This is a genomic window from Niastella yeongjuensis (assembly GCF_900110245.1).
Lineage (GTDB): Bacteria > Bacteroidota > Bacteroidia > Chitinophagales > Chitinophagaceae > Niastella > Niastella yeongjuensis.
In genome coordinates this window covers 461370-576712 of record NZ_FOCZ01000005.1, presented here as the reverse complement: position 1 = coordinate 576712, position 115343 = coordinate 461370, and the positions used below count along the sequence as shown (strand labels likewise).

Here is a 115343-nt window from a genome sequence, read left to right as displayed (position 1 = left end):
AACCAGGAACCCAAAGAACTGCCTATGGATTCACAGGTATCTATGAACTTCTGGTGTTTCGATCAATCCATTTTCCCTTATTCTGAAAAACTGTTCAATGAGTTTTTGAGTGATAATGGAAATCTTACCAATCCAAAATCAGAGTTCTTTATACCCATCGTAGCCGACAAATTCATCAATGCAAACAAGGGTTCCATCAAAGTGATCCCAACCTCTGCACAATGGTTTGGCGTTACTTATAAAGAAGATGCACCGGAAGTAAAAGCAAACCTGGAGCAATTAGTTGCTGCGGGCGAGTATCCGGCAAAGTTGTGGAAGTAAAGAAGGCAGCTGTAAGCTTTAAGCCATAAGCTGTAAGCCATCGCTGAGAACAGGAATAAAGAAGTTAATTTCGATATTTAGAAGTCCCACCAATAATAAAGAGGCCCCTGGTTTTTAATCAGGGGCCTCTTTATTATGTATTTTGTATTCAGCTTAAAGCTTACGGCTTATAGCTTTCACCTGTATTAGTAGCATTTCACCATAAACACTCCTTCTTCAATCCGTTTGATCTGTTGTACCCGATCGAGGTTCTTGATAGAAGAATTCAGTGTTAAACGGATATTCTGAAATGAAGTATCTTTTTTGATATCATCCAGGCTGCGGAAGATGTTTTTGGAAGAAACGGCAAACACAACACCAACAGCCTGGGTTTGCCGGGCAGTGATAACACCCACCACTTCTCCATTTTTGTTGAACACGGGGCCACCAGAGTTACCCGGGTTAGCCGATACGCCCAACTGGAATGATAAGGTATCGCCATTATAACCGGTTTTGGCGCTCATGTACCCCTCGTTGTATACAATTTCTTCGCGGGGGAAACCCAGGATGAACAAAGGTTCGCCGAGGTCGGTACCGCTTTTGCGGATGCCATAGGGCAGGGGGCCTACGCTTCTGAAATCATCGTCCTGAATTTTCAGGATGGCCAGATCGGTTTCTTTATTGGTATATATAATACGTGTTCTGAATTCCTGTCCTTTGCTGTTTTGAACTACCACGCTGGATGCGCCATTTACTACGTGTTCATCGGTAGCAATGTAACCCTTGCCGTCTATCAGGAAGCCGGTACCACCAAAACGCACCGGTGTATTTTCAGGTGCTTTGGTAATGCGTTCCTGTACCTTGGTAATTACTTCGTTGGTTTTTTTCGTTATTTCCGATTTGTATTCGCCGCGTAAGCGTTGCAGGTCGCTGGCTGTTTTCTTTTGGGTGTAGTAGGTGGCCATGCTGGCAATAAGCAGGGTGGTGATACCAGCGATGGAGGCCGCCACGGCCATTACCCGTTTGTATTTACGGAACAGTTGAATAACGGTGGCTTTAGGGGCTTTCTCGGTAATTTCGCCCGATTCGAGCAATTGGTTATGAACGTCGTTCAGGGTTGATTTAAAAGATTTCCAGTCACTGAACTGGTCCATCTGTTGTAAAAACATAGTGTGTTCCACTACTTTTTCATCCACTTCCGGATTACTTTTTCGCAGCTGCTCAAAGGAAGCTATTTCTTCAGGCGACATTTCGCCACGGAGAAATCGTTCAATAGCATCTAATAATTGTACATCTTGCATCACACGTCGTTGTTTTTAAATTCGGCAAAGAATAATTTCCGAAGCCTAATCAGACATTTGTATTTCTGATTTTTGGCGTTATCAGCGTTTGTATATCCAAAATGGCCTGCAATCTCAGTCATGCTTCTTTTCTGCAAATAAAAAGCCTCTATCAAACTTCTGCACGGTTCACCCAGGTGTAATAAAGCTTTTTCCATTACCTGAAATTCTGAGTTGCGCTGTCCATGGCCTTCAACATCTTCTTCAACCGGAACCGTTTCATCGAGCCCCGGAACATTGGGAAGATATTTCTGCTGTTGTTGCAGTTTTTTAAGCCATAACCGCCTGCTAACCGAATAAACATAGGTTTTAAGCTGGGCGGTTAGTTCGAAAGAGCCTGTTTTGGCCTTTTCGTACAGCACAAGAACAGTTTCCTGGAATATATCCCGTGCGTCATCGACAGAACCGTTGTTGTTGATAATCAATGCCTGAACCATATTATAATATAACTTATATATGGTCTCAACGGACTTCCGGTCGTTCAGTGCCAATCCTTTTAACAGTGCTTTTTCGTCGATTGAATCTGTTTTCACGCTTTGTAACCATTAATTAATACTCAATTTAAGGAGAAGTAACCCAACCAGTTGGTAAAATTCAGGCCTTTGAGGGCAAAAATGGGTTGAAAATCACCCGGGATGGAAAGATTGAACTTTTTTCAGAAAAAAATAAAAAAAATCTGGGTTACGGGGTTACCTTCTTCCATTTCCTGTATTAAAGTACATAAATCATTTGTTAACAAACAAAAAACGGTACAATGAAAAAACTGTTGTTAGTATTAGCTATTGGTTCTTTATTCGCTGTAGCATGTAATGATGGCGGAAGCGCTGACACTGAGCAAAAAGCAGATACAACTGCTCCTGCTGCAACTGTAGATACAGCAGCTGCTGCAACTGTAGATACTGCTGCTCCAGCTCCAGTAGCTGACACTACTAAGAAAGTAGACACTACAAAGAAGAAATAAGTTTTTTTTCATATGGCAAGCAATCGTTAGAGGCCGTCCTGATCCCAGGATGGCCCTTTTCAGCAAGCCATACGAAATTGACCCTCCCGCTAATAGCCGGAGGGTTTTTTTATTTCAGTTCCGGTTCAGGTCCAGGCTCTTTCAAGTTCCAGGTTTCAGGTTCCAAGGTGTCGGCTTTCAAGTTCTTAATTCTTAATCTGTTATGTTCTCCTCTTCTTCCCCAATTACCAGCCATATCTTTCAGTATTGAACCTCCTTACAGAACTGTCTCATATTCAGGTGTATAATATAGATATCCCGTATATATCCCGTATATATCCCGGAGATGACCCAGAAATATCCCGCCTCTTATAAGAGCCGGGATATCCCCGATTTATAATCGCTGCATTTCTACCTTATAGCCAGGATTGTTATAAGGGTTACCCAAAATAAAACCGGGTTACCCTTAAAGATAACCCGGCCCTGCTGTATAGTAAGAGTGCCTGCATATTAAGTGAAACCTGGAACCCGGAATTGTCAGGAATAAAAAATAGGCTACCCATTGGGTAACCTATTTCATAATATCAGGGTTATTTAGATTTTAACGTCCGCCGCCGTATCCCACATATCCTTGCGTTCCCTTACATCCAGAGCCCTTAGTAGCCGCGCATGAGGTAATAGTTGCGCAGGCGAAAATAACCAGTGCTACGATAACGATAGTCCGTTTCATTTTTGTGATATTTAAAGTTTACAATTTGCCTGATGAATTAAACAAGGGCGAAAACGATCATCAGGTCATTCAAAGGTTAACGGACTTAAGGGAGAGGAAAATTTCGAGAGGATTGGATAAATAAAACTGTAAGTTATCCAAAATAACAAATAATATCCGGCATCTGCAAGCCTGTGAGCAAAATTTTGTTGTATGTATACAAAAAGTTTTTGGTAATCGTTTCAGCTTAAATACATTTAGCCGTAAATCCGTTGTTGATAAAATGAAAGTACACTTTATAGCTATAGGTGGAAGCGTGATGCATCAGTTGGCGCTTGCCTTGCACAAAAAAGGTTACCAGGTAACCGGTAGTGATGATGAAATATTTGAGCCAGCCCAATCGAACCTGCAAAAGGAAGGATTGCTGCCAGCCGCATTTGGCTGGTTTCCCGAAAAAATAACCGCTGGTCTGGATGCTGTTATCCTGGGTATGCATGCCAAACAGGACAATCCCGAATTACAGCGGGCCCGCGAATTGGGTTTAAAGATCTATTCTTTCCCCGAATACATATACCAGGAAAGCCAGGAGAAAACCCGGGTGGTAGTAGGCGGCAGCCATGGCAAAACCACCACTACCTCCATGATCATGCATGCCCTGCGCAAGGCCGGAAAAGATTTCGACTACCTCGTAGGCGCCCGCCTGGAAGGGTTCGATCAGTCGGTGCAGGTTACGCATGCCCCCATCATTGTATGTGAAGGCGACGAATACCCGGCCAGTGCTATAGAAAAGCGGCCGAAATTCCATTTTCTTTTTCCGCATATTGCCATCCTAACCGGAATAGCCTGGGACCACATCAATGTATTTCCCACATTTGATTTTTACCTGGAACAGTTTACCATCTTTATAAATAAGATTGAACCGGGCGGTTTGCTGATCTACAATGAAACCGATGACGTGTTAAAGAAACTGGTTACCAAAACCAAACGAAAAGATATTCGTTATCAGCCCTACCCGGTTCCTTTCCATACCATTTCGAATGGAAAAACCATTCTCACCATTGAAGAACAAACCGCCGGATTACAGGTGTTTGGTAATCACAACCTGCTGAACCTGCATGCCGCCTGGTACGCTTGTCGCGAGCTGGATATGAATGCCGCCACCTTTGTAACGGCCATTTCTTCTTTTACCGGCGCTGCCAAACGGCTGGAACTGCTGGCCAGCAATGACACCACCATTGTATATCGCGATTTTGCGCATGCCCCTTCCAAAGTAAAAGCCACCATCGAGGCAGTGAAACAACAGTTTCCCAATCGTACACTCGTAGCTGTGTTGGAACTGCATACTTACAGCAGCCTGAACGAACAGTTTATGACCGAGTACAAAGGCGCGATGGACCCGGCCGATAAAGCCGCCGTTTTTTACAGCCGCCATGCCCTTGAATTGAAGCGCATGCCCGAACTGCCTGCCGAAAAAGTGGTTGCCGGTTTCGGAAAAACCGGGTTACAGGTGTTTAACGAAAAAGAAAGACTGATGCAATGGCTTCAGCAACAGAATTATAAAAATGCCTGTCTTTTATTAATGAGTTCGGGTAATTATGATGGGGCAGATATGCTTACTTTTGCAAAGCAAATAACGGGCTAATAATAAATTAGCCCTAAATTGTTACCTCATTTTTAGAAAATCTGCATTCCAGAATGGAAAAGTATGAGCAATTTGTAATTTTTTACCTATACGCCTAATTTTATAACCATTATCAATTATCATTGTTGAATGTTGCAGTTAAAGAAGCCGCTGGCAGTTATTGATCTTGAAACCACCGGGGTGAACCTGAGCTCAGATCGTATCGTTGAAATAGCCATTGTGAAAATTCAAACCGATGGCACCCGTCAGATTAAGCGTAAGCTACTCAATCCTGAAATTCCTATTTCGGCAGTATCGCGTGAGATGCATGGTATAAGCAATGAAATGGTGAAGGATGCGCCTACCTTTAAAATGATAGCCAATGAAATAAAGCAATTCCTCGATAATTGCGATTTGGCTGGATACAACTCAAACCGTTTCGATATTCCCCTGCTGGCAGAGGAGTTTTTGCGGGTAGGGCTGGAATTTGATTTTAACAACCGCAGATTGCTCGATGTGCAAAAGATATTCCATATGATGGAACAACGCACGCTGAGCGCGGCATATAAATTTTACTGTAACAAGAACCTGGAAGGCGCCCATGGTGCCGAAGTGGATGCCGTGGCTACCTGGGAAATATTAGAAGCCCAAATTGAGAAATATCCCCAGTTGGGAACCAGTGTGGATTCTGTTATCACCTGTATTGGCGATGACAATATTGTAGATTTTGCCCGGCGCATGATCATGGAGAATGGGGTAGAGGTCTTCAATTTCGGTAAACACAAAGGCCGTTCGGTAACAGAAGTGCTAAAAGCTGAGCCTCAGTATTATGATTGGATGATGAAAGGCGATTTTCCGATGCACACAAAGGCAAAACTGACCGAAATCTTTAACAGGTCATTGTTAAAGAAGGGATAATTAAATGCAAATGTGTAATTTACATAATTACACATTTTGAATTATTGTATTTTCGTACTCCAATATCAATTTGAATTGTTTGGAAAATATCGTAATCATACCGACTTACAACGAAAAGGAGAATATTGGTCAATTGATCGATATCATCTTTGCCCAATACAATAATTTTCACATTCTTGTTATTGATGACGGCTCACCCGATCAAACCGCTGTACTCGTAAAAGAGCGGCAGGTGAAGTACACCGGCAAATTATTCCTGGAAGAACGGAAAGGCAAATTAGGATTAGGTACCGCCTATATTCATGGCTTTAAATGGGCTTTGAAAAGAGGGTACCAATACATCTTTGAAATGGATGCCGATTTTTCACATAATCCCAAAGACCTGCAACGTTTGTACGAAGCCTGTTCAACAGGCGGCGCAGATGTGGCCGTAGGATCGCGGTACGTGAAAGGCGGCGGCACCATTAACTGGCCCCGTAACCGGATTATGCTGTCGAAAGGCGGATCGTTGTACACCCGCATCATTACCTGGATGCCGGTAAAAGATACCACCGCCGGTTTTGTATGTTACTCGCGGGAAGTGCTGGAATCACTGAACCTCGATCAGATACAATTCCTTGGCTATGCCTTCCAGATTGAAATGAAATTTGCCGCCTGGAAACTGGGTTTTAAAATAAAAGAAGTGCCCATCATTTTTGAAGACCGCAAGTTCGGGGTTTCAAAAATGCACAAAGGCATTGTAAAAGAAGGGATCTGGGGCGTATTGAAACTGCGCTGGCAAAGCCTCTTCAAAGACTACCGGAACAGGGTTAAAAACAGCGGTATTGCAGACTATGCTGCCGTTGGCCAATCAGAACAGGTTCTGGCAAAAACAAAATAAGATAATAATTTATATTAACAGGGGCTGTCTTAAAGTTAAGAATCACCCTTTATAAAGTTTATGAAGTAGGAAGTATGAAGTAGGAGGTAAGAGTTACGAGGTAAGAATTCGAAACTAATTAGGGAGCCCGATTATCGGGCTCTTCTTATTTCTTACTTTCCACCTCTTCCCACTTACTTCGTATTTCGAACTTCCTGCCTCGTTTACTGTAATCTTCAACCATCCTATGCGTAAAGCTTTTATACAACTGCATACTGCTGTATTCCTCGCTGGTTTTACCGGTGTACTGGGCCGTCTCATTACCCTTAATGAAGCCCTGCTGGTTTGGTACCGGTTATTGATAACCGTGTTAGCCTTATGGGTGATCTATTTATTGAAACGTAATGGCCGGCAGGTATCAATGGCTGGCATGGCGCGTATAACAGGCGTAGGTGTAATTGTAGCATTGCACTGGGTAAGTTTTTATGCCAGTATCAAATATGCAAATGTATCGGTTGCACTGGTTTGTTTTTCGGCCATTGGGTTTTTTACCGCTATACTGGAACCGCTTATTACCCGTAAACCATTTAATAGAAATGAAATGCTGTTGGGCCTGCTGGTGATCGCAGGCATCTATCTTATCTTTCATTTCGATCCGCAGTATAAAACGGGTATCATTATTGGATTGATCTCTGCATTGCTGGCCAGTTTGTTCACCGTGTGTAACCGCATATTGGTACAAAGATACAAACCCGAAACCGTTACCCTGTACCAGTTGAATGGCGGCTTTTTGTTTCTTACCATACTCTTACCATTCTATTTGCATTTTCTTCCTGCAAGCCATTTGTTACCTACTTTGTCAGATGCCGGTTGGCTATTGGTGTTAGCTTTGTTTTGTACGGTATGGGCATTCAACTTATCGATGAATGCCTTGAAAAAGATCTCTGCCTTTACAGTGAATCTTACATATAACCTGGAACCTGTATATGGCATTGGGCTGGCCTTTCTCCTGTTCAGGGAAGATAAATTCTTATCAGGTTCATTTTATATCGGGTTATTTTTAATTATCATGTCTGTTGTTTTACAAACCTGGCTGGTATACAAAAACAGAAAAAGAGCATAACGCAAAAGCCGCGATGCAACGGTGCTGATGAATTCCCTGTCAGCAGGTAAAACCGTTAGCACATGAAAAAGACCTACAGTTTTTTGGTGATCGCATTGCTGCTCACTGCAATGGTTGCCTGCAAAAAAGATAAGGATGAAGATAATAATCCCAATGATGAATTAGTAAGTACCTGGGAACTGGAATCAACAGCCACTTCATGGGTGCCCCAAACTTTTTATGAACCCGGCAATGGAAACCTGTTAATATTTAAGGTGGATTCGTATACCAGTATTTACAAGAATCAGATTGTTCAGCAGGGTAGTTATACCAGTGCACCAGACAACACCGTAGAAGATAATACCTGTATGACAAATCTTAAGGATATTTATACCAGGAGCATAACGTTTGTATACGACTCTCCGGGCAGTCCTTATAAAAGGTTCTACTACGTTGCTGATAATAAGCTTTACCTGATTTCAGGTTGTAATGCCAATGATGCGCATGCAGAATCTGTTTACCGGCGTGTAAATCCGTCTGATATGAATTAGTGCCCTGTTTCATATTATTGTTGAAAAGGCTGTCTCCATTACCGGACAGCTTTTTTCTTTATATACGAATGGTACCCCGGATGCGCGCGGTTTGTATTAATTTTAGTTATTAACCAGAATAACTAATGAGATACTTACTCTGCATTGCCCTTTTGTTGCTGGCAGGTGTACCGGCATCTGCACAAAAGAAACCTCTTACACATGCCGTGTATGATAGCTGGCAAAGCATCAATGAGCGCTACCTCAGTAACGATGGCAAATGGGTGGTATATACCATAACGCCGCAGGAAGGGGATGCCACCCTGGTTATAGAGGCTGTAGACAATTCTTACAAAAAAGAAATTCCCCGGGGATATGCTGCTGAGATCACACCAGACAACCGCTTTGTGATCTGTAAAATAAAACCGCTTTTTTCCGTTATTCGCGAAGGCAGGATCAAAAAGAAAAAGCCCGATGAGCTGCCTATGGACACGCTGGCTATTGTAGCAATGGGTAAAGACAGTGTATTGCGTATTCCCCGCGTAAAATCGTTTAAAACGCCTGAAAGGGGCACCGGCCAATGGCTGGCTTATTTACAGGAGAAATCGCTGCCACCCGTAGTAACACAACCCGATTCCACTACCCAGCTGAATAATTTGCTGCACCTGGCCGACAGCCTGACCCGGGTAGCCGACAGCCTTCGCAACAAAGCCGATGAAGCAAAAATAAAAGGACTGGCCACCTTAAAAGCACCAAAGAAAGAGTTCAAACCAAAACCGGGCGAACCGGTTGAAGAAGGCACGGAACTGGTGCTGCGGAATTTATATACCGGGGAAGAAAAGAAATTCCCCCTGGTAAGCGATTATTACTTCAGTAAGCCCGGTAATGCGTTCGTTATGGAAACGAGCCGCAGTAATACCGATACGGGGCGTAAAGCGGCTGTAATGTGGTTCAACACCGCTACCGGGAAAACAGATACCTTATTCCGTGGATTCAATGACGCCAAAAGTTTTGCCCTCGATGATGCCGGCTCCCAACTGGCATTTATTGCCGAACGCGACAGCAGTACCAAAGCTTTGCAGAAGTTCTATAAATTATATTACTATCGTACCGGTATGGACAGCGCCCGGATGCGGGTTGACAGGAAAACAACCGGTGTAAAGAATGGCCTGACGGTTAGTGAAACATCGGTGCCTGAGTTCAGCAAAAACGGACAGAAATTGTTTTTTGGATTGATGGCGGTACGTAAACCCAAAGACACATCGCTGGTTGATTTTGAAACAGCGCGGTTAGACATCTGGCATTACAACGATGATTACCTGCAGCCGCAACAGCTGGTGCAGTTGAATTATGAATTACAAAGAAGCTATAAAGCAGTATTGAATGGCGATGCCGATAAAGTAATTCAATTAGGATCAGAAGATGCCGAGTTCATTACCATACCCGATGATGATGACAATGTTGAGTATGTACTGGCTAACTCCACAAAAGGCAATCGCAAAGAAAGCCAATGGCTGGGGTTTGCCAAAAAAACTGCGTATATCATTTCTACCACCGATGGCATCCGTAAACTGGTAAATGATAAACAGCGCTATTTCTTCACTATATCACCCGGCGGCAAATATGTGATCTGGTACGATGCTGCCCGGAAAAACTACTTCACGTATGCCGTCAAAACCGGTACCATTACCAATATAACCAAAAGCATTAAAGTACCTTTGTACGATGAAGAAGATGACCATCCGGATGATCCGCCGCCGCATGGTATTATGGCCTGGCATCAGAACGATAAATACGTGTATGTATACGACCGGTATGATATCTGGCAATGTGACCCCGAAGGAAAAAAGCTGCCTTACAATTTCACGAACGGGCACGGACGTTTTTGCAAGATCGTTTACCATTATACACCGTTGTCTAAGAACGAAAAGTTTATTACCGATACGCAGGTAGTAGCCTTAAAATTGTTTGATGAAGTGAATAAAGAGCATGGGATATGTTTCCATAACATGCGGGAGAAATTTAACGACTATGATGCCACCAGTGAATGCCAGTACGGCTTGCTGGTACTTCAGGCTAAAGACAATCCGAAGAGATTTTTATATACGATAGAAAGTTACCGGTTTTCACCTGCTTTGATTGTGCATTTGGATACTGTTGTTATAGCAAAAAATGTTGATCCGAACGGAAGTAAACCCATTTATTGGGATTCGAATATGGTAAGGCTCTTATACGTTAGTAACCCGCAGCAAAAAGAGTATAACTGGTTAACAGCCGAAGTAGTAAAATGGAAGCTATTCGATGGCAAACAATCGGAAGGGTTGTTGTTCAAACCCGAAAATTTTGATGCAAAAAAGAAGTACCCCATGATCCTTTACTTCTACGAAAAAAATTCCGATGACCTGTATGTGTATCGGGCACCAGAGCCAAGCCCCTCTGTCATAAACATTCCGCTTTTTGTAAGCAATGGGTACCTGGTGTTTGTTCCAGATATTCATTACAAAAAAGGCGAGCCGGGTGAAAGCGCTTATAACTCAGTTGTATCTGCTGCAAAATATTTTACCAAAATGCCCTGGGTCGATTCCACTAAAATGGCCATTCAGGGACAAAGCTGGGGTGGTTACCAGGTGGCTTACTTAATTACCCGCACCAATATGTTTGCTGCCGCTGAAGCCGGTGCCCCCGTATCGAACATGACCAGTGCCTATGGTGGTATTCGCTGGGGAACAGGGGTAAACCGCCAGGCTCAATATGAGCGCACGCAAAGCCGCATTGGTTATTCCCTGTGGCAACGTCCCGATCTGTATATCAAGAATTCTCCTTTGTTCAGGGCAGATAAAGTAAACACCCCCTTGCTTATAATGCATAACGATGCCGATGGCGCAGTGCCCTGGTACCAGGGTATTGAATACTTTACTGCTTTGCGGCGGTTAGGCAAAAAAGTATGGATGTTACAATACAATGGCGAAGATCATAACCTGGTAGAAAGAAAGAACCGTAAAGATTTTAGCATTCGCCTTTCTCAATACTTCGACCACTTTTTGAAAGGTGCACCGGAGCCTCACTGGCTGGCTGAAGGGGTGCCGGCTACGTCGAAGGGCGTTGATTGGGGGACGGAGTTGGAGGAGAAGAGGAGCTTTTGAGTTGATTGGGTTGACGAGTTGAAAAGTTAACAAGTTGACGAGTTGACGAGTGAAGCTCTTCTTATTTCTTACTTCCTACTTCTTCCTTCATAATGTTTTATCCTCAACGTGTTTCCCCAGAGATTATGCCGCTTTAGAAATGTAACGCACCAAACTCCTCTTGGCAACCGGCAATAACGTCTCCGAAATCGGGAACGTTAGCTCCGTTTCGATTGAATATACGGCTGGGTTGGGCAGATCTTTATTCTGGCGTAACAGTTCTGCTTTTATGTTCTCGTAGGTATTCACTATGTTTCGTTCCCATTCACTTACATACTCTGTTCTGATGGCGCGGTACTTTTCATCGTGTTTTTCAAAAATGCTTAGCCGGTATTGATACACGAGCGTTTGGCGGTAAGAGCCTTCGCTTAGAAAGAAATAACCTTCGTGTGTATCGAGCGGCACCAGTCCAACCGGAAAGATGTTCAGCTTGTCCTCCACAAATTCATAGATCTCGGTGCCACTGCTGATGGCTGTTTTTAATTTATCGGCCGAGAAAGTAATGATGTCTTCCAGTTCCTGCATCAGTTCATCATCTTCGATGATCTGTTCGTACAGGAGTTGTAATTTCTCTATCTGAATTCCGGTTAGTTTTTTGGGGAATTGTTCCTGTAAGAATTTCTTGTTTTCCTTTAATGCGTGCAGGTTGTTGTAATGAAAGATCACATCAGATAATTGTGGGTACAATTTCGATTCCGTAAAGTATTGGTTTACCTGCTGCAGGTAGGCGAGAAGTGTGTATTTCTTCAACTCGAAATCTATGTAGCCTTCGGCAAACCATGTTTCTGAAAGGGTCTTCATATGATTACGTTTAGGTTTAGAAAAAAGCCATTCTCAATCGATAGTTCCACAGGCCAATAAGTGGGTTTGTCGCTACTATCAATTTACAAAAAAAAGACGATGTAGGGAAGGGATGGTTTAATTATTTTCCGTTAAATGGGAGGTAAAAAAAGGCAGAGGGCAGAAAAGAAAAACCTCCCGATACATCGGGAGGTTTTTCTAATATAAGTTAAGAATCAACTTCTATATCGTTCTGTCGGCAGAGAAGTTTTCGAGTTCTTTGGCTACTGCGCCGAGGAAGGTGGAACCCAGTGCACCATCGATAACACGGTGATCGTATGACAGCGACAGGTACATCATGTTGCGGATGGCAATAAAATCACCTTGTTCGGTTTCTATTACCACCGGTCTTTTTTTGATGGCACCAGTTGCCAGAATAGCTACCTGCGGCTGGTTGATAATAGGGGTGCCCATTAGACTGCCAAAAGTACCTACGTTGGTTAATGTAAAAGTGCCGCCCTGGGTATCATCGGGTTTTAATTTGTTATTGCGGGCTGCATTGGCCAGTGAATTCACCTGACGGGTCAATCCAACCAGGTTCAGTTGATCAGCATTGCGAATAACCGGAACAATCAGGTTGCCGGTAGGCAGGGCAGCGGCCATGCCTATATTGATATCTTTCTTTATGATCAGTTTATCACCGTCTACGCTGCTGTTCAACCAGGGGTATTTTTTTATACAGCGAATGATGGCTTCTATGAATAAAGGCGTAAAGGTGAGTTTTTCGCCTTCCTGTTTTTCAAACTGTTTTTTAACCTTATCGCGCCAGTGCACCAAATTGGTAACATCGCATTCGGTAAAGCTGGTGACATGCGCGCTGGTATCCTGACTGCGGACCATGTGCTCGGAGATCATTTTACGCATGCGGTCCAGTTCAACGATCTCTACATTTCCGCTGTATGACTGAATATGTTGTTGAGGTGGTGGTTCAACCTGTCTAACCTGGGGTAAAATAGTTGGGGTTGATTCTTCCTGTCTGTGCACCGGGGGAGCAGTTACGGTTGCTGTGGCTGTCGCAACGGCTGGTTTGCCGGCTTTTCTATTGGCTACATATTGCAGGATGTCTTTTTTGGTAACACGGCCATCGGTTCCTGAACCGGGAAGGGTTTCCAGTTCGTTGAGGCTTACGCCCTCGCTGGTAGCAATGTTTAATACCAGGGGTGAAAAAAAGCGGGCGCCATTTTGTGCGGCCGGTTGGTGCGCGAACACTTCACTGGTTACCGGTTGATGGTACACATCGGCCGGAACAGCGCGGTTTTCGGCTATTTCAACCGCCGGACTGGTAACTACCGGGGTATGGCTGGTTGCTGGTTCTGCAGCATTTGACCTGATGCGGGCGAGCACCGTACCAACGGGCACCACATCATTTACATTGAAAAAGGTTTCTTCTATTACGCCTTCGGCAATAGATGGTACTTCACTGTCTACCTTATCGGTGGCAATTTCAAGTACCGCCTCATCCATCTTTACTGTTTCTCCGGGATGTTTAAACCACTTTAAAATAGTGGCTTCTGTAATACTTTCACCCATTTTAGGCATCACCAGGTCAACTAGAGCCATATGCTATTGCAGGTTTTATTCCCGATTTATCGGGATGGTTTACGATTCTCTTTTGGATTTGGGTCGGATTAATGATAACCGAAGCTGCGAACTTATTAATTAATATGCAAACCGCAACATCCTGTTGCCGCGAAGATAATGATTTATACTAACAAGTGTTTGCTTACGCGTTCTCCACTATAAATTTCCGCAACAAATTCAACGCCTGGGTGGCCGTCATTTCAATATTCCGGTCTCTGTCGAACCGGAACTGAAATTTTTGGGTAACCAGCTTTTGTTTATTGCCTACGGCCACCCAAACGGTGCCCACCGGTTTTTCGGGTGAACCGCCATCGGGCCCCATGATACCCGAAACAGCTACTGCATAATCAGTGTTCAGTTTTGCCAGCACTCCTGCAGCCATTTCCAGCACCACCTCTTCGCTCACCGCTCCCACTTTTTGCAAAATGACGGGTGATACCTGCAGCTGGCTGATCTTTACTTCATTATCGTAACTTATTATGCTGCCTTTATATATGTTACTGGCGCCTGGTATGGCCGTGATAAGGTGTGCCAGGTACCCACCTGTGCAACTTTCTGCGGTGGACATGGTTTTGTTCTTCGACCGCAGCAATTTACTCAGCGCCATGGGCAGGGTGGCATCTTCGTCGATAACAAGCCATTCCTGTACCAGTTTCTTTAAAGTGGCAAATTCCGTATCCAGCTCCTGTTCCAATTGGGCTTTGCTGGTGCTCCATCCGGTAATGCGCAACCGTACCATGCCATAGTTGGGCAGGTAGGCCAGTTTCAGGTGCGCCGGCAGTTTTTCTTCCCAATGTTGAATGGCTTCTGCCAGAAATGATTCCCCCACACCGGCGGTCAATAAGGTGCGGTGGCCGATAAACGGCATTTCGAAACGTCGCTGTAGCCGGGGCAGCACCTCTGTAGTGATCAAACCCTTCATTTCATGCGGCACGCCAGGTAAGGAGACAAATACTTTGCCCGCTTTTTCAAACCACATACCGGGTGCTGTACCGCGGGCGTTGGGCAGTACCGTGCACACATCGGGCACTTCTGCCTGTTTCAGATTACGTTCAATAATGGGGCGGCGAAATACTTCTTCAAAAAGATATACCAGGTGTTTGCGTACTTCTTCATTCATCACCAGCTTGCCGCCAAAATAGTCGGCCAGCACCGGTTTGGTAATATCATCAGCGGTTGGACCCAGTCCACCCGTCATTATAATAATGTTGGTATCGCGGCTTTCCTCGTCGAGGGCGCGCACAATTTCTTCTTTGCTATCACCCACAGCCACTCTTCTTTTTACCCAAACCCCGATTTTATTCAGTTCCTGCGATATAAAAGCGCTGTTGGTATCAATTACCTGGCCTATCAGCAGTTCATCACCAATGGTTATTATGGAGGCGATTATTCTTTCCATAGCTATTTATTCGGGACAAATGTAAGGGAAATTGTGAGTTGTGAGTGGTGAGTTGTGAGTGGGCTCGCTACTGTTTATTATTCTCATAATTTTTATCTTGCGCAATTTTTTTGCCTTCTGCCCTCTGCCTTCTGCCCTTTGCCTTTTTCCCATTGCCTACTGCCCATTGCCCATTGCCTTTTTTTGCAGGCAACTTCTTGAACGAAGCTTCCCACTTTTGATTAATTTTCCGTCTATGAAAAAACTATTGCTGCTCGTATTTATTACAACGTTTGTTAGTATAGGTAAAACGCAAACCATTACGGCCAAACTGGCGAATGCAGTAAATGTGTTTGAAGCAGATGCACAGATGAAGCATGGCATTATCAGTTTGTATGTGACAGATGCAACAACCGGTAAACCGGTGTATGAACACAATGCCCAGTTGGGACTGGCCGCTGCCAGTACCCAGAAACTGTTTACCAGTGCGGCTTCTTTTGAACTGTTGGGCAGCACGTACCGGTACAAAACCGTACTGGGATATGATGGCACTATTGAGAATGGCGTACTGAATGGCAACCTGCATGTCAATGGCAATGGAGATCCTACCCTGGGCAGCTGGCGCTGGAAAGACACCAAAGAAGAAGTGGTTTGCAGAAAAATTGCCCAGGCGCTTCAACAAAACAACATTACAACAATCAAAGGAAGTGTGCTGCTGAATGATTCGGCCTTTTCCATGCAACCCATTCCCGGTGGCTGGATCTGGGACGATATTGGGAATTATTACGGGGCAGGTTGCTGGGCTATTAACTGGCGCGAAAATCAATTTGACCTTCAGTTACAACCCGGACTTAATGAAGGAGACCCGGCCAGAATTGTAAAAACAATTCCCCAATTACAGGGTGCCGTGCTTAACAATCAAATTACCACTGGTAAAAAGGGGAGTGGTGACAATGGATATATTTACCTGGCCCCTTATTCAACGAGCGGTTTTACCGAGGGTACTGTACCGGGCGGCAATGAACCGTTTGTGATCTCGGGCGCTTTCCCCAATGCCCCTTTACAATTTTACCATGCGCTGTTGGCACTGTTCACCAAACAAAATATTTCCGTAACGGGCAGCTATAAAACCTATGCGCAAAGCCGGTTAAATAAAGAAAGCTGGCCCGTGATGCAACAGGAATTGATTACGCTTTTATCACCCGCGATCGATAGTATCAATTACTGGTTCCTGCGTAAAAGTATTAATCTGTATGGCGAAGTGCTGATAAAAACGATGGCCCGCGAGAAAAAAGGACTGGGCTCAACGGAAGATGGCGTTGAGCTGGTTCGTACTTTCTGGAGTGAACACGGCATCGACAAAAGTGCGGTGCATATGATCGATGGCAGTGGTTTATCGCCCCAGAACAGGGTTACCACCCATGCAGAAGTAAAAGTGTTGGAATATGCCAAAACACGGTCCTGGTACCCCGCCTTCTACGATGCGCTGCCTGAATACAATGGCATGAAAATGAAAAGCGGCTCCATTGGCGGAGCGCGTGCCTTTGCCGGTTATCACACCGCAAACGATGGCAAACAATACGTTTTTTCTATCATCGTGAATAACTACGATGGGTCACCGGTGGAGATAGTGAAGAAGATGTATACGGTGTTGAATGTGTTGAAGTAGTTTAAAGTTTAAAGTTGAAGGTAGCTCGCTTAACGCGAAATTGATATTTATTGGTCGCCTTGCGTTTGAGGTCTTTAAACTTAGAACTTTCAACTTCCAACAAAAAAGGGTTTTAACTTATCGTACAACTGCACTGGCATAGTCGTTTTCTGCATGCCCTTAGCGGTTACAAAAAAGAGTACTACGCGGCCAACAGTTAATAATTTTTTGTTTTCATTGAACACTTCTACGTGAAATTCAATTTTATGATCGGTAGGTAATTCTTTCAGGGTGGTTTTAATAGTGAGCAGGTCATCGTAATGGGCGGTGCGCAGGTAGCGGCAATGCATTTCAACAACGGGCATCAGAACGCCCATCGCTTCCATGTCTTTATAGGTAAAACCCAATTGGCGGATCGATTCAGCGCGACCTACTTCAAAGTACTGGGCATAATTACCATAGTACACTACATTCATCTGGTCGGTTTCGGCATAACGAACACGGATCTGTGTTTCGGCTGTAAACATGTGAGTGGTGAGTGGTCAGTTGTGAATGGAAAAGTTATTTATATGACTGGCTGAAAAATAATGAGCTGAGGAGTGTTAATGGTCAGTAGCGAACGTTGAATACGGACTCTAACTCACTACTGACCACTCACAACTCACCACTCGCTATTTCCCCATAGCGCCATCGATGCTGTATTTGCCGGGGCCCATTAATAAAATGCTAAAAAAGGCGGCTAAGAAGAATGCGCCACCCTCGGCTGGGCCGGAATAACTTTTATTAACCAGGAAAACAATTACTGCAAAGTTGATAACAACAGGGATTGCCATAATACGAGTGAATAGTCCCAATACTATAAAAACAGTACAAAACACTTCCGCAAAAAGAACCAGCATCAGGGTTGGCATATGACCAAGGTGCAGGGGATCGGGAAAGCTGCTTTGTTTTTCGGCAAAATGCTTCAGTTTGTCAATTCCATGATTGATAAGGAGCAGTAATCCGAAAGTAACCCGTAATATCAATACGGCAATGTTAAAGGACGTTTCAGAACAAGCGGTGCTCAAAAGTCTTTTCATGAGTTCGTTTTTAAGGTGCCTCAAAAATAGGGTATTTGTTTTTTCACATTTAGTATTAAAAAGAATTGTTAATCCTGCTACTTATCCACAACTGTTTGGAACGATGTTTGGTTTAAGGTAAAATATTTAGAACCTTTACCAGGTTTAACTTATCACCTTAAGGACACTGGAATGAAACAAACGACAGCCTTCATAACCCTTTTAGGTCTTTTTCATTTTTCCTATGCCCAGCAAAACCGTGTAATAACTGATCCCCAAGCGACTTTCAAGCAAGCTAAAGAGTTCTATCAGCGGGAGCAATACAGTCTGGCATATCCATTATTGAAAGACCTGCAATTACAACAAACGTCTGCTGACCGCAGCAATCAGGCTATTATTTCCCAGGAAATAAAATATTATACCGTCGTTTGTGCATTGAAGCAAAATGAGGAAGGGGCCGTATTGCAGGCACGAAAATTTATTGAAACCGAAGATAATGCGGCCCGGGTGCAAATGATGAGCTTTCACCTGGCGGAATATTATTTCCGTAAGGACGATTTAGCGGCAGCCGGTTCCTTATACGAAACTACGCCTATCGCCAACCTGAACAACCGCGAAGTGGCCGATATGAAGTTTCATCAGGGATATGTATACTTTACGTTTAAACAATATGACAAGGCCAAACCCTTGTTCGATGCCATCCGACAGGTGAAGGATGATCCTAATTATGCCGATGCCAACTATTATTATGGCTTTATTTGTTTTTACGAAAAACGATATAATGATGCACTCACTGCCTTTTCCATAGTGGAAGATCACCCCACCTATGGCCGGGTAGTGCCTTTTTATATTGCGGGTATCCGCTATTCACTGGGACAAAAAGAACAGGCCCTGCAATATGCGGAAGCAAAATTGAAAAGAGGGAACCTGGCTTATGATAACCAGATGCGCCAGATGGTAGGACATGCTTATTTTGAGAAAAAACAATTTGATAAAGCACTGCCTTACCTGGAAACCTATGTGAACAAAGCCGATAGTGTAAAAAGGGAAGATATTTACGAGTTGTCGTATTGTTACTATGAAGCAAAGAACTGGAATAAAGCAATAAGCGGCTTCAAACAGATCGGTGGAAAAGAAGATTCACTGGCCCAGAACGCCATGTACCTGCTGGGTGACGCCTATTTAAGAACGGGGCAAAAAGTCAATGCCCGCAACGCGTTCTTAATGTGTGCCCGTAACAGCAGCAATGCAAAACAACAGGAAGTATCGCAATTTAATTACGCAAAACTTTCTTACGAACTCGGTTTTCAGGATCTGGCCCTGGATGAATTACAGGAGTTCCTGACAAAGTATCCGCAATCGGAATACACCAACGAAGCCAAGGAATTGCTGGTGAATATGCTGGCCAGTACCAACAACTATAAAGATGCCCTGGCCTTACTGGAAAGTGTAAAGAACCCATCGGCCAATGCCCGGAAATTATACCCTGTGGTTTTATACGGCCGGGCCACTGAATTAATAAACGATGGTATGCTGGTAAGCGCCAGCGACCTGCTTACTAAAGCCGAGGGAGATGCGAACAATACCAGCGTATTACCGCAAATACAATTCTGGAAAGGGGAGATCGCTTACCGGTTGAATAAACTGGATGATGCCATCCGCTACTTCTTCGAATACCAGAAACGTCCTATCTCTTATATAGAAATAAATCCGGCCAATGCCAATTACAACCTGGGTTATTGCTTTTTGAAAAGAGAGAATTATAACCAGGCACTGGGATTTTTTGAAAAGGTGGTAAAAGACCCAAAGATCAGTGCCGGTACGCTGGAGCAGGATGCGTATGTACGCAGTGCCGATTGTTATTATATGAACCGCGATTTCAAAAAGGCCCTGGCGATGTACGACAAAGTGATCAGTTACAGCTGGGCTGCAGGTGACTATGCCACGTTCCAAAAAGCCATGATCACCGGAGTTAGCAACGAGAAGGAAAAGATCAACCTGCTGGCAACCATCAGCCGGCGGTACCCGCAATCGAACTTATCGGCCGATGCCAATATGGAAGTGGCTAATACCTATATTGCAGCCGAACAATTCCGCGAAGCTATTCCCTTTTTAAATAATGTGATCAAAGACCCGCTTTCATCACTGAAGCCCAAAGCTTATTTGAAATTGGGTATTGCTAATTACAACCTGAACAATGACAACGAAGCGCTGAAACAATATACAACTGTACTGCAACAATTTCCCAACTCAACGGAAGCTGATGCTGCCCTGGAGAACGCGCGGATCATATATGTAGAACAGGGTAAAACAAGCGACTATGTTGCGTTTGCCCGTTCTATGGGTAAAGAAATTACCAGCAACCAGGAAGATGAGCTGATGTACCAGCAGGCCGAAGTGCAATTCAATAATGGCAATTTCCCGGCTGCCGCCAAGAAATTTGAGGAATATCTTACCCGTTTTCCCGATGGCAAATTTGCCCTGGAAGCTTTGTACTACAAAAGCGAGATCTATAATAACGCAAAAGATTATGCAAAGGCAGCAGAAGGATATGAAAAATTATCTGACCTGGTGCCTAATAAATTTGGTGAAAAAGCCCTGCTGAATGCGGCGCGGTTGAACTTCTTTGAGCTGAAGAACTACGAGAAATCGGAGAAATATTTTACCAGGCTGAAAGAGTTTACCACCACACAGGAAAACAAACTGGAAGCTATGCGTGGATTGCTACGCAGCCAGTTCCAGTTACAAAAATGGAATGATGCTGTTACCAATGCCAAAGACCTGTTGACGCAAAAAGGTATCGGTTCAGATGATAAAGTGATTGCGAATATGGCCATTGCCAAATCGTTCCAAACTTCCAATCAGTACGACCAGGCGATCACTTATTACCGTCAGGTTGTTTCGTTGAACAAATCGGCCTATGGTGCCGAAGCGCGGTATGAAATTGCCAATTGCTTCTTTGTGCAGGACCGGTTGAGCGATGCTGAAAAAGCGGCGTTTGAAGTGGTGAACAAATCAGGTTCGTACGAAACATGGGTAACCAAAGCCTACTTGTTATTAGGTGATGTATACCTGAAGCAAAAGGATTATTTCAATGCCAAAGCTACTTTCCAAAGTATTGTAGATAATGCGAAGCTGGAAGACCTGAGGCAGGAGGCGGATAAGAAGCTGAAGCAAACGCAGGAAGAAGAGAAGAAGAATAGTAAGGTAGGGGGGTAGAAGGTAGAAGGCAGAGATAAATACAGAGACTCAAGATTCGATAGCCCTTTCACGTTTGACGTTTCAAGATTTTTACACCGAATTATTGTTTTCAGATGAATAAATCAAGCATAACTCTTTTTCTTTTCGGAGGACTTCTGAGCGCTGTGGCTACGCAGGCGCAGGAGCCTAATAAAGGAAAGACCATTGATGTAACCTCTCAGTTTAAACCGGTATTACGGGAAGCATCGAAGATCAATTTTAATGCAACCGAGCCCGCGGTAGATACTACCAAACCCCGGCTCAATTACAATATACCCGCGCAGAATTTGTTTTTTAGTTATCAGCCTGCTGGTGTAAACCCCGTGGCGCTGAAAGTAGATTCCATTAACTCGTGGCAATACAGCAATTATATAAAAGCAGGTATTGGTAACATTCACCAGCCCTATATAAAGGCCGGGTTCAGCTTTGGCGATGGTAAACAAACCTTCTTTAATGTATTTGCCAATCACTATACCTCAAAAGGCGATCTGCCTTTTCAGAAGAACAGTCAAACCAGTGTAGGCGCTGCCGCTACTTATAAAACCACCAGTAACCTCGAGTTGAATGGCAGTTTGGGTTTCCGCAGCGACGATTATTATCTGTATGGGTTCAGACCCGATACGTTGAAGAATATATATTCCAAAGATGACCTGAGACAACGCTTTCAAACCATTGAAGGAAAAATTGATTTCCGCAACCTGGCCCCAACAGAATTTGGGCTTAATTATCACCCCAGCATTAAAGTAAGCGGGTTCAGTGACAACATCAGCAATACACCCAAAGGAAGTGAGATGAATACGGTAGTAAACCTGCCGCTGGAAAAAACATTTGGCGAGAAGTTCTCGTTTGGTCTGGGCGCTACGGCCGACCTTACCAATTATAAGTTTGGCGATAAAAGCAATAAAACAACGCTCCAGAATAATCTATACCAGATAGCAGCAGCCCTATCGGTTAAAACCGATAACCTGTACCTGCATGCTGGTATACTGCCCATCTGGGACAAGAAGCAGTTTCATATGCTGCCCGATGTGATGGCTGATATCACCACCGATGATAAAAAGTTCACCCTGCAATTGGGGTATGTAGGGAATTATCAAAAAGGTTCTTACCAACGCATGGCATCCATCAACCCCTGGTTGGCGCAGCCCGATACCCTGATGAATACACGCTCCATTGAATTGTATGGCGGCATAAAAGGTTCGTTGGGTGATCATTTCTCTTATTCAACCAAACTGGGCCTGGTTACTTACCACAATATGCCGCTGTTTGTGAATAATTACGTAACCGATTCTACCGGCAAGAATTTCCTGATCCGGTATGAACCAAGGATGAACAGCCTGTCGTTACACAGTGAATTGGGGTATACCGTTGGCGAAACGTTCAGCGCAACCGCCGGGTTCACCTGGAATAATTACTATAAACTGGAGCAGGAAAACAATTCCTACGGGTTAATTCCTATGGAATTCAATGCAGCCATTCGCTGGCAGGCGATCAAAGACCTGTTCTTTTATACAGAGCTGTGGACCTGGACAAAACCCTGGACCCTGGCCAAAAATGGCGAGAGCGTGAAAGGAGACAATGCTTTTGACCTCAATGCAGGCGCCGAATTCCGTATTACCAAGAACTTTAATTTGTGGATCCAGCTTAATAATTTGTTAAATGATGAATACCAGCGCTGGAACCAGTACCAGGTATTTGGATTCAGCTTTATGGGGGGCTTAACTTATTCATTTAATACGAAATAGGTGAGTTGGGAGCGTTAAGTAGTGAGACCAGCCATGGGGATAAAGGTTTTACGTATTTTGTGTTTCCATTACCGGAAAATTTTTGTTCTTTGCAGAAGTAAACAAAGGATATAATATGAACAATGTGCTGGTAAGTTATCTGCTTCAACATAAAAGCATCAGTATCCCCGGACTGGGTTCAATGTATATTGAGCGTATTCCGGCTCAAACTGACTTTGTGAACCGTCGTATTCTACCCCCTGATTATCATTTCCGTTTCGATAAATATTTTGATGCTCCGGATAAAGATTTCTTCACTTACCTGGCCAAACAGCAGAATATAGCCGATTATGAAGCCATTAAATGGTATAATGAATGGGCTTATGAACTGCGCAGCAAATTGCGCGAAGGACAGATTGTGGATTGGGCCGGCATAGGGACTTTGAAGAAAGACATATCAGGAGAAATTGTGTTTGAATCGGCAGGCCGTATTCCCAGTTTACAGGAACCAACGCCGGCCAATCGCGTTATTCATACTCACAGCCAGCATACCATGCTGGTGGGTGACCAGGAAGTGACCCGCAAGATCTCCAACATAGACAGTACGCCCGCGGCAACAGAAGAAACTACTATTACACCGGCGGAAGAACCCCAACAGGCTCCCGACCAGGCCGAACCTTACCATTACCCCTGGGAGAATGAGAAGCCCAAAAAGAAAGGCTGGTGGTTTTTTGCCCTGATTGTGGCTGCTTTGGCGCTGGGGGTGATCTTTTTCAGGGTGTATAAAAGCGGATTTGTTACTTCCGCCGCTGGAAATCACCAACCGATCAATGCAGCCCCTTAATTTTCTTTTAAACTAAAGGATTCTTTCCTTTCTTTGCAGGCCATAAATACCTGATGTCGTCACCTATACATTATACTACCTGCCCTGCCTGCGATTCGTCTGACATTCATCGCGTGTTGGCAACAAAGGACCATACCGTATCGCATAAAACATTTGAGATCTGGGAATGTAGCCGTTGTACCATGCGATTTACACAAGACGTACCCAAACAGGATGATATAGCCGCTTATTATCAGTCGGATGACTATATTTCACACAGTAATACCAGCAAAGGACTGGTGAACAGGTTATACCTTCGAGTGCGCGAACGTAGTTTAAAAAATAAACGGAAACTGGTACAATCCTATACCAATGCGGAAAGCATGCCCCGCCTGCTGGATGTTGGTTGCGGAATTGGTGCCTTTATGGACCATATGCGGCAGCATGGCTGGGCGGTAGAAGGCGTGGAACCCAGTGAGGTGGCCCGGGAAAATGCCCACAAACAGTACGGTTTGTTTGTATACCCCCCCGATAAATTCTTTGATACTACCCTAGGCGATTTCGATATTATCACCATGTGGCATGTGCTGGAGCACGTGCACCTGCTGAATGAATATATGGACCGGCTGAAAGAATTGCTGCGTCCGCAAGGCACCCTCTTCATTGCGGTTCCGAATTATACCAGCCTCGATGCTTCTCAATACCAGGAGAACTGGGCCGCGTACGACGTGCCACGCCACCTGTATCATTTCTCACCCGAATCTATGCGGTTATTGGTAGAAAAACATGGCCTCCACTTACGCGCTGTAAAACCCATGTGGTACGACAGTTTTTACGTAAGCATGTTAAGTGAGAAATACAAGACTGGCAAACAAAGCGTGATCAAAGGCGGTATTATGGGCTCTATTTCGAATTTGAATACCCTCCTTCATAAGGAACAATGCAGTTCGTTGATCTATGTGATAGGGAAGTAGTTGCGGTCACCAGTTACCAGTCGCCGGTTTCCGGTCTATTATACTTCAGCTTGCTGATTACTGGTTGTGATCTTCGGATCTAAAGACCCGGTGACCGGCAACCGGTAACCGGCAACCTGATACTTGAAACCTGTAACAGTTAGTCAAGATGCAAGGGATTCTGATTACTGCACTTTTATCTCATAAATAAATGGCCATCTTTTGCCGGTAACCAACAGTTGACCGGTTTCTTTATTATAGGCGATCCCGTTCAATACATCGGCGCCGGGGCGCAGGGAATTTGCTTCTTTCTGTAAATTTTCCAGGTTGATCTTTCCTACTACATTACCGGTTTCGGCGTCAATTTTCAGGATGTAGTTTGTTTCCCACTGGTTGGCATAAATAAACCCGTTTACATACTCCAGCTCGTTGATATTGCTTACCGGGCCGTTGTTGTCGGTGACCCGTGTAATGTAGGCCAGTTTAACCGAGTCGGGGGTAAGAAAATACAGGTTGCTGGTACCATCGCTCATGATCAGGTGGGTAGAGTCGTGTGTAAGGCCCCAGCCTTCCTGGGCGGGTATCCTGAACTCTCTTATCAGTTTGAACGTATTGGCGTCGTATATAAAACCAACGTGGCTGGTCCAGGTGAGGTGGTACATTTTGTCACCAAAGAAAGTGATGCCTTCCCCGAAATATTTCGTTTTATCGAGCTTTACTTTGGGGGTTACTTTGCCGGTTTTAAGATCTGCGATACCGAATTCAGAGGGGTAGGGGCTTTCATCGGCATTACCGCCTGAGCTTTCGAATAACTGACCTTTATTGAACTCCAGACCTTCGGTGAAATAGGACGTATCGTGGGGATATTTGTTTACCACTGCGTATTGAATGACCGGAGGTGCGGCATTTCCATTGCTATTGGTATCACCTGCATTATTGGCACCGGCGTTGTTATTGCCATTACAGGCAGCCAGGGTGGCCAATAATACGGTCGCTGCAAAAAGTACTTTCTTCATAATATCGTAATATATAAACTAGGCTTTCAAAAATACGATCCGAAAGATAAGTAAAGCTAAAAGAATAATTAATTTTTGAATTAACAGGAGATTAAAGGCTGCTCTGCTACTTCAATTCTACTACATACTCATTTACACCTCAAAAGGGACCAATTTACCGCCACAACCATGCGCCATTTTTAATATTTTCGGGAGAAATTTATCCCTTCATGAAAAGAACTGCTTTGGGATTGGCGATGCTTTGCTATATGCTGGTAACAATAACCGTTTGTTTGGCACAGAATAGTTCGCCCATCGATTCCCGGAAAAAATTATCAGGCATCATCCACGACAATTTTGCAGACGGTGCAAAACAATACAAAGTATTAAAGTCCGCAACGCCGCCCGACAGTTTTCCCAGAACATATAATCCGCAAACAGGCAAATCCGTAAACAGTAACTCCGGCTGGTGGTGCAGTGGTTTTTATCCCGGCACCCTGTTGTACCTGTACGAACAAACAGGTGATCAGTCGTTGTATAACGAAGCGGTTCGCATGCTGGGCCTGTTACAAAAAGAACAATACAATAAAGGCACCCACGACTTAGGTTTTATGATGTATTGCAGTTTTGGCAATGCCAACCGCATAAAGCCCTTACCGGAGTACAAAGAAATATTACTCAACAGCGCCAAATCGCTCAGCACCCGGTTCAACCCAACAATAGGTTGTATAAAATCATGGGATTCAAAAAATCCATCCGACTTCCTGGTGATCATCGATAATATGATGAACCTGGAATTGTTGTTTGAAGAAACAAAGGCTACCGGTGATTCCTCTTTTTATAAGATTGCTGTAACGCATGCCAATACAACCATGAACAACCACTTCCGGTCAGATTACAGTTCGTACCATGTATTGAATTATGATATGACCACCGGGTCAGTAAAAGAGAAGAAAACGGCACAGGGCTATGCCAATGAATCGGCCTGGGCCCGCGGCCAGGCCTGGGGTTTATATGGCTATACGGTTTGCTATCGCGAAACCAAAGATGTACGTTACCTGCAACAGGCGCAACACATAGCGGCCTTCATTTTAAAACATCCTAACCTGCCGGCCGATAAAATTCCTTATTGGGATTTTAACGCACCCGATATTCCCAATGCACCACGCGATGCCTCTGCAGCCGCCATCATGGCTTCTGCTCTTTTAGAGTTGAGCCAGTATACCAAAAGCAAGGATGCCAGGGAATACAGGGATGTGGCCACCACCATCATCCAAAATTTATCTGCTCCTGCCTATAAAGCCGCTGCCGGTACCAATGGTGGTTTTATTCTGGAGCACAGTGTAGGACATAAACCTGCCAATTCTGAAGTGGACGTGCCGCTTACCTATGCTGATTATTACTTTATCGAAGCATGTAAGCGGTATAAAGAGATGTATAAATAGTTAACGAGAAGAAGGGCAGAGGGCAGAAGGCAGAAGGCAGAGATGCCGCAACGCAGATTTCCGATTGCCGATTCAAGAAATCATCATATGAGAAGAACATCCCAACTTGTTGCAATAGCAACATGCATCAGTACAATTGCATCCGCACAGATCCCATTGATCACAAACATCCCGGCACGGACAACTACCAGCCTCAATGGAACCTGGCAATATATAATCGATCCCTATGGAACGGGCTTTTATGATTACCGGTACCAGGAGCGGAAAGAAAATGACCGGGAAGCTTATTGGACAACCGATATACCTGTTGATAAAACCGATCGGAAGGAACATCAATTCACTGACAGATACACGTTACAGGTTCCGGGCGACTGGAACTCACAAGCCGAAAAATTCCTGTATTACGAAGGCATTGTGTGGTATAAGAAGTCATTTGATTTCACCAGGCGCAATCCCGCCAATAAAGTATACCTGTATTTTGGCGCCGTGAACTATGAAGCAGATGTATACCTCAATGGCAAAAAACTTGGAAAACATAAAGGCGGATTTACGCCTTTCAATTTCGAAGTGCCCGATTCCATACTTAAAAGCTCCGGCAATTACCTGGTGGTTAAAGTGGATAACACCCGGCATAAAGATGAAGTGCCTACCGTAAACACCGACTGGTGGAACTATGGTGGTATTACCCGGGATGTGCAACTGATAGAAGTACCACAGTCATTTATACAGGATTATAGCCTGGCCATCAAGAAAGGCGCCGCGTTGAAAACGCTGAAGAATATTCCGGTAGAAGGCTGGGTGCAGTTGAATGAATGGCAAAGCGCTAAAGAAGTAGTGGTTGAAATACCGGAGTTGAAAATTAAAAAAGCATTTCCGGTAACAGGCAACAAAGTGGCCCTGCAATTCAATTTGCCTACAGCAGAGCTATGGTCGCCACAAACGCCCAAATTGTACAATGTCGTTATCAATACCAGTACCGATCGTATAACCGATAAAGTTGGTTTCCGCACTATTGAAGCAGTAGGTAAACAGGTATTGTTGAACGGAAAACCATTGTTTATGCGTGGCATTTGTATACACGAAGAAATTTCGCCGCAAATACGCCGTGCTTACAGTAAACAGGATGCCCTGCAACTGCTGGGCCAGGCCAAAGAACTGGGTTGTAATATGGTTCGACTGGCACACTACCCACACAATGAAAACATGACGCGTACTGCCGATTCACTGGGCATACTGGTATGGTCAGAAATTCCGGTTTACTGGACAGTAGATTTCTCCAGCACAGAAGTGTTTGAGAAAGCACGTACCCAGCTAACCGAAATGATCACCAGGGACCATAACAGGGCGAGCATTATCATTTGGTCTGTTGGCAATGAAACCCCGGTAAACCCCGTACGCACCAATTTTATGCGCAACCTCATCAGCTCGGCCCGTTCACTCGATTCTACCCGGCTGGTATCGGCTGCGCTGGAAGTAAATTATCAGCCCGGCGTGAATAAGATCGACGATCCGTTAGGAGAATATGTTGACCTGGTTGCGTTCAATGAATACCTCGGCTGGTACTCGGGGTTACCCGACAAATGCCGTTCTGCCAATTGGGAAATTGGTTATAACAAACCTTTCTTTATAAGTGAAACCGGCGCTGAAACACAGTATGGATTTCATGGCGACTCGTTAACACGTTGGAGTGAAGAGTACCAGGAGTGGTATTATCGCGAACAGGTAGCTATGTTTAAACGTATGCCCGATAATTTTGCCGGCTTGTCGCCCTGGATCCTGTGCGATTTCCGTTCTCCCCGCCGTAATAACCAAACCTTTCAGGAAGGCTGGAATAACAAGGGGCTTATTGATCAGAAGGGGCGGAAGAAGAAGGCGTTTGCGGTATTGAAGGAATATTATGATGGGAAGGCAATAGGCAATGGGCAATAGGCCGAAACGCGGCAAATTAGAACAACGTACATAGAAAAGAGAACTGAGTTTATACACTCAGTTCTCTTATTTAAAAAATAAATATCTTATTACAGCCATTGCCTAAACATTGACTGGCTTTAGTTTGGCATGGTTCTTTCACATATAGGATGTGTAACCGATTGTATAGCTCCTGAGCTTTGTATTATGATCTTTGTTGATCGTATCTTTTATCCCAGATATATCCATACGCCTTTTCTCGCGCGTATTTAAGCACCTATAGTAACCGACATATTTATAGACCACTCAGGTAGGGTGTAATGGTTTGACATGACCTACTGCTTCACCCGTCGAAGCCCTGGCGAAGGAGGGCCCATTGCCTATTGCCCATTGCCTTTTGAGAAAGCAAGCCACGTTATATACCAGAAAGGCATACCAGATGTTGTCGCAGTTGGTATAGCAACTCTCCAGTTATGTCCTGTTTTAGTAGGGTAGTTCCTCCTCCGGGGAACTGCCTTTTTTTATTTGCTGAAGGGTTATTTCAGATTACCTGGGTTGGGAATGAAATTTAAGAATGAATGGAATTGGGAGTCGTAGCGGCGTTTATCCAGTTTATAGTAAAAGGCGCCTTTTTTAGAACCCTCTTTTTCCTTTTCTTTTTGTTTAACAAGCAGTTTAGTAGAGAGGATCTTACGGGTGAAATTACGTTTGTCCAGTACGGTGTCATACACACCGGTGTACAGGTTGTATAGTTGGGGCAACGTAAATTTATCGGGCATCAGCTCAAATAAAATGGGGTGAAAGGCTGCTTTATAGCGAAGCTTTTCCTGCGCCATTTTTACCATGCGGCTGTGGTCGAAGATCAATCTGGGTATTTTTTTCAGGGAGAACCATTCAGCGTGGAAGTCGTCGCTGATCTGTTTTTCGTATTTGCCAATATCGATCAGGGCAAAATAAGCGATGGAGACGGTGCGGTCTTCCGGATCACGGTTAGGTTCACCGAAGGCGTATAATTGTTCAATATATACATTCTTGAGGCCAGTCAATTGTTTCAGGATGCGAGCGCCCGCAGCTTCAAAATCTTCATCAGGCTGAACGAAACCACCCATTAAGCTCCATTTGCCTTTTTCGGGTTCAAATCCTCTCTGAATACACAGTAGTTTTAGTTCATGTCCGTCAAAACCAAAAATGATAGAGTCAATCGCAACAAGCATGCGTTTTTGCTTGGAATAATGTTTCATATGAAAGTGAATCGGTCCATTTATACTATTAAAATCTGAAATTAAAATAGTGGAAACGGATAGAATTTTGGGTTAAAGTAATAAGAAAAACTGAACAATAATATAACTGGGTGATGAAGATAGTTATTTTTTTTAATAGCGCCACTCGTCCCGGTTGGGCCAGCTGGCTGTTGCAATTTTTTTGCAAGCGCCGGATGCCTGCTTTCACGGGCTTTTCAATATACTAACGATGATCAGGAATAGGCTTACCGTTCATATAAAGATGCGGGTACCGGAAAAGCTTTCCCGGAAGTCTTTGGGGGTACAGCTCTTTTTCTTTTTAAATATGCGGTTGAAGTTGGAGATATTATTAAAGCCGCAGTGATACGCCACTTCGGCTATCGACTGGGTGGTATCTATCAGCATCCGGGAAGCGTGGCCCAGCCTGATTTCGGTAAGGCTGTCTATAAAAGTATTGCCGGTACGTTGCTTAAAAAAGCGGCTGAAAGCGGCATCAGACATGTTGGCCAGCCGCGCTACTTCGTTCAGGGTAATGGGTTTGTCGAAGTTATGGTTCATGTATTCCAGCGTTTTCTCAATACGCCGGCTGTTATAAGTGTATTGTTCGGTATTATTGAATGAGGCGTCGGATAGAATACGCATATTTCGCGAAATGGACAGGTCATGTAGAATTGACATTAATTCAAGCACAGAATCAAAGCCTTGTTTCTGATTTAATTCCATAATGCGAGGCGCCAGCTGTTGGGTAGTTTCTTTTGAGAACAGGATGCCGCGCAATGATTTTTCCAGCATGGTACGGATAAAGCTCAGCTGATTGCGGCGCAACAATTTTTCATCGAACAGGTCTTTGTGAAACTGTACAGTGATCTCTTTTATCTCATTGCTTTTACAATGATGGGTGAACCAGGCATGCTGCAGATTGCTGCCTACCAGCACCAGCTCCAGTTCGTCGATATCTTCAATGTGATCGCCAATGACCCGCCTGGCATTTTTAGCGTTCTGAATAAAATTCAACTCAAATTCTTCGTGGTAGTGAAGGGGAAAATCGAACTCCGATTTAACCCGGGAAAACAGGGTAAAGCAGTCGCTTTGCGTAAGAGGGGTTATTTCCCGCATTAATGTATTTTTCATTTGCTGGCAATTGTATCGTTTAGCTGATCAAATTTATACAATAAGTTGCATAATTAATATCATAAATGTACTATAGAAGTGCTTTTTGTAAAGTGCGTTTATTTCAACGATTTAGCTGATTTATATTAGAAATAGGCCTATATATTACCGGGAAAAATATAATGATAGGTCAATATAGTATTATTTAGTAAGCATAAATCAGGCATACATTTGATTCAAATTGTATTGCTGTATGAGAAAAAAAGTACTTTGTCGGGTACTCATAGGTTTGCTATGGGTGCTCGCGCAAACGGCGCCTGCGTTTGCTCAAACCAAAACAATCTCCGGCATCATTTCCGACCAAAACGGCGTTCCGCTTGAAAAAGCTACCATAAAAGCAAAAGGCGGTCAGCGTTACGCCACTTCAGATGCAAACGGTCAGTTCAGGCTGGCCATTCCACAAAATACCTCCGTACTCGAAATTTCATATGTAGGCATGAAACCGATGGATGTTTCCATTGAAGGAAAACAATCGGTGCTGGTTACCCTGAATGTAACCGAAAGCAAACTCAATGAAGTGGTGGTTATCGGGTATGGTACAGCGCGGCGCAGCGATGTATCAACCGCCGTTTCCTCCATAAAAGCAAAAGACCTGAAAGACCTGCCCGTAGCCGGTATTGACCAGGCACTGCAGGGGAAGGTAGCAGGAGTGAGCATTACCAATAACTCCGGACAGCCCGGTGGCGGTGTATCCATCCGTGTTCGTGGTATCACCAGTGTAAATGGCAACGAACCGCTGTATGTTATTGATGGAGTTCCCATTCTTAGCAATACCAAAAGCATTGCGCATGACCAGTTGGGTGGCAAGGCCGGTCAGGTAGACCAAAGCGTTATGGCAACCCTGAACCCGGCCGATATTGCCAGCATCGATATCCTTAAAGATGCATCGGCCCAGGCTATTTATGGTTCGCTGGCTGCGAATGGAGTAGTGCTCATCACTACCAAACGCGGAAAAAGCGGTGAAGGCAGGCTCACCTACGATGTATACCATGGCTGGCAATCGGTACCTAAATTATTACCGGTTATGAACCTGCGGCAATATGCCGAATATTATAATTCACTGGTGCCTGAAATACGGGCAGCCGGCAATTCGGTTGATACCATTGGCGAGTTGAAAGATCCTTCCTTATTGGGCAATGGTACCAACTGGCAAAAAGAACTGTTTCAAACCGGGCAGATCGATAATCACCAGCTGGCTTTCTCTGGCGGACAGGCTAAAACAACTTATTATTTTTCCCTGAACTATTTCAATCAAACGGGTACCATCATTGGTTCAAAATTCAACCGGTATGCTTCCCGTTTCAGTATAGATCAACAGGTAAAGAGCTGGTTAAAAGCAGGCATTAGTGCCAATCTGTCGAGAAGTAACCAGCGGATAACCTTAACCGATGGGGTGGAAACACCTACGGCCATCGTTTTGTATAATAGTCCGGCCACACCGGTTAAAGGCTCCGACGGGAAATATATTACCTCCGCTAACTTTGGCGGTACTTCCCTGGGCAACGCGAATGGTAACCCTATTGCTACGGCACTGTTACGCGATGTGCGGGCGGTTCAGTCGAAAGGATATGGGAACATATATGCAGATCTCCAGTTTTCCAAATACCTCAGCCTGCGCAATGAGGTGAACTTTGATTATCAGCTGAATGAAAACTCGGCCTTTCAACCGTATTACCTCAATGAAGCGACTGGCCAGGCAGTGATGGCCCCCAGCAAATTGCGGGAAGACAGAAACACGAACTTTTATTGGGGGCTCAGGAATTACCTGACCTATAACCAGTCGTTTGGTAAACATGCCGTTAATGCAGTAGTGGGGCATGAAGCGCAGGCCTCGCATTGGGATAATAAGTGGATCACCGTTACCAACCTGGAGCAAAACCTGCAATCGACCAGTGCAGGTACCGTGGTGCCTGCGCAAACAAGTGGTAAAAAGGGCGACTGGAGCATGGAATCGTATTTTGCGCGGGCTACCTATACCTACGATAACCGGTATTCAATCAGCGGATCAATAAGACGGGATGGTGCCTCCAGCTTCGGACCCAATAACCGCATTGGTTATTTCTCCGCCGGTTCTGCGGGCTGGACGGTTACCAATGAAAAGTTTGCACGGGACTGGAAGTTCATCGATTACCTGAAGCTACGGGTGGGCGCCGGTTCTGTGGGCAATCAAAACTCACCCATACAAAATGCCTATTCCACCAACATCAGGTTGTTTACGGTGGCGCCTTTTGGGCCTGGCGGCGTTCCGGCCAACGTAGGCAATCCCGACCTGAGCTGGGAGTCGGTAACTACGTATAATGGTGGGGTTGATCTTTCTTTCCTGAAAAAACGCGTTGAGTTAAGTGTAGACGTGTATAAAAAAATCACCACCAATATGATCCTGTCTATTGTACCGCCGATGTTTTTAGGGTTGGACCCCAATCCACCCAAGAACGATTACAAAGAAATTGAACCGGCTGTTACCAATGCCGGTGAAATGACCAATACCGGCGTGGATATCAGTCTTACCACTTACAATATTCAGCGCAATGATTTTAGCTGGAAAACAAGCATCGTTTTCAGCCGGTATAAAAACCTGCTGGTGCGGTTGAATTCGCCCACTGCGTTGTTGAAGGGCGCTGAACAGGATTTTACCCAGGATGGTTCGGTGGTGAATATTACCCAGGCCGGCCGGGCAGTGGGTAGTTTTTATGGGTATGTTACCGATGGCCTGTTTCGCGATATGAATGAATTGAATAATGGTACCGACTGGGGGCTTGCTGTTGGTCCGCAGGGTGTTTACCTGGGCGATATCCGTTATAAAGACATCAGTGGTCCCGATGGCAAACCAGATAACAAAATAGGCAGCGAAGATGTGACCTTTATTGGCGATCCCAATCCTTCCTTTACGTACGGCATTACCAACTCGTTTACCTTTAAAGGCTTCGACTTTTCTTTCTTTTTACAAGGCGTGCAGGGAACCAGGATCTTCAACTGGACCCGCAAGTATACAGAAGGTATGACCAGCATTTACCTGAACCAAAGCACTGATGTAATAAGCAGGTATACCACGGCCAATCCTCAGGCTTCTATACCCCGCTATAATCAATGGAACAATAACAATACCCGCAACTCTGACCGGTATATAGAGAATGGCAGCTATCTGCGGGTGCAGAATATTTCGCTGGGTTATAATTTCCCGGCCCGCTGGATAAGCAAGGCCAAAATGGCGAATGCCCGGTTGTATCTCTCGGCCCAGAACGTGTATACATTCACGAAATACACTGGATATGATCCCGAAATTGGTTCGTTTGATAAGAATGTGCTTTCGCAGAATGTAGACAACGGGCATTATCCCAATCCAAGGACCATAACCATTGGTGCTAATATTGAATTTTAAACAATGCTTCAACATGAAAACGATCAATAAACATATAGTCTGTTATTTCATTGGAGTGACGGCGTTGGCTTCCTGTAAAAAGGACTTTCTCGATCATCCTTCGGAGAACAATCCCACGCTCGATACCTATTACAATACTGCCGCGCAGGTGCAAAAGGCCACCGGTTATTTATACAATTCTGTTTGGTACGATTATCAGGATAAAGCCTTTCATGCCATTGGAGAAACGCTGGCCGGTAATATGCTTACTGAAACGGGCCCGAACTATGGAAGCGGCAGTTATAACCTGTTCACCGTTTTAAGCACAGATCCACTGGTGACCAGTTGCTGGCGATCGTTGTACAAAGTGGCAGGTACAGCCACCGTGCTGATCAATACCTTTCAGCAAAAGAAAGGAACTGCCACAGAGGCCGGTTACCTTGATCAGGGTATTGCAGAAGCCCGTTTTATGCGTGGTGCGGCTTATTTTACCATTACCAGATCGTTTGGCGATGTGCCTATTATTACTGATCCGGTAACTATTGCTGCGGCGGGTCCACATACCGTGCCCCGCTACCTTCAGAAAGATGTATTACAGTTTGCGCTGGAAGATTTCAGGTATGCCGAACAGAATTTACCGGCTATCCCCACAGAGAAGGGGAGGGTGAGTAAGTATTCAGCAGCGGGTATGATGGCCAAGTTATACCTGTACCGCAAGGATTATGACAGCGCAAAAATGGCGGCCATGGAGGTGATCAATTCGGGTAACTATGACCTGTATCCCAATTATGAAGAAATGTTCACCAGCTCCAAGGCCAATAATAATATTGAATCGTTGTTTGCTTTGCAATGGATAGCTGAAGGCGGGTATGGTTTTGCCAATCCCATACAGGTATATTCATCGCCTTCTACCTTATTGAAACCGGTTGTGAAAACAGGGTATTCCTCGGTGTATCCCACCCTGGATATGCTGGCGGCTTATGATCCCGATGACAACCGCCGCAAGTGGTCTGTCATGGAACACGGGTTTAAAAGAGCCGACTGGACGAATGTTAATTTTCCCAATGGATTTGAATACGATACCACCGGTAAGGTATATGAAGATGCCACGCATTTCAAAAACGGTACCCGATCAAATGCTTTGAAGTATATAGTGGGCACCGGTACCAATGGCGAAAAGCTGAGTGACAATGGGTCAAGCGATATCTGTACGTATATATTGCGTTATGCGGATGTACTGTTGATCTATGCCGAGGCGGTATTAGGTACCAGTGCGTCTACTGCCGATGCATCGGCACTGGATGCGTTCAATAAAGTGCATACGCGTGGGAACAATTTCAATGGCGTAAAACTTACTTCGCTTACCAAAGATATTATTCTGCATGAACGTCGGGTTGAGTTTGCCTTTGAAGGTGATTACTGGTTCGATATACAAAGGCAGGGTTTTGAAAAAGCGAAGGCCATTATCACCGCGCAGGAACGGGGTACGTTGAGTGATAATGGAACGATCAATCATGCGCGGGCCAATTTTAACTCGCCCAGCCAGTTGTTTCTGCCGATACCACAACCGGAAACGGTATCGGACCCTAAGCTTAATGAACCGCCTGTTGCCTATTATTAAACCCTTCCAAGCTTTTACCATGAACTATTTTAAAAACACAACCTCATATATCGCCATAATCTTTTTTGCCGGCTTGCTGGTGTTCAGCGCCTGCAAAAAAGAAAAGGGAATGGACAATCCAACAGCCAGCCAACTGTCACCCTTACTGGGTGCGGCCGGTGATGTACTTACCTTAACCGGTGATGATCTGGCCAATATACAAACCATTGTTTTTGAGAAAGACAATGTGCCGTGCCTGTTCAATCCAACCCTGAATACGGCCAATGCGGTTATTTTTCGTGTGCCAGATACCGCCTCGGGTGGAGATCAAAACATTGTTCTAACCAATATCGAAGGGAAACAGGTGTCGGTACAATTTAATGTGCTGGCACTTCCGCGGGTAACGGAAGCCTCGAATTATAATTTTACGGGCGGCACTGTACTTGAATTAACGGGCAGAAACTTTGAAGTAGCGAATAAAGTGGTGCTTCATGGTACTACCGATGAGGCTACCATTTTGTCACAATCCAAAACAAAGCTGGTGATCAAGATGCCCTCCACCAACGTGGTAAGGGCAAAGCTGGATATTACCAACCCCACAGGTACCTCAGTGACAGGGCAGGAGTTTGTATACATACCGAATAATTTTATTGTGTTTGATGATGACTGGGGCAAAGACGGCGCTTATGGCATTGGCAGTATACAATCGTGGAGTTTCAGTTGTAATCCTTCTATATCAACTGCTGTAGCCCCCAAAGCCGGTACGGCTGTATTGCGGGCTGATTATACCGATGCCGGTGGCGGATTAAGTACTTTCCTGGGGTGCAGCTGGACCACCAACAACAACACATTCAACATGGTTTATAAAATGGCGTTTATAACCTTTTGGGCAAGAACCGAAGCTGCCGATGTAGACATTACTATTGTGCCTGATAACCCCTGGAAGGGTACTGACCCTTTTGGCGCCGCCACTGGTTTCGGTAGTAAAACAGTTACCCTGGAAAAAGGGAAATGGATGTATTTCAAAATACCAGCCGATTTTATTTCAGGTGATTACAGCAGGCTCAATTTTAAAACAACTGACAAAGCGGCCCCGAAAACTACCATTTATTACGATGATATTATTTTGGTTAAATAGACGGCAGAAGGCAGAGGATAGAAGGCAGAAAATTGAAAGCCAATAGGAGGAACCTGAAATTAATGCATTTGCTGTTTCGCGACTGGCAATTTACGATATTCGAAGAATGAATTTAACAATACTGGACATAAGCATTGTCATTCTGTACCTGGCTACTATGATTGTGATTGGCTGGGTATTGCGTAAAAGAGCGCGAAAAAATAAGGAAAGCTACCTGCTCGGTGGCAAGGCGCTGCCCTGGTACATGTTGGGGCTGAGTGATGCCAGTGATATGTTTGATATCAGCGGTACTATGTGGATGGTGACGCTGTGTTTTGTATATGGCATGAAATCGATCTGGATACCCTGGTTATGGCCGGTGTTTAACCAGGTATTTATGATGATGTTCATTTCGAAATGGGTGCGCCGGTCAAATGCCAGTACCGGTGCCGAATGGCTGGTAACCCGTTTTGGCGCCAGCGGCAAAGGTGTAAAAAGCTCACACAATGTTGTGGTGGCTTTTGCACTCTTAAGTTGTTTCGGCTTTCTGGCTTACGGGTTTGTAGGCCTGGGCAAGTTCATTGAAATATTTGTTCCCTGGCACCTGGTAGCAGCCTACGTACCTTTTACAGTAGCACCGGAATATGTACCGCATTTGTATGGAATGGTGTTTACGCTGTTTGCCATGTTCTATTCCATTTTGGGCGGTATGCACAGTATTGTACTGGGCGATGTGATCAAGTATGCGATCATGACCATTGCCTGCATTTCCATTGCAGTCATAGCTATGCTGCGGTTACATAGTCCCGGTACGCAGCTGTCTGTTCCGCACGACTGGACGAATCCATTCTTTAACTGGCAGTTGAACCTCGACTGGAGTAACCTGGTGCCGGATGCCAATAAAAAGATAATGGAAGACGGGTATGGGTTATTTGGGTTCTTTTTTATGATGATGTTGTTTAAAGGTGTTTTTGCCAGTCTGGCCGGGCCTGCGCCCAACTACGATATGCAAAAGGTATTGTCGACCCGCTCGCCTAAAGACGCCAGTAAAATGTCGGGTTTTGTTTCCATTATATTATTGCCAGTGCGGTACTCGATGATCATTGGCCTTACAGTACTGGCTTTATTGTATTATAACCAGCTCGATTTACGTACTGCTTCAGGGACTGATTTTGAAAGAATATTACCGGCTGCCATCAATAGTTTTTTACCGGCAGGAATTTTAGGCCTGGTGCTTACCGGTTTATTAGGAGCCTTTATGGGCACATTTTCCGGTACGCTGAATGCCGCCCAGGCCTATATAGTGAACGACATTTATTTAAAGTATGTTGATCCACAGGCCGGCACAAAAAAAATAATAACCGCCAATTATCTCGTAGGTATTGTTGTGGTGGCCATTGGGGTAACGCTGGGCTTTTTTGCCAAAGATGTGAACAGCATTTTACAATGGATTGTGAGCGCGTTATATGGCGGTTATATCGCAGCCAATATGTTGAAGTGGTATTGGTGGCGGTTTAACGCCAGTGGTTTTTTCTGGGGCATGACCAGTGGCATTATAGCTGCGCTGGTATTCCCCTATATTTTTAAAAATACCCTGCCCTTGTACAGCTGGCCTTTATTGTTCCTGATCTCGCTGGCCGGTTGTTTTATCGGTACCTGGTTAACCCCACCCACGGAAGAAACCGTATTGAAACAATTTTACAAAACAGTAAAACCATGGGGTTTCTGGAAACCCATTCAGGCAAAAGTTATAAACGAAGACCCTGCCTTTGTGCCTAACAAACGGTTCAAACTGGATATGTTCAACGTGGTGTTAGGGATCATTGGTCAGTGTTGTTTAACCATTCTGCCTATGTACATAGTACTGTGGTTAAAACTGCCCCTGCTGATCACCGTTGCCATACTGGTGGTGATTGTGCTGGTGCTGAAACGAACCTGGTGGGAAAAACTGGAAAACTAAACAGACTCTAAAATCGAAACGCAATGGACAAGAATTATTTGCAGCGGTTGGAATGGCTCAAAAAGTCACATGAGAAATTAATTAACCGTACCAATGAAAAAACAGATGAAGAAAATGGCGTTTATTGCCGGTATAAGCACCCGGTGCTAACTGCCAAACATGCGCCCCTGCTCTGGCGTTATGATCTCAACGCGGAAACCAATCCGTTTTTGATGGAACGCATCGGGATCAATTCGGTGCTCAATGCGGGCGCTATTAAGCTGAATGGGAAATATTATCTGATAGCGCGGGTAGAAGGCACTGACCGGAAATCATTTTTTGCAGTGGCTGAAAGTGAGAATGGCATCGACGGGTTCCGGTTCTGGGATTACCCCGTACTAATGCCCGAAACAAGCATAGCGGCCACCAACATTTATGATATACGCGTGGTGCAACATGAAGATGGCTGGATCTACGGTTTGTTTTGCACCGAACGGCGCGATCCCAATGCTTCACCGGCAGACCAGTCTTCGGCTATTGCCCAATGTGGCATTGCCCGTACAAAAGACCTGGTAACCTGGGAGCGCCTGGCCGATCTGAAAACACCATCGCCCCAACAACGGAATGTTGTACTGCACCCCGAGTTTGTGGATGGACAATATGCTTTTTATACCCGTCCGCAGGATGGATTTATTGAAGCCGGCACCGGGGGCGGCATCGGATTCGGGTTAAGTAATTCTATGGAACAGGCTGTTATTCATAAAGAAGTGGTGGTTGATAAAAGAGTGTACCATACCATTTCTGAATTAAAGAATGGCCTGGGTCCTCAACCAATAAAAACCAATCAGGGCTGGTTGCACCTGGCGCATGGGGTACGTAACACCGCTGCCGGTATGCGATACACGCTGTACCTGTTTATGACTGATCTGCGGGATCTTACCAGCATAATTTACAAGCCGGGGGGGTATTTTATTGCACCTGAAGGGGAGGAGCGGGTAGGGGACGTATCGAACGTAGTGTTTGGCAATGGCTGGATCGTTGATGACGATGGCCGGGTGCTGATCTATTATGCGTCGTCTGATACCCGCATGCATGTGGCGGAATCGACTATTGAACAGCTGGTTGATTATGTGATGCACACGCCAGCAGATGGCTACACGTCTGCCGCCTCGGTGCGCAACCTGTATAAAATGATTGAAAATAACAAAATGGCCCGGCAGCAGGATATTTAACACGCAGCTGAGCAAAAAAAGTGGTATAATCGTTACATGAACGGGGAACTTTTAAAAAACGAATTGCAACACGAGTTGCTTGCTATACTCGACTACTGGCTGCAACACGCCGTTGATGAACAACAGGGTGGTTTCTACGGCCGTATTGATAATAACAATACTAAATATCCCGACGCACCTAAAGGCAGCGTACTGAATGCCCGCATTTTGTGGACATTCTCCGCTGCCTACAGTTTAACAAAGGACCCGCGGTACGCCACGGCGGCCGACAGGGCATTTGCTTACATTCGCGAGCATTTTATCGATTCGTTGTATGGCGGGGTTTACTGGAGTGTGACCAGTAACGGCGAATCGTACGATACAAAAAAGCAGGTATATGCCCTGGCCTTTGTATTGTATGGTTGCAGTGAATATTATCGCGCCTTAAAAAACGAACCGGCCAAAGCCCTGGCCATTCAGTTGTATGAAGTGATACAACAAAAAAGTTATGACCATAAACAGGGTGGCTATTTTGAAGCCTTTGACCGGCATTGGGAAGGAGTGGCTGATCTGCGTTTAAGCCACAAGGATGCCAATGAAAAGAAAACCATGAACACGCATTTGCATATTCTGGAAGCATATACCGCCCTGTATAGAATATATCCCGATGAGGTGCTGGCAAAACACATCGCCGCCCTGCTGCATACTTTTCACGATCACCTCATCAACCAGCAAACCGGTCACCTGCATTTGTTTTTTGACGAACACTGGACTGTAAAATCAGATACCGTTTCCTACGGGCATGATATAGAAGCCAGCTGGCTGTTGCCGGAAGCGGCTGAAACAATTGGCGATGAAAACCTGGTAACACTGATGCGGGCCGAAGCGCTTAAAATGGCTGATGCGGTAATCATTGGACTCGATACCGATGGCGGCCTGTGGTATGAATACGAAACCTCACAGAACAGGCTGATCAAAGAAAAACACTGGTGGCCGCAAGCCGAAGCACTGGTAGGTTTTTACAGTGCCTGGCAAATTAGTGACCAGCATGAATACCTGCAGTATGCTTATAATGTGTGGGCGTTCATCAAACAATACATTCGTGATGATAAACACGGCGAATGGTTCTGGGGCGTGAACGAAGATCACTCCGTTATGCAGGGGCAGGATAAGGTAGGGTTGTGGAAAGGACCTTACCACAATGGAAGGGCTTGTATGGAATTGATAAAGCGAATTAATATCGACCTGTCAGGTGCGCGGCAACAGGCTGAAAATTCAAACAGGTAAGGCGAACCTGACAGATCTTATCTCTTACTAGCCCATCGATTTAACCAGGTCGGCAGGCGACAGGTGCGTATAATCTTTTGTATACCGGATGATGTTGTTGTAAACTGCAAACTCCTCTTTTTCGTGCATGGTAGTTAATACCACAGAAGGCATGCCGGCATTTTTCGCTGCTTCCACGCCTTTGGGCGCATCTTCAAATACCAGACAATTAGCAGGATCAACCCCTAATGCCTCTGCACACTTTAAATAAGTTTCAGGGTGTGGTTTGCTGATGCTTACATCATCGGCGCTCACAATGGCCCTGAAATATTTACGGATGTTCAGATTGTCTAACACGAAATCAATGTTGAACATAATGGCGGCAGAGCCGATGGCCATTGGAATGTTCATGGCATGTGCCTGTTCCAGAAATTGTTGTAAACCGGGGATCAGTTGCAGGTGTGGCTTGTATTCCTGTTGGTAGCGTTTTTCTTTTTCAATGGAAAGGTGGTCCATTTCTTCGGTGGTAAACCGGTCTTCTCCAAAGATGCGGATCAATAACTCGCTGTTTTTGCCATACATGTGGCTCTTTGTTTCTTCCCAGCCTAAGTTAGCGCCCAGATCATCATTCAAAATATGATACCATGCTTTTAAGTGAAACTGCATATCATCGATCATGGTACCGTTCAAGTCGAACAAAAAAGCCTTATCCATAAGAATCTCCCTGTGCATTTAAATAAAAAAAACACCGCAAAAATAAGGCATCAGCCTCGTTTTGCGGTGTAAAACAACAAAACACTATGTTATATTATCTTTCAGTTGCGCCCAGAACACTCAGTATCAAATAGTAAAACTTACCTGCATTCGGCAGCCTTTGCCGGGTGATGATTCAATTTTAACACGGCCATTAAATAATTCTGCCCGGCTTATAATATTAGTGATGCCGATGCCTTTGCTTTTTTGGTTGGTGTTGAACCCTTTGCCATCATCGGCAATGGTGATCAGCAGCTGCCTGTTCTTTTGAACAATAGCCACCTGCACTTCGGTAGCGCTGGCATATTTAATGGTGTTGTTCAATTGTTCCTGTACAATGCGGAAAATGGTCATTTTCAGTTTGTGATCGAGCAGCGGTTCATCGGGCACAGCAAAGTACAGGGAGATGGTAAATGGCTGCGCCAACCGGATTTTATCAATAAGGTCATTTAAAGAGAATTCCAGTCCCACTGCTTCATTAAATGTTTCAATCATCGATTTTGATAACCGCCTTATTTCTTCAATAGCTTCGCTGATGGTGTTCCGGCTGCGGTTGATCATGTCATCCTGTAATGCGGGTGTGTCTTTTGCGCAGTTGAGGTACAGCCTTGCGGTTGTGAGCATCTGGCTGATGTTGTCGTGCAATTCCCGGCCTAACATGGCCCGTTCTTTTTCCTGTGCGTCTATCACTGCTTTGGCTACTTCCTGTTGCCGCTGAATTTCTTTTTCAACCAGCTGGTTTTGCAGCTGGATCTTTTCCGTTATATCATTGCCCAGGATCAGCCACGCATTCCTGCCTTTATAATTAATGGCATGCGCCCATACTTCAACAAAAATGATGTCTCCGTTCTTTTTAATGTGTTTGCGTAAGATGGAAGGCCGGTTAATACTTTCCACTTTTGGCAGCGCGTATTGCAATTCCTGTTCTTCGGGTGATACAATGGCGTTGCCGTTCATTTGCATAAACTCTTCCCGCGAATAACCATATAACTGCATGGTAGCTTCATTCACTTCCAGGAACTGCATGGTTGCGGCATCGCAAACACCAATGGGGAGGGGGCTTTTATAAAACAGGTTCTTATACAGGTCTTCCGATTCCTTTACTAACTCTTCTGCTTTTTTTCTTTCGGTAATATCCCTGAAGTTTCCAACCAATGCATTGATGCCGGGTCTTTGCAGCATGTTCGATGCCAGTCCCTGTACCCAGCGTTCGTTACCCTGTTTGTCGAACACCTTAAGGTCGATCGTGTACAGCTCATCGGGATGTGCTATCAGGCTTTGCAGCAGATTGCCCATGGTAGGTAAATAATCGGGATGTATAAACGAACATACATGCCGGCCCATGTAATCGGCTTCTTCGTACCCGAACACGGTTTTGCCGGAAGGGGAACCGTAAAAGATATTCCCTTCCTCGTTGGCCATAACGATGATGTCGGTGCTGTTTTCTATAAGTGATCTGAATTTCAATTCACTTTGGCGCAGTCCTTCCTCGGCTTTTTTACGTTCGGTAATATCCCGGGCCGAGCAGGAGAGGGCGATGATCTTATTGTCTTCCCGTACCGGGGTAACCGTAATATCGAAGAAAACCGTTTCCTGTTGAATGGATAACTGGTGGGCAAATCGTTGGGCTGTACCATTAAAGGCTTCCTGGTAGATAGCCGGCCAGGGCAGGTGTTGGGTAGGATCCAGCAGGCCAAGGCAATCGATGACGGCGGAGCCGGGCAAGATCTCTTTACCACACAATTGTTTTACCGTATGGCGAAGGTGTGGATTGCAAACAATGTATTGAAGGCTTTTATCGATGATCCAGGTAAAGCCTTCGGTATTTTCAATTACACCATTCAAAATGGCAGCAGCTGTGGCATTCCGATTAGGGCCAATCGTTGCCTGCATAGTGGTATCGCTATGCGAAACAGATGAGGTTTGCATAAAGTTTGAAGTATTAAAACGTCAATAAAACACATTGTTTCCGTGACAAGTCAGGAAAACAAACCTGGTTTGGAAGGGATTAATTGCTACTAGCCAGAGAGTTGAATGTGTTCTGATGTATTGGTTGGAAAGTCACTGAGCCAAAAAAGAACGTGATCTAAGTGGAAACCCGTTCTGTAAATTTAAAGAAATATCTTAATCAGACTGCATTAACGGTTATAAATCTTATCTATTGCGTTTTTCCTTTGATTCGAAGTCCTATCTATCTTTTTTACGCTAACACAATCTGATATAAATACGATGATTGTTGCCAATGGGTTGTGTATTTTAAAGAAATTGATGCAAAAATGTTTTTGTGATGAAATACCTCCAGTAATTTTGGCGCCATGGAAAGTATGTTGGTGCAGCCGTTGGTTTCAAAAAGAGCGGCCCGGTTATCGATAGGAGCGTTTTTCTTTATTGCAGGTTTATGTTTCGCCAGTTGGGCCTCCCGCATTCCCGATATAAAACAACACCTTCAGTTAAGTGATGGCGGCCTGGGGGCCGTTTTATTTGCCCTGCCCGTTGGGCTGATGGTGTCGCTGCCTTTTTCGGGCTGGCTGGTACATCATTTTGGCAGCCGGAAAATGGTTTTGCTGGCAGCCGTGTTGTATCCGCTTATTTTAGTCAATATTGGCCTGGTTCAACAAACCTGGCAGCTGGTGGTGGCTTTATTTGCTTTCGGACTAATGGGTAACCTGTTCAATATCGCCGTAAATACCCAGGCGGTTAGTCTGGAAGTATTGTATGGCCGTTCCATTATGGCCTCTTTTCATGGTATCTGGAGCCTGGCCGGTTTTACCGGTGCCTCCATTGGAACCCTCATGATCAATTTTCATTTAACTCCCTTCGTTCATTTTTGCATAGTTGCCTGCGCCGCCTTTTTAATGATCGCGCTGTTGTATCGCAACTCCCTACGGCAGGATATCAACGCCGATGACGACCGCCCCTTATTTGCCAAACCCGATGCTACTTTATTAAAACTGGGTCTTATTGCCATGTGTTGTATGGTTTGTGAAGGTGCCATGTTCGACTGGAGCGGTGTATATTTTCAAAAAGTAGTAGCGGTGTCAAAAGGATTGATCCCCCTCGGCTATACCGCCTTTATGTGTACCATGGCCGGCGGACGTTTTGCCGGTGATAAACTGGTTACCCGGCTAGGCACCTTGCGCATGTTGCAGATAAGCGGATTGGTTATTGCCACCGGATTGGCGATTGCTATTGCATTTCCCACACTGGTAACCGCTACCCTGGGTTTTATGCTGGTTGGGATTGGTGTATCTTCTGTAGTACCTCTTGTGTACGGTGTTGCGGGTAAATCTACTGTCTTTTCCCCTGGTGTTGCTTTAGCGGCTGTATCTACTATTGGTTATTTAGGTTTTTTAGCCGGTCCGCCAATGATTGGGTTTATTTCACAAGCAGCCAGTTTAAGAGTTTCGTTTGCTTTGATAGCTGTTTTGGGTTTCACAACGACCATTATTTCTTCGAAGACGAAGTTTTAAGTTAAAAGTTAAAAGTTTAAAGTTGAAAGTATAAAGTTGAAAGTATAAAGTTGAAAGTATAAAGTTGAAAGTATAAAGTTGAAAGTATAAAGTTGAAAGTTCAAAGGTTAAGTGGTTGATTGTTTGGTGTTGAATGGGCGTTTTTATCTTTACGGTTTTTGAACTTTAAACCACTTGTAGTTGCTGCCTGAATAGATTAATAAGCCCAAAAATCATTCGCCTGATTTCATCAGATAATGAATATAGTTCATCAAAAAGTGCCTTATTGATATAGTTTCGATCAAGAATTCGGTGTAGCTGTGATTGGCATTCACATACAGAACCAAGTGAAATGCCAAGGAATTGGATAAATTCCTTATTGCCAACTCGACCAAACCCCTCCGCAATATTATCCATGATTGACCCACTGGAACCGTTGATCTGATCTTTTAATTTGTAGTCTTTTGACAGGTTTGTTGTAATACAGATGGAGTGAATTTTGTCGCAAAGTGTTTTTGCTTTTTGCCAGGCCATAATTTCCTCAAATGTGTTAAACGTAGCCATTATAAAGTTTTTAAAGTGAAGTAATGTTTATAATGCTACTACAAAGCCTGATATATTAAATATAGAACTTATTTAATAGTTGACAAAACAAATTAAATAACAATAATCCCAATCCTTGAACTTTAAACTTTCAACTTAAAACTTTCAACTTAAAACTTTCAACTTAATAATTTAGAAATCTGTTCCCCAATAACCGGTGCTAACGCAACCCCCATCCCACTCATTCTAACAGCACAGAAAACTTGTGGGGAAACTTCTTTTACAATAGGTAGTTTTTCATTACCCATTCCCATGATGCCGCTCCAGCGGTCGGTGATCGTGTAGGTATAACCGGGAAGAATGTATGTGCTGAGGAAATATTCCAGCTCTTGTTGAATGGTATCAGTGATGGAAAGTTCGGTGGTGGCTTCTTCTTCGAAGGCTTTGTTGCGGGCACCGCCTAATAACACACGATTACCTAGGTTGCGGAAATAATAATAACCTGCATCGAAATGAAAGGTGCCTTTGAGTGGTAAATTTTCAATAGGAGAGGTGACCAGTACCTGTCCACGCGCAGGAACAATATCCAACTCAGGTAATAACTGGCGGGCAAATGCATTGGTGCAGATAAGGACTTTGCCGGCTTTGAAATTTACAAACTGATTGGTGTATAGTTCTATATGATCGTTTACTTTTTCAAACCCGGTGATCTCGATCGCATTCAAAACGGTTACGCCCATCGATTGAACGGCCTGTAACAATGCCTGGCAGAGTTTGCCGGAGTGCAGGTAACCTTCCAGTTTGTTTTCTATCAGGTGTTCTACTTCGTGTAAACCGAGGGCATCGATTTTATCATCAGCCTGTTTAAAGGTTCGTTTTTTACCGGTTATTTCGTGTAGTAAAGTGTTTAACCGGTCAGTTTGATACGCCAGGACCGGTATTTTCTCCATGGGTATTTCGGGAAATAATTCATAACCGCCGCACATGTCAAAATCGATGGCCGATTCTTTAAATACCTTGCGGATGCGTTGCAGCCCTTTATAACGCATTTCAACCAGTTGCAGCATGCTGTCTTCCCCAAAGCGTTCGGCATCTTCTGCCAGTTCGGTAACGCTGCCAAAACAGGCAAAGCCGGCATTGCGGGTACTGGCCCCGGTGGGGATGATGCCCCTGTCTATAATAGCTACAGAAAGGGCCGGATCGTTCTTTTTAAGATGCCAGGCGCACCAAAGGCCTACCAGTCCACTGCCCACGATGATCACATCTTTTGGTGCATAAAAACTTTCTTTTTCCCAAACTGATATTTGCATTTTTATAATTTTACGGCTTAATCTTGCAAAAATTAATCAGCAAACAATTGATGATGAAAAGAATTATCCAATTATTATCCTGTGTATTACTGCTTTCCGTATTCACTGGATGCGAAAGTACGCAGCAGATCATTAAAACCATTGAACAGAATTATCCGGCAGCTGCGGGTACCGGTACCGGAACCGGGTTGAGCACTGCTGATATTGTAGCCGGCTTAAAACAAGCCCTGGAAGTAGGCGCCCAGAATTCTGGCAATCAGCTTTCTGCCCTCGATGGGTTCTTTAAAAATGCCGCTATTAAGATTTTGTTACCCGAGGAAGCTCAAAAGGTAGAAAAGACCTTGCGCGACCTGGGAATGGGCAGCCTGGTTGATAAAGCAGTTTTATCACTGAACCGGGCCGCTGAGGATGCTACCAAATCTGCCGCGCCTATATTTGTTGATGCCATCAAAAGCATGACCATTTCGGATGCGCTGGGTATATTAAAAGGCGGGGATATGGCCGCTACCAATTTCCTGAAGACAAAAACAACTTCATCCCTGACTTCAGCCTTTAAGCCTGTTATTCAATCGTCGCTTGATAAAGTAAGCGCCACCAAGTACTGGGGTGATGTATTTACTACCTATAATAAGTTTGCCACCAATAAGATCAATCCGGATTTAAGTGGTTTTGTAACTGATAAGGCCATCACCGGTATCTTTTACCAGGTTGGACTGGAAGAACAAAAGATCCGCAAAGATCCTGTTTCGCGCGTAACTGATCTGTTGAAGAAGGTATTCGGAAGCAAGGAAGCACAAGGTTCATAGTTGAAAGTTGAAAGTTGAAAGTTTAAAGTTGAAAGTTTGTCGCTACGACGATAAAGAAAAAGGGGCACCTGAATTCAGATGCCCCTTTTTTATTGTAAAGCTTTCTTATTAGATGTGGATCGCTTCGCCATAAGCTACTTCAACAGCTTCCTTGATGTTCTCACTCATGGTTGGGTGAGGGTGGATGGCATCCAGTACTTCATGGTAAGTTGTTTCCAGCTTGCGGGCAACTACGGTTTCGGCAATCATTTCGGTAACGTTGTAACCGATCATGTGTGTACCGAGCCATTCGCCGTATTTAGCATCGAAGATCACTTTTATGAAACCTTCGTTATGTCCGGCAGCAGTAGCTTTACCGGCAGCGCTTAACGGGAATTTACCTACTTTAATTTCATAACCGGCATCTTTAGCCTGTTTTTCGGTCATACCAACTGAAGCAACTTCAGGTGTGCAATAAGTACAGCCTGGTACGTTGCCGTAATCCAGTGCTTCGGGTTGGTGGTTGTATTTCTTTTCACCGTAGGCAATGTTTTCAACGCAAATGATACCTTCTTTAGAAGCTACGTGCGCCAATGCCTGACCAGGAACGCAGTCACCGATAGCGTAAATGCCTGGTACGTTGGTTTTGTAATATTTGTCTACAGCAATTTTGCCTTTCTCAGTTTTTACACCGAGTTCTTCCAGACCAATACCTTCGATGTTGGCAGCAACCCCTACAGCGCTCAGTACTACATCGGCTTCGAGGACAACTTCACCATCTTTGGTTTTTACTTTGGCTTTAACACCATTTCCGCTGGTATCTACGCTGGTAACTTCAGAGCTGGTCATGATCTCGATGCCATTCTTCTTGAAGTTCTTTGCCAGTTCTTTTGAAATTTCTTCGTCTTCAACAGGAACGATGCGGTCCATGAATTCAACGATGGTAACTTTAGTACCCAGGGCAGCGTAGAAGTAACCAAATTCAACCCCAATGGCACCACTACCTACCACGATCATGCTTTTAGGTTGCGTAGGCAACACCATAGCTTCGCGATAACCAATGATCTTTTTGCCATCTATTTTCAGGCTGGGCAGTTCGCGGCTGCGACCACCGGTTGCCAGAATGATATTTTTTGCTTCAACGATCTGTGATTTGCCATCAGCGCCTTTTACTTCAATTTGACCTTTGGCTTTCAGTTTTCCGAAGCCCATGATCACGTCGATCTTGTTCTTCTTCATCAGGAACTGAACACCTTTGCTCATTTTGTCGGCTACACCGCGGCTGCGTTTGATTACTGCCGAAAAATCAGCGGTTCCAGTGGCTTCAATACCATAATCTTTAGAGTGCTTAATGTATTCAAAAACCTGGGCGCTTTTCAGCAGGGCTTTGGTGGGAATACAGCCCCAGTTCAAACAAATACCACCCAAACTTTCCTTTTCAATGATTGCGGTTTTGAATCCCAGTTGAGATGCCCGGATAGCTGCCACATATCCGCCGGGGCCGCTTCCGAGAACTACTACGTCGTATGCCATTTCGATTTACGATTTTAGATTTTACGATTTCTGATTCTTCCGGCAGTATTCTATTACTGTCTATTACTGACTTACTTCGTCTTTTTTCGAATAAAGACCTGCGAAGCTACTCGAAAATGAGAAAAGAGCAAAAAAAAGGGACTGCCACTGTGCCGGAGCTTTTGCAATAATTTTTATTGTGTTATGTATTCCTTTTTTTTACACAAGTCACAAAAAAATAGTTAATAACCAATTAAATGGCTCAAACAGGTTGGTTCAATTTACTATCTTCAATTAACAACGACTGCTATGAAAAAGTTTATTCGCGTAATTGTGACCCTTATTCTGGTGATAATTGTGGCCTTCAGCGCCTATGCAGTTATCTCAGGCCGCATCTACCTGTTTGAAGCGGTATGGTACAATTTTGCCGATATCGACGATTATAAAAAATTCACCAATAACCCGGTGGTAACAGGCGAACCGCAGCCCTGGGACCTTTCTGCCAACTACAATAAAAACCCGTTGCCGGCCTCGCTGAAGAAAATGCTGGAAGACCTGGAAACCGTGGCGGTACTGGCCATAAAGAACGATTCCATTCTGTATGAGTTTTACTGGGACGGCTACAGCGATTCTTCCCTGTCGGGCTCCTTTTCCATGGCCAAAAGTATTACCAGCCTGCTGATAGGCGCTGCCATCAAAGAAGGCAAAATACAGTCCCTGGAAGAACCGGCAGGTGATTTTCTGCCCGAATTCAGGACCGGCGAAAAGGCCCGGGTCCGCATTGTTGACCTGCTTACCATGAGCAGCGGCAGCAATTGGGACGAATCTTACGCCAACCCTTTTTCAGTAACCACCGAATTATATTACGGACATGATGCCTATAAAACAGCAACCGGGGTTGGTATCATTCATCCACCAGGGACGCTGCATTATTACAAATCGGGCGATACCCAGTTATTAGGCCTGATATTGGAAAAAGCCACCGGCAAATCGCTCAGCGCCTATGCTTCTGAAAAGTTATGGCAGCCATTGGGGGCCGAACACGCCGCCTTATGGAGCACCGATCAGGTGGGCGGGAACGAAAAAGCCTACTGCTGCTTTAACTCCAATGCCCGCGATTTTGCCCGGCTGGGCCAGCTGATGCTGGACAGCGGCCGCTGGAAGGGCAATGAGATCATTCCCATGGATTATTACCTCAATTCTATAAAACCCTGCAATATTCCCGATGACAGCGGACTGCGTTGTACCTACTATGGCTACCAGTGGTGGATCATTCCCAGCAAACCCCAGATCTTTTATGCCCGCGGTATCTTAGGGCAATATGTCATCGTTATTCCTTCCACAAAAACAGTCATTGTGCGGCTTGGGAAAAAACGGGCAAATGAGCGTATAGACAATGCCCCTGCGGAGGTTGACGCGCTTATCCGGTGGGGACTACTGTTTTAAGTTTTAAGTTGAAAGTTTTAAGTTGAAAGTTTAAAGTTTAAAGTTGAAAGTTTAAGGTTTTAAGTGCCCGCTTAGGGATTGATCTTTAAACTTTGACCTTAAAACTTTGAACTAAATACTACCTTTGCCGCTCAAATTTTTTTATGAAACTGGATTTACTGGCCATTGGCGTTCATCCTGATGATGTGGAGCTAAGCTGTTCAGGCACACTGATCAATGAAATAAAGCGGGGCAAGAAAGGCGGGATCATCGATCTTACCCAGGGTGAGCTTGGAACAAGAGGTACCATTGAAACCCGTTATGCGGAAGCTGCCAAAGCTGCTGAGATCATGGGAGTGGAGGTGCGCGTTAACCTGAAAATGCGGGATGGTTTTTTCCGCAATGATGAAGAACATCAATTGAAGCTGATACAGGCCATCAGGACCTATCAGCCCGAAGTAGTGCTGGCAAATGCCCTGGACGACCGGCACCCCGATCATGGCCGTGCCGGCCAGCTGATCGCTACTTCCTGTTTTTTGGCCGGACTGGCGAAAATTGAAACCAAAGACGAAAGTGGTAAACCACAACCGCGCTGGCGCCCCAAATATGTATTGCACTATTTGCAGGACTGGTACCATGAACCCGATCTGCTGGTAGATATTACCGATGTATTTGATCAGCGTATGGAGGCCATTCTGGCCTATAGGACCCAGTTTTTCAATGATGTAGATGGGCACGAAGGGCCACAAACCTATATTTCTTCCCCCGATTTTCTGGACAGTGTAACCGGCCGCGCCCGGATGATGGGTAAACGCATTGGGGTGAAATACGCCGAAGGGTTTGTCAGTGAGAAGAAGATCGGCATCAGCAGTCTGGATGCCCTGTTACAGGTAGAAACCTAGTGGCCCTCCTATGCCCTTCGGCTGCCATAGCCCTGGCGACGGCAGCAAGGCTTCGGCGGGCAACGTTGGAAAAGTTAACAAGTTGATAAGATACCGATTCAACAAATCAGGCGGTTCCTTGTTATTATGCAGACAAAGAATTAAGAACTAAAACAAAGAACATAGAACAAGAAATGACAAAAGTAAAAATAGGCCTGGTGCAAATGAGCTGCACCAACGAAAAACAAGCTAACCTGCAAAAAGCAATTGAAAAAATACGTGAGGCGGCAGCCAAAGGTGCTCAGATCGTTTGTTTGCAGGAGTTATTTACTTCGCCGTACTTCTGCGATGTGGAAGATTACGACAACTTTAAACTGGCAGAGCCTATTCCTGGTCCTTCAACCGAAGCATTGGGTAAAGTAGCCGCGGAAACGGGCGTGGTTGTCATTGCTTCTTTGTTTGAAAAAAGAGCACAAGGCCTTTATCACAATACAACGGCGGTACTGGATGCCGATGGCACTTACCTGGGCAAGTACCGCAAAATGCATATCCCCGATGATCCGGCGTATTACGAGAAATTCTATTTCACACCCGGCGATTTGGGCTATAAAGTATTCAAAACAAAATTTGCCACCATTGGCGTGCTGATCTGCTGGGACCAGTGGTATCCTGAAGCTGCCCGCATTACTTCACTGATGGGCGCTGAGATCCTGTTTTACCCCACTGCTATCGGCTGGGCTACTTCGCAGGACGATGCTACCAATGTAGAGCAATACAATGCCTGGCAAACCATTCAACGCAGCCATTCCGTGGCAAACGGCGTACACGTAGTAAGTGTAAACCGCGTTGGACTGGAACAAAACGGCGCTATGAAATTCTGGGGTGGTTCATTTGTGAGCAATCCGTTTGGAACTGTTTTATACGAGGCTTCTCACGATAAAGAAGAAGTGCATGTGATAGAATTGAATACCGAGTTGAGCGATCGCTACCGCACACACTGGCCGTTTATGCGCGACCGCAGAATCGACTCTTACCAGCCAATTACGAAAAGATATATAGACGACGAAGCATAATTGGCTTATAAGCATAGGCAAACTGAAGTGCAGTTTCAGGTTACAAGTTACAGGTTGCAGGGAAATCCATAGCAGTAAAGCCCTGAAACCTGAAACTTGCAACTGCAGTTTATCACCACGAATAAAGCAATTAAGAACAAAGGCTAATGAATACACCCAAAGAACTCGGTTATTATTTCCCCGCTGAATTTGCACCACATACAGCTACCTGGCTGAGCTGGCCGCATAAGGAAGCATCATGGCCCGGCAAAATTGAAACGATCTATCCTTTCTACAGTCAGTTTATAAAAGAAGTGGCGAAAGGCGAGGAAGTATGCATCAATGTAGTAGACGATGCCATGAAAGCCTTTGCTATTAAATGCCTCACCGAAGCAGGCGCCGATTTGGGTAAGATCAAATTCTTTATTCACCCAACCAACGATGCATGGTGCCGCGATCACGGTCCGGCGTTTTTAATAAACCCTACTGCGGATATCAAAAAAGTGATCGTTGACTGGGGATATAATGCCTGGGGTAATAAATATCCGCCCTTCGATCTGGATGATGTAATTCCAACTTTAATAGGCAAGCACTATAACATTCCCGTTTACCATCCTGGTATTGTAATGGAGGGTGGTTCGGTTGAATTTAATGGACAGGGTACCTTGCTGACCTCAACAGCCTGTTTGTTGAATCCTAACCGTAACCCGCATTTGAACCAGCAGCAGATAGAAGAATACCTGTATAACTATTATGGTGTTGAACAGGTATTGTGGGTTGATGAAGGTATTGTGGGCGATGATACCGATGGCCATATCGATGATACCGTTCGGTTTGTAAATGCCAATACCGTATTAACGGTGGTAGAAGAAAACAAACAGGATGAGAACTACGAATTGCTGCAACACAACCTGCGTCAGTTAAAACAAATGCGGTTGTTTAATGGCCAGCAATTGAATGTGATAGAGTTGCCTATGCCCGATGCTATCGAATATGAAGGGCAGCGCTTACCAGCCTCTTATGCCAATTTTTATATTGCCAATTCGGCGGTAATAGTTCCTACCTACCGCAGCGCCAATGATGATAAAGCATTACAAATTATTCAGCAAAGTTTCCCCGATCGTAAAGTGATCGGGATCGATTCCACAGATATTATCTGGGGACTGGGGAGTTTCCACTGTTTAAGTCAGCAGGAGCCGGCTGTTTAATACTGTCGATAAAGAATTATTCCCTTGAGAAAGGATTGTTTTCTCAGGGGAATTTTTATTTAAAAAAGGGGCCAGCCATTGGCCAGCCCCGCATTAACCGTCCCTTATAGAATATTTTCGAGGTATTTGTATCCGGTACCTGTATTGAGTAGTAAGATCTTTTCAGCGCGTTGCACGGTGCCTTCCTGCACCAGTTGTAACAGTCCTTTCCACAGTGCGCCGCCTTCCGGTGCAATGATCAATCCTTCTTTATAGGCAATTTCTTTTACTGCAGCTACCATATCATCATCACTTACTGCAACCGGTTGTCCTTTCGATTCGCGCAGTGCTTTCAATATCATGTCTTCTGCAAATGGATTTGGTACTGCCAGTCCGTTAGCCAGTGAAGGTTGGCCTATGTAATTCTTGGCGTTGGGTTGTAAGCCTTTCCAGGTTTGCATCACGGGCTGACAATTCTCTGCCTGTATTGCATACAGACGGGGGAGTTTTTCACCGATCCAGCCCATTTGTTGCATTTCTTTAAAGGCCTTCCACATGCCAATTAAACCGGTACCGCCGCCAGTGGGGTAGAGGATCACGTCGGGTAATGTCCAGCCAAATTGTTCGGCTATTTCATACCCCATGGTCTTCTTGCCTTCGAGGCGGTAAGGTTCTTTCATGGTTGAAATATCGAAGCAATTGATGGAATCTTTCAACTGTGCTACTTTCTTTGCACAATCGCTGATGAGCCCGTCAACCAGTATCAGCTCTGCGCCATATAATTCACATTCATCTTTAAACACCTGGGGCGTATGACGCGGCATTACCACAATGGCTTTTATATCTGCCTTGGCGCAATAAGCGGCTAATGCACCTCCTGCATTGCCAGCGGTTGGGATAATACAGGTTTGAAAACCGAATTCTTTTGCTTTACTAACGGCTGCGCTTAATCCTCTTGCTTTAAAAGAACCGGTTGGGTTTTTTGATTCGTCTTTCAAAAAAAGGTTAGGCAATTCGTAAGCCGATTGTAACCGTTTTAATTCAAGAATGGGGGTCATGCCTTCGCCCAGGCTCACGATATTCTCTTCTTCAAAAACAGGCAACACTTCTTTATATCGCCACATGGTGGCTTCCCGGTTATACAGCACCGTTCTTTCCGGTACTTCAGCTAAATTGTATTGTGCTACCAGGGGTTTGTTGCAGCAGGGTGAAAAGGTTTGCGGCTCAAAGGCACTGTATGTTTGTCCGCATTGCGAACAGGCCAGTTGTGTTAAGGAAGTAAGTGTGTGTACTGTTTTCATTGCAAATGTCAAATGGATGACGATGTAAAAGTAATGACCACTTGCAAGTGAAACGATACCGATTGCTTATATGCTATAACTTTTTGTTATAATGGCTGGTGGCAAGTTTTATAAAGAGTTGATTGATACGGTCTGTTTCAGAGCCACGGCGTTGCATAAAATAAAAGGAACGATGGATGGTTAAACCCGGGATGGTTAACCGAACCAGTTCGCCGTTTTTCAGTTGCCGGGCTACTGACCGCAATGGTAAAAAGCCCAGACAGGTATCGTCGAGCAGAAAATTCTTCAGCGCTTCGGTGCCACCTAAAACAATTTTGTGTTGCAGGTCGGCAATGCTGAGTTTGCATTTTTGTAATGCTTCTGTTACGGCCAGCAAGGTGCCTGATCCTCTTTCGCGGAGGGCCACCGGTATGGTCTTTAATTCCTCTGGCGAGATGTTTTTCTTTTTTACCAGGCTGCTTTTGGCACTGCAAACCGGTATTACCTCATCTGTTAAAAAGAACTGATATTTTACTGAGGTAATGGTGTTGCGGCCTTCGGTAATGGCCAGGTCAATTTCATGATCGAGCAGCGCCTTTAATATGTTTTCGGAGTTGCGGTTCACCAGCTTCAGATCGATATTGGGATATTGCTGGTGAAAGGCAGAAAAAACCGGGGGGATCACGTACAGGGAAATAGTGGTGCTGGTGCCCAGCGTAAACGATCCTTTTGCCAGTTGCAGGTCTTTTTGAATACTCATGTCGAACTCGAGCTGGCGTTGCAATTCGCGGCCTTTTACTACATATTCAAGCAGAATTTTTCCTTCACTGGTAAGAGATACGGTATTGCCTTTGCGTTCGAACAGACTTATTTTATAATGTTTTTCGAGCGACTGGATGTGTTTGGTAATAGCGGGCTGGCTGATGTACAGGATATCGGCAGCTTTGGAAAAGCTGAGGTGGGTGGCTACTTCGAAAAAAACTTCATGACTGTAACTTAGCATGGTTCTTAGTTCTGAGTTCTTAGATTTGGGTTGCGAAGGAGGGCCTGCCTTTAGAAAAAAAGGCGCAACCTTTCGGCTACGCCTGTTATCAATACGTTATATCCCCGCTTATTCATGAATAGCAACAATGGGAACGTGGCTGTGATAGGCCAGTCTTTTGGTGTGGCTGGTTTTGAAGAGGCTGGGAACAAATGACCGGTCTTTTGGCACAATCAGGATCAGATCGATGTTTTTATCATCTACATACTGGCTGATGGCGTCGAAGAAATCATACTGCCTGATGAAAGAGAACTCAGGTTTATAATCCTTGAACATCACTTCCAGTTTTTTTCTTTCTGCCTTGTATTCATCGGTCAGTTCTACATAGTGTTCACTGTCTACATTCACAATATGCAGGGCTGGTTTAAACAGGTCGAGCGTGGCTTTCAGCGGTGCTACCGGAATGCTGGTTTCCACCTCTTTAAAGTCGCTGGCCAGTACTACATTTTTGATAGTGCGGTATTTTGCATCCGGTGGAATGATCAAAACCGGGCAGGCACTTTCTTTGGCCATATCGAGGGTATTGCTGCCCATAAAGATCTGTTCGAGCCGGGTAGCGCCGGTAATACCCATCACTACGATGTCGATGGCCTGATAACGTACGTAACGCGTTAAGGTCTCCACCAGGGATGAACCTTTTTCCATCGCAAACTCAATGGGTGCCTGAGGTACTACTGCCAGTAATTCGTCTTTCAATTGGCTAAGGGCCTGCGTTAAAATAACCCGGCGGTCATCATCGTCCTCGGTAAGCGGAGAACCGTCTGATCCACCTGTAATCTTATCTGACACATGAATTAATATAATCTTGGCATTTTGAATGTCTGCGGCCATTTGCGCAGCAAACAAAGCTGCGTTCTTTGATGTGTCGGAGAAGTCAGTAGGAACAAGCAATTTCTTCATGTGTTTTGATTGTTTTTGGGAAGTTACAAATTAATGATCATTCCATGAAGAGGATCAATCGTTTGCGTTAATTTTCTGCTATCTGAGCGGTGAAATTCCCTTAATTTTAAACTCGTCACCACAATTAAATGCCTAAAATGAAATCACTCAGCCTGTTATTTGCCAGTTTCTGGATGGTTGCTGCTGCCGTATCCCAAACCACTTCAGACATTTCCATCATTCCACAGCCGGTTTCCCTTGAAAAAAAGACCGCCCGTTTTGTGCTTACCAATCAAACTAAAATAGTGGCCGATGCTAAAAATGCCGATTTGCAACGGATTGCCGGGTATTTTTCAAGCCAGGTAAAAACAGCCACTGGTTTTACCATGGCCACGGCTCCCCAAACGGTTAAAACCAATGTGATCAGTTTTACATTGAACCGCACTGCTGATAAAACCTTAGGAAAAGAAGGATATTCCATAGATGTAACAGCTGCCGGTGTGCAGGTTGCTGCCAATGACCCTGCCGGTTTGTTTTATGCCGTGCAAACCCTGGTGCAATTACTACCCAAAGAAATTGAAAGTAAATCGGTGGTAAAGAAAACCAGCTGGGTTATTCCCGGTGTACACATTACCGATTACCCCCGTTTTGCCTGGCGGGGTTTGATGTTTGATGTAGCCCGTCACTTCTTCACCAAAGAACAGGTAAAAGAGTTCATCGATGATATGGTGAAGTATAAATATAACTTATTACACTTACACCTGACCGATGACCAGGGCTGGCGTATTGAAATAAAATCGCTGCCTAAATTAACCGAAGTAGGCGCCTGGCGGGTAGAGAGGACCGGTACCTTCGGCACTTTAACGCCACCCGCCGAAAATGAGCCGCGTACCTATGGCGGTTTTTATACGCAGGATGATATAAAAGAACTGATAAAATATGCGGCCGACCGTTTTGTGAACATTATGCCCGAAATAGATGTGCCCGGTCACAGCATGGCTATGGTAGCCAGTTATCCTGAACTTTCCTGCACACCCGGTTCTTACCACGTTAGTGCAGGCGAAAAATTCATGCAATGGACCGATACCGGTTTTTATGCCCTGGTTGATAATACCCTGTGCCCTGCCAATGACAAAGTATATGAAGCGCTGGATAAAGTGTTTACGGAAGTTGCGCAGCTATTCCCCTTTGAATACATCCATATGGGGGGTGATGAGTGCGCGAAGAATTTCTGGGAGAAAAGCGATGCCATCAAACAACTGATGCAAAAGGAAAACCTGAAGGACATGCATGAGGTGCAAAGCTATTTTGTAAAAAGAGTGGAAAAGATCATCGAGTCGAAAGGGAAAAAACTGCTTGGCTGGGATGAGATCCTGGAAGGTGGTCTGGCACCTAATGCGGCCGTTATGAGCTGGCGCGGGTCGAAGGGTGGGGCAGAAGCGGCTAAAATGCAGCATGAGGTGGTTATGAGCCCTAATAACAACGTATACATTGACCTGATGCAGGGCGACGGTGCTATTGAGCCGCCGGTGTATAAAACGGTGCTGTTGAAAAGCAGCTACCAGTTTGAACCCATCCCTGAGGGGGCAGATCCCAAATACATCAAGGGCGGACAGGCAAACCTGTGGACAGAACAGATCTATAACATGCGTCATGCGCAGTATATGACCTGGCCCAGGGCTTTTGCCGTGGCCGAGAGTGTTTGGTCGCCTAAGGAGAAAAAGGACTGGAATGACTTTATACGCCGGGTAGAAGCTCATTTCGGTCGTTTCGATGTAGCCGGGATCAAATATGCGCCCAGTATGTACGATCCTGTTTTTGATGTGAACAAGGAAGGAGATCAGCTGAAAGTGGAGCTGAACCCGCAAATAGAAGGACTGGACCTCTACTACAGTTTTGATAATTCATTCCCCGATCGCTTTTATCCCAAATACACGCAGCCGGTATTGGTACCTAAAGATGCGGTTACCATACGGGTGATTTCGTACAGGGGTAAGGAGCCTATCGGCAGAATGATCACCATGCCGGTAGCGACCTTGAAAGCGAGAGCTGACAGGAAGAAATAAATAGGTAAAATGTACAAATAAAGGGCGTGCCACGGTTCCAAACCGTGGCACGCCCTTTAAAATAAAATAGGAACGCCGGCCGTACTTTTGTTTAATCCTTCACGTGTACATGGGCGTTCCCCTGGCAAGAGACTTTTTATACTGGAATCGTATTTTTCACATTCAATATTTAACGTTCGGGCTTTTAAAACTAATGGCAAAATATTTTTTGTTGTAATATCTAAGCCGGTGATTTTGCAGCCACTCCATAAAGGCATCTACGCTGTAACTTATGAAAAAATTGCACAGCATTGCCCGCACACTTCGATGTTTTCATACACATTATTGAATCTTTAACACTCTTACTAAACTGTAGGCGCAACGGATTTATTGCGTGCGCTGTCAATTAAAATAGATCATCGACCCTGTATAACAAGGTGATGATTAACCGCTAAGCATGCGAAGTGCTTTCTGCGTTTGTTCTGTACATAGTTTAGGGTTAAATCAATCATTATGTGGTCTTCTCCCGGTTCCAGCCCAGGGAGGAGACCTTTTTGTGGAAATTATGTCGCAGGAATGGGGATTGGCCGTTCCTTAACAGGGTTTTTACGATTGGAAGAGGGTTAGGCATAATTGATGTAGGAAGGGCAGAAGGCAGAGGGCCGAAAGCCTCGACGCGGCGGTGCCTTTCAACTTTCAACTTAAAACTTTGAACTAATTAAAATAGGTAAGTTAAGGGGTATTATCATCACAAAAGGCTCTTCCGTCTGTTCGGGAGGGCCTTCTTTTTGGTAACCACCTGAATGCAATATGCGTTCAGGACATCCCAAAACCTAAGACAGACTTAACCCGGACCTAACAGGGAGAAAATCCCTTCCTGGTCCCTGTCAGGTCCCTGTCAGGTCCCTGTTAGGTCCTTGTTAGGTCCCTGTTATTTGATTCAGGAATTCTGGGCTGAGGGAAGGCAGGGGCAGGTCAAAGAAAAAAATACCTAAAAATTATGGGGCGGTTTTTTTCCACAAATAAAAAAGCGCTCCGCGGAAAACGGAACGCTTTTTATTGAGGTATAACCTGTTTATATCGTTGATCTGATATGTATTACAGACCCATTTTCTTTTTCAGGTTGGTGTCGATGGCATCCAGGAATTCTTCAGTATACAGGAAGTCTTTTCCGTGTTCTACTTTATTTCCATGAATACAAACGGCCAAATCTTTAGTCATTTTACCACTTTCAACTGTTTCTATACAAGTAGACTCTAATGTGTTGCAGAAGTCGATAAGAGCCTGGTTGCCGTCCAGTTTACCGCGGAAGGCCAAACCTCTTGTCCATGCGAAGATGGAAGCGATAGGGTTGGTGCTGGTTGGTTTTCCTTTCTGGTGGTCGCGATAGTGGCGTGTTACGGTGCCATGGGCAGCTTCGGCTTCCATGGTTTTGCCGTCGGGGGTAATTAAAACAGACGTCATTAAGCCCAGAGAACCAAAGCCTTGTGCAACTGTGTCGCTTTGAACATCGCCATCGTAGTTCTTACAAGCCCAAACAAAATTGCCATTCCATTTCAGGGCGCTGGCAACCATGTCATCGATCAGGCGGTGCTCATAAACGATACCGGCTGCGTCGAAGGCTGTTTTGAACTCGTTGTTGAAGATCTCTTCGAAAATATCCTTGAAACGACCATCGTATTTTTTCAGGATAGTATTTTTGGTGCTCAGGTACAAAGGCCATTTTTTTGCGAGGGCCATGTTGAAGCAGCTACGGGCGAAACCTTTGATGCTTTCGTCGGTATTGTACATGGTCATGGCAACACCATCACCTTTAAAGTTATATACTTCAAAAGTTTGTGGTTCGCCACCACCTTCGGGTGTAAAGGTCATGGTCAATTTGCCTTTTCCTTTGATAACAGTATCGGTAGCGCGGTATTGATCACCAAAAGCGTGACGGCCAACGATGATGGGAGCAGTCCAGTTGGTAACCAGGCGAGGGATATTGTTGATTACGATGGGCTCACGGAAAACTGTACCGTCCAGGATGTTACGGATGGTACCATTGGGGCTCTTCCACATTTGTTTCAGGGAGAATTCCTTTACTCGGGCCTCGTCGGGGGTGATTGTAGCACATTTGATTCCTACACCATACTGTTTGATAGCATTGGCGGCATCAATAGTAACCTGGTCGTTGGTTTGGTCGCGGTATTCAACACCCAGGTCGAAGTATTTAATATCGACGTTAACGTAGGGAAGGATGAGTTTGTCCTTGATGAACTTCCAGATAATGCGTGTCATTTCATCGCCATCCAGTTCTACAACAGGATTCTGTACATTGATTTTTTGTGCCATAGATGCTTTTTTTTTGCCTTCAAATAAGGGTGCAAACCTACAGCAGAATGGCCAAATGTGCAAAAGGCTTTTTAGCTTCCAAACAGCGTACAGGTATGATGTTTTTTCACCAACCCGTACATGGTTGTACTTATAAAAATGAGGCTCCCGGTTAAACCAAAGTAATAATTGTTGATAAATTCTAACTTGCAATATGGTTGCTATATTACAGAAGTATATAGACCAGTTTATCGATCTTCCGGCGGAAGAACTGGAGGCTCTTATCAATTCGATTGAAGTAAGACAGGTTGATAAAAAAGTTCGGCTAACAGATATAGGAGATTCTGAAAAGTATTTGTACTTCGTGATTAAGGGGTTAGCCCGAAAATTTTTCCTAAAAGGCAAAGAAGAGATAATAACCCAGATAGCCAAAGAAGGAGAGTTGATCTCTTCTTCCGTATCTTATTTTTCCGGAATGCCCAGTACCTACGTGATAGAAACCGTAGAACCTACCACCTTTTACTCCCTTGCTCACGACAGAGCTGAACAACTATACAGCCGTTACCCCAAGTTGGAACGGTTGAGCCGGTTGATCATAACCGAGTTGTTTTTGCAAAAAGAAGTATGGGAACTGGAACGCATCCGGTATAGCACAAAAGAGCGATTTTTGCGTTTTATGAACGATAATCCGGAGTTGTTTCAACGGGTGCCGCAGAAATACCTGGCATCTTACCTGAATATAAAACCGGAAACTTTCAGCCGGCTCAAGCATTTGTTGAGAAGTAAAAAATCAGATGCACCTTATCTTAAATGATGAATTGTTATGGGGGATAAAAATATTGTTGCCAGGGACGTTTTTGAACACCTTCTGGTAAGCCTGCAGCGGTTTTCCACTATCAGCCGCGAAGGGATGGAACAATTGATACCTTACCTGGAGATCCGCCAATTTGAGAAAAAGAAGAAACTCGTGAACCTGGGCGAAATGGAGGATTACATGAATGTGGTTGTGAAAGGCCTCGCTCGCAAATATGTACCTTCTTCCATCAGGGGTGAAGTAACCCTGCAATTGGCTACCGAAGGGCATTTTATTCAATCTGAAATATCTTTTCACCACCGTGTTCCGTCTGATGTGATCATTCAGACGCTGGAGCCTACCGTGCTGGTATCTATCCGGCACGACCGCATGAATGAGGCCCTGGATAAAATTCCCGAAGCGGAAGAGCTGGGCCGCGTCATCATTATGCAAATGTTCATTAAAAAAGATGCCCGTTATTTCGATCAGCTAAACACGTCTACCCGCGATCGTTTCCTTCAATATATGAACAATCACCCGCATATGTTGCAGCGGGTACCGCAAAAGATCTTAGCGTCTTACCTTAATATAAAACCAGAGACTTTTAGCAGGTTGAAGCATCTGCTGTTACAGAAGAAATAGTTTATCGTTTTAAGTTCAAAGTTGAAAGGCGCTCTTACAACTTTAAACTTAAAACGATAAACTTTGAACTGTCTTATAAATTAACAACCAGAATAGGTATTTTCAACTCATGCCTCACAGAGTTGATGGTTTCCCCATACAACCAGTCTTTCAACCCGCTGTGTCTGTGCGCACCGATCACCAGCATATCGGCGTGGGCTTCGTTTATGATGCGGATGATTTCCCCGGCGCGGTTGCGAAATCCTAAATGACTGGTAGCGGTTAAACCCTGCTCGTGTAATTGTTGTACATACAATTGTAAACGGGCCTCGTCGTTTTGCGTTTCATAATCATCGCTTTCTTTGCCCAGCAACCGGGCGGAGGCGCTTTCCACTATATGGATCAACAGGTATTCTGCATTGCCCTGACCCTGCCCAATAGCATGCGCCAGTAAGGTGTTGTCGTGTTTGCCAAAATCGAGTGCCACCGCTATCTTTTTATAGGCAGGAATGGCGAGTTGTTGTAAACCTTCCATATGCGGGTGCATGGTAATGGAAGTTTCCCTGGCCCTTTTATTTATGAGCGGATGAAAAATTATATACAGCAACAAACCCACAAATGCGGCACCACCGGCAATGATCAGGATCTTCCAGATGATATTGCCCGAGTGGGCAAATACATCACCGGCTTCATTCAACACCATACGGATGTTCAGGTAAACGAGGATGGCGGTCACTATCCAGGCTACGAACTGCACATAGGGCTTAATGGCAAATTCACCCATGGTTTTTTTGTCGCTTACAAAATGGATCAGTGGAATAATGGCAAACCCTAATTGCATACTTAAGATCACCTGGCTCAATACCAGCAGGCTGTCTACCTCATGTTCACCGGAAATGGCAATTACCAGTATAGCAGGGATAATAGCCAGCAACCGGGTAAGCAGCCGGCGCATCCAGGGATTGATGCGAAGACGCAGGTAACCTTCCATTACTATTTGTCCGGCGAGGGTGCCGGTAACCGTAGAGCTTTGTCCGGCCGCGATAAGCGCCAGGGCAAATAAGATCGGCGCTAACTTATTACCGAGCAGCCGGTCGAGCAAACGGTGTGCATCTTTTATTTCTGCCACAGTGGTTAACCCGCTTTCAAAAAATACTTTGGCTGCCAGGATCAAAATGGCGGCATTTACCAGGAAGGCGAGGTTTAACGCTATGGTTGAATCGATAAAGTTGAATTTTAATGCCTGTTTAATGCCTTCGCGCGACCTGGTGATCTTACGGGTTTGTACCAGGGCAGAGTGCAGGTATAAATTATGTGGCATTACCGTGGCGCCGATGATCCCAATAGCGATATACAGGGCATTGGCATTGGGAAAACGGGGAATAAAACCGGTAGCTACCGCAGCAGGGGAGGGGCTGGCAATGATGATCTCGGTAAGGAAGGATAAGCCGATGATGGCGATAAGCCCAATGATAAAGGCTTCCATTTTTCGGATGCCCAGTTGTTGCAATAGCAAGAGCAGAATGGTATCGAGCACGGTGATGGCCACGCCCCAGATCAATGGCAAACCGGTTAATAGTTGTATACCGATGGCCATCCCCAGCACTTCGGCCAGGTCGCAGGCGGCAATGGCAATTTCTGCCAGTACGTATAACGTGAAGTTTACGGGGCGGGAATATGCTTCGCGGTTAGCCTGAGCCAGGTCGCGCCCACGCACAATACCCAGTCGGGCGGAGAGGCCCTGCAGCAACAAGGCCATGAGGTTACTCATTAATAAAACCCATAAGAGCGAGTAGCCGAACTGGCTACCGCCGGCAAGGTCGGTTGCCCAGTTGCCGGGGTCCATATAACCTACACTTACGAGATAAGCAGGGCCGAAAAATGCAAATGCTCTTTTCCAGCCAATTTTTTTCCGGGATACATCAACGCTTTCGTGTACATCACTTAACGAGGCTTCCCCCTTTATTCTATTCATCATATTTCACAAATACGTTTTTTGCTACGTGTTCACTAATGGTTACGGATTGATTCCTGATCTTTATTTCAAGTGAATTATCAAAGGCAAACTTTTTCTTTACTTCAAGCCGGGTGCCGAGGGCTATGTGTTTATGGTTTAACAGCTCCAGTATTTCGGCACTCTGATCGCCAATGCCGCTTACTTCGGCAACCAGGTTAACAGGCAGGTTCAGCAGATCAACCTGGTGAGTTAGCGTCCAGCGGCCCTGGCTGTCGGGAATGGGATCGCCATGGGGATCAGTTTTAGGGAAACCTAAAAATTCATCGAGGCGGTCAATCAGCTTTTTACTGCTGATGTGTTCCAGTTCCTCCGCAATTTCATGCACTTCGTCCCAGCGGAAATGCAGTTTTTCCACCAGGAAAAATTCCCACAACCGGTGTTTACGAATGATCTGCAGAGCTACTTTACGACCTTCCGTGTTCAGTTTAAACCCCTTATATTTCTCATACAGTAACAATTTCTGCGCTTTCAGTTTCTTCAACATATCGGTAACTGAAGCGGGCCGGGTTTGTAATTCACCCGCCACATGGTTGGTAGTTACCGTACCATGTATTTCCTGCAGGTGAAAAATGGCTTTCAGGTAATTTTCTCTGCTGCTCGAATATTTTGGCCCCATACGCTTTTATTGCTTACCTAAAATAAATTTTAGACAAATCTAAAAAATTAAATGCCTACTTCCAAACAATGCGGGTCGTTTTAACACGTTGGTGCATCCCGGTTTCCTGCAGCTGGCGGAGTGGGGCCGGGGATGGCGTTTTTTGAAATGGTGATGAATGCTTACTTTTATCCATCAACAGCCAGCGGATATATTTATGAAGCAATACATTTTATGTTTGGGTTTGATAGTTACTTTGTTTGCCTGCAAAGACAAAAAAGCAACCATAAAAGCCGGTGAAATAACAACAGTTGCCGATTTTATCGCCTTTTACCCCGAAACTGCCCTGCCCTATATGATTGCCGATACCATGCTGGCAAGAAAACCAAACACCACCCTGGCGCTTGATGTAAGTACGATCCAGAAGTTTATGCCTGACAGTGTTTGGAAGAAAGATTTTGGGAAGAACGCCTCGCCTAAATTTTATGCATTGGGCCGTGCAAAAGAAAAGGAAAAAGAAAGTTATCTGTTTACGGAGGTAACTGCCGGTAATAAAAGGATCGCTTACCTGGCCTGTTTTAGTAATGATAACAAATTCTTAAAGGCCATGCCTTTGCTGAAAACCGGTTTTGAACGGTATATCTCAGCCTATGGCATGCTCGATTCAAAATTTCAGATAAGCACTTACCGGGAAACGAAGAAGAGTGCCGAGGAAATACTGTTTAAAAGAAATATCTACTTCTATGACCGGAACGGGGATAATTTTACCCTTATTGTAACCGAACCGAATGAAGATATTATAGAAGATGTGTTGAACCCCATAGATACCATGGCGGCTACCCATAAATTTTCCGGTGATTATGTTGAAGATGCAAAAAATTTCGTTTCTATACGGGATGGAAAGAACCCATCGGAAATGGTATTCTTTGTGCATTTTGAAAAGAACGATGGAAAATGTAATGGTGAATTAAAAGGAAGTGCACGTTTTATTTCGCCTACTACCGCGCAATTTGTTAAAAGTGATAATCCATGTTCCCTGGAGTTTACCTTTACAACCAGTGGCAACAAGGTTACCATGAAAGAAAACGGACGATGCGGGACCTACCGTGACATACAATGCTTTTTCAATGGAAGTTATTCAAAGAAAAAAGCATCAAAACCAAAAAAATAACATCAGCTTCAACACTGAGTGTGCTAACACTCATTAGTACAGGCAGCGGGAATTTACGTTATATTCGTCCCGTCATAGTTTCAGAAAGTTAAAAAGAACAGTGTATATGAGTTTTACCAATTTTACAGTTCCTTACCCGATAGAAGGGAAATACAGCAAGCGAGTGGCTTATTTTTCAATGGAGTATGCAGTACATCAGCCATTGAAAATTTACAGCGGCGGATTGGGTTTTTTATCCGGTTCGCATTTACGCAGTGCGTATGAGTTGCAGCAGAACATGGTGGGCATTGGCATCTTGTGGAAATATGGTTATTATGATCAGGCCCGCAACCAGGACCATACCTTACAAGTTACCTGGCTGGAAAAATATTATCATTTCCTGGAAGATACCGGCATCAAATTTCAAATTACCATTCACGATCACCTGGTATGGGTGAAAGCCTATTATCTGAATCCGGAAACATTTAAAACCGCACCGCTCTTTTTGTTGAGCACTGACCTGCCGGAGAACGATCATATTTCACAGACCATTACCCATCGTTTATACGATGCGAACGTAGCTACCAAAGTGGCCCAGTTTATATTACTGGGTGTAGGCGGCGCCAAGTTGATGGATGAAATAGGGTTTAATCCCGAGTTGTATCACCTGAATGAAGCGCATGGTGTATCATCGGTTTTTTACCTGTACAAGAAATTTGGCAATAAGCTGGAAGAAGTGAAAAAGCGGCTGGTGTTCACTACGCATACACCGGAAGAAGCAGGTAATGAAAAACATGATATCAACCTGTGTCATAAAATGAGTTACTTCTGCGGGCTTAGTCTTGAAGAAGTACGCAAGCTCACGGGTATGCAGGATGATCTGTTCAACCACTCGCTGGTGGCATTGCGTTTTGCGCACCTGGCCAATGGGGTTTCAAAATTACATGGCGAAGTAGCCCGGGCTATGTGGAATAAATACGAGGGTGTGTGCCCGATCATTTCCATTACCAATGCACAAAACTGGCGGTACTGGGCCGATAAACAATTATACCGGGCTGCAGAAGAAGGCAACGACAGCTGGTGGGATGATCGTAAGAAATACCTCAAACGCCGGTCGTTTGAAATTGTAGCCGATCAAACCGGTAAACTCTTCAACCCGAATGTATTTACCATTGTATGGGCCCGTCGTTTTGCCGGTTACAAACGCGCCGAACTGCTTACACGCGATAAAGCCCGTTTTGAAAAATTAATAAGCAATACCAAACACCCGGTGCAGATCATTTGGGCAGGTAAACCTTACCCCATGGATTACCCGGCCATCAATGACTTCAATTACCTGGTGAACCTCAGCAAAACCTATAAAAACGTAGCTGTGCTGATCGGTTACGAGTTGACGTTGTCGAAACGCTTGAAACAGGCAGCTGATGTTTGGCTGAACAACCCCCGCGTGCCCCGCGAAGCATCCGGAACCAGTGGTATGACGGCTGCTATGAACGGAGCCATCAATTTCTCCACTTCCGATGGCTGGATCCCTGAGTTTATTGACCAGGGGCATAATGGTTTTGTGATTTCCCAGCCCGATTATAGCAAAATGAACGTACAGGAGCAGGACCAATACGACCTGGAAAAAATGTATGACATAATCGAGAACGATGTTCTGCCTATGTACTACGAGCGGTACGATACCTGGCGCCAGATAGCCAAGAACGGTATGCGTGATGTTCGCTTCCAGTTCGATTCGGGAAGAATGGCGAATGAGTATTATGAGCTTCTTTATAAATAGATAAGTTCTATATAAAAAATCCCCCTGACGGTATCGTCAGGGGGATTTTTTTTGCAGGCTTATGTAATATTTAAACCGGCCGCATCTATTCCATATCACTCACTAAATATGAAATATATGAAAGGCTTTCTGGTCACAATACTATCCCTTACCCTGGCGCTTACCACGCAGGCCGGCAATGATAAAAATATTGTTTCTTCAGTGCTGAAATCAGCTATGGTGTACCGCGTGGGCGCTGAATTGACGCACAGCGCCAGGGTAACGCTGAACCAGGGCAATAACGATCTGATAATAGATAATATCAGCAACCGCATAGACATTAACAGCCTGCAAATAGGCAATAACGGCAATGTGACCATTCTGTCGGTTGAATTCTCCACCAACTATCTCAGGAATGAACAAAAGCTTCCCCAGGTAAAAAGGCTGGAAGATTCCCTGGAATCTGTAAATGCGGAAATAACACGGGTTCAGGTAGTAATAAAAACAGATAAGGAATTATTGGACCTTTTAAAAGCGAATAAAGAAATACGCGGCGATCAAACAGGGGTGAGTGTTATTGAACTCACTAAAATGATGGATTATTACCGAACAAAAACCCTGGAATTGCAAAGTGAGATCAGCAAGTACACGGAGAAAGAGTCGAAACTGTTGGAATCGGTTGCCAGAATAAACAAACAGATAAAAGAGGAAGAACAGAAGAACAATAAATCGATCGGCAGGTTATCGTTGCAGTTGTACAGCCCGATGGCCGGTCAGTACGACTTCACCATATCGTATGTAACGCCCGCTGCAAGCTGGAATCCATCTTATGACCTCAGGGTAGAAAATATCAATAAACCCGTTGCATTGGCTTATAAAGCCAAACTAACGCAATCTACCGGTATCGACTGGCAACAGGTAAAGCTGGCCTTGTCCACGTCGGTTCCCGCTCAGCATAACAATGCACCGGATATTAAATCCTGGTTCCTTGCATTTACCAATCCGAACCCGGTATCTAATGCTTTATCGGGAATGATTCCTGGTGTGGCTGTTACGAGAGCACCTACTGCAGCCATGCAGGAAGTTGTAGTGGTTGGTTATGGAAGTAGGAAAGATGATGATGCGTATGAAAAAGAACAGGCAGAACCGATATATGTGGTAAACGGATCGATCATCAGCAAAGCTGAATACAACAAAATTGAAAAGCGGGCCATTAAAAGCACAGAGGTGTTAAAAGCCGGGCAGGCAACGGCAATGTATGGCAGCCGGGCTGCCAGCGGGGTGGTAGTAGTAACCCTGAAGGAAATGGGCGATTATGTAAACGTAAAAGACAATGAGCTGAATGTGGTGTTTGACATTGATATGCCGTATGATGTGCCATCGAATGGAAAAGAACAGAACGTAAGTTTGAAAGATTTTAAAGTGCCTGCACATTATAAATACTACAGCGTTCCCCGCCTCGACAAAGACGCTTACCTGGTGGGTGAAATTGTTGACTGGGAAGCCCTGAACCTGTTGCCGGGCGAAGCCAATATTATTTTCGAAGGGACTTATATTGGTAAAACATCCATTGATGCGAATTCTGTACTGGATACACTGAGTCTTACATTGGGAAGAGATAAACGGGTAATGATCACCCGGGAAAAGCTGAGTGATTTCAGCAGTGTGAAATTCCTGGGCAGCAATAAAAAACAAACCTTTACCTATGAAATAACTGTACGGAACAATAAGAAAGAGGCTGTTCAAATGGAGCTGCGCGACCAGTATCCTTTATCTACCAATAAAGATATAGAAGTGGAACTGTTACAATCCGATGGGGCTTCGGTGAATACGGAAACAGGCATTTTAACCTGGAAACCGCAACTGGCGCCGGGTGAAATAAAGAAATACCGGATAAGTTATAGTGTGAAATATCCGAAAGACAAGCAGATCAACTTATAAGTGATATATAAAAAAAAGTCCCCTGACGGTATCGTCAGGGGACTTTTTTTATGTGGAATGTATTATTCTTTCACGATTTCGATCAATTCTACATCAAAGATCAGGGTTGAACCTGCTTTAATGCTAGGACCGGCAGGGTTATCGCCATAAGCCAGGTCGGAAGGAATGAACAATTTCCATTTGCTGCCAACGGGCATCAATTGTAACGCTTCAGTCCAACCGGGAATTACATTTTTTAAACCGAGGGTAATGGGTTGTCCACGTTCAACAGAGCTGTCGAAAACAGTACCGTCGATGAGGGTACCATGGTAATGTACTTTTACCTGGTCTTCGATACCTGGTTTAGGACCGGTACCTTCTTTTACAACCTGGTATTGTAAGCCGCTGGGCAAAGAAACAACGCCTGGTTTCTTTTTATTTTCAGCCAGAAATTCCTGACCTGCTTTTTTATTAGGAGATGCTTTTTCGCTGTTTGCCTTCTGCATATAACTAACGATGCAGTTGTTAACCTGTTGTTCGTTCAGCAGGGCCTTATCCACTTTGGAATCACTAAGGGCTTTCAACACTAATGTGTTATTTATATTGCTTATGCCCTGTGCCTTGTAAAAACTGGCGATGCTTAAACCAATGGCATAACTAAATGAATCGGCAGCATTTTTCAAAACGGGTGCAGAAGCAGCGGGTGCGGCGGCGGGTTTTTTAGTAGCTGCAACCGGCTTTTTCTTGGCAGTAGACTGGGCCAGCAAGGCAGTTGCTGGTAAAACGGCAAAAGCCAACAGCACATATTTTTTCATTACGTAAATTTTAGGCGTCAAAAGTAAGTGAATGAAACGAAAAAGCAGGTGAAATATTGTCACATGGCGGGTTTGGGATTAACAAGGTCCTTATACCGATGTTCATAAGGTTTGCCGGTAACAATGGCCTGTATGTCTTTTTCGAGTGAGGTAATGGGCGATTCAACCACCCGGCCTACTTCGCGCTGGTTCTCAAAAATCAACAGGGTGGGTACCCGGCGGATGTTCAAACCGCGTTCTTCATGTCCCGGGCTTTGTTTATACGCCGTATCGCTGTTATTCAGGGTTATTAGTTGGATCTGTGAGTGTTTAACACCGCAGTAATCAAGTATTTTATACATACGGGGCACTTCGCGGCGGCTGTCGCCACACCAGGTTCCCATAAATAGTAAGAACTGTTTATTTTTCAATAAAGGTTTTATCTGGTTGGCCGTGGTGCTATCAACGGTATAAGCCTCGAAATTTTTAGTGTACCAAACATCGAATGGCGGTTGGGCCAGCCGTTCACGTGTGCTTTTACCAAGCAGGATCAGGTTTCCCTTTTTATCTGTTACTTCTATGTTAACCGGTTGGGGTGTTTGAGTGGCCATTTTAGGAGTGCAGGCGGATAATATAAAAAAGAAGATAGCTATGACTGTTATATGATTAGGTTTCATGATGATTTAATTGATGGATGAAGAATGCAGCTATAAGCGGTAAGCTTTAAGCTGAAAGGCAATACACATCTGCGCGGCGCATTGCATGCGCATGCGGCCCTCCTTCTCCGCCAACTGGCGGATTCGGCGGCGGAAGCAGAAGTAGAAAAAGTTGAGAAATTATTAAGTTGAGTTTTAGCGCGCAGCTGTATTGCTCCCACTCCACCGGAGGGGCTGGGGGGGCCGTAAGCCGCGAACTAAAAACTAAAATCGGGGAGGCTGAAAGATAGCAGGGGAGTAGATCTCTGGAATTAAATCTATATATGCTGTTTCGTAGATGACAGGTGTTTCAGTGGGTGACCAGTTTGTGTGTTGCTCATGAAACAACACTACTTCTTCTGTTTTTTCTTTTAAGATGGTTGAGGAGTGGTGCGTGGTGTCTTTGTGATTGTCGAGTAATTGTTTTACGCAATCGCAGGCGGTGGAGGTGTAAATAGAAGCGATGCGACAATGCCAATAGTTAACCAGTTTGCCATACTGCAGGGCAAAAAAGGCGGTTAAACATATCATGGTGGTTAATGATCGCACAGAACAAGGTGTGTGTTGAAAAAATACTAATAATATTGATAACTGACTAATTTTGCCGGAATCATTTTATATAAATTTTATGAGTGCATACATTAAACCTCTGGAAATTCGCTGGTCTGACCTGGACCCCAACTTTCATTTACGGCATTCCGTATATTATGATTTTGGTGCGTATGTGCGGGTTTTATTTCTGGGGGAAAATGGGTTAACCCCATCGTTTATGGTGAAACACCATTTTGGGCCCATTTTATTTAGAGAAGAATGTGTTTTTAAGAAAGAAATCAGAATGGGTGACGTCATAACTATTGATGTTCAATTGCTGAAAACACGACCCGATTTTTCGCGGTGGACCATTCAGCATTATATTAGGAAAAATGGCGATGAAACGGCTGCCATTCTTACTGTTGACGGTGCCTGGATGGATGTGCTGCAGCGCAAACTCACGGTTCCGCCAGATACAGTAAAACATGTATTCGAGCATATGCCTAAGGCTGAGCATTTTATGTGGGATAAATAACCCGTTTGCTTAACAACTTTTTATCATTTAACACGTTATTTTAGCTGAATTATTTAATGAATATCTCTATGAAAAGAATAGTTTTACCCCTGTTACTTCTTACGAGTGTTGCATCCTTTGCACAAAGTAGTCTGTTGAAAAAAGCCAGCAGTGTGCTGAGCAAGGCAACTGGCAGCACCACTGGTACCGGTTTAAGCACCGATGAAATTATCGCAGGTTTAAAAGACGCATTGAGCGTGGGCGCTACAAACAGTGCCACTAAGTTATCGGCTGTAGATGGCTTTTTTGCCAATGCCGCTATTAAAGTGCTGATGCCTCCCGAAGCACAAAAAGTAGAAACTGCCTTGCGTGCTGCAGGTATGGGTAAACTGGTTGATAACGCAATTTTATCAATGAACCGGGCAGCCGAAGATGCCAGCAAATCAGCCGCGCCTATTTTTGTGAATGCCATTAAAAGCATGAGCATAAGTGATGCATTGGGAATTTTAAAAGGAAGCGATACTGCGGCTACCGGTTATCTGCGTGGTAAAACTACAGCGGCACTCACCACTGCGTTTCGCCCCATAATTGATACTGCTTTACAAAAAACATCAGCCACCTCCTACTGGAAAACAGTGTTTGATGCTTACAACAAATTGCCCCTTGTTAAGAATAAAATAAATCCCGATTTAGCCGGGTATGTTACCGAGAAATCGCTGGGTGGTATGTTCTTTCAGGTAGCACAGGAAGAACAAAAGATCCGTAAAGATCCTGCTGCCCGTGTTACGGATATCCTGAAAAAAGTGTTTGGCAATAGCGGTAGTTAAGTTTTTCCCCTGTCTGCTGTGAGATTTATTATAAATTGCATCCGCCAGCTGGCGGATGTTTTTTTTATAATAAGTCACATGATAACCAAAACGCTTTCTCTATATAAAAATGCCTATAGCGGATTGTCGCCCTCAACCTGGTGGCTGTCGTTTGTAATGTTAGTGAACCGCAGCGGTACCATGGTTCTTCCCTTCATGACAATTTATCTTACCAGTCCGGCAATGGGATACACCATTGGACAGGCAGGTTTTGTAATGGCGCTGTTTGGATTGGGAGCGGTAACGGGCGGTTTCCTGGGTGGTAAACTAACAGACCGCATTGGCTTTCACTCCGTACAACTGATCACATTGGGTGGAGGCGGTATACTGTTTATGGTGCTGGGGCAAATGAAATCATTTCCACTCATCTGTTTGTTTACTTTTTTGTTGAGCCTGGTGAATGAAGCATTCAGGCCCGCCAACTCTACGGCTATCGTTGCCTATAGTAAAGAAGATACGCGTACCCGTTCGTATGCGCTGAACCGGTTGGCCATTAACCTGGGCTGGGCTGTTGGCAGCGCCATTGGTGGTTTGCTGGCCGCTATCAATTATGAATTGCTGTTCTGGGTGGATGGGATTACCAACCTCACTGCTGTATTATTGTTGTCGTATTTCTTACATCCTTCCAAACAGGTGAAGCCAGCTAAAAAACCGGTTGTTGCCGACCCTTCGCATTCGCCTTATCGCGATAAGATCTATCTCTGGTTTATTCTGCTCACGATCTTATTTGCTGGTTGCTTTTTTCAGTTGTTTACTAACCTGAATGCCTACTATAAAATTGAATTGCATTTTAATGAACGCTTCATCGGTTTAATAGGCGCACTCAATGGCGTGTTGATCGCTATTATTGAAATGGTGCTCATCTTTAAACTGGAAGGCCGCCGTTCGAACCTGTTTTATATTGTACGAGGCACCGTGCTGGTAGGCATTGCCTATTTTATGCTGAACCTCTTTCACATCGATCACCTCCTGGCATTACTGATGATGGTGGTAATGACCATGGGCGAGATCCTGGTATTGCCGTTTATGAACACTTTCTGGACTGCCCGCAGCGCCGATCACAACCGTGGTCAATATGCAGGTCTGTATACCATAGCCTGGTCCATTGCACAAACCACCGGCCCGTTCCTGGGCTCACAAATTGCCGAATATGCGGGGTTCAATGTGTTGTGGTGGGTGTTGGGTGGAACCAGCTTTATTACTGCTGTTGGATTTCTTTGGTTGAAAAGGTATATGAAAGTTTAAAGTTTATAGTTGAAAGTTTAAAGTTTATAGTTTAAAGTTTATAGTTTAAAGTTTAAAGTTTATAGTTTAAAGTTTATAGTTTAAAGTTTATAGTTTAAAGTTTATATTAAAGTTTTAGGGTTCTTAATTCTTAGTTCTATGTTTTCGGTTGCCTCGTCCGCTGAATCCGCCTGCTGGCGGATTGTAGCGTGAAGCACGCCGCGAAGATGTGTATTGGCTTACAGCTTAAGGCTTAAAGCTTACAGCTGTTTTCACTACTTTTGCCTCCATGCTCCCCGAAAAATTCGAAATGTTCCGCAACCGGCTTACCAAAGTGTACCGGCATTTACATAAACAGGCAAAACGCCAGGGCATTACCTGTTACCGCATTTATGATCATGACCTGCCTGAATTTGCTTTGTGTATTGAACGCTATGGCGATAATTTATACCTGGCCGAATACAAGCGGAAATTTGAAATGGCAGAGGTTGAACATGAAGCCTGGCTGGAAGCCTGTATTGAACTGATCTGCGATGTGTTGCAAATGCCGGTTGACAATGTGTTCATAAAAGAGCGCCAGCGTAAACCAGGCCGGTTGGGCCAGTACCAGCGGGTGAGTGAGGAAGGCGCAAACTTTGTTGTAGAGGAAGCCGGACTGAAATTTAAAGTGAACCTGAGCGATTATCTCGATACCGGTTTATTTCTCGATCACCGCATAACCCGGGGAATGGTACGGAGTGAGGCCAATGAAAAAAGGGTGCTCAACCTTTTCTGTTATACCGGCTCATTCTCGGTATACGCCGCAGCCGGCGGCGCTTCCAAAGTAACTTCGGTTGACCTGTCAAAAACCTATTTGCAATGGGCTGAAGAAAATATGCGGTTGAATGATCTGCACAATGAAAAGAACCATGAGTTTGTTCATGCCGATGTAAAACAATACCTCGATTCATTGCCACCCGCTTCGTATGACCTGGTAGTGATGGACCCACCCACATTCAGCAATAGCAAACGAATGAAAGACTTCCTTGACATTCAACGCGATCATGCCGAACTGTTGAATAAAACCATCCGGGCAGTAGCACCCGGGGGAATTATTTACTTCAGTACCAACTACCGAAAGTTCGAGCTGGACAAAGAACAGATCCATACAACTGAAATAAAAGATATCACCCGCGCTACCACGCCGTTTGATTTTGAAGGTAAATTATTCAGGTATTGTTATAAGTTATGGGTTTAACCGATTGCCTGTAAAACAGAATAGCCACGGGGTAAACCGTGGCTATTCTTATCAGTAGTTGATTTCTTATTGTTCTGTCAGCGGAATATCTCTTTTCAACATGTCATTGCGGTTGGCCATTTCCCAGGCGGTATAAAATACCAGTTGGGCTCTTTTAGCCATCAGGTTGTAATTGATCTTATCGGGCGTATCGCTGGGGCGATGGTAATCGTTGTGTGTGCCGTTGAAATAGAAAATGATAGGTACACCTTTACGGGCGAAATTATAATGGTCGCTGCGATAGTAAATGCGTTCAGGATCTTTGGGCGCATTGTATTTATAATCAAGCTCCAGTTTGGTGTATTTTTTATTCATGGCCTCGCTGATGGGGCGCAGGTCTGAACTGAGTTTGTCATCGCCCACCACATACACATAATTGGTGCTGTCACCTTCTTTGCGTTTGGGGTCGGTACGGCCGATCATATCGATATTCAGGTCAACGGTAGTTTTATTTAACGGATACAATGGGTGGTCACTGTAAAATTCTGATCCCCATAATCCCTTTTCCTCTCCTGAAACAGTCATGAATACGATAGAGCGGCGGGGACCTTTACCAGCTGCTTTTGCTTTTACAAATGCTTCAGCCAGCTCCAGCACACTTACGGTGCCTGAACCATCGTCATCGGCGCCGTAGTAAATAACTGAATCGCCGCGTTTGCCCAGGTGATCGTAATGCGCAGTGATAAAAACAAACTCTTCTTTTTTATCGGTGCCTTCCAGAAAACCCACTACGTTGCTGCTCGCTAATTCTATTCTGTCTTTTCTGAATTCCAGCTTTACTTCAGCTGTATACGTTTTAGGTTGTACATTACCGGTTTTTACAGCTTCTTTAGCGACATCGAACTCGTTGCCCATGACGGCTTTGGCAATATCTTCAGATACAAAATAGGCATTGGGATACACCATATTTTGAAATCCATCGAGGTAGGCAGGCCCTTTTCCTAACGGCATACCACCGCGTCGGGGAAAATTACTCTGAACTATTAAAATAGCGGCAGCGCCGTTTTTTTGTGCGGATTCAATTACACTAAATGGACCAAACCGCGACCGGTTACGGGCACTGGAAACTCCACCGGTTGGTGGTGATGGGGGCGGGGTTTGCATTACCAGTACAATTTTACCGGCAACATCCTTAAAATCATTGCGTGAACTGTCGCTGATGCCAGCGCCGGCAAAAACTACTTCGTTACAGAAAATAGTGCTTGTGTGCGCCATATTTTGGCTGATCATAAAATCGTTGAATATGGCAAACGATCTTCCATTTACATCAATGGCTGCTTTGGCTATAGAATCCTGGTATATGGGAAAGCCTAATTGAAAATTGCCTTTATTACCGGGTTGTAACCCCAGTGCCTTGAACTGGCTTTCAATATAAGCGGCTGCTTTGCGTTGTCCTTCGGTGGCCGTTTCGCGGCCTTCCATGGCAGGTCCTGCTACGATGTACAAATGTTTCTTAAGGTCATCCGGGGTTATTGTATTGGCAAATGGCTTCGGGTCGGCGGTCTTTTGCGCCGAGGCGACTGAGGTGGCCGCCAAAGCCATAACCAGGAGCATACTTCTCATAATGTACTTTTTGTTTTTATCAAAAATAGCTGGGTGGATTGGATTTTGAGATGAATCGATGTTGAGTGGTAGAAAGAACTGATCAACTACGCACTAAATTCACTCAATTCCAGCCACCGTAACTCCTTCTCATCGAGCTGATCCGTGATCTCGCTTATACGTACCGATAGCTGTTGCAACTGATCGAAGGGCAGGGAGCCGCTGTTCATTTGCTCGGTAACGGTTTGCTTTTCTTTTTCAAGCCTGGCAATATCTTTTTGAAGTTGTTCGAATTCTCTTTTTTCATTATACGACATCTTCTTTTTCTCCGCTTCCTTAACGGGTGCCGCTTTTTCTTCCTGTTTGGTAGTTTTGGTGTCGGTTTTATCCTCTTCTTCTTTATCCTTTAACCATAACCGGTATTGAGAATAGTTGCCCGGGAAATCGCGGATGACGCCGTCGCCTTCAAAAACAAATAAGTGATCTACGAGGCGGTCCATGAAATACCGGTCGTGCGAAACGATCAGTAAACAACCGGGGTATTCGCTCAGGAAGTTTTCCAACACACCAAGGGTAGGCAGATCAAGGTCGTTGGTAGGCTCATCGAGGATCAAAAAGTTGGGATTGCGAAACAGGATCGATAATAAGTGCAACCGTCTTTTTTCACCACCGCTGAGTTTGGAAATGTAGGTGTATTGCTGTTCTGGCGGAAACAGGAATAATTGCAGGAACTGGGCTGCACTTAAGGCACCACCACTGGCCAGGGGAAAGCTTTCTGCAATGTTTTTTACAAATTCAATAACCCGCACATCTTCTTTTATCACCAGTCCCTGTTGGGAGTAGTTACCAAAGATGACTGTTTCGCCAATATTGATCTTACCGCTGTCGGCAGGCTCAAGGCCCTGCAACATATTCAGGAAGGTTGATTTACCGGCTCCGTTCTTACCCACAACGCCTATGCGTTCGCCTTTTTTGAAAGTATAATCAAATCCTTTCATTATTTGTTTGTCGCCGAAGCTCTTGTATACTTTTTTCAGTTCTATTACTTTACCCCCGAGCCGGTTCATTTTCATGGACAACTGCAATTGGGCGTCTTCCAGCCGTTGTTTGGCTTTGGCTTCTACTTTGTAGAAGTTGTCCTGGCGGCTTTTACTTTTGGTGGTGCGGGCTTTTGGTTGCTTGCGCATCCATTCCAGTTCTTTGCGGTAGGTATTACGTGCTTTTTCTATACTGGCGGCATCGCTTTCCTGCCGGGCTGCTTTCTTTTCAATGTAATTTTCATAGTCGCCCTTGTAAACAAACAGGTCACTGCCGTCTATTTCCCAGATCTCATTACTTACGGCATCCAGAAAGTAGCGGTCGTGGGTAACCAGCAATAAGGTTACGTTTTGTTGATCGAGGTAGTTTTCCAGCCATTCCACCATTTCAATATCCAGGTGGTTGGTAGGTTCGTCCATGATCAGCAGCACGTGTTTGTGGTCGAAACCGATATCGATGAGGGTTTTAGCCAGCGCCACCCGTTTACGTTGTCCGCCTGAAAGGGTATTTACCGGCTGGTTCAGGTGGTGGATGTTCAGTTTACCCAGGATCTGTTTTACTTTGGCGTCAAAGTCCCAGGCGCCGAGGTCGTCCATTTTTACAATGGCATCACTGAGTTTTTCGGGATCACCCTCTTCGCTAATGGCCTCAAATTCCCTTATAGCGTTGATAACCGGGTGATTATGATAGAAAATATTGTCGAGTATAGAGCCTTTTTCGTCAAAAACGGGGTCCTGCTCAAAAAGGGCTACGGTCACTTCTTTATTGATCCAGGAGGTGCCGCTATCGGCAACTTCCCTGCCGGCGAGAATTCGTAACAGGGTACTTTTTCCACTGCCATTACGGGCTACCAGCGCAATTTTATCGCCCTCTTCCACATGAAATGAAATATTCTCAAACAACGGTTTAATACCAAAAGATTTGGTAAGTGCTTCTACAGATACATAATGCATGGCGCAAAGATAAATAGTTCCAAGTTCAGAGTTTAAAGTTGAAAGTTTAAAGTTGAAGCCTCCCCCCGGCCCCCTCCGGTGGAGGGGAGATGTCAACCTCACGACTAAAATCTTATATCCCGAGTTCTAAGCTTGCGGTACCAGATTCGCGGTTTTGCGGTTTTCATTTCTGCTTTCTGCCTTGCCCGCCGAATCCGCCAGCTGGCGGATTCGGCGGGCCTACTGCCTTTTCCCTCTGCCCTCTGCCCTCTGCCTTCTGCCCTCTGCCTTTCACGCCCTTCCATTAAAATCAGTAACTTAACAAACCAGATGCTTCTAATTAATCATATTATTCTCGTTGTGCTATGGTTGCTTTTTGGCATTTTACACAGTTTGCTGGCGGCCGACTGGTGGAAGCGGTTTATGCAGCGGTGGCTCGGGTTATATTATAAATATTACTCTTTTTCTTATTCGGTATTTGCGGGGATTACCTTAATTGGTATTCTGGTGTACCAGGTGTATTTGCAAAGCGGGTTGTTGTATGTGGCCCCGGTATGGCTAAAGGTGTTGTTAGGTTTGCCATTGGTGGCCGGACTGGTCATAATGGGTGCATTGATTAAAAAATATTTCTTCTCACTCAGCGGCATTAGTGTTTTTTATTCAAAACAGGCACCGGTGGAATTGGAGTTGACCGGATTGAACCGGTATATGCGTCACCCTTTGTATTTCGGCACCTTGTTGACGATCTGGTCGCTGTTTTTTATTTTCCCTTATGTGAAAAATTTACTGGCCTGCCTGGTTATAACGCTGTATACCGTTTGGGGCGCCAGGCTGGAAGAAAAAAAGCTGGCGGCCCTGTTTGGTGAAAAATACAAAGTGTATAAATCCCGGGTGCCTATGCTGATCCCCGGATTTCCCCCTTTTTAATTGCTCATTTCCACTTGATGCTACACCCGATACTTGGCTTTTGATCGGCTGGTACTTCTTTACCTGCTATCAAATGGTCCAGCGCGTTACGGAGATCGGCGCCTGAAACCGGCTTGTCGTTACCCGGGCGTGAGTCATCGAGCTGGCCACGATAGGCCAACTGCAGATTGCCATCATAAACAAAGAAGTCGGGCGTACAGGCTGCTTCATATGCTTTGGCTACTTCTTGTGATTCATCGTATAAATAAGGAAAGGGATACTGTTGTTGTGCTGCTACCAGTTTCATTTGTTCCGGTCCATCGTCGGGGTAACTGGCCACGTCGTTGGAGCTGATGGCAATAAAACCAATGCCTTTGTCTTTATAATCATTTCCCAGCTTTACCAATGCTGCATTTACATGTTTCACAAAGGGGCAATGGTTACAAATGAACATGATCACGGTGGCTTTGGCGCCTTTTGCTGCCGCCAGGGAAACGTCTTTCCCGCTTAGGGTATCAGGCAGCGTAAAATCGGGTGCTGTTGCTCCCAGTGGTGTCATTACAGAAGGTGTGCGTGCCATATGAATTCTATAAAGTGTAAAAATAAAGATAACTCAACAACCGCTATAAATGATAAATGAACCAGCAAATAAGGGCAGTAATAACCAACATCAACACCCATTTATATTTATCCCATATATGCCGTTGTTTTTTATTGGTGAGGGCCTGTTCAATGGTTGAACGGGTGGTCACATCATCACCGGCCAGCTTTAATAACAGGTTTGCTATTGGTATAAAGTATTTTTTGGGCAATGGTTGAATCGCTGTTAACACGCTTTGAATGATGGATTGATTAACTGCCACATCATTTTGTTCCAATAACATGCCCATGGCGCTTTCAGAAAGCAGTTCGCGAATGTGGAGGCTCACTGCGTCATATCGAAGGTGGAACAGATTCATGGACGCTACGTACTGTTGTAACAGGCGGCATTCCTGCAAAATGTGGGTAGGAGTAAGGGGAGCGCTGGCAAATGGTTTTCCGGTACTGCGAACATACCAGCGTTGGTAATGATATGCTTCCCGCTTTTTGGGATCGCTTAACGTTTTGTAGGCTTCCTGTATTTCGCGGAAATGAGCAGCGGCCATATGGCTGCCGTCGTTTTTGTCGGGATGGTATTGCTGAGCCAGCCGGCGAAACGATCGCTTTATATCCTGCAACGTAGCGGTTGTGGGTAGTTCCAGAATTTTATAATAATCTTTTACCTGGTTCATATTCTCAAGTCGCAAGGTAAGGTATGACCGTCGTTATTGTTCCGTTAATGGTATTTTCAACGTTTCAATATAGGGTAATTTGTAAGGGTGCATAGTAAATACTGCAAAGGTTAAAAGCTCTACACAATATGTGCAAAAAAAGTGGCAGGTGTATCGTACATTCTACAACAAATAAGGGGTTTTACACGTTTACGCAATGCCTATTTTACGTAAGTTTGCGCCATTCTATGAAGACACACACATTTCGCTCGAAGCCTGAATTGATAGCTATTCTGACAATTGCTTTGTTCTGTTTTATGGCAGCTAATTGTCACGAAGGCCCTTCAGCCAAAGTGGCCGATGCAATCGGCTCTAACAATCCGGAACTTCCAACTCCCGGCAAAGCCAGGGAAGCAAATTCCGAACCGATGCCATCGGTTGATGGAATGAAAGTAGCTGATCCCAAAACCATTTTGGGACGCCCGGAAGTACCTGTTTTATGTTATCACCAGATCCGCGACTGGAAGCCTACTGATTCCAAATCAGCCAAAGATTATATTATTCCGCCTGCTTCCTTAGCCGAGCAGATAAAAATGCTGAGCGATAGCGGTTATCATACTATTCTTCCCGATCAGTTATATGCTTACCTGAACGAAGGAACGCCATTGCCGTCAAAACCGGTGATGCTTACCTTCGATGATACCGATCTGGATCAATATACTGTTGCAAAGCCTTTGCTGGATAAATACGGTTATAAAGGAGTATTCTTTGTGATGACCGTTTCAATCGGCCGCCCACGATATATGAGCAAAGAACAGATCAAGGATCTTTCAGACCATGGCCATGTGATCGGTTCACACACCTGGGACCACCATAATGTAAAGAAATACCAGGGTAAAGACTGGGAAACGCAAATTGAAAAGCCAACCAAACAACTGGAAGCTATTACTGGTAAAAAGATCCAGTACTTTGCCTATCCATTTGGCTTGTGGAATCCTGAAGCTATTCCCGAGTTGAAAAAGAGAGGCATGATCGCTGCGTTCCAACTGTATTCAAAACGCGACGAGCAGGATCCTTTATACACCATCCGCCGCATCATTGTACCTGCTATGAAACCTGCTTCCCTGTATAAGTCAATGCACGAAGGGTTCCACTATAATTAATTAATCGCCGGTCAACATACATTAAGCTATTAACCCCATCAACCTTTCCGCCAGCTGGCGGAGAGGTTGATGGGGCTCTTTATTTGGGGCCACCCGTTTAATAGTTGCACTGTCGTTTCGTTAAAATGCGGTTTTATCGCTTCCTTCACATAAAGTATTATTAAAAGGCATAAGTGCCTAAACGTCGGCATTGTATTCGTTTCTAACCTGATAAGAAGGGGGTTGAGCGGTTTCCCGCACTTCTTCGATCATGTATTCTAAAACTCACCTAAATGAAACGAATTGCAATAATCAGTACGCCGGTAATACTTTTGTTATTACTGTTTGGCAGCGTTCAGAATAAAGCGACTGCCCAGGTGGAAGAACAGGTTTCGTACCAGACCTTTTACGATGAACTGGCGCCATATGGAAACTGGATCGATTATCCCGAATACGGGTATGTTTGGCGCCCCGACATGGGGGCCGATTTCAGACCGTACAGCACCAACGGGCACTGGGTATGGACCGATGAATATGAATGGATGTGGGTATCGGATTATTCATGGGGCTGGGCGCCTTTTCACTACGGCCGCTGGTTTTACGACGATTACTATGGCTGGCTTTGGATGCCGGGCTATGATTGGTCGCCAGCCTGGGTTTGCTGGCGCAGTGGCGGTGATTACTATGGTTGGGCGCCACTGGGTCCTCAATTCAATGTTGGCGTAAGTCTTTCTTTCGGTAATTATTCACCACCCAGCAATTACTGGTGTTTTGTTGACCGGCAGTATATTGCCTCTCCGCAGGTATACAGCCACTGTTATGGCGTTCAGCGCAACGTTACCTTCATCAGCAATACCACCATCATTAATAATTATCACCGCGAGCGGAATGTGTACGTAACCGGCCCGGGCCGACATGAAGTGGAACGGTATACGCGGCAAACAATTCGGCCGGTGGGCATCAGGGATGTTGCCAGACCCGGCAGATCAAGTTTCCGCAATAATGAAGTGGCTATTTACCGCCCACGGGTAAACCGCGATAACAATCGCTATGCGCCCGAACGGGTTCAGCGGTTCAGCCATGATCAACGCAATGAGGTAGCGGATAACCGCGGCAATCGCTTTGGGGGCAATAACGACCGCCCGGGAAATAACAGGGATGGTTTTGAACAAAGAAGGCAACAACAGGAGCAAATGATACGGCAGAGAAATGATGATGCGAATAACCGGCGTCAGTTTGAAGAACGTCAGCAACGGGAGCAAATGACGCGCCAGCGGAATGCAGAGGCAGAAAATAACCGGCGCCAGTTTGAAGACAGGCGGCAACAGCAGGAGCAAATGATGCGGCAGAGAAACGATGATGCGAATAACCGGCGTCAGTTTGAAGAACGTCAGCAACGGGAGCAATTGACGCGCCAGCGGAATGCAGAGGCAGAAAATAATCGCCGCCAGTTTGAAGAACGCCGGCAACAGCCTCAATTTGAACGGCGGAACCCTGTGACGGAAAACAGACCAAATGGCGGTTTTGGCGGTGGCCAGCAGAATGGCGGCAACAATCGCGACCGGGGCGATCGTGGCCAGGGACACGGCGGCTGGCGACACAACTGAGATATTTTTTTCAACTATAAAAGGAGCCTTCGGGCTCTTTTTGTTTTATAATCAATTAATATGCATAAGAAGGTGCAACGTAAGCAGGTGCTTGTTTGTCATAAAGGCCAGAAAATCGTTATATCTGGCTAAACTAATTGGTAAATTTGCAGTCTGAGAGCGAATTTTCTAATATTTACAACTCAGGTGATAAAAACTGCGACAATCAAAATTTGTTAACTTAAAATGAAAACTGTGCAAGTAAGAAAAAATGCTTTTTGGGTATTGGGTGTATTGGCTTTTGTTTCTGTGGCGTTGAGTAGTTGTTTAAAGCAAACCTCAAATTCCACGAGTGCACCCAAAACTTACATTTCACTCATGCATCTGGCACCCTGGAGCCCTGCAGTTGAAGTTTGGTTTAATGATAAACAGGCATCGTCTGCGATAGCAGCGGGATCAGTGTCTACTTATTCAGCCCTGGACCCTGGTGTTTATGCAATCGGTTTCAAAAAAGCTGGCAGCGATAGCATTGTTGCTTCGATAAGCAACAGCTTATACGATTCATTAGAATATGCTACGTTGTTATTGTATAACATTGATTCAACTCACGTAGGTGCTGCCAAAATTGCTGATGATTACTCCATGCTGACCAATGATAAAGCATTCTTCCGCTTTTTTCATTTAGCTCCTGAAATTGAAGATGTAGATGTTTATTTTGACAATAACCTCATCTCTTCTGGTCGCTCTTATGCAGACAATGTATATTCAAGTTATTATAACCAGTTCTCACCTGTTACACCTGCTGCTGTGACGGTAACTGTAAAGAAGTCAGGTACCGATTCAACGATTTCCTCATTGAGTGGTGTTAACCTTACTCAGTTCAATGCGTTCACCATTTATTTAAGAGGTAAAAAGAGTGGAACTGGCGCGAATGCAATTGGAATCGATTACTTACAATCTGTAGATTAGTTAACGTACCAACAACGTTATTTTTAGAAGATTTTTTGTTACGCCTGACGGTCTTTCAGTGATCATCAGGCGTAATTTTTTTTCTTACTTCTTATATAAATAATTTGGATAGCATTAGAAAAAGATTTAATTTTTAAATAACTTTATGACCTCATTATTACGGCTCTAAATCTGGAATTTTACTACTGAAATGTTAAGTCTCACCCGTTTCAATTAAAGAGTCTGTACTCAATGAACCTTTTGGTTATTTCTATGTTTGATAGGTAGCTGATACCGCAAGGCCTAAGGAAGCCATACATATTTACATTGGGGACCACCATCTGATAACCATATAAAGTTGAACGTATGAAAAAATCATCGGTAACCATTTATTCTCCTGCTATGGAGTTGCCAGTTATTTCGAGAAGGCTTACACGCCGCGCAAACAGGATCCGGATCAGCTCAACAGCTGTTGAAACTATTTCGAACATTGTTCCGCCTCCATCTGAGGAAATGATTGAAAGGCTAAACCAATTAGGAAAGCAATATCCTTTTTGCGTTTACTATAAACAGAAAGATCATGATCCATTATGATCCAGGGAAGCAATTTGTATGATTTTGATAACCAGATTTCCTTATACCGTTGTTTTTCCTAGAGAAGAATTGTTTTTTTTGTTAAAAGCTTCCACTTTACCCGAATTTAATCTATCTTTGAATAGATCGGATTAATTGTTATATATACTTCTTCCTTTCATTATTTCCGCTAGCCATTTGAATGAACGATTAACGAGTCTCTCTTTTTCTTGCCTAATGAATAAGCTGTTCTCTGATTTTTAAGTAGCGCACGTATCCAAGGAAAGCCTGTTTAATTACATTTTTTCATTACTTGTAAATTTTGTGCATGAAAAAGAAAACCACTTTCAATTTGGTATCTGCTACAGGCAGCATTTCTATCCATCCCTTCGAAAACGCTACCCCGGTTGAAAAACGTTTAGAGAAAATACTTCCTACTCCTCCCAGTGAAGAAACAATTGCACGTTTGAATGCTATTGCACAGGAATATCCTTTTTGTGCTTACATAAAACAGACTAATCTCGCTTTACTGTAGTATCGCGGTCTTTATTTACCATCCTTTATAAATATGTCCCAGGTAACCTGCCAGTTCCATGAGCCAGGCAATGCCGAGGTGTACTATTAATCCACCCCAGATACTACGCGTATTGTACACTACTGCGCCCAGAATAATACCACCGAAATAAGAAGTAATACATTCGAACAGTGGTTTCCCAAAGTGAATGGAGCAGTAGAACGCTGCAACCGGTAATATGGCATGTTTTCCGGCGAGGCGGGCAAAAGCAAGCACCAGAAATCCGCGAAAGAAAAACTCAATAGTTACAAAGTCAATCCCATAGGAAAGTTCATACAAGGCTTTCCAGGCAATGCCATGCTGCACGTGTTGATCGATCATATTGATGCGTTGCACCTTGGGATACGTATGTAAAAAATCGTTTTGCGTAGCTGCAAAAGCGATCAGTGGCACCATCGCCGTCAGTAATAGTAAATAGGGTCTGACAGTAAAGCCTTTTGCCTGTACGCCGGCTATGGGGCCTTCAAAACGGCCTAGTCGCCACAATGCGGTGACTGACAGGGCTACCACCAGTAGTTTTAAAGGCCAGTCGAGCACTTTGTTCCAATATTGGTTCCAGGGGAAAGTGAAGTGCGCCGTAAGGTAACTGGTTACTTCGGTAAAGGTGATCTTGACGGCGAAAATGGCCGGCGCCATCAGCAGCAACACAAAAAAGAACCTGTCGTTGGGAATAGTGGACGGGGCTGCCAGGAATTGCAATACCCAGGCAGTAGAAAAAATAAACCCAAACAGCATCAGGAACCCGGCTATGCGCAGGGGCCAGGAAGACAGCGCAACAATAGCTGGTTCTATGCTGAGGGTATAATTTAAGGTAATGGCAATGGCAACCAGGAGGGTAGTGAGCAGAAAAACGGAGCGGTTAATAGATTGAATGTAATTGCGCAGGTAACCAATGATCTCGTTCATAAAAGGAAGGTAAATAAAAAAATCCCCGACGTTGCGGTCGGGGATTAATAATATGTTGAACGGTGAAGGATTATTTCGATTCGAAACTGGCTTTCATTTTACCCATCAGGTCGGTGGCAATCATTTTTTCGGCCAGGTTTATCATAGCAACGAATGCCTTGGCTTTAGAAATACCGTGGGCAATGATCACTGGTTTGGCAACGCCTAAAACCGGAGTGCCGCCGTACAATTCAAAATTGAACCGGTCGAGGTACTCGTGTTTTATTTCTTTGCGGTGGGTGATCTCGTAAATTGACTCGGCCATTTTCAGGATCACATTTCCGGTGAATCCATCACAAACCACTACGTCGGCTTTATCGAGAAACACATCGCGGCCTTCCACATTGCCTGTGAAATTGATCTGGTCATTTTCTTTCAGCAGGGGATAGGTGCCTTGTGCCAGCAGGTTACCTTTGCCTTCTTCCTCGCCAATATTCAACAATGCCACACGCGGATTATCAATACCCAGAATGTGTTTTGCGTACAGCGAACCCAACAGGGCAAACTGGTTCAGGTGCTCGGGTTTACAGTCGGCATTAAGACCAACATCGAGCAACAGACCGGTGTTTCCGTTGTCTTTGGGAATAATGGTAGAAATAGTAGGCCGCAGAACACCTTCCATGGGTTTAATGCTATACATAGCACCCACCAGCATGGCTCCGGTATTGCCGGCGCTTATAAATGCACCCGCTTTTCCTGTAGCCAGCAAGTGAAAGCCCACAGCGATAGACGATTGCTGCTTTTCTTTCAACGCTTTGGTAGGAGATTCATTATAATCTATTACCTGGGGGGCGTGAATTACCTTAACCTTATCGGCCGGTATTTTATATTCCTGCAGTAATGGATTTATCTGCGCTTCATCACCCACTAGAAACAACAGAGCCGGATTAGCAGCTTCTGTCAGGTAATCGCGGATACCCTTTACAGCCTCCAATGGCGCAAAGTCTCCGCCCATCATGTCTAAACAGATAGTCATTTCCGGCAACGAGGCTTATTATGTTATAATAATAAAAGAGGTTAAAAAAAGGGCTTAAGTGAATTAAGCCTTTTCCATAACTACTTTTCCTTTATAATATAATTTGCCTTCACTCACGTGAGCGCGATGGCGTACATGCGTTTCACCTGTAGTGCTGTCTTTGCTTAAGGTTACTTTCTCAGCCTTATAGTGTGTTCTTCTTTTAGCACCCCGTTGTTGGGAATGTCTCCGTTTTGGATTAGGCATACACTCAAATTTATAACTTCAAAAAAAATAATCAATTGTCTTCCAGATCTTTAAACTTTTCCAACCCCTTCCATAAAGGATTGGTGGATGGTTTCTGTTCTTCTAATTTCCTGAGCATTTCCAGCACTTCTTTATTACAGTGCGGTCCGCCCATTTCATCATCAGCACACATCCGTTGCATAGGAATACTCAGGTTTATGAATTCATATATCCAGTCGGCTATGTGCAAATGGCTTTCGCCTTTTGAGATGTAATAAACATCGGGATCTTCCTCCTGTTCATTCATTACATCTGGTTCGTCCACCATTTTTACAACAATGTTGAACTCATCCCACAATTCCAGTGGCAGATTATTACCACAGCGGTCACAGGTAACCTCCAGTTTGCCACCTACTTCAAATTTCAGTAGCATAAAGCCATTTTGCTTTTCCAGCGTCAGTTTTACGTGGGCCGTGCAATGGCGGAAGTCCTGCTCCTGGTACTCTACAAAGAACTTATCGTCGATGGTATATTCAAACTCATGATTGCCCGGTTTCAGTCCTACAAATGCTATATCGTAATTCCGTCGGCTATTCATGAACTACCCTTTTAAAGAGTTTGCAAAGGTAGGGATATTCAGGCAAACAGGTAAAGCTAAATGCAAAAAAATACCAAAAACATATGCAATATGTTCCCGATGCTACCGGAAATCCCCGTGTTTTACTACAAAATTACTGTAAAAGGGTGAGTTCTAAGTTTTTAGTTCTGAGTTTTGCTTTCTGCTTTAGCCTTTGGGCTTATGGCTTTCACTGTATAGCTTATAGGCCGAACCGGAGCTGGGAGTTTTTTCTTTTTCTTCCCCAATACGGCCAGGGCGGTTTGCCAGGCAGTTTGGGTAATTATTTTAAGATCCAGCCCAAAACTGGCATATTGTACATACCAGGCATCCCATTCATACCTTTTATATATACACTCCCGGCTGATCACCTTTCCATGATAGCCTTTTACCTGGGCCAAACCAGTTATGCCTGGTTTTACCAGGTTACGGAATTTGTACCGGGGAATGAGGGCGGCAAACGCATTACAATCGGCATGCATGTGTGGGCGTGGACCAACCAGGCTCATACTGCCGGTTAGTACATTAAAAAACTGGGGCAGCTCATCCAAATTCGATTGCCGGAGGAACCGTCCCAGTGCCGTTGCCGTTTCCTCTCCTACATCCATACGCTTAGTATGGGCTATAGGGTTATGTGCCAGGGTGCGTAATTTGTAACAGGTAAACGATTTTCCCCCACGGCCCGTACGTTTTTGCAAAAAGAAAACGGGGCCTCTTGAGCTAAGTTTTATCAACAAAGCCAGCAATGGCAACAACCAGCTCAACACCGTTATTATTATAACCGATGCAAACAATACATCAAGTATCCGTTTGCAAAGGAAATAGCCTCTTTTGCCATCAATATATTTCCGAAGGACGGTCCTTTTCAACAAAGGCAACCTTTTTTCACGAATCATAGTATTCTTATTACAGTATACGGCTATTACATTAATACAGTTGCCTAAATCAATACTCTGTTGCATGCCTGTACAATACGAGCAAAGTATCATAAAAGCATTAGCTTATTTTGATATTTTTAATTATCCGCTTACACTTGACGAAATACATCATTTCCTCGATCAACCCGTATCCGGTGATGATGTACTGTTAACCCTGCAACAACTGGTTGATGATAACCGGGTGTTTCGCATGGGAAATTTTTATTCTTTGCAGCAAGACCCTTCCCTGCGTGCAAGAAGAACTAATGGTAACAATAAAGCCACTGCATTGTTGACCAAAGGTTATAAAGTGGGTGGGTTTTTATACCAGTTTCCCTTTGTGCGGGGCATTGGTATATCGGGATCGTTGTCTAAAAACTTTGCCGACCAAAATACAGATATAGATTTTTTTATAATCACGCATGCCAACCGATTGTGGATCGCCCGAACCCTGATGCACCTGTTTAAAAAACTGACTTTTATTACCGGGCATCAGCATTTCTATTGCATGAATTATTACATAGATGAAGAGGCATTGCGCATCGATGAGCAGAATATATTCACAGCAACAGAACTCATCACCCTGAAGCCTGTTTGTGGCAATGGTACCATGGACCGGTTTTATGATGAGAACAATTGGGCTGGTAATTATTTCCCCAATCAGCCAGTTAGCAAAGAGTCGATCGTATTGGCAAAACCGGGCTGGTTTAAGAGAGCCGTAGAATGGCTGCTCGATAATAAAACAGGAAACAGTATAGACAACTGGCTGATGCGTGTAACCACACGCCGCTGGCTAAAGAAGGAACAATTGCAGAAAACCAATTCGCACGGTATTCGTATGGGATTACATACCGGGAAGCATTTCTCCAAGCCTAATCCGGAGTTTTTTCAAAGAAAGGTGCTTGATTCTCTTGAAAAGAAACTGAATAGTCAAACAGCTTACGTTAATTCATAGTTTCATAAGTTGACAAGTTAACAGGTTGACAGGTTAACCTGTCAACCTGTTAACTTATGAAACTGCCTTCCGCCTTTCCTCCATCCACATATGTCCCTTAGCCAGCGTTGAGCGTAGTTTCAGCTTGGTTAGTTTGAATAAATTTGCAACCGGTTTCTTTAATGCCTTGTGGTAATTCACTTCGTAATTGATCATTTGAATGGCATAGTCGTAGTACTTCCTGTTATAAGTTCTGGTAAAATCAATATCGCGGTCGGTACTGCTGTCCCAGGGCAGGCTGGTAATAAATCGATCTTCCACTTCGGCATATAACGGGGTGCCTTTTATGGGGTAAGCTACTGTAATAGTAAACAGATCGGGATCTGCATTTTTTAAATGTTGAACGGTGGCGTAAATGTCTTCTTTGGTTTCGCCGGGATAACCCACCATTATAAAGGTACCTGCCTGCATCCCGTGTTTGCGTGCTAACTGAATCATTTGCTGCACCTGCTCTACTTCTACGCGGCGGTCCATTAAATCGATTATTTTTTGCGAACCGCTTTCTGCACCTATCCATACCCGGAAACAACCACTCTTTTTTAAATTGATGATCACTTCCTCATTCATTCTATCGGCCCGGGTAATGCATTCAAAGGGGGTTACCAGGTTGCGGCTGGTCATTTCATGGGTGAATTGCTCCAGCCATTGATGGCTTACGGTAAATACATCGTCAACAAACCAAAGGCTGTCAACAGTATAATTGGCTTTTATATAAGCAATTTCATCGGCGACTTTGGCCGGACTGCGACGCCGGTAGCTTTGTCCGTATACCGCACGGCTGCACCATTTACAGCTGTAAGGACAACCCCGCATCGTGCTTATGGAAACGGTACTGGTGCCATGCCGTCCTTTCCATGCATCGAAATACAACGACAGGTTTACTTTACGCCGGTTGGGCATAGGCAACACATCGAGGTTTTTTACTTTGGTGCGTTCTTTATTTTGTTGTAATCCTTTTTCAGCGTCAAGGAAAGACACACCTTCTATCTCGCTAAGCGTACCGGTAAAGGTGCCCTCCACATATTGAACCAGCTCCAGCATGGTTTGTTCCCCTTCACCCGAGGCAATAAAATCAGCACCATGTTCCAGGAACTTAATGGCATGGTTCCTTACTTCGGGGCCACCCAGTACTATTTTCGTATGCTGTAATTCGGGCTGGCTTTTTATATAGCTGATGATGCGCAGTACATTCAGCTTCGTCATCAGATTGGTGTAAATACCAACTACATGGGGGCGTTGCTGTTGCAGTTGTGCGCACAATTTATCGAAGGAAGAAAAAGTACTGTCGAATACTTCATTGTCATACCCGTTTTGTTCCAGGTAGGCTGAAATATACAAAATGCCCAATGGAACATACGGCCGCATGATGGCTTGTTCCTTGGGATCTTCCTCTATAAAATATCCATGTGTTAACAGGATCCTCATTTGGATTCATTTTTAAATAACAGAAAAACGTGATCGGCCAGGCTGGTAAGCAGGGATGAGTTCCCTAACGTCTCCTCCCGTTGTACCAGCCAATGAAACAGGCGTGGGTGTTGTTGCATATACCCTTCCAGCCACGAGGGCGGAATGAATAAGCCCACCGGTTTTTTTTCAATCAATTGCATGGGGTACAGCAACCGTTCAAATGCCTTTACGGAATAATAATAAACCGGTTGTTGTACGCCTGGTGATAATTGCACCAATACTTCTTTATTCGTAAACCTTCTGAAAGCCTGCCGGGGCTGGCCTTTCAACAGGTGATACAGGCTGTCCCAAAAACAATATTTGCCAAACAGCACTACGGCCAGGTAACCACCGGGGCGCAGCAATGATTGTAACTGAGTCGACAGGTTTTTCATCTCCGCGGGCGATACACAATTCAACCCGGCAAAATTGGAAACGATGGCGTCGAACTGCCGGTTTGGGAATGTAGTGTGCAACTCCTCAAACGAACAGGTTTGAAATGCGGGTTGCTGAACGCCATTTGTCAGGGCGGTTTTTTGTTGTGCTTTATCGATCATGGCGGGCGAACCATCGGTGGCAATAACCGAATGACCCTGGCCTGCCATCCAGCAGGCATCGGCGCCCGTACCGCAATTGATCTCCAGCAGCTGCATACCAGGTTCACTGGTTAGCAGCGGTTGCAGCCATTTATGGCTCACCGTACGTTGTGCGTGGCCTATAAGGCTCTCTGTAAACGCAGTGTCGTAGGTGCCTGCCAGTACATTAAAAGTGGCTGTTTTATTCATGCACATACCGGTTTAATTGTACCTGCTGTACCAGCAACGATGGCATATGTAGGCAGGCAGCTGCTATTTTTTTATAGTCTGTACGCGACGCCGCAAATGGGTTCTTTATCGCCTTGCGCAAAGCCACCCAACCCTGTTGTTTGCGAAAAACATGGTGTACATAGCGGTGCAGTTTTTTATAATAGCGGGGCGGATAAGTATTGCGGAACATCAGCAACAATTCATCGGAATCCGTCCAGTTGGCTTTTTGTGTAAGGTCGGCTTTTACGCGTTCATGAAACAGGGTGCCGGGCAAAGGGTAAGAAACCGAGATGCCCATTTCATAAGGCAGCAGGTCCTTGATCATACGAATGGTTTTGGCAATGTCTTCCTGTGTTTCACCGGGATAACCAAACTGTATAAAGAAAGAAGGGTTGATGCCATTCTTTTTCAGTAGGGTGGTGGCCTGGTAAATTTGTTCAACCGTGGTGCCTTTGTCCATAGCGTCGAGGATCTTTTGCGAGCCGCTTTCAGCGCCCATCCAGATATTATGACAACCGGCACGCGCCAGGTCTTTGATGGTGTCTTCCTGCAACAGCAGATCTGCCCGCGCCTGGATCTTAAAACGGAATTTCAATTGTTCCTTCTCCACCAAATCAGCAAAGACATGCACCCAGCCGGGTTTCAGACCAAAGATGTCGTCGCTGAACCAGATGTGATCAAAGTTGAAGATCCACTTCAGCATTTTTAATTCTTCCACTACTTTTTCCGGTGAACGCGCATTATAGCGATTGCCATAAATAGGTTTTGCACACCAGTTACATTTGAACGGACAACCCCTGGTGGTAGCGATGTTCAGAGAAAAATACCCCGAGCTTTTTAACCACATCGAGCGGTAGGGTGTAATATCTACCAGGTCCCAGGCGGGCTGGGGCAATGCATCGAGGTCCTTCATCACCGTACGCCTGGGTGTTTTAGTAACCCCGTTATCGTGCATAAATGCCAGTCCGGCTATATGTTGAAAATTAGTTGCTTTATTATTGATGGCCTGAACCAGTTCCAGCAGGGTCATTTCGGCTTCGCCAATAATTACAAAATCGGCGCCTTCGGAAAGGTATTGTTCAAAATGATCGGTACTATCTGAGCTGGATACGATCACCGTACAACCTTTTGCTTTGGCCAGTTTCATCATTTCGAACGCAGCCTCCCGCATATTGGTCAAACACATTTTGGTAAGGTAGTTGAACCCATCATCGTACAACACAAAGAAATCAGGCACCTGCACATCAATTACCGGCTGCACATCCTGGGCGGTGTGTGCAAACATGGTATCGAACAAAGAAACGGTATAGCCGTTTTCACGCATCAGGGCTGCCGCGTACAAAGTAGCCAGCGGGGGATAAGGCTGCCCGGTAGCCCATTGTTTGGGATCGAACCTTAAAAAGTAGGAATGTGAAAAGAGAATATTGTTGTTCATGATGTCGCTTGGTTCTTTACAAACTGGTTCTGGGAGGCAGGTTTAAATAGCAAACGCATTTTACACAAGTGTCATTCTTGTCCATATCCAATCCCTTTCTGAATGCCACTGCCGTTGGACTGTTTATAATAGCATCCAGGTTTTGTGTTCTGATATTGCCTAAGGGATCGTGAAAAAAGCAGGGCCGCACGGTACCATCTGCCTCAATGACTGTTGATACCCATGGCGCATTGCATTTCTTGTATGGGAATGGATTCCTGCCATAAAACGCCGCATAGTAGCCATAGATCTTTTGTAATTTTTCCGCCGACTCGGCAATGAATCTTTCTTCGATGGCCGTTTGGTGATAACTGATCAGTTCCTGCAGGGCCGATTGCAAGGCCGGTAATTCTTCTTCATGCACCAGCACTTCCTGCTGACGGTCGTTGTCCCAGGCAGTGGCGCGGTTAAAGGCATTGCTGCTTACATCGGCTGGTAAAAAGCTGATCTGATCGAGGCCCATTTCCATGGCGCTGTTCACAATCGGGATCCAGTGCTTATAATTCAACCGGTGAATAACGGTACGTGCTGAAATACGAAATTTTGGATTGATACTTTTGATCAATTGCACACCCCGCTGCATTTTTTGGAACGCGCCGGGTAGTTGCCTGATATTGTCGTGCAGGGCTTCATCGCCATCCAGTGAAACAATAATGTCATTTACCCATTGCAGCAACTGATCTGCTTTTTTCTCCAGGGCAATGCCTGTAGATAACAGGGTAACGGCAATGCCTTCTTTTTTCAGGATTTCACAGAACCGGAAAAAATTGGCATTGAGCAGGGCTTCTCCGCCCGACATAACCACCACCCGGGTGCCCAGCTTTTTAAAGGTGCCCAGCAAACCGGTGATGTCCTGTTCGGTGAGCTGCTTCAGGTTTTTATTGTCCTTCCAGATATCGCACATTACACAACGGCAGTTGCAGGCGCTGTGGGGCATCAATATCGCTATTGGCAATGATGTGATGACGTCGGTCTGCAGCGTGCGGTACCTGTTGTATGTATGATATAGTTTATTTATGATCATTGTTAACTTTGAAAATAAAATTCACCTCCACCCAATTCTTTTTCTCCAGTACACAATTCAACTGAAATCCATTATCAAAAGCCATTTGTTTAATCATCTCAATGTCACAGCCATCACACAGCACCATCAATACAACCGAATTGGCATGGATGTATTGATGCAGTCCACTGAACAATTGCTGAAAATATTCACCCTGTTCCCCGCAAAACCAGGCGTAGTCTGCTGCGGTTTGGGGTTGTTTTTTATAATAAGGTGGATTGATGGCGATGATATCGAATCTCTGTTGTGGAATATCGGTAAACAGATCAGATTTTATAATTGTCAATGGAATGCGGTTGCTGCGCGCGTTCATTTCCAGTGAATGAATAGCAACCCCATTGATGTCGGTGGCTGTAACGCTGGCACCCTGGCGGGCGGCGTACATGGCTATCAGGCCACTGCCGGCACCCAGTTCCAGAAACAATTTATTTTTCAAAGGAAGCGAGGCGATGTACCGCAATAGTAACCGGGTACTAAAGAAAAAGCCCGGATGAAAAACAGCAGGCGGAATTACCAGTCGTATACCCTTGTACGTATACAGACGGGTAGCCGACAGGTATTTTACCAGCAGCGGTTTGTATAAACGGGTCATTAACTGTTTAATGGTTTTTCGCATTAGAATCCTTCAATTTCCGGTTGCCGGTATTTCCACAATAACTGCAACACTTTTAGTTCATATGGTTTCCAGTACAAACCGGTTTTGTATCGAACGGCCGACAGGCTGCGCATAATGCCGCGTTTGAATGCCGATAAGCGGATGTCTGAAACAGTAGGGTAGTAGCCATTCAGCACGGTTTCAAAATCTTTTATCTTATCTACCATTTCGGGCGTTAACCAGGGCGTTAACGGGTTCTTACGTAAATCAAAATTTTCCCAATGGGGACTGATCCAGTCTTCGAGCTTTTCTGGAAAATGAAATCCGCTTTCCAGTACTTTTTTATACAGGTCAGAGCCTTCAGTTGGAACCGGGCTGTAGAGGTATATAATGATCTCGGTTTTGGGATTGATGCTTTTGATCTCTTTGATGAAGGCGATATCCTGATCAATTTGTTTCATCACCTGTTCTGGCGTATCGGCAGGGGTACCCAATACAAATGAATATTCAGGTATGATATCGAATTTGGCCATCCGCGCGGCAAAGGCCCTGATCTGTGCGGCGCTTTGTGTGCCGCCCTTATCCATTTTTTTCAGAATTTCATCATTACCGGTTTCGGCGCCAAAGAAGATCATTTTGCAACCTGACTCCCGCATGATCTCCAGCGATTTGTCGGAGTATTTATCGATGGTATCGATTCGGCCTTCACCCCACCAGATCATATTTTCGGGTTGAATGAGTTTGGCAAATTCAACCGTTCGTTTTTCCGAAACAAAGAAATTGTTGTCGTGAAATTCAATGGCATTGCCGCCGTGTTGATCCTTCAGGTATTTAATATCCTCATAGATCAGTTGCGCACTTTTGCCCCGCCAACGCGCATTGTAAATGGGCACCACAGCACAGAATGAACATTTGAAAGGGCAGCCCATGCTGCTATGATAAGCGATGGTGCGGGTGCCCAGGTAAGTTTTGCCTAAATAGCGCTTCAACGGGTAAAAGCTGTTCAGGCTTTCGTAAGGCAAAGAAGGCAGCGCATCCTGATCGTACAATTCATCTTTGCCTGTTTTTATGATGCCTTCCTCTCCTTTATAAATGAGATTGGGAATGGTGGTCCAGTTGTCCCCTTTTTCAAGCGCTGCCAGTAAGGCTGGGAAACATTTTTCACCCGGACCGTTTACGATAAAATCTACAAAACCGGAGTGCAGAACCACCTTGGGTTGATTTGATGGAAAGTAACCACCCCAGATGATCCTGACCTCCGGATATTGCTCCCGAATTTGCTTTGAAATTGGTATGGACTGCCGCAATTGCGGACCGGGCATACAGGTACAGCCAAAGAATTTGTACTGACCGGTAGCCAGATAGCTGTTTATTTTTTGCCAGGGATCCGTTTCCAGATTGCCATCAACGATAGCATACTCAAATAATCCTTCAATAGCGGCGGCTACCGAAAGAATGGAGTTGGGGATCCTGGGTTTGGTTCTGGCACTTCTTGGGTTGAATAGTATTACTTTATTCATTGGTAACCTTGACCTTCAGGTCATTGACAATCATACGGGTAATTAACTGGTTGAGTTGCCTTAGGGGGAAAGTTGATCAGTTTCGGTAGGTTTTTAATAACAGCCAGTAGCAGAGGGGCTGCAATAGATTGTATTTTAACGATTGCCGGTAGTTTTGGCGGGCGGCTGTCAAATTGCTTGCCCGCTTAAATAAGTGGCCTATTTGCCTGTAAGCATGGCTTTTCGCTTTGTACAGGTATTTTTTGGATACCATGTTATTGTTGTACAGGTATTCAAAGGTATTCATGAAACCTTCCAGGTTTTTTACCGGCGCCTGAATACTATCATTGGCACTGTGCATCAAACGCCATAAAAGCGGTTCATAAATAATGGCGGCGTCAAAATAAAAGGCCAGTAAAATATTAAAATGAAAATCAGACCCAAAGGGCATGGTTTCATCGAATAAACCGGTTTTGTCGAAACAGGCACGACGCATCAGAATAGTGGGGTTGTATACCACAAACCGGTTTTCTTTCATCCGGTTGAAAATATTGGCATATTCAATACCCTGACTAACAACATAGGTGCGTGGCGATAAAATTTGACCGGCTATATAGTTGACAGCATCGGTAATGGAAAACCCAATATGGGGATGCTGTTCCAATAATGTAACCTGTTTTTCCAGTTTTGAGTTCTCCCAGGTATCATCTGAATCGTTGAAGGCGATCAGGGTGCCTTTTGACCGGCGGATGGCAAAATTTTTTGAGATGGCCGTACGGCCGCTGTGTGGCAGTTTGTAATATTGAATGCGTGGATCGGGTATAGCTCGAATAATTTCCTCGGTATTATCTGTAGATCCATCATCGACAATGATCAGCTCCAGGTCCTTATAGGTTTGGTTCAACACACTGTAAATGCTTTCCTGTATCAGGTGTGCCCGGTTATAGGTGGGGATTATTACGCTTACCATGCTTATAATTACGGAGGAAGGCTTTGCCAAGTTGCCTGTAGGCAATATCGCCTGACTATTTCCCTTCAAAAACAACCTCCTTTCTCCATTTACCGTATTGATACCCAATTCCAGGTTGAAACGGTACGCGTTATATTATCCCTTGTTGTTGCTGGCAGTTATGCTGGCCTGGTTTATATTTAAAGCTACCAGTGCGCCTTTTTCTGATTATGCCGGTTATTATTTTGGCAGCAGGGCTTTGTTACGGGGAAATTATGAGACGGTATATGATACCTGGTCGCTGAACCAGTTAATAGCTCAACAAGGTTATTCGGGTATTTTTGTTTCGTACACGCCCTTTCCGCCATTTACGTCAATAGTACTGGCGCCATTTTTATTATTTCCCGTGGCGGTATCTAAAATACTATTCAATGTGTTTTCTGCGGTCATGTTTATATGGGTGCTGGCCCGTGCCGGTAAATATCTTTCACTACCACCCTGGGTGCTATGGTTAATGCCGGTGATCTTTTTTATTCCCTTACATAATAATATCTTTTTTGGTCAGGCTTACCTGTTGTTGTTTGCCCTGTTGTTGGAAGGATACATTGCGTATAAAAAAGGCAAGCCGGTTATTGCCGCCCTGTTATGGGGCGTAGCTATTGTGTTTAAATTATTCCCGTTGGTGATCCTTTTTTTCCTGCTGGCAAAAAAGCAATACAAACAGGTGGTATATTGTTTGGCTGTCTGTGCGCTCCTGGGTTCGATCTCGGTATTATTGAATGGTTTTGCAGCCTGGCAATATTATGTGTTTACCATTTTTCCCCGGGCGAATAATGGAGAACTGAACGATAGTTATACCTATCTGTTTCAGTCGGCCTTTATGTTATTGAAGAACCTGTTTGTGTATGATGCCGTGCAAAATCCGCAGGTAGTTTTGAGCAGTATGCCTGTGTTTGTGATCTGTATGGTATTGTTTAAAGCACTGCTGTTGGCCTGTTGTGTAGGTATTACGATACATAAAAAGGCAACCGATTTTGTGGCCTTTGCCGGTTGGATAACTGCCAGCCTGTTGTTGTCGCCCAATGGCAGCAGCTATTCTTTGATCTTACTGTTGATGCCATTACTGGCTTTGGCAAGGAGCAAACCCGTTTACCTGGTTACGGTGATGGCCTTGCTGGTGTTGGTTTGTTTTATCCCCGTTTCTGCCCTGGGGGGAAAACCATTGTTACTGCAGTTCCCGCGTTTGTATGGACTGTTGTTGTTGTTTGGGGTGTTGATGGTGGCAGCCGGTATGCAGTTCTCTGTAAAATTGTTTGCTGCTTTAGTGGCCGTGTTGTTGCTGGCAGATGCCGGTAAACTGTTTCCAAAACCTGATAAGAGTACCTATTTACTGTTGCAGCCATTGCCATTTGTATATGAATACGCAATCAAGGAGAATCAGCTGGTGTATCGTTATTGGGATGGTAGCGGGAGCCATGAAACCAGCACACATTACGGAGTACACAATTATTCCACCAGTGATGTGCGCATACAAAACAACCAGGTGTATTATAAGAATAAACAACTTACTTCAACCCCCGATCTTAAAAAGCAGCCCATGCTGGTAAATGGAACGCAGATCATTTATTTGTCTGACAGGAACCGGGGCTTTGGGTTTTATACCCTGCGAACGATCACTAACCTGTAACCGATTCCAGGGAGGCTACGCGATCTTTTTCTTCCTGTAAATGTTTCAGCAGGCCGTTAAGTTTTTCAATTATACTGCCGGCTGCAATTTCTTTCATACAAAAATTATTACCGCCACAGGGAAGTTGTTCCTGGTGATGTACACAAGGCGAACAGCCTACTTTATTGTACAGGAATAGCTGTCTGTTTTCCTGGCCAGGGTGTATTTTTATATAACTCGCGGGGTTGGTTGGTCCCCATATAGAAATGGTGGGTAAACCCAGTTTATGGGCAATATGTAAAGGGCCACTATCGATGGTAATCATGCAAACACCTTTTTCGGCAATAAAATGGTAATAGGCTTCAAAGCCAAATGAGCCGGCAATATTGGTTAGCCTTCCCTTTTGTTTATAAACAGGCAGGTGGTCATCTATGAACTGATCGATGGTGGTTTTGTCATTCCCGGTTCCTAAAAAAGCAATGCGAAAATGCGTGTGGGTCAGGATCCAGTTACAAACAGCGGCCATGGTTGCATCGGGTAGTTTACGCACGGGCGCCAGGTTGCTACAGGTATTATTTAGAATAATATAGGGCTTATCCCATTCATTTGTTCGTACGGGAACTGATTCAGTGGATGGTTGTATCTCAGCCTGCGTGATCACCTGTGCCATGTGGTAGTAGTTGTCTTCAAGACAGGCTGTTTGTTTGAATGGGATGTTATGGGTATTGAGGAATTTGCGAAAGAATACCGGTTGTAAATGAAAGCCGAACCGGTTTCGCGCCATCGTTAATAATGAGTATACAGTGGTGAGTTTTGAATATACTTCCAGGTCGGCCACCCACAGGTGCTTCAATTGCCAGGACCGTACTATGTATTTTAATGAAGTGCTGATGGTGATCGACAAACTGCTGGTATCGATGGTCCAGATCTCATCGAATACCTGGAAGGGGGCAATGCCGTTGGCTATATTGGAATCTGTTAATAGAATAAAGCGCGTGTTCGGTAACTTTTTCCGCATAGCCTGAATGGAGTCAGAAGCAACCACCAGGCTGCCAAGCCCCAGTAGTTTTATGAACAACAGGTGTTTGGGTGGTTGTTGTAGTCCATGGTCTCTGCGCATTGTTATGCCCAACAGCCGGGTAACAGGAAGCAACATGCCTATGAGGCAGTAGCCAAGGTACTTGTCCAGTTTTCGGTTGGCAGGTAATTGCACAATAAGAAATTGTTTGATTTATAATTACATACCTATAAAATTCACACCTATTTGCCGGTACGCTAAAATGGAGAGTCAGGTTGCTACAGGGTTATCAGCTTATTACAGATCTGCAGGCTTTTTTTATTATGGGTGATCAGGATAATGATCTTACCGGCAGTAGCCAGTTGTTGCAAATGGTGCAGGAGCTTTTCTTCGGCTTTTTCATCCAGCTCACTGAATGGTTCATCCAGGATAAGCACATTGGCTTCTTTATACAGCGCGCGAGCCAGGGCAATACGCTGGCGTTGCCCGCCACTGATGTTTTTCCCGTTTTCTGTAAGCAGGGTATTGATACCGGTTGGCAACCTGGATAACCATTCTGAAATGCCGGCAATATCAAGGGCTTTATACAGCCTTTGTTCGTGGTGCTGTTGCCCATTCAGCGTAATATTGGCGAGCAACGAATCGTATATAAAAAACGGCTGCTGTTTAACGTAGGCTATTTGTTGCCAGTATTGTTTCCGTTGCAGGCTGCTTACCGGTTCCTGATTGATGCATATCTGTCCGGTTTGGGGTGAAATAAACCCCAGCAGCATATTCAACAGGGTGGTTTTGCCTTTGCCGGAATGTCCGTCGATGCCAACCAGGTCACCCGGTTGTAACTGGCAGGAAAAATTATCCAGTACCGGATGATGGTCGTAAGAAAAACCGACCTGCTCAAATGAAATGGAAGCAATGGGCGGTAGTGGGTTACTGACTGGTTGTTTTGCGGCCGTTTTGTTGGGTTGTACCAGGTCATTGATGGTAAAGGTATAGGTGCGTATTTGGCCAATCGCATTCAGGATGCGGGCTATACCCGGAATGATCTTATAAGCTGCGGCTATAAAAGCGCCGAGGGTTACTATTTGCGTGGCGTATTGTCCATTTCCAAACCAACTGCTAATGGCTATAAGGATCAACAGGCCAAACACGGCAAACACTTCTGCCAGCCGGGCCGGTAATGCCTGTAAGGATTGCAGTGATGACTGGTGATGATTCAGGTGGTTTTGGGCGGTGGCATACCGGTCGGTAAAGTATTGGTTCCGGTCGTAAATATTGCTTTCTACAAAACCTGAAATGGATTCATGCAGGCGTTGCCACATCTCCGTGCGGCTGTTTTTTATATAGTTGCGGGCGGTGTGCAGTTTACGTTTGGTAAGCCATCCGGCGAGGATGACAGGCGGCAACAGGATGATAAGCAGTAACAGGAACAGCTGCGCATTGAATAAAAGAATGGCCACAATAGATAGCAGGATCAACACCATTTCAGTAAACAACTGTTGCAGGGGCAAAAGCACATGCTGACAAAACTCAAGCGGTTGCAAACTGATGATCCGGGTAAATACCGAGGAGTCGGTATGGACATAATCTGCATAATTCCCTTCCAGGTAGTGTAACATATTGTTGCGGGAAATGCGGCTCGCTACCTGGTGCACAAAGCGGGTTTGCCAGGACTGGATCAAATAAGCCGCCAGGTTCTTTATACTGAACCCTACAAAGAACAGAGAGATGAGCAGCAGGGAAGAACGGTTGAACAAGGCATTGGCTGTTGTTTTGCCCAGGAAGGGTGTAAAGGTGTGAATGGCATCAACGGGCTGGGTGTAAAAATGGATGATGTACAATAGAAACGCCAGGGACGCGATATCGGCAATACTGACAATAAGCGTTAACCCGGTGAACAAAGTCCACTGTTTTCTTTCGCGATCGGTTAATATGGTCAATACTTTATTGAAAATAGCTGTCACGTTCGTCACTTTTTATCAGGGTGAAAACACCCGAATTTTCATCCTTTTCATAATAATACGCAAAATCCTGTGATAAGGTTGCCAGGATAAGACCGGGCGTTTTAACCGGTTCTGCGTAACGAAAAATAAAAATATTATTTTTCAGTAATTGGTCACGCCCGGGGTGTGATAAAGTGGAAGGGCTAAAATTTGGCTGCCTGCTGTTTAAAAACTAATATTGTTTACCGTTAGTTGTTATTCCTGCGTTATATAGTACCATCATCAGCAAAGCCGTTACCTTACGTTTTAGTACCAGTTACAAACAAGAATAATACTGTGCCCGCCTGAGTCATGAACAGTCGTTTATAAACTGGTCTATTTATATGATAAGTTTGGGGTGTGTGCAACTTTACCCTTTAGTAGTTTACGAAACCAGGCAGTTAATAAATAGTTATCAGTTCCTTACATATATATTAAGAAACGTTAAAGTTATATAAGTGTTTTCTGTAAGCTGTATTTTTGGTTGAACAATTCGTACAGCATAATATTGCAGCCCGATTCGTACACTACTGCACCGTTTATTGCTTAGCCAGGATTTGCTCCACTACCAGGAATTACTTTTCTTTTCAACTGACCCATAACGCTATCACTTGCACGCAAAAGTGGTAACAGGAATCTTATTTTATATTGTAAACCTTGTCATTATGAACCTTTATCTGTTCTCTCGCCAATTTATCAAACACTCCTTTTTCATTTTATTATCTTTTTCAGTGCTGCACCCTGATGTAGTTTTTGCAAACATAGCCTGGAATGATACGGCCTATTATTTTAATGAACGTGGTCAGTTGTTGTGGTGCGATGTGCACGCCGCCCAGCCAAACAGTTATGTAATAAAAACAAAGAAAACCAATAACGAAATATTTCAGGATATTCCACTAAACGATGCTTCTGTACAGTTAAGCGCCGATTATGATACCGCATTGGTATCAAATATTTCAAGATCAACAGCCAGAAGAGTAGCCTGGTTAATACGACATGGTAAGATCAATGATCCATTGGTGTTGGAGAATATAGTACCCATACTCGATAAACGGATCATGCGCCGGATGTATGATAATATTATTTCTCGTTGCACATCAGGCAATGCGCACCAGGAGCATGGCGGTGTGGTGTATCCGGATGGAAGGGTAACCTGTATTACCGGTGAACTGTCGGATGCTGAAGAGATGGAAGGAGCTTCCTTATATCTTAAACAAAAAGCATTGGTGTATTATCACAGTCATCCCGATGCCTGTATTGAACAGCGTACTGCTGACCGGGGAGATGCACACAATCCCAACCGGGTGCAATTTTCACAAACCAGCGAAGTGAAAACGATCAGTTATGTACAGGGCCCTTCCCGGCAGGACCAGGAGTCAGTAGGTGAGGGAACGGGTTATGTATTTGGGATAAAAACCAGTGGCGGCCTTATTTATATTTATGATAAAGATGGTATAAAGGCAACGCTGCCGGTTGCATTTGTAAAGAGAAGCTACAAACCTTCCGGCAAACAAATAAAGAAGAAAAGAATAGATACCTATGTAGCGGGATTGTAGTACCAGGTCTCGTTTTACATTGCCTTCAGCATTTTGGCAACTATCTTGTCAATGGGCAGGGTTACAGATGCTTCCGAAAAATCATTCCAGTCAATGAAGCGGAAAGTTTCTGTTTCTCCTTTTTCCTTATAAACGGCCAGTTGTTGTTCGTCGAAGTCGAAAGGTTTTTGACGGAGGGGAGCGGTTATGGGTTCCAGTGCCTGGGCGAAGTAATAAATGGAGATGATCTGGTGTTCGGGGTTGAACGCGCTCATCTGGAAATAATCGGTAGTATAAATATGATCACCCACCTGTACGTTGAGGTTCATTTCTTCCATGAACTCTCTTTTTAAACAATCGCGGGTGCCTTCGCCAAATTCCAGACCGCCACCGGGAAATTTGGTGTATTTACCACCCCGGATAAATTCATCGCTTACCAGCACTTGTTTGTTTTCACCGAGCAGGATGCCGTATACACGTAAGTTGAACATGGGTTAAAATAACTTTTTCTTTAAAAAGAACCAGCCAATTACCAACGAGATCAATAATGATAAAAATACCGGTATATAAAATGCAAAGGGTGAATGTGCGTAGGGGATAGGTACGTTCATGCCATAAATACTCGCTACCAGTACGGGCAGCGACAGCACGATGGTGATAACCGATAAACGCCTTAACACCTCGTTCTGGTTATTGGCAATGATGCTGGCAAATGCATCGAGCGTACTGCTGAGGATGTTGGTATAGATGTTCGCCATTTCCAACGCCTGTGAGTTATCGATGATCAGGTCGCCCAGGAATTCTTTTTCATCTTCATTCAGCCCCAGGAAATTGGTGCGCTCAATTTTCATCAGCAACATTTCATTCGAGCGCAGGGCGGTAACAAAATACACCAGGCTTTTCTGAATGCGCATCAATTGCAACAATTGCTCATTACGGCTGGCCGCATACAGTTTTTGCTCCAGGATATTCCGGCGTTGATTGATCTCTTTCAAAAATTCGAGATAGGTCTGAATGATCTTTTCAATGATCTTCAGCACCATCATCTTCCGGTTATCGGGATGCCGGTTTTGAAAGGTATTCAGGAACTTCTTGATAGCGCCGTTCTCGAAAGAATTCACCGTTACGATCTGGTTGTGGGTAATGATGATACAGATCGGAATGGTGATGTAGTACGCGTCGCTTTCGTTGAAGGAGTTGTTTTCAGTAGGGGTTTTAATAACCAGCAGCTTTACATTGTCAGCTTCTTCAAAACGGGTCCTTTCATCAATATCGAGCGAGTCGGTAAGGAATTCGAGGGGGATATCGAGCGAATTAGATAATTCAGAAAACTCCTCCTGTTTCAGTGGTGGCAGAATATTCACCCAGGAGCCGTTTTCCGGCTTATCGATTGCTATGGTTTGATAATTAATATTTTTGAAGTACTGAATCATAGGCGGCGCAAAGGTAAGGGCGCTTTTTGATTAAAAGGGGTATACAATAAAATAAAAAAGCCCCGACGAAATTGTCGGGGCCCTGGGAAATTCTTTATTTAATATCGAGGCTTCCTTCAAAAACTTTTTCGGCCGGGCCGCATAACCAGATGTTGCGATACACGTCGTCGTCGGTGCGGTCGAACTCAACGGATAATTTTCCACCCTTGGTTTGAACAGTTACATCGTTGAAACCCCGTTCGTTATGATAACAGACAAGGGCGCTGGCAGTAACGCCGGTGCCGCAGGACAAGGTTTCATCTTCCACGCCCCGTTCGTAGGTGCGTACAATTATTTCATCGTTATTTTTTCGTTCCACAAAATTTACGTTGATGCCATCTTTGGCGAACGTGTTGCTGTAGCGGATGTCTTTCCCTTTTTTGTAAACATCAAAATCCAGCACGTTATGCGTCATTTTGATGTAGTGAGGCGACCCGGTGTTTAAAATGAAATCGCTGTGGTAGTCCTTTATTTCGTCCACATCTTTCATTTTAAGGCTAACAATGCCGTCCTCGTCAATTTCGGCATCGTGCGGACCATCAACAGCAATAAAACTGTATTTTTCTTTATGGATGCCTATATTATAGGCGAACTTAACCAGGCAACGGCCACCATTGCCGCACATGGTGCTTTCGCGGCCATCAGCATTGTAGTACTTCATTTCAAAATCGTACCCATTCGCATTGTTCAATAACATAAGGCCATCGGCGCCAATCCCAAAACGGCGGTTGCATAAAAAGCGAACCTGTTCGTTGGTCAATTCGTTATAACGTTCGTCGCGGTTGTCCAGAATTACAAAATCGTTTCCTGTGCCCTGGTATTTGTGAAAGATTAATTCCATAGTTGATTGTTCCTTTGCAATATTACTACAAACTGGGTTAGTACCATAATGGCGCCATCTTATTATAACAGATTGTTATTTACTTGGTTCAATTACCAGTCGTTGATGATATCGAGCGTTTTTTTGATCAATTGTTCAATGGCCGCCTGGCTGTCGCTGGAAAATTGTTTGGTAACCCGGTTGGCTACAATGGCGCTGATGGACAGGCAATGGTGTCCCAGCAGTTTGCCCAATCCATAAATGCCGGACGTTTCCATTTCAAAATTGGTGATGCGATGGGGGCCAAAAGCGAACTGGGTCAGCCGGTCGATCAGGTGTGGATTGCTCAATCCCAGTCGTAAAATACGTCCCTGTGGGCCATAAAACCCAGGGCAGGTTACGGTGATGCCGTGGTGGAAGTTATTTACAAAATGTTTAATAAGATGGGCGCTGCCGCCGCAAATATAGGGTTGCGAGATACGTTGGTGTAGCTGGGTTTGAGTAATAAAGGACTGCAACAGCTGTTTTTCCTCTTCGTTTTCTTCATACCGGTAAAAATTCAGCAGGTTATCGATGCCCAGGCCGTGGGTTGAAACCACAAAACTGTCGGTTGGGATATCAGCCTGCAGAGCGCCGGAAGTACCTACCCGGATAATATTTAACTGGGTAAGCTGAGGTTTGATGGTGCGGGTGAGCAGGTCGATATTTACCAGGGCGTCAAGTTCGTTCAGCACAATATCGATATTATCCGGGCCGATGCCGGTAGAAACGACGGTGAGCCTTTTTTTGCCCAGCACGCCGGTGTGGGAAATGAATTCGCGATGGCTGCGTTTATGTTCAATATGGTCGAAATGCCTGCTCACGGCGGCTACCCGGTCGGGGTCGCCCACGGTGATTATGGTATGTGCCAGTTCTTCGGGACGCAGGTCTAGATGGTATACTGCCCCCCGGTTATTGATAATCAATTCTGATTCGGGAATGCGTTGCATAAAAAAGGATTAAAAAAGGTGGTCAAATATCCGAATAATATCCTACTTTCGCACACCCCGAACGAAGTGGTTCTGGGTGTAACGAAAAATGGTTCCGTGGCCGAGCGGCTAGGCAGAGGTCTGCAAAACCTTTTACAGCAGTTCGAATCTGCTCGGAACCTCAGAAAAAGGATCGCTGAAAAAGCGGTCCTTTTTTGTTTTTAAGAAGTTATGGTTCTGTGTCCGCCAGCTGGCGGACGAATCTGGGATCAAGGTCTAATGAATGATTCAAAAACAAAACAAAGTTTTCTCTTTTGTTATTTAGGAAATCGTTTCATTAATAAAGCAACCACTTTACACTTAACAGTTGATTCTTTGCAACTGTTAATATATTGGGTCTGTTTGCCGAAAATTAGATAGAATGCCATATCCATTCTGGTCTAATTTGACATATAATTGGGCTGAGTCACAAAATCCTTCTCTTTTTTATCCTTCAAATTTGCATTGTCAATAAAAAATAACAAACATGAAATTATTGAAATGCATAGTGCTCTTAATGGCATTGATCCTGGTGCTAAATTCTTGTTCAAAAGAACATGACAATTCCGTTAGTGAAGATCATCATTCAACTTTCGTACTGGTGCATGGCGCCTGGCAAGCATCATTTGTTTGGGATAAAGTGAAAAAAGCTTTAGAGGATGAAGGTAACACTGTAGTTTTAGTAGAGTTGCTGGGTCACGGGAATGACCATACTCCGGTATCTGAAATAACATTTGACAAGTATGTTAAACAAGTAACGAATGTTATAGATAGTTTAAATACTCCAGTGGTATTAGTAGGACACAGTCTAGGGGGCGCAATTGTTACCCAGGCAGCCTGCAAAGTCCCTCAAAAAATAGCCAAACTAGTTTATGTGGCTGGGTTCATTCCAAAAAGTGGTAATAGTGTATTCGAATATTCTGCCATGGATTCTGAGACATTGATCCCTTCCGCCTTAGGATTCTCTGCTGATGGGAGTACGGTAACTATCGCAAATCCTGAAGAAAATATGCGCGAGATATTCTGTAAAGACGGCTCAGTTGAAGATATCAATTTATTGGTAGAAAAACTTCGTCCGGAACCAGTTGTTGCCGCAGGAACTCCGCTGGATTATAGTAGTGATACTTATAGTGCTATAGCTAACAAATACTTCATCTACACAACAGAGGACAAAGCCATTAGCTACCCTTTTCAACAGCAAATGGTTTCTGAAGCACACATTACAAATACTTATGAAATTCAGGCAGGGCATAGTCCTTTTCTTTCTAGACCAACGGAATTGGTTGCTATTCTTAATAAGATAACTAAACAATAATGATTCATATGCCGGAATAGATTATTTATACCGGCAATTATAATATGAAGGCACTTAATACCGCTAAACAACAACCGATTGCAATGTACCTCGCCTTAACCATACTTTCTAGTAGTATTGTATGGTTGCTGACGTTACATGCGACACATGCGGGCAGAATAGCCGGCCGAATCTTTGGTTATGGGATCATGTGGTGTCCGGCATTAGCTACTTTGATCACCTGTCGCCTGTCGGGCCGCAAGATGTTAGACCTGGCATGGAAATGGGGTGAAAGCCGCTACATGATCGCCTGTTATTTGATACCGCTGCTTTATTCGCTCGTAGCATATCTTGTCATTTGGGTTAGCGGCGTTGGCGGTTTCTACAACAAAGCATTTGTTTCACAGGTGGCGCATGAATTTGGATGGGAAGGTCTGCCTACGGGCTTATTAATCGTTATCTTCTTTGTTGTCAATGGAGTGATCGGGCTATTGGGCAGTATGGCAACGGCGCTGGGCGAAGAGATCGGGTGGCGCGGATTCCTGGTGCCCGAACTTGGCAAACGGATGGGCTACACCGGGGTTTCACTAACGAGCGGTCTTATCTGGGCGGTCTGGCATTATCCATTACTGATTTTCGGACATTATAATAACGGAACACCAGCATGGTATGGCCTCTTATGTTTTACTGTGATGGTAGTCAGTATCAGTTTCGTTTTCACCTGGTACAGGTTAAAGTCCGGCAGCCTCTGGACGGCCGTTATGCTTCACGCGAGCCACAATCTTTTTATCCAAACCTTTTTTACACCGATAACTTCGGACAAAGGTGACACGGCATGGTTCACCGACGAGTTCGGGGCAGTAGCACCGGCGATCACAGTACTGTTAGCCCTCTATTTTTGGCGAAGGCGGAAAGAGCTTGCGTGGCCCCTGAAGAATGCGGCACGCCTGAAGTGATGGCGCTTCGTATCTCTCAGCCTGGCTGTGGGACAATGAGTAACCGCCGGGTAGGTGACAGCGCTACCCGTTGAGGATCGCTTAATCGCGGTCCTTTTTTGGTTTTAAACAGTTTGAGTGAAATTACCCACTTACCAGTGTAATAAATTATACTACCCGCCGACTGATCTGTTAACCACCTAATGGACCCTGAGTAAAGCGATTTTATTTTTTCCATTAAAACAAAACCTATGCGCAAAATGCAATTCATTGCTGTATTACCTGTATTATTTCTTGCAACCATTCCATTTTGTAGCCACGCACAATCAACTGTTGACCAGGTAGGCAATACCGCCGATAAAGTGGGCAGCACCATCGATAAAGTGGGTGGACTGTTTAAAAAGAAAAACAAGATCAAACCGGCCGGCACAGACGCTACAAATACAACCGCCCCGGGCAGCAGTGTAGCTATTAATACGGTTTATGATTTTGTACCAGGCAACACGTTGTTGTTTGTAGATCATTTTGACTCAACCAAAAAGGGGAATTTTCCTATTAAATGGCTCACCAACGCCAGCGGTGAAGTGGTAACCCTGCAACAATTTCCCGGCAACTGGTTTTCCATTACAGGCAATGGTTTATATATTCCCAAAATAAAAACCGGGCTTCCCAAAGATTTCACTGTTGAATTTGACCTCGTCATTGACGGTGGCAGTAACAGTACGCTGTATGTTGATTTTGAAGATGCGCTCGATGGGAACTTCGATAGATACCCCTCCAACCCTTATTTGCAATTTAGGATGTACTCGGGCGGGAGTGCCTATGTGGAATGTAAAGGCAAAGACCTGAACTCCCATGTGAATAGTAATGCCTATACTACAGGCGGTAAAATAAATCACCTGGCGTTTAAAAAAGAGGGCGAACGTTTACGGATATACATCAACCAGGAAAAAACGTACGACATTAACCATGCCTTTGAAGGCAACAGAACGTACAGCACGTTTAAATTTGGCGCCGATTTCTATAGTCCAACGCATGTGCTCATCTCAAACGTTAAAATAGCAGGTTTGTAATAGTTGGTTGACCCTACGGTAAGCAACGCTTCTAAAAAACTTTTACAACAGCCAGGGCATTGTGCTTTTTATCAACGGGTTCAATACTCCCCCGATTGTTGAGAAAGAATTCAATTCCCAATGCAACAATAACCGTATTATCAGGCTGATGCTCAATAACTGGTAGCTGCAGCTGCAGATTTTCGTGCCGCTGCAGGTCCAAATCCAGGATATCGGTTTGCACGGGTTCAACGGGAAACGTTTCTTTTTCAAAATTTACCGACGCCGCCATGGCAGACAGCATAAAAGCGTTGGCACCGGACGCCGTGTCGATCATGGCCTGGGGAATAATGGAGGGAAAGCTGATGGTGGCCCGACTGGCCTCGTTATTGATTATGATCGAATAGGGCGCCTTTAAAACATTTTGCAGACTTGTGTCGCGGTTAAAGTTAAAGTCTTTCAGAATGCCTATTACGCCCTTTGGCACACTTCGTTCGCCGCGATCGCTTACGGGGTCGCTTTGCAGGATCTTAAACATGGTTTTTGTAAGCCGGCCCGAAATATAACGGTCGGCCTTATTTCGTAATCCCAGAATCAGGGCCCGACGCAGCAAGCGGTTAGCTCTGCAGGCACGGGAAAATTCGGCACTATTCTGCCGGCTCATTTCAAAAACAGGATCGGTAAGCACCCGTTTGCGGTTTAATGGCGTTCTTTTCTTCATATGGAACAGTAGATTGCTATATAGATAGTTCTTGTCTTACTTATAGGATACATATACAAGATAGTCATTTTCCACGATAATAATGCCACTGTAATGCCACCAGAATGCCACTGTAATGCCACTGTACAGTGGCATTACAGTGGCATTCTGCCGGGATGCTGGTGCAATAAGGATCGGCTATCCAACGTATATAGCATAAGTGAGGCAGCATACAGTTATAAGGATCAAAAGACAAAAGCCTGGCAATCATATGGATTTGACGGCTTTTTTTCATACAAACTGAAAATAGATCAGGGAAACGGCCGCCGCAGTCATTATTACCAATGTCAAAAATCCTAACGTATTTCACTGGCGCCCGTAATTAACCCTGGTCCAGGTGCTTTCAGTATTTTCTTAATCCTTAAAAAGAATCCAGCTGGTGTGGTCCCTGCCGGAAAGAAAATCCTAATTATGTGAAGGCTTACAATATGTACAAGGACAAGAACTTTACCTTGTTAGGAGTATCGCTCGACAAAGAGGGAAATAAAGACGCCTGGGTGGCCGCCGTCAAAAAAGATGGACTGGATTGGCCACAGGTATAATAAGCGTAGTGATTTACTTTTTTTAACTATTCGATTTCCTAAACTCCGTTGGACTTATTCCCTTATATTTTTTAAACGACCGGTTTAAATGGCTTTCGTCGGTAAAATTAAATTCATACACAATCTCATTAATTCTCATATCGCTGTGAAGAAGCCTGGATTCCACCAGTCGCATTTTGTAGTTGGAAATATATTGCTGCAACGTTTCGCCCGTTTGCTTCTTGAAATAGCGCCCTAAATAAGCTAAAGAAATACCAAAATGCCTGCTTATTACTTCTGCTCTCAACATGCCAGGTTCAAAGACGTTTTGCTGTATGTAGTGTAATATTTCAAGCACCGGCTCTCCGGTGTTTTCTTTTATATTCTTTGGAAGCTTTAAGGCAATATTTCTCGCTACAATTGTAATAACCGTGTTTACAATCTGTTCAATTATTTTATTGAAATAGATCTGCTGATTCGTATTCTCCCGGATAATACTTTCAATAAGCGATGCGATAAATGGTTTATCTGCCTTGTTTTTTAGAATACAACCAGGGCGATGGCTGGCATTTTGAAGGATGTATTCCATCCGCTTTACCGCGTCTTTATCCTTTGAAATAACTGTCTTTACGTAATGTTCACTAAAGCGAATGAAAAAGAAGCTGGAAAGGTTTGCTATGTCAAAAGAGTGGATATCCTGCGGTGTAATCAGGAACAAATTTCCCTTTCGATAGTTAAATTTGAGTTTGTTAATGTATTGAACGCCGGTACCATCTACAATATATATCAGTTCAAAGAAGTTTCTGCTTCGTCTCGCTTGCGGATAACTGTGACATTCTTTGTACTCCACTTCAAACGGCACATAGATGTTTTCTGCTTTCATTAAGGAAATTTACAGAATTAGTGAAAAATTGTACAGAAAGGTAACTAATTAATCTGTATAATTTTGAACCGATAAAATTATTAAAAATGAAAAAAGTAATCGCACTCCTGCTGGCGTCAGGGTTCTCCTTTATGTTATACGCGCAAAAGGGTAACCCTTCCATAAACTCATTGCAAAAACAATTGCCTGGAACGT

At 44.6% G+C, this 115343-nt stretch carries 98 protein-coding genes, 1 tRNA gene and 1 pseudogene (2 of these 100 cut by a window edge); 52 read left to right on the top strand and 48 right to left on the bottom strand.

Features of this window, described 5'->3' with window-relative positions; genetic code table 11:
• Nucleotides 1–321, top strand: partial view of a nucleotidyltransferase family protein gene (locus tag BMX95_RS16365; RefSeq protein ID WP_081203506.1) — the end only. It extends 585 nt beyond the left edge of the window; only the last 321 of its 906 coding nucleotides appear in the window; its start codon lies off the left edge, out of view; it ends in the stop codon at nucleotides 319–321.
• Between the two features lie 185 nt (nucleotides 322–506).
• Here the strand turns inward: BMX95_RS16365 and BMX95_RS16360 are convergent, their stop codons facing one another.
• Entirely contained in the window at nucleotides 507–1601 is a 1095-nt protein-coding gene (locus BMX95_RS16360; RefSeq protein WP_081203505.1) for a S1C family serine protease, read from the bottom strand.
• A complete protein-coding gene (locus BMX95_RS16355) occupies nucleotides 1601–2173 on the bottom strand; it encodes an RNA polymerase sigma factor (RefSeq protein ID WP_081203504.1) in 573 nt (190 codons plus the stop codon). The genes BMX95_RS16360 and BMX95_RS16355 overlap by 1 nt, the downstream gene beginning before the upstream one ends.
• Nucleotides 2174–2394: 221 nt before the next feature.
• Here BMX95_RS16355 and BMX95_RS16350 point away from each other — a divergent pair, with 221 nt between their 5' ends.
• The 7 genes from BMX95_RS16350 (at nucleotide 2395) to BMX95_RS16320 (ending at nucleotide 11462) form a co-directional block, all read left to right on the top strand.
• A complete protein-coding gene (locus BMX95_RS16350; protein ID WP_081203503.1) occupies nucleotides 2395–2601 on the top strand; it encodes a hypothetical protein in 207 nt (68 codons plus the stop codon).
• A gap of 971 nt (nucleotides 2602–3572) precedes the next feature.
• The gene (locus tag BMX95_RS16345; protein ID WP_081203502.1) at nucleotides 3573–4931 is read left to right on the top strand and encodes a UDP-N-acetylmuramate--L-alanine ligase; all 1359 of its coding nucleotides are present in this window, start codon (nucleotides 3573–3575) and stop codon (nucleotides 4929–4931) included.
• 129 nt (nucleotides 4932–5060) lie between these two features.
• Nucleotides 5061–5828: a 3'-5' exonuclease gene (locus tag BMX95_RS16340; RefSeq protein WP_081203501.1), complete on the top strand. Its 768-nt coding sequence runs from the start codon at nucleotides 5061–5063 to the stop codon at nucleotides 5826–5828.
• A gap of 79 nt (nucleotides 5829–5907) precedes the next feature.
• Nucleotides 5908–6708 carry a polyprenol monophosphomannose synthase gene (locus tag BMX95_RS16335; protein WP_081203500.1) on the top strand — a complete coding sequence of 267 codons (801 nt, stop codon included), beginning with the start codon at nucleotides 5908–5910 and terminating at the stop codon, nucleotides 6706–6708.
• A gap of 226 nt (nucleotides 6709–6934) precedes the next feature.
• Complete coding sequence (locus tag BMX95_RS16330; RefSeq protein ID WP_081203499.1) at nucleotides 6935–7810, top strand: DMT family transporter; 876 nt, start codon at nucleotides 6935–6937, stop codon at nucleotides 7808–7810.
• A 62-nt stretch (nucleotides 7811–7872) separates the two neighbouring features.
• A complete protein-coding gene (locus BMX95_RS16325) occupies nucleotides 7873–8340 on the top strand; it encodes a hypothetical protein (RefSeq protein ID WP_081203498.1) in 468 nt (155 codons plus the stop codon).
• A 125-nt stretch (nucleotides 8341–8465) separates the two neighbouring features.
• Nucleotides 8466–11462 (top strand): alpha/beta hydrolase family protein, encoded by a 2997-nt coding sequence (locus tag BMX95_RS16320; RefSeq protein WP_081203497.1) that lies wholly within the window; start codon nucleotides 8466–8468, stop codon nucleotides 11460–11462.
• Between the two features lie 123 nt (nucleotides 11463–11585).
• On the opposite strand, the gene BMX95_RS16315 is transcribed toward BMX95_RS16320, so the two are convergent.
• From BMX95_RS16315 to BMX95_RS16305, 3 genes are all read right to left on the bottom strand, one after another.
• A complete protein-coding gene (locus tag BMX95_RS16315; protein WP_081203496.1) occupies nucleotides 11586–12302 on the bottom strand; it encodes a hypothetical protein in 717 nt (238 codons plus the stop codon).
• Between the two features lie 222 nt (nucleotides 12303–12524).
• Nucleotides 12525–13901: a dihydrolipoamide acetyltransferase family protein gene (locus BMX95_RS16310; RefSeq protein ID WP_081203495.1), complete on the bottom strand. Its 1377-nt coding sequence runs from the start codon at nucleotides 13899–13901 to the stop codon at nucleotides 12525–12527.
• A 163-nt stretch (nucleotides 13902–14064) separates the two neighbouring features.
• Entirely contained in the window at nucleotides 14065–15321 is a 1257-nt protein-coding gene (locus BMX95_RS16305; RefSeq protein ID WP_081203494.1) for a CinA family nicotinamide mononucleotide deamidase-related protein, read from the bottom strand.
• Between the two features lie 235 nt (nucleotides 15322–15556).
• Between BMX95_RS16305 and dacB the strand changes: the two genes are divergently transcribed.
• On the top strand, nucleotides 15557–16969 hold the full coding sequence (dacB, locus tag BMX95_RS16300; RefSeq protein WP_081203493.1) for a D-alanyl-D-alanine carboxypeptidase/D-alanyl-D-alanine endopeptidase: 1413 nt from the start codon (nucleotides 15557–15559) through the stop codon (nucleotides 16967–16969).
• A gap of 89 nt (nucleotides 16970–17058) precedes the next feature.
• On the opposite strand, the gene BMX95_RS16295 is transcribed toward dacB, so the two are convergent.
• Nucleotides 17059–17475 carry an acyl-CoA thioesterase gene (locus BMX95_RS16295; protein WP_081203492.1) on the bottom strand — a complete coding sequence of 139 codons (417 nt, stop codon included), beginning with the start codon at nucleotides 17473–17475 and terminating at the stop codon, nucleotides 17059–17061.
• A gap of 144 nt (nucleotides 17476–17619) precedes the next feature.
• Nucleotides 17620–18027, bottom strand: a complete 408-nt coding sequence (locus BMX95_RS16290) for a DoxX family protein (RefSeq protein ID WP_081203491.1) — start codon at nucleotides 18025–18027, stop codon at nucleotides 17620–17622.
• Between the two features lie 171 nt (nucleotides 18028–18198).
• Here BMX95_RS16290 and BMX95_RS16285 point away from each other — a divergent pair, with 171 nt between their 5' ends.
• The 4 genes from BMX95_RS16285 (at nucleotide 18199) to BMX95_RS16270 (ending at nucleotide 24767) form a co-directional block, all read left to right on the top strand.
• A complete protein-coding gene (locus tag BMX95_RS16285; RefSeq protein WP_081203490.1) occupies nucleotides 18199–21225 on the top strand; it encodes a tetratricopeptide repeat protein in 3027 nt (1008 codons plus the stop codon).
• A 95-nt stretch (nucleotides 21226–21320) separates the two neighbouring features.
• A complete protein-coding gene (locus tag BMX95_RS16280) occupies nucleotides 21321–22991 on the top strand; it encodes a TonB-dependent receptor (protein WP_081203489.1) in 1671 nt (556 codons plus the stop codon).
• 115 nt (nucleotides 22992–23106) lie between these two features.
• Nucleotides 23107–23814, top strand: a complete 708-nt coding sequence (locus BMX95_RS16275; RefSeq protein WP_133054039.1) for a hypothetical protein — start codon at nucleotides 23107–23109, stop codon at nucleotides 23812–23814.
• Between the two features lie 53 nt (nucleotides 23815–23867).
• Nucleotides 23868–24767, top strand: a complete 900-nt coding sequence (locus tag BMX95_RS16270; RefSeq protein ID WP_081203487.1) for a class I SAM-dependent methyltransferase — start codon at nucleotides 23868–23870, stop codon at nucleotides 24765–24767.
• Nucleotides 24768–24931: 164 nt separating this feature from the next.
• On the opposite strand, the gene BMX95_RS16265 is transcribed toward BMX95_RS16270, so the two are convergent.
• Entirely contained in the window at nucleotides 24932–25762 is an 831-nt protein-coding gene (locus BMX95_RS16265; RefSeq protein ID WP_081203486.1) for a glutaminyl-peptide cyclotransferase, read from the bottom strand.
• Nucleotides 25763–25971: 209 nt separating this feature from the next.
• On the opposite strand from BMX95_RS16265, the gene BMX95_RS16260 reads away from it, so the two are divergent.
• Both BMX95_RS16260 and BMX95_RS16255 read left to right on the top strand, forming a co-directional pair.
• Entirely contained in the window at nucleotides 25972–27186 is a 1215-nt protein-coding gene (locus tag BMX95_RS16260; protein WP_081203485.1) for a glycoside hydrolase family 88 protein, read from the top strand.
• Nucleotides 27187–27273: 87 nt separating this feature from the next.
• Complete coding sequence (locus tag BMX95_RS16255; protein WP_081203484.1) at nucleotides 27274–29115, top strand: glycoside hydrolase family 2 protein; 1842 nt, start codon at nucleotides 27274–27276, stop codon at nucleotides 29113–29115.
• A gap of 515 nt (nucleotides 29116–29630) precedes the next feature.
• Here the strand turns inward: BMX95_RS16255 and BMX95_RS16250 are convergent.
• Together BMX95_RS16250 and BMX95_RS16245 are read right to left on the bottom strand one after the other, a co-directional pair.
• Nucleotides 29631–30335 (bottom strand): NUDIX hydrolase, encoded by a 705-nt coding sequence (locus tag BMX95_RS16250; RefSeq protein WP_081203483.1) that lies wholly within the window; start codon nucleotides 30333–30335, stop codon nucleotides 29631–29633.
• 252 nt (nucleotides 30336–30587) lie between these two features.
• Complete coding sequence (locus tag BMX95_RS16245; RefSeq protein WP_081203482.1) at nucleotides 30588–31466, bottom strand: helix-turn-helix domain-containing protein; 879 nt, start codon at nucleotides 31464–31466, stop codon at nucleotides 30588–30590.
• A gap of 232 nt (nucleotides 31467–31698) precedes the next feature.
• On the opposite strand from BMX95_RS16245, the gene BMX95_RS16240 reads away from it, so the two are divergent.
• The 6 genes from BMX95_RS16240 (at nucleotide 31699) to BMX95_RS16215 (ending at nucleotide 42017) form a co-directional block, all read left to right on the top strand.
• Nucleotides 31699–34884 carry a SusC/RagA family TonB-linked outer membrane protein gene (locus BMX95_RS16240; protein WP_081203481.1) on the top strand — a complete coding sequence of 1062 codons (3186 nt, stop codon included), beginning with the start codon at nucleotides 31699–31701 and terminating at the stop codon, nucleotides 34882–34884.
• A 13-nt stretch (nucleotides 34885–34897) separates the two neighbouring features.
• On the top strand, nucleotides 34898–36484 hold the full coding sequence (locus BMX95_RS16235; RefSeq protein ID WP_081203480.1) for a RagB/SusD family nutrient uptake outer membrane protein: 1587 nt from the start codon (nucleotides 34898–34900) through the stop codon (nucleotides 36482–36484).
• A 19-nt stretch (nucleotides 36485–36503) separates the two neighbouring features.
• The gene (locus tag BMX95_RS16230) at nucleotides 36504–37601 is read left to right on the top strand and encodes an IPT/TIG domain-containing protein (protein ID WP_165759073.1); all 1098 of its coding nucleotides are present in this window, start codon (nucleotides 36504–36506) and stop codon (nucleotides 37599–37601) included.
• A gap of 106 nt (nucleotides 37602–37707) precedes the next feature.
• Entirely contained in the window at nucleotides 37708–39540 is a 1833-nt protein-coding gene (locus tag BMX95_RS16225) for a sodium:solute symporter family protein (RefSeq protein WP_081203478.1), read from the top strand.
• Between the two features lie 23 nt (nucleotides 39541–39563).
• Entirely contained in the window at nucleotides 39564–40751 is a 1188-nt protein-coding gene (locus tag BMX95_RS16220; RefSeq protein WP_081203477.1) for a glycoside hydrolase family 130 protein, read from the top strand.
• A gap of 36 nt (nucleotides 40752–40787) precedes the next feature.
• Nucleotides 40788–42017, top strand: a complete 1230-nt coding sequence (locus BMX95_RS16215) for an AGE family epimerase/isomerase (protein ID WP_081203476.1) — start codon at nucleotides 40788–40790, stop codon at nucleotides 42015–42017.
• Nucleotides 42018–42044: 27 nt separating this feature from the next.
• On the opposite strand, the gene BMX95_RS16210 is transcribed toward BMX95_RS16215, so the two are convergent.
• Nucleotides 42045–42710 carry an HAD family hydrolase gene (locus BMX95_RS16210; RefSeq protein WP_081203475.1) on the bottom strand — a complete coding sequence of 222 codons (666 nt, stop codon included), beginning with the start codon at nucleotides 42708–42710 and terminating at the stop codon, nucleotides 42045–42047.
• Nucleotides 42711–42836: 126 nt separating this feature from the next.
• Nucleotides 42837–44678, bottom strand: coding sequence for a PAS domain S-box protein (locus tag BMX95_RS16205; protein WP_081203474.1), 1842 nt, complete (start codon nucleotides 44676–44678; stop codon nucleotides 42837–42839).
• A 386-nt stretch (nucleotides 44679–45064) separates the two neighbouring features.
• On the opposite strand from BMX95_RS16205, the gene BMX95_RS16200 reads away from it, so the two are divergent.
• A complete protein-coding gene (locus BMX95_RS16200; RefSeq protein WP_081203473.1) occupies nucleotides 45065–46219 on the top strand; it encodes an MFS transporter in 1155 nt (384 codons plus the stop codon).
• A 165-nt stretch (nucleotides 46220–46384) separates the two neighbouring features.
• Here BMX95_RS16200 and BMX95_RS16195 read toward each other — a convergent pair whose 3' ends face one another.
• Together BMX95_RS16195 and BMX95_RS16190 are read right to left on the bottom strand one after the other, a co-directional pair.
• On the bottom strand, nucleotides 46385–46762 hold the full coding sequence (locus BMX95_RS16195) for a four helix bundle protein (protein WP_207631706.1): 378 nt from the start codon (nucleotides 46760–46762) through the stop codon (nucleotides 46385–46387).
• A gap of 158 nt (nucleotides 46763–46920) precedes the next feature.
• Nucleotides 46921–48057, bottom strand: a complete 1137-nt coding sequence (locus BMX95_RS16190; RefSeq protein ID WP_262493619.1) for an NAD(P)/FAD-dependent oxidoreductase — start codon at nucleotides 48055–48057, stop codon at nucleotides 46921–46923.
• A 47-nt stretch (nucleotides 48058–48104) separates the two neighbouring features.
• Here BMX95_RS16190 and BMX95_RS16185 point away from each other — a divergent pair, with 47 nt between their 5' ends.
• Nucleotides 48105–48857, top strand: a complete 753-nt coding sequence (locus BMX95_RS16185) for a DUF4197 domain-containing protein (protein WP_081203632.1) — start codon at nucleotides 48105–48107, stop codon at nucleotides 48855–48857.
• 108 nt (nucleotides 48858–48965) lie between these two features.
• On the opposite strand, the gene lpdA is transcribed toward BMX95_RS16185, so the two are convergent.
• The gene (gene lpdA, locus BMX95_RS16180) at nucleotides 48966–50369 is read right to left on the bottom strand and encodes a dihydrolipoyl dehydrogenase (RefSeq protein ID WP_081203471.1); all 1404 of its coding nucleotides are present in this window, start codon (nucleotides 50367–50369) and stop codon (nucleotides 48966–48968) included.
• A 288-nt stretch (nucleotides 50370–50657) separates the two neighbouring features.
• On the opposite strand from lpdA, the gene BMX95_RS16175 reads away from it, so the two are divergent.
• The 4 genes from BMX95_RS16175 to BMX95_RS16160 all read left to right on the top strand — a co-directional run bounded on the left by BMX95_RS16175 (nucleotide 50658) and on the right by BMX95_RS16160 (nucleotide 54914).
• A complete protein-coding gene (locus tag BMX95_RS16175; protein ID WP_081203470.1) occupies nucleotides 50658–51794 on the top strand; it encodes a serine hydrolase domain-containing protein in 1137 nt (378 codons plus the stop codon).
• Nucleotides 51795–51937: 143 nt separating this feature from the next.
• Nucleotides 51938–52675: a bacillithiol biosynthesis deacetylase BshB1 gene (gene bshB1, locus BMX95_RS16170; protein ID WP_081203469.1), complete on the top strand. Its 738-nt coding sequence runs from the start codon at nucleotides 51938–51940 to the stop codon at nucleotides 52673–52675.
• A gap of 173 nt (nucleotides 52676–52848) precedes the next feature.
• On the top strand, nucleotides 52849–53727 hold the full coding sequence (locus tag BMX95_RS16165) for a carbon-nitrogen hydrolase (protein WP_081203468.1): 879 nt from the start codon (nucleotides 52849–52851) through the stop codon (nucleotides 53725–53727).
• A gap of 146 nt (nucleotides 53728–53873) precedes the next feature.
• Nucleotides 53874–54914, top strand: coding sequence for an agmatine deiminase family protein (locus BMX95_RS16160; protein WP_081203467.1), 1041 nt, complete (start codon nucleotides 53874–53876; stop codon nucleotides 54912–54914).
• 104 nt (nucleotides 54915–55018) lie between these two features.
• Here the strand turns inward: BMX95_RS16160 and BMX95_RS16155 are convergent, their stop codons facing one another.
• The 3 genes from BMX95_RS16155 to BMX95_RS16145 all read right to left on the bottom strand — a co-directional run bounded on the left by BMX95_RS16155 (nucleotide 55019) and on the right by BMX95_RS16145 (nucleotide 58115).
• Nucleotides 55019–56194: a threonine synthase gene (locus BMX95_RS16155; RefSeq protein ID WP_081203466.1), complete on the bottom strand. Its 1176-nt coding sequence runs from the start codon at nucleotides 56192–56194 to the stop codon at nucleotides 55019–55021.
• A 73-nt stretch (nucleotides 56195–56267) separates the two neighbouring features.
• Nucleotides 56268–57176 carry a LysR substrate-binding domain-containing protein gene (locus BMX95_RS16150; RefSeq protein WP_081203465.1) on the bottom strand — a complete coding sequence of 303 codons (909 nt, stop codon included), beginning with the start codon at nucleotides 57174–57176 and terminating at the stop codon, nucleotides 56268–56270.
• A gap of 108 nt (nucleotides 57177–57284) precedes the next feature.
• The gene (locus BMX95_RS16145) at nucleotides 57285–58115 is read right to left on the bottom strand and encodes a universal stress protein (protein ID WP_081203464.1); all 831 of its coding nucleotides are present in this window, start codon (nucleotides 58113–58115) and stop codon (nucleotides 57285–57287) included.
• A gap of 137 nt (nucleotides 58116–58252) precedes the next feature.
• Here BMX95_RS16145 and BMX95_RS16140 point away from each other — a divergent pair, with 137 nt between their 5' ends.
• Entirely contained in the window at nucleotides 58253–60160 is a 1908-nt protein-coding gene (locus tag BMX95_RS16140; protein ID WP_081203631.1) for a beta-N-acetylhexosaminidase, read from the top strand.
• Nucleotides 60161–61237: 1077 nt separating this feature from the next.
• Here the strand turns inward: BMX95_RS16140 and BMX95_RS16135 are convergent.
• Nucleotides 61238–62473 (bottom strand): isocitrate dehydrogenase (NADP(+)), encoded by a 1236-nt coding sequence (locus BMX95_RS16135; protein ID WP_081203463.1) that lies wholly within the window; start codon nucleotides 62471–62473, stop codon nucleotides 61238–61240.
• A gap of 193 nt (nucleotides 62474–62666) precedes the next feature.
• On the opposite strand from BMX95_RS16135, the gene BMX95_RS16130 reads away from it, so the two are divergent.
• Entirely contained in the window at nucleotides 62667–63266 is a 600-nt protein-coding gene (locus BMX95_RS16130; protein ID WP_081203462.1) for a Crp/Fnr family transcriptional regulator, read from the top strand.
• A 9-nt stretch (nucleotides 63267–63275) separates the two neighbouring features.
• Complete coding sequence (locus tag BMX95_RS16125; RefSeq protein WP_081203461.1) at nucleotides 63276–63887, top strand: Crp/Fnr family transcriptional regulator; 612 nt, start codon at nucleotides 63276–63278, stop codon at nucleotides 63885–63887.
• A 73-nt stretch (nucleotides 63888–63960) separates the two neighbouring features.
• Here BMX95_RS16125 and BMX95_RS16120 read toward each other — a convergent pair whose 3' ends face one another.
• Nucleotides 63961–65844 (bottom strand): Nramp family divalent metal transporter, encoded by a 1884-nt coding sequence (locus BMX95_RS16120; protein ID WP_090519461.1) that lies wholly within the window; start codon nucleotides 65842–65844, stop codon nucleotides 63961–63963.
• Complete coding sequence (locus BMX95_RS16115) at nucleotides 65834–66499, bottom strand: metal-dependent transcriptional regulator (RefSeq protein WP_081203460.1); 666 nt, start codon at nucleotides 66497–66499, stop codon at nucleotides 65834–65836. Before BMX95_RS16115 ends, BMX95_RS16120 begins: the two co-directional genes overlap by 11 nt.
• A 196-nt stretch (nucleotides 66500–66695) precedes the next feature.
• Between BMX95_RS16115 and BMX95_RS16110 the strand changes: the two genes are divergently transcribed.
• From BMX95_RS16110 to BMX95_RS16100, 3 genes are all read left to right on the top strand, one after another.
• Nucleotides 66696–67649, top strand: a complete 954-nt coding sequence (locus BMX95_RS16110) for a hypothetical protein (RefSeq protein WP_133054037.1) — start codon at nucleotides 66696–66698, stop codon at nucleotides 67647–67649.
• 106 nt (nucleotides 67650–67755) lie between these two features.
• The gene (glgP, locus tag BMX95_RS16105; protein ID WP_081203458.1) at nucleotides 67756–69411 is read left to right on the top strand and encodes an alpha-glucan family phosphorylase; all 1656 of its coding nucleotides are present in this window, start codon (nucleotides 67756–67758) and stop codon (nucleotides 69409–69411) included.
• A gap of 117 nt (nucleotides 69412–69528) precedes the next feature.
• Nucleotides 69529–71331 (top strand): DUF4139 domain-containing protein, encoded by a 1803-nt coding sequence (locus BMX95_RS16100; protein WP_081203629.1) that lies wholly within the window; start codon nucleotides 69529–69531, stop codon nucleotides 71329–71331.
• Between the two features lie 62 nt (nucleotides 71332–71393).
• Here the strand turns inward: BMX95_RS16100 and bamJ are convergent, their stop codons facing one another.
• From bamJ to BMX95_RS16085, 3 genes are all read right to left on the bottom strand, one after another.
• The gene (gene bamJ, locus BMX95_RS16095) at nucleotides 71394–72125 is read right to left on the bottom strand and encodes a BamJ family beta-barrel-assembly machinery protein (RefSeq protein ID WP_081203457.1); all 732 of its coding nucleotides are present in this window, start codon (nucleotides 72123–72125) and stop codon (nucleotides 71394–71396) included.
• Between the two features lie 59 nt (nucleotides 72126–72184).
• Nucleotides 72185–72781 carry a thioredoxin family protein gene (locus BMX95_RS16090; protein ID WP_133054036.1) on the bottom strand — a complete coding sequence of 199 codons (597 nt, stop codon included), beginning with the start codon at nucleotides 72779–72781 and terminating at the stop codon, nucleotides 72185–72187.
• A gap of 243 nt (nucleotides 72782–73024) precedes the next feature.
• On the bottom strand, nucleotides 73025–73330 hold the full coding sequence (locus tag BMX95_RS16085) for a hypothetical protein (RefSeq protein ID WP_081203455.1): 306 nt from the start codon (nucleotides 73328–73330) through the stop codon (nucleotides 73025–73027).
• Between the two features lie 97 nt (nucleotides 73331–73427).
• On the opposite strand from BMX95_RS16085, the gene BMX95_RS16080 reads away from it, so the two are divergent.
• The 4 genes from BMX95_RS16080 (at nucleotide 73428) to BMX95_RS16065 (ending at nucleotide 77171) form a co-directional block, all read left to right on the top strand.
• On the top strand, nucleotides 73428–73865 hold the full coding sequence (locus tag BMX95_RS16080) for an acyl-CoA thioesterase (RefSeq protein WP_081203454.1): 438 nt from the start codon (nucleotides 73428–73430) through the stop codon (nucleotides 73863–73865).
• Between the two features lie 68 nt (nucleotides 73866–73933).
• Nucleotides 73934–74671 (top strand): DUF4197 domain-containing protein, encoded by a 738-nt coding sequence (locus tag BMX95_RS16075; protein ID WP_081203628.1) that lies wholly within the window; start codon nucleotides 73934–73936, stop codon nucleotides 74669–74671.
• A gap of 78 nt (nucleotides 74672–74749) precedes the next feature.
• A complete protein-coding gene (locus tag BMX95_RS16070) occupies nucleotides 74750–75955 on the top strand; it encodes an MFS transporter (RefSeq protein ID WP_081203453.1) in 1206 nt (401 codons plus the stop codon).
• Between the two features lie 268 nt (nucleotides 75956–76223).
• Complete coding sequence (locus tag BMX95_RS16065; protein WP_081203452.1) at nucleotides 76224–77171, top strand: class I SAM-dependent methyltransferase; 948 nt, start codon at nucleotides 76224–76226, stop codon at nucleotides 77169–77171.
• 66 nt (nucleotides 77172–77237) lie between these two features.
• Here BMX95_RS16065 and BMX95_RS16060 read toward each other — a convergent pair whose 3' ends face one another.
• Nucleotides 77238–78773, bottom strand: coding sequence for a M28 family peptidase (locus tag BMX95_RS16060; protein WP_081203451.1), 1536 nt, complete (start codon nucleotides 78771–78773; stop codon nucleotides 77238–77240).
• Between the two features lie 86 nt (nucleotides 78774–78859).
• Nucleotides 78860–80743, bottom strand: a complete 1884-nt coding sequence (locus BMX95_RS16055) for an ABC-F family ATP-binding cassette domain-containing protein (RefSeq protein ID WP_081203450.1) — start codon at nucleotides 80741–80743, stop codon at nucleotides 78860–78862.
• A 309-nt stretch (nucleotides 80744–81052) separates the two neighbouring features.
• Between BMX95_RS16055 and BMX95_RS16050 the strand changes: the two genes are divergently transcribed.
• Nucleotides 81053–81649: a methyltransferase family protein gene (locus BMX95_RS16050; protein WP_133054035.1), complete on the top strand. Its 597-nt coding sequence runs from the start codon at nucleotides 81053–81055 to the stop codon at nucleotides 81647–81649.
• Between the two features lie 4 nt (nucleotides 81650–81653).
• Here BMX95_RS16050 and BMX95_RS16045 read toward each other — a convergent pair whose 3' ends face one another.
• Nucleotides 81654–82208: a thioredoxin family protein gene (locus tag BMX95_RS16045; RefSeq protein ID WP_081203448.1), complete on the bottom strand. Its 555-nt coding sequence runs from the start codon at nucleotides 82206–82208 to the stop codon at nucleotides 81654–81656.
• Between the two features lie 43 nt (nucleotides 82209–82251).
• A complete protein-coding gene (locus BMX95_RS16040; protein ID WP_081203447.1) occupies nucleotides 82252–82899 on the bottom strand; it encodes a J domain-containing protein in 648 nt (215 codons plus the stop codon).
• Between the two features lie 227 nt (nucleotides 82900–83126).
• Between BMX95_RS16040 and BMX95_RS16035 the strand changes: the two genes are divergently transcribed.
• From BMX95_RS16035 to BMX95_RS16020, 5 genes are all read left to right on the top strand, one after another.
• Complete coding sequence (locus BMX95_RS16035) at nucleotides 83127–84041, top strand: polysaccharide deacetylase family protein (protein WP_242673225.1); 915 nt, start codon at nucleotides 83127–83129, stop codon at nucleotides 84039–84041.
• A gap of 272 nt (nucleotides 84042–84313) precedes the next feature.
• Nucleotides 84314–85627 (top strand): DUF6600 domain-containing protein, encoded by a 1314-nt coding sequence (locus BMX95_RS16030; RefSeq protein ID WP_081203445.1) that lies wholly within the window; start codon nucleotides 84314–84316, stop codon nucleotides 85625–85627.
• Between the two features lie 234 nt (nucleotides 85628–85861).
• Complete coding sequence (locus BMX95_RS16025) at nucleotides 85862–86575, top strand: DUF4397 domain-containing protein (protein WP_177193697.1); 714 nt, start codon at nucleotides 85862–85864, stop codon at nucleotides 86573–86575.
• Between the two features lie 345 nt (nucleotides 86576–86920).
• Entirely contained in the window at nucleotides 86921–87148 is a 228-nt protein-coding gene (locus BMX95_RS34515) for a hypothetical protein (RefSeq protein ID WP_133054034.1), read from the top strand.
• A 307-nt stretch (nucleotides 87149–87455) separates the two neighbouring features.
• Complete coding sequence (locus BMX95_RS16020) at nucleotides 87456–87662, top strand: hypothetical protein (protein ID WP_081203443.1); 207 nt, start codon at nucleotides 87456–87458, stop codon at nucleotides 87660–87662.
• Between the two features lie 15 nt (nucleotides 87663–87677).
• On the opposite strand, the gene BMX95_RS16015 is transcribed toward BMX95_RS16020, so the two are convergent.
• From BMX95_RS16015 to BMX95_RS15995, 5 genes are all read right to left on the bottom strand, one after another.
• Nucleotides 87678–88607 carry a CPBP family intramembrane glutamic endopeptidase gene (locus BMX95_RS16015; protein ID WP_081203442.1) on the bottom strand — a complete coding sequence of 310 codons (930 nt, stop codon included), beginning with the start codon at nucleotides 88605–88607 and terminating at the stop codon, nucleotides 87678–87680.
• Nucleotides 88608–88677: 70 nt separating this feature from the next.
• Nucleotides 88678–89622 carry a phosphate acyltransferase PlsX gene (plsX, locus tag BMX95_RS16010; RefSeq protein ID WP_081203441.1) on the bottom strand — a complete coding sequence of 315 codons (945 nt, stop codon included), beginning with the start codon at nucleotides 89620–89622 and terminating at the stop codon, nucleotides 88678–88680.
• Nucleotides 89623–89685: 63 nt separating this feature from the next.
• A complete protein-coding gene (gene rpmF, locus BMX95_RS16005) occupies nucleotides 89686–89868 on the bottom strand; it encodes a 50S ribosomal protein L32 (protein ID WP_014220516.1) in 183 nt (60 codons plus the stop codon).
• A 31-nt stretch (nucleotides 89869–89899) separates the two neighbouring features.
• On the bottom strand, nucleotides 89900–90445 hold the full coding sequence (locus BMX95_RS16000; RefSeq protein WP_081203440.1) for a YceD family protein: 546 nt from the start codon (nucleotides 90443–90445) through the stop codon (nucleotides 89900–89902).
• A 161-nt stretch (nucleotides 90446–90606) separates the two neighbouring features.
• The gene (locus BMX95_RS15995) at nucleotides 90607–91359 is read right to left on the bottom strand and encodes a sugar transferase (RefSeq protein ID WP_165759072.1); all 753 of its coding nucleotides are present in this window, start codon (nucleotides 91357–91359) and stop codon (nucleotides 90607–90609) included.
• A 64-nt stretch (nucleotides 91360–91423) separates the two neighbouring features.
• Between BMX95_RS15995 and BMX95_RS15990 the strand changes: the two genes are divergently transcribed.
• A complete protein-coding gene (locus tag BMX95_RS15990; RefSeq protein ID WP_081203438.1) occupies nucleotides 91424–92335 on the top strand; it encodes a hypothetical protein in 912 nt (303 codons plus the stop codon).
• Between the two features lie 54 nt (nucleotides 92336–92389).
• On the opposite strand, the gene BMX95_RS15985 is transcribed toward BMX95_RS15990, so the two are convergent.
• From BMX95_RS15985 to BMX95_RS15955, 7 genes are all read right to left on the bottom strand, one after another.
• Nucleotides 92390–93799: a B12-binding domain-containing radical SAM protein gene (locus tag BMX95_RS15985; protein ID WP_081203437.1), complete on the bottom strand. Its 1410-nt coding sequence runs from the start codon at nucleotides 93797–93799 to the stop codon at nucleotides 92390–92392.
• Nucleotides 93796–94605 carry a class I SAM-dependent methyltransferase gene (locus tag BMX95_RS15980; protein ID WP_165759071.1) on the bottom strand — a complete coding sequence of 270 codons (810 nt, stop codon included), beginning with the start codon at nucleotides 94603–94605 and terminating at the stop codon, nucleotides 93796–93798. Before BMX95_RS15980 ends, BMX95_RS15985 begins: the two co-directional genes overlap by 4 nt.
• The gene (locus BMX95_RS15975; protein WP_081203435.1) at nucleotides 94598–96061 is read right to left on the bottom strand and encodes a B12-binding domain-containing radical SAM protein; all 1464 of its coding nucleotides are present in this window, start codon (nucleotides 96059–96061) and stop codon (nucleotides 94598–94600) included. Before BMX95_RS15975 ends, BMX95_RS15980 begins: the two co-directional genes overlap by 8 nt.
• 16 nt (nucleotides 96062–96077) lie before the next feature.
• Nucleotides 96078–97124 (bottom strand): radical SAM protein, encoded by a 1047-nt coding sequence (locus BMX95_RS15970; RefSeq protein ID WP_081203434.1) that lies wholly within the window; start codon nucleotides 97122–97124, stop codon nucleotides 96078–96080.
• Nucleotides 97111–97779: a methyltransferase gene (locus BMX95_RS15965; RefSeq protein ID WP_081203433.1), complete on the bottom strand. Its 669-nt coding sequence runs from the start codon at nucleotides 97777–97779 to the stop codon at nucleotides 97111–97113. Before BMX95_RS15965 ends, BMX95_RS15970 begins: the two co-directional genes overlap by 14 nt.
• Nucleotides 97779–99278: a B12-binding domain-containing radical SAM protein gene (locus tag BMX95_RS15960; protein WP_081203432.1), complete on the bottom strand. Its 1500-nt coding sequence runs from the start codon at nucleotides 99276–99278 to the stop codon at nucleotides 97779–97781. Before BMX95_RS15960 ends, BMX95_RS15965 begins: the two co-directional genes overlap by 1 nt.
• 76 nt (nucleotides 99279–99354) lie before the next feature.
• Nucleotides 99355–100227 (bottom strand): glycosyltransferase family 2 protein, encoded by an 873-nt coding sequence (locus BMX95_RS15955; protein WP_133054033.1) that lies wholly within the window; start codon nucleotides 100225–100227, stop codon nucleotides 99355–99357.
• A 115-nt stretch (nucleotides 100228–100342) separates the two neighbouring features.
• On the opposite strand from BMX95_RS15955, the gene BMX95_RS15950 reads away from it, so the two are divergent.
• Nucleotides 100343–101893, top strand: coding sequence for a glycosyltransferase family 87 protein (locus tag BMX95_RS15950; RefSeq protein ID WP_133054032.1), 1551 nt, complete (start codon nucleotides 100343–100345; stop codon nucleotides 101891–101893).
• On the opposite strand, the gene BMX95_RS15945 is transcribed toward BMX95_RS15950, so the two are convergent.
• Together BMX95_RS15945 and BMX95_RS15940 are read right to left on the bottom strand one after the other, a co-directional pair.
• Nucleotides 101883–103085, bottom strand: a complete 1203-nt coding sequence (locus BMX95_RS15945) for a glycosyltransferase family 9 protein (RefSeq protein WP_081203429.1) — start codon at nucleotides 103083–103085, stop codon at nucleotides 101883–101885. The genes BMX95_RS15950 and BMX95_RS15945 overlap by 11 nt on opposite strands.
• 83 nt (nucleotides 103086–103168) lie before the next feature.
• Nucleotides 103169–104851, bottom strand: a complete 1683-nt coding sequence (locus tag BMX95_RS15940) for an ATP-binding cassette domain-containing protein (RefSeq protein WP_081203428.1) — start codon at nucleotides 104849–104851, stop codon at nucleotides 103169–103171.
• Between the two features lie 683 nt (nucleotides 104852–105534).
• Between BMX95_RS15940 and BMX95_RS15935 the strand changes: the two genes are divergently transcribed.
• Nucleotides 105535–106425 (top strand): hypothetical protein, encoded by an 891-nt coding sequence (locus BMX95_RS15935; protein WP_081203427.1) that lies wholly within the window; start codon nucleotides 105535–105537, stop codon nucleotides 106423–106425.
• Between the two features lie 14 nt (nucleotides 106426–106439).
• Here BMX95_RS15935 and BMX95_RS15930 read toward each other — a convergent pair whose 3' ends face one another.
• The 4 genes from BMX95_RS15930 to BMX95_RS15915 form a co-directional block, all read right to left on the bottom strand.
• Nucleotides 106440–106895, bottom strand: coding sequence for an NUDIX domain-containing protein (locus BMX95_RS15930; RefSeq protein ID WP_081203426.1), 456 nt, complete (start codon nucleotides 106893–106895; stop codon nucleotides 106440–106442).
• Between the two features lie 3 nt (nucleotides 106896–106898).
• Nucleotides 106899–107837, bottom strand: coding sequence for a magnesium transporter CorA family protein (locus BMX95_RS15925; RefSeq protein ID WP_081203425.1), 939 nt, complete (start codon nucleotides 107835–107837; stop codon nucleotides 106899–106901).
• Between the two features lie 94 nt (nucleotides 107838–107931).
• Nucleotides 107932–108717: a diaminopimelate epimerase gene (gene dapF, locus BMX95_RS15920; RefSeq protein ID WP_081203424.1), complete on the bottom strand. Its 786-nt coding sequence runs from the start codon at nucleotides 108715–108717 to the stop codon at nucleotides 107932–107934.
• 92 nt (nucleotides 108718–108809) lie between these two features.
• Nucleotides 108810–109685, bottom strand: a complete 876-nt coding sequence (locus BMX95_RS15915; RefSeq protein WP_081203423.1) for a nucleoside phosphorylase — start codon at nucleotides 109683–109685, stop codon at nucleotides 108810–108812.
• A 90-nt stretch (nucleotides 109686–109775) separates the two neighbouring features.
• Between BMX95_RS15915 and BMX95_RS15910 the strand changes: the two genes are divergently transcribed.
• The 4 genes from BMX95_RS15910 to BMX95_RS15895 all read left to right on the top strand — a co-directional run bounded on the left by BMX95_RS15910 (nucleotide 109776) and on the right by BMX95_RS15895 (nucleotide 113005).
• A tRNA-Cys gene (locus BMX95_RS15910) sits at nucleotides 109776–109846 on the top strand.
• Nucleotides 109847–110190: 344 nt separating this feature from the next.
• Nucleotides 110191–111018 carry an alpha/beta fold hydrolase gene (locus BMX95_RS15905; protein ID WP_081203422.1) on the top strand — a complete coding sequence of 276 codons (828 nt, stop codon included), beginning with the start codon at nucleotides 110191–110193 and terminating at the stop codon, nucleotides 111016–111018.
• A gap of 44 nt (nucleotides 111019–111062) precedes the next feature.
• Nucleotides 111063–111953: a CPBP family intramembrane glutamic endopeptidase gene (locus BMX95_RS15900; RefSeq protein ID WP_081203421.1), complete on the top strand. Its 891-nt coding sequence runs from the start codon at nucleotides 111063–111065 to the stop codon at nucleotides 111951–111953.
• 230 nt (nucleotides 111954–112183) lie between these two features.
• Nucleotides 112184–113005 (top strand): hypothetical protein, encoded by an 822-nt coding sequence (locus BMX95_RS15895; RefSeq protein WP_081203420.1) that lies wholly within the window; start codon nucleotides 112184–112186, stop codon nucleotides 113003–113005.
• A gap of 31 nt (nucleotides 113006–113036) precedes the next feature.
• Here BMX95_RS15895 and BMX95_RS15890 read toward each other — a convergent pair whose 3' ends face one another.
• Complete coding sequence (locus BMX95_RS15890; RefSeq protein WP_081203419.1) at nucleotides 113037–113705, bottom strand: hypothetical protein; 669 nt, start codon at nucleotides 113703–113705, stop codon at nucleotides 113037–113039.
• 422 nt (nucleotides 113706–114127) lie between these two features.
• On the opposite strand from BMX95_RS15890, the pseudogene BMX95_RS15885 reads away from it, so the two are divergent.
• Nucleotides 114128–114286 (top strand): annotated as a pseudogene (locus BMX95_RS15885) (peroxiredoxin family protein); the annotation flags it as partial.
• A 22-nt stretch (nucleotides 114287–114308) separates the two neighbouring features.
• On the opposite strand, the gene BMX95_RS15880 reads toward BMX95_RS15885, so the two are convergent.
• Entirely contained in the window at nucleotides 114309–115148 is an 840-nt protein-coding gene (locus BMX95_RS15880; protein ID WP_081203417.1) for an AraC family transcriptional regulator, read from the bottom strand.
• Nucleotides 115149–115234: 86 nt separating this feature from the next.
• On the opposite strand from BMX95_RS15880, the gene BMX95_RS15875 reads away from it, so the two are divergent.
• On the top strand, nucleotides 115235–115343 hold the 5' portion of the coding sequence (locus BMX95_RS15875) for a lipocalin-like domain-containing protein (RefSeq protein ID WP_081203416.1). Its footprint extends 407 nt past the window's final position; only the first 109 of its 516 coding nucleotides appear in the window; its start codon is at nucleotides 115235–115237; the stop codon falls past the right edge of the window.

Bases quoted from the DNA above. Each gene is read 5' to 3' on its own strand.
- BMX95_RS16350 (WP_081203503.1), top strand. From the start codon at position 2,395: ATGAAAAAACTGTTGTTAGTATTAGCTATTGGTTCTTTATTCGCTGTA.
- glgP (WP_081203458.1), top strand. From the start codon at position 67,756: ATGAGTTTTACCAATTTTACAGTTCCTTACCCGATAGAAGGGAAATAC.
- BMX95_RS16260 (WP_081203485.1), top strand. From the start codon at position 25,972: ATGAAAAGAACTGCTTTGGGATTGGCGATGCTTTGCTATATGCTGGTA.
- BMX95_RS15880 (WP_081203417.1), bottom strand. From the start codon at position 115,148: ATGAAAGCAGAAAACATCTATGTGCCGTTTGAAGTGGAGTACAAAGAA.
- BMX95_RS16290 (WP_081203491.1), bottom strand. From the start codon at position 18,027: ATGAAAAGACTTTTGAGCACCGCTTGTTCTGAAACGTCCTTTAACATT.
- BMX95_RS16000 (WP_081203440.1), bottom strand. From the start codon at position 90,445: ATGAATAGCCGACGGAATTACGATATAGCATTTGTAGGACTGAAACCG.
- BMX95_RS15965 (WP_081203433.1), bottom strand. From the start codon at position 97,779: ATGCGAAAAACCATTAAACAGTTAATGACCCGTTTATACAAACCGCTG.
- BMX95_RS16275 (WP_133054039.1), top strand. From the start codon at position 23,107: ATGAACAATGTGCTGGTAAGTTATCTGCTTCAACATAAAAGCATCAGT.
- BMX95_RS15985 (WP_081203437.1), bottom strand. From the start codon at position 93,799: ATGAGGATCCTGTTAACACATGGATATTTTATAGAGGAAGATCCCAAG.
- BMX95_RS15960 (WP_081203432.1), bottom strand. From the start codon at position 99,278: ATGAATAAAGTAATACTATTCAACCCAAGAAGTGCCAGAACCAAACCC.
- BMX95_RS16285 (WP_081203490.1), top strand. From the start codon at position 18,199: ATGAAACAAACGACAGCCTTCATAACCCTTTTAGGTCTTTTTCATTTT.
- BMX95_RS16340 (WP_081203501.1), top strand. From the start codon at position 5,061: ATGTTGCAGTTAAAGAAGCCGCTGGCAGTTATTGATCTTGAAACCACC.
- BMX95_RS16020 (WP_081203443.1), top strand. From the start codon at position 87,456: ATGAAAAAGAAAACCACTTTCAATTTGGTATCTGCTACAGGCAGCATT.
- BMX95_RS16030 (WP_081203445.1), top strand. From the start codon at position 84,314: ATGAAACGAATTGCAATAATCAGTACGCCGGTAATACTTTTGTTATTA.
- BMX95_RS16330 (WP_081203499.1), top strand. From the start codon at position 6,935: ATGCGTAAAGCTTTTATACAACTGCATACTGCTGTATTCCTCGCTGGT.
- BMX95_RS16270 (WP_081203487.1), top strand. From the start codon at position 23,868: ATGTCGTCACCTATACATTATACTACCTGCCCTGCCTGCGATTCGTCT.
- bshB1 (WP_081203469.1), top strand. From the start codon at position 51,938: ATGAAACTGGATTTACTGGCCATTGGCGTTCATCCTGATGATGTGGAG.
- BMX95_RS16245 (WP_081203482.1), bottom strand. From the start codon at position 31,466: ATGAAAAATACATTAATGCGGGAAATAACCCCTCTTACGCAAAGCGAC.
- BMX95_RS16080 (WP_081203454.1), top strand. From the start codon at position 73,428: ATGAGTGCATACATTAAACCTCTGGAAATTCGCTGGTCTGACCTGGAC.
- BMX95_RS16165 (WP_081203468.1), top strand. From the start codon at position 52,849: ATGACAAAAGTAAAAATAGGCCTGGTGCAAATGAGCTGCACCAACGAA.
- BMX95_RS16325 (WP_081203498.1), top strand. From the start codon at position 7,873: ATGAAAAAGACCTACAGTTTTTTGGTGATCGCATTGCTGCTCACTGCA.
- BMX95_RS16225 (WP_081203478.1), top strand. From the start codon at position 37,708: ATGAATTTAACAATACTGGACATAAGCATTGTCATTCTGTACCTGGCT.
- BMX95_RS15995 (WP_165759072.1), bottom strand. From the start codon at position 91,359: ATGATTCGTGAAAAAAGGTTGCCTTTGTTGAAAAGGACCGTCCTTCGG.
- BMX95_RS16195 (WP_207631706.1), bottom strand. From the start codon at position 46,762: ATGGCTACGTTTAACACATTTGAGGAAATTATGGCCTGGCAAAAAGCA.
- BMX95_RS15970 (WP_081203434.1), bottom strand. From the start codon at position 97,124: ATGATCATAAATAAACTATATCATACATACAACAGGTACCGCACGCTG.
- BMX95_RS16250 (WP_081203483.1), bottom strand. From the start codon at position 30,335: ATGAAACATTATTCCAAGCAAAAACGCATGCTTGTTGCGATTGACTCT.
- BMX95_RS16305 (WP_081203494.1), bottom strand. From the start codon at position 15,321: ATGGAAAGAATAATCGCCTCCATAATAACCATTGGTGATGAACTGCTG.
- lpdA (WP_081203471.1), bottom strand. From the start codon at position 50,369: ATGGCATACGACGTAGTAGTTCTCGGAAGCGGCCCCGGCGGATATGTG.
- BMX95_RS16255 (WP_081203484.1), top strand. From the start codon at position 27,274: ATGAGAAGAACATCCCAACTTGTTGCAATAGCAACATGCATCAGTACA.
- BMX95_RS16360 (WP_081203505.1), bottom strand. From the start codon at position 1,601: ATGCAAGATGTACAATTATTAGATGCTATTGAACGATTTCTCCGTGGC.
- BMX95_RS16215 (WP_081203476.1), top strand. From the start codon at position 40,788: ATGAACGGGGAACTTTTAAAAAACGAATTGCAACACGAGTTGCTTGCT.
- BMX95_RS15930 (WP_081203426.1), bottom strand. From the start codon at position 106,895: ATGTTCAACTTACGTGTATACGGCATCCTGCTCGGTGAAAACAAACAA.
- BMX95_RS16265 (WP_081203486.1), bottom strand. From the start codon at position 25,762: ATGAAGAAAGTACTTTTTGCAGCGACCGTATTATTGGCCACCCTGGCT.
- BMX95_RS16015 (WP_081203442.1), bottom strand. From the start codon at position 88,607: ATGAACGAGATCATTGGTTACCTGCGCAATTACATTCAATCTATTAAC.
- BMX95_RS16220 (WP_081203477.1), top strand. From the start codon at position 39,564: ATGGACAAGAATTATTTGCAGCGGTTGGAATGGCTCAAAAAGTCACAT.
- BMX95_RS16100 (WP_081203629.1), top strand. From the start codon at position 69,529: ATGAAAGGCTTTCTGGTCACAATACTATCCCTTACCCTGGCGCTTACC.
- BMX95_RS15990 (WP_081203438.1), top strand. From the start codon at position 91,424: ATGCCTGTACAATACGAGCAAAGTATCATAAAAGCATTAGCTTATTTT.
- BMX95_RS15975 (WP_081203435.1), bottom strand. From the start codon at position 96,061: ATGAACAACAATATTCTCTTTTCACATTCCTACTTTTTAAGGTTCGAT.
- BMX95_RS15895 (WP_081203420.1), top strand. From the start codon at position 112,184: ATGCGCAAAATGCAATTCATTGCTGTATTACCTGTATTATTTCTTGCA.
- BMX95_RS16235 (WP_081203480.1), top strand. From the start codon at position 34,898: ATGAAAACGATCAATAAACATATAGTCTGTTATTTCATTGGAGTGACG.
- BMX95_RS16150 (WP_081203465.1), bottom strand. From the start codon at position 57,176: ATGCTAAGTTACAGTCATGAAGTTTTTTTCGAAGTAGCCACCCACCTC.
- BMX95_RS16130 (WP_081203462.1), top strand. From the start codon at position 62,667: ATGGTTGCTATATTACAGAAGTATATAGACCAGTTTATCGATCTTCCG.
- BMX95_RS16035 (WP_242673225.1), top strand. From the start codon at position 83,127: ATGAAGACACACACATTTCGCTCGAAGCCTGAATTGATAGCTATTCTG.
- BMX95_RS16160 (WP_081203467.1), top strand. From the start codon at position 53,874: ATGAATACACCCAAAGAACTCGGTTATTATTTCCCCGCTGAATTTGCA.
- BMX95_RS16085 (WP_081203455.1), bottom strand. From the start codon at position 73,330: ATGATATGTTTAACCGCCTTTTTTGCCCTGCAGTATGGCAAACTGGTT.
- BMX95_RS15915 (WP_081203423.1), bottom strand. From the start codon at position 109,685: ATGCAACGCATTCCCGAATCAGAATTGATTATCAATAACCGGGGGGCA.
- dapF (WP_081203424.1), bottom strand. From the start codon at position 108,717: ATGGAATTAATCTTTCACAAATACCAGGGCACAGGAAACGATTTTGTA.
- BMX95_RS15955 (WP_133054033.1), bottom strand. From the start codon at position 100,227: ATGGTAAGCGTAATAATCCCCACCTATAACCGGGCACACCTGATACAG.
- BMX95_RS16185 (WP_081203632.1), top strand. From the start codon at position 48,105: ATGAAAAGAATTATCCAATTATTATCCTGTGTATTACTGCTTTCCGTA.
- BMX95_RS16125 (WP_081203461.1), top strand. From the start codon at position 63,276: ATGGGGGATAAAAATATTGTTGCCAGGGACGTTTTTGAACACCTTCTG.
- BMX95_RS16120 (WP_090519461.1), bottom strand. From the start codon at position 65,844: ATGATGAATAGAATAAAGGGGGAAGCCTCGTTAAGTGATGTACACGAA.
- BMX95_RS16110 (WP_133054037.1), top strand. From the start codon at position 66,696: ATGAAGCAATACATTTTATGTTTGGGTTTGATAGTTACTTTGTTTGCC.
- BMX95_RS16205 (WP_081203474.1), bottom strand. From the start codon at position 44,678: ATGCAAACCTCATCTGTTTCGCATAGCGATACCACTATGCAGGCAACG.
- BMX95_RS16310 (WP_081203495.1), bottom strand. From the start codon at position 13,901: ATGGCTCTAGTTGACCTGGTGATGCCTAAAATGGGTGAAAGTATTACA.
- BMX95_RS16050 (WP_133054035.1), top strand. From the start codon at position 81,053: ATGCTTCTAATTAATCATATTATTCTCGTTGTGCTATGGTTGCTTTTT.
- BMX95_RS16090 (WP_133054036.1), bottom strand. From the start codon at position 72,781: ATGAAACCTAATCATATAACAGTCATAGCTATCTTCTTTTTTATATTA.
- BMX95_RS16175 (WP_081203470.1), top strand. From the start codon at position 50,658: ATGAAAAAGTTTATTCGCGTAATTGTGACCCTTATTCTGGTGATAATT.
- BMX95_RS16065 (WP_081203452.1), top strand. From the start codon at position 76,224: ATGCTCCCCGAAAAATTCGAAATGTTCCGCAACCGGCTTACCAAAGTG.
- BMX95_RS16210 (WP_081203475.1), bottom strand. From the start codon at position 42,710: ATGGATAAGGCTTTTTTGTTCGACTTGAACGGTACCATGATCGATGAT.
- BMX95_RS16320 (WP_081203497.1), top strand. From the start codon at position 8,466: ATGAGATACTTACTCTGCATTGCCCTTTTGTTGCTGGCAGGTGTACCG.
- BMX95_RS16200 (WP_081203473.1), top strand. From the start codon at position 45,065: ATGGAAAGTATGTTGGTGCAGCCGTTGGTTTCAAAAAGAGCGGCCCGG.
- BMX95_RS34515 (WP_133054034.1), top strand. From the start codon at position 86,921: ATGAAAAAATCATCGGTAACCATTTATTCTCCTGCTATGGAGTTGCCA.
- BMX95_RS16140 (WP_081203631.1), top strand. From the start codon at position 58,253: ATGAAATCACTCAGCCTGTTATTTGCCAGTTTCTGGATGGTTGCTGCT.
- BMX95_RS16230 (WP_165759073.1), top strand. From the start codon at position 36,504: ATGAACTATTTTAAAAACACAACCTCATATATCGCCATAATCTTTTTT.
- BMX95_RS15935 (WP_081203427.1), top strand. From the start codon at position 105,535: ATGAACCTTTATCTGTTCTCTCGCCAATTTATCAAACACTCCTTTTTC.
- BMX95_RS16345 (WP_081203502.1), top strand. From the start codon at position 3,573: ATGAAAGTACACTTTATAGCTATAGGTGGAAGCGTGATGCATCAGTTG.
- BMX95_RS16070 (WP_081203453.1), top strand. From the start codon at position 74,750: ATGATAACCAAAACGCTTTCTCTATATAAAAATGCCTATAGCGGATTG.
- dacB (WP_081203493.1), top strand. From the start codon at position 15,557: ATGAAAAAACTATTGCTGCTCGTATTTATTACAACGTTTGTTAGTATA.
- BMX95_RS16115 (WP_081203460.1), bottom strand. From the start codon at position 66,499: ATGGGGCCAAAATATTCGAGCAGCAGAGAAAATTACCTGAAAGCCATT.
- BMX95_RS16295 (WP_081203492.1), bottom strand. From the start codon at position 17,475: ATGTTTACAGCCGAAACACAGATCCGTGTTCGTTATGCCGAAACCGAC.
- BMX95_RS16055 (WP_081203450.1), bottom strand. From the start codon at position 80,743: ATGCATTATGTATCTGTAGAAGCACTTACCAAATCTTTTGGTATTAAA.
- BMX95_RS15925 (WP_081203425.1), bottom strand. From the start codon at position 107,837: ATGATTCAGTACTTCAAAAATATTAATTATCAAACCATAGCAATCGAT.
- BMX95_RS15890 (WP_081203419.1), bottom strand. From the start codon at position 113,705: ATGAAGAAAAGAACGCCATTAAACCGCAAACGGGTGCTTACCGATCCT.
- BMX95_RS16315 (WP_081203496.1), bottom strand. From the start codon at position 12,302: ATGAAGACCCTTTCAGAAACATGGTTTGCCGAAGGCTACATAGATTTC.
- plsX (WP_081203441.1), bottom strand. From the start codon at position 89,622: ATGACTATCTGTTTAGACATGATGGGCGGAGACTTTGCGCCATTGGAG.
- bamJ (WP_081203457.1), bottom strand. From the start codon at position 72,125: ATGAAAAAATATGTGCTGTTGGCTTTTGCCGTTTTACCAGCAACTGCC.
- BMX95_RS16045 (WP_081203448.1), bottom strand. From the start codon at position 82,208: ATGGCACGCACACCTTCTGTAATGACACCACTGGGAGCAACAGCACCC.
- BMX95_RS16040 (WP_081203447.1), bottom strand. From the start codon at position 82,899: ATGAACCAGGTAAAAGATTATTATAAAATTCTGGAACTACCCACAACC.
- BMX95_RS16060 (WP_081203451.1), bottom strand. From the start codon at position 78,773: ATGAGAAGTATGCTCCTGGTTATGGCTTTGGCGGCCACCTCAGTCGCC.
- BMX95_RS16155 (WP_081203466.1), bottom strand. From the start codon at position 56,194: ATGAAAACAGTACACACACTTACTTCCTTAACACAACTGGCCTGTTCG.
- BMX95_RS16135 (WP_081203463.1), bottom strand. From the start codon at position 62,473: ATGGCACAAAAAATCAATGTACAGAATCCTGTTGTAGAACTGGATGGC.
- BMX95_RS15980 (WP_165759071.1), bottom strand. From the start codon at position 94,605: ATGAATAAAACAGCCACTTTTAATGTACTGGCAGGCACCTACGACACT.
- BMX95_RS16075 (WP_081203628.1), top strand. From the start codon at position 73,934: ATGAAAAGAATAGTTTTACCCCTGTTACTTCTTACGAGTGTTGCATCC.
- BMX95_RS16280 (WP_081203489.1), top strand. From the start codon at position 21,321: ATGAATAAATCAAGCATAACTCTTTTTCTTTTCGGAGGACTTCTGAGC.
- BMX95_RS15900 (WP_081203421.1), top strand. From the start codon at position 111,063: ATGAAGGCACTTAATACCGCTAAACAACAACCGATTGCAATGTACCTC.
- rpmF (WP_014220516.1), bottom strand. From the start codon at position 89,868: ATGCCTAATCCAAAACGGAGACATTCCCAACAACGGGGTGCTAAAAGA.
- BMX95_RS16145 (WP_081203464.1), bottom strand. From the start codon at position 58,115: ATGAAGAAATTGCTTGTTCCTACTGACTTCTCCGACACATCAAAGAAC.
- BMX95_RS15905 (WP_081203422.1), top strand. From the start codon at position 110,191: ATGAAATTATTGAAATGCATAGTGCTCTTAATGGCATTGATCCTGGTG.
- BMX95_RS16240 (WP_081203481.1), top strand. From the start codon at position 31,699: ATGAGAAAAAAAGTACTTTGTCGGGTACTCATAGGTTTGCTATGGGTG.